Origin of the sequence: Streptomyces sp. BBFR102 (genome assembly GCF_051397025.1) — a bacterium.
GTDB lineage: Bacteria > Actinomycetota > Actinomycetes > Streptomycetales > Streptomycetaceae > Streptomyces.
Genome location: NZ_CP195757.1, coordinates 1,911,994 through 2,026,707, shown reverse-complemented (window position 1 = coordinate 2,026,707; position 114,714 = coordinate 1,911,994). Strand labels below are relative to the sequence as shown.

Genomic DNA, 114,714 nt, shown 5'->3' with positions numbered 1-114,714 from the left:
GAGGGCTCCCAGGCGCGGGGCCTCCGCCGGATCGAGGCAGCGCTCGGCGAGGCCCATGATGCCGCTGTAGCTCCACGGGTAACCGCCCGACCGGCGTGCCGTCGTGAGCGCGTCGACGACGGCTCCGCCGAGCGGTCCGGCCCATGGGGCGGAGCAGGTGGCGAGGAGCTGGAACGAGTCGGAGAGCCCGTGCGCCGCGATGAACCCCGCCACCCACTCGGCACGTTCCCCGGCGGGCAGCGCGCCGAGCAGCCGGGCACGCTCGGCGAGGGAGACCGCGCCCGGCCCGTCCGTCACGGGTGAGCCGGGGGCACCCAGCAGGGCGCGTGACCACGCGGCGTCCCGCTGGCGCACCGCCGCCCGGCACCAGGCGCCGTGCAGTTCGCTCTGCCACCCCTCGTCCACCGGCAGCGCCACCAACTCCTCGGGGGCGCGCCCGCCGAGCCGCCCCGGCCAGGTGGCGAGCGGGGCCGCCTCCACCAACTGCCCGAACCACCACGAGCGTTCACCCCGGTTGGTGGGCGGCTTGGCGCCCACGCCGTCGCGCTCCATCCCCGCGTCGCACTCGTGCGGCGCCTCCACCGTGATGCGGGGCTCTCCGGTCAGGGCGAGGCTGACGCAGGAGGCGGCCCGCTCCGCCATCCGCGCCGCCAGCGCCGACCCCGGCAGCGCGGACAGCAACTCGGCCGCCGTGGAGCGGACATTGCGGCTGCGGTCCGCCAACGCCTCGTCGAGGAACGACTCGTCCGCCTCGCTGAGCCCGGCGCGCAGGGAGTCGAGGAAGAGCAGACGGTCCTCGGCGCGCTCGGTACGCCAGGTCGTGGCCAGCAGCTCCCTGGCCCGGGCCGGGTCGCGCTCACGCAGGGTGCCCAGCAGCGCCGCCCGCTCGGCGAACAGGCCCTCCTCCCATAACCGCGCCACGCCCTCGGCATCCTCCGGCGCGGGGCTGCCTGCCGCCCCGCCCGGCACACCCCGCAGGGCGAACCGCCAGGCCGGGTTGAGCCGTGCCAGCCACAGGGCGCGCGGGCCCGCGAAGGCCAGTGCGGCGGGCCGCAGGTCGGTGCGGGCCCGTGCGGCGTCCAACAGCGCGGGGAGCAGATCGTGCGGAGGCGCGAACCCTTCCTGGAGCGCCGTCGCCAGCCACTGCGGCAGCAACTCGGTGAGATCCGGTGCCGCTCCCCTGCGGTCCGTCCCCCCGGCCGTCCGCACGGCCAGCAACTGCGCCAGCCGGTCGCGCGCGGCCCGGGGCAGCGGCGGCCGGTCGTCCGGCCTGGCCGTCGGCGGCAGGGCGACCGCCGGAGCGGCCGGCCGCAGTCCGGCGCGGTGTCGCACCGTCCGCACCGCTGCCGCCGCGAGCAGCGCCCCCGGCGCGCTCCCACCCGGCCCGGCCGCCACCGGTGCGGCCCGCCGGTCGGTCCCGAGCAGCGCGGTCTTCACCAACTCCTCCCAGGAGGGGGGCGGGGCCTCCTGGGAGGAGGCGCAGGTGCCCGCAGGGGCTGCCGCGGGTGTGCGGGGCCGCCGCTGCGGCTCGGTGGGAGTACGGGCCGGTGTGCCGCCTGGCTCGACGGGGTCGGCCAGGTCCCGCGGGTACGCCTCGTGCCGCCGGGCCGCGCCCGCTGTCTGGTCCCGCATGTTCGCCGTCCTCTGCACCGGTCTGCCTCCTCTTCCCTTCGTCCAGTGGTCCTGCTCGCCACTCGGCGTTCCCGCTGGTCCTGTCGCCCTGCTCCGCTCCCTGGCCCGGTTCGCGCCGGGCCCGTTGTCGTACCGCCCCCTGCCGCTGGGGCACCGCGCTCAGCCCAGTGGCACCACCGCCTCGTCCCCGCTCCCCTCCACCCAGGCCGACAGCGGGGTGAAGCCGCGGTGGCCGCACTCGCCGAAGACCGTGACCGGGGCGCCGCCGGAGAGTGCGACCAGGCGCCACAGGCCAGGGCCGGCGACGGCTGAGGAGGTCAGGGGGAGGGCGGCGGAGCCGTCCGGGGCGGCGAGTTGCCAGCCCCGCCGGTCGGGGAGCGGCGCCGGTACGACCGGGCCGACGGTGACCGGGCAGTGCGGGGCCCAGGGGTCCTCCCGCACGGCCTGTCCGTACCGGTCGAGCGCCTCCGTCACGTCCACCCCCGTGGGGCGTGACGAAGGCGCGGCCGGGGTACCGAACCGCTCTCCCAGCTCCGCCCGCCACCCGGTGCCGCGCGGGAACCAGGTCAGTTCCGCCTCGGTGGCCAGCCCGACCGGGAGAGCCGACTCCGGCGCCCTTCCGGCGGCCCCGTAGGAGAGGAGAAGGGCCGTACGTCCCGAGCCGGAGCCGTGGAGCCAGGTGCGGCGGGTGGTCAGACGGGCATCCGCCGTGTCGTACTGCGCGAGGACCAGCCAGGTGTCACGGAGTGGCGGACCCGCCGCGCGCACCGGCAGGCCCAGCCGCGCGCCGACCGCCGAGGAGAGCGCCTCGGGCAGCTCGGCCTGCCGGGCGCGGGCCCGCACCAGCAGGTACAACAGCGAACTCTCCTCCAGGAGCCGCACCGGCCAGCCCGGCCCCGAACCCGGTACGGCCCCCAACTCCCGCACGCGCGCGGCCAGTCCCGGAGCCTGTGCGTCGACCATGCGGGCCGCCGTCTCCTCCCAGAGGGAGTAGCCGGACTGCTCCGCCGAGGCGAGGCCGCCGCGCAGCAGGTCCTCCAGGCGCTGCTCCAACTCGGAGGCGCCCGCCGAGACCCGCTCGGCACGCAGCTCCGCCCGCCGGCGCGCCGCCTCGGAGTCGGCGGGAGCGGCCGGGGCGGCCTTCTTCCTCGTGGTGCGCTCCGCCCGGTCCGCCAGCCAGGTGCGGGCCCAGTCGGGCGCCCCCTCGCCGTCGCCGAGGGCCACCGGGCCCGCCGGGTCGCTCCACAGGAGGAGCAGCCCCAGCGCGTGCTTGCAGGGGAACTTCCGGCTCGGGCAGCTGCACCGGTACGCCGGGCCGGTCGTGTCGACCACCGTCCGGTAGGGCTTGCCACCGCTGCCCTTGCACAGTCCCCACACCGCCCCCTCATTCGAACATCCGGCTTCGGACCACGGGCCCGAAGCGCCGAGTCTGCTTCCCGCTGTGCGTGACGCCGCGTCGGGAGCAAGTGCCAGCACCTGCTCCGCCGCCCAGCGCACCCCCTGCTGAGTCATGTCCTCGAAGGTAGGACCTGCCACTGACAATCTGTCATCAGTACAGGTCAGAGCGATTGTCAGTGGCGGGGGGCACGGTGGACACCAGCAACCGGGCCGAAGGGGGATCGTGGGAATGAGCATGTCGGTGGAGAGTGCGGAGTCCGTGGGCGGCGTGATGCGTGAGGCGGCGGAGCAGGGTGGGCGGCGGGGGTCGGGCGACGTGAAGAATTCGAACAAACGGCAGGGGGAAGGGGGCGCGCAGGAGGCCCTGCGGCCGCACGCCGAGACCGCCTTCGCCGGAGAGCTGGCCGCTCTCGCCGCCCAGGACGACCGGCCCCGACCGGCCCGGTGGAACCTCTCGCCGTGGGCCGTCGCGACCTACCTCCTGGGCGGCACCCTGCCGGACGGCACGGTGATCACCCCGAAGTACGTGGGGCCGCGCCGCATCGTCGAGGTCGCCGTCACCACCCTCGCGACCGACCGCGCGCTCCTCCTCCTCGGCGTCCCGGGCACCGCCAAGACCTGGGTCTCCGAACACCTGGCGGCTGCCGTCAGCGGCGACTCCACGCTCCTGGTGCAGGGCACCGCCGGCACCCCGGAGGAAGCCATCCGGTACGGGTGGAACTACGCCCGGCTCCTCGCCCACGGCCCCAGCCGGGACGCCCTCGTGCCCAGCCCCGTGATGCGGGCGATGGCGGACGGCACGACCGCCCGCGTGGAGGAGCTGACCCGCATCCCGGCGGACGTGCAGGACACCCTCATCACCATCCTGTCGGAGAAGACCCTGCCCATCCCCGAGCTGGGAGCCGAGGTCCAGGCCGTTCCCGGTTTCAACCTCATCGCCACCGCCAACGACCGCGACCGCGGGGTCAACGAACTCTCCAGCGCCCTGCGCCGCCGCTTCAACACGGTGGTGCTGCCGCTGCCGGAGAGCGTCCAGGCGGAGGTCGACATCGTCTCCCGCCGGGTCGAGCAGCTCGGCCGCTCGCTCGACCTGCCGCGCCTGCCGGACGGCACCGAGGAGATCCTGCGCGTCGTCACCGTCTTCCGTGAGCTGCGAGGCGGGGTGACCGACGACGGGCGGACCAAGGTCAAGTCCCCCAGCGGCACCCTCTCCACCGCCGAGGCCATCTCGGTCCTCACCGGCGGCCTGGCGCTCGCCGCCCACTTCGGCGACGGCGTCCTACGGCCCGGCGACGTGGCCGCCGGCATCCTCGGCGCCGTGGTCCGCGACCCGGCCGCCGACCGGGTGGTCTGGCAGGAGTACCTGGAGACGGTCGTCCGCGAGCGCGACGGCTGGCAGGACTTCTACCGCGCCTGCCGCGAGGTCAGCGCGTGACCGGCGCCCCGGCCCGGGCATCCGGGCCGAGGGCCGGCGGCGGGACGGACGACGGCACCGGCAGCGAGGAGGGGGAGAGGGCGATGCGACAGCCAAAGGGCCGTCGGGTGGCGGCGCGGGGGCCCTGGCTGTTCGGGGTACGGCACCACGGGCCCGGTTCGGCGCGGGCGGTGCGCGCCGCGCTCGACGCGGTCCAGCCCAGCGCCGTCCTCATCGAAGGGCCTCCCGAGGCCGACGAACTGGCCCATCTCGCCGCCGACATGGAGATGCGGCCCCCGGTCGCCCTGCTGGCCCACGCCACCGACGACCCCGGCCGCTCCGCGTTCTGGCCGTTCGCGGAGTTCTCCCCGGAATGGGTCGCGCTGCGCTGGGCCCTGGACCGGGACGTCCCGGTCCACTTCATCGACCTGCCCGCCACCCACACCCTCGCCCTGCGCGCGGCGGACGACGCCGCCGGGAGCGAGGAAGGGGGAGAGGGGGAGGGGAGCGGGTCCGGGGAGGGCGGGGCCACGGACGGAGAGGCGGCCCGCCCGCATCCCGGGGCCCTGCGGGTGGACCCGCTGGCCGTCCTCGCCGACGCCGCCGGGTACGACGACCCGGAGCGCTGGTGGGAGGACGTGGTCGAGCACCGGGGCGGCACCGGTCCCCGCACGGACGACGCGGGGGAGGCCGCGCTCGCCTCGTTCCACGCCCTCGGCGAGGCGATGGGGGCACTGCGCGAGCAGTTCGGGGACGGCGGACACGCACGGGACCTCGTCCGCGAGGCCCACATGCGGATACGGCTCAAGGCCGCGCGCAAGGAGTACGGGGACCGCGTCGCCGTGGTCTGCGGCGCCTGGCACGTACCGGCGCTGGCCCTGCGGACCACGCTCACCGCCGACCGTGCGCTGCTCAAGGGCCTGCCCAAGGTCAGGACGGGGCTGACCTGGGTGCCCTGGACGCACCGCCGGCTGGCCCGGGCCGGGGGATACGGCGCCGGGATCGCCTCCCCCGGCTGGTACGGCCACCTCTTCTCGGCCCCCGACCGGCCGGTGGAGCGCTGGCTCACCAAGGTCGCGGGGCTGCTCCGGGAAGAAGGCCGGCAGGTCTCCTCCGCCCACGTCATCGAGGCCGTCCGGCTCGCGGGCGCCCTCGCCACGCTGCGAGGCCGACCGCTGGCCGGGCTGACCGAGACCACCGATGCCATCCGCTCCGTCCTCTGCGAGGGCTCCGACGTCCCCCTCGCGCTGATCGAGGACCGGCTGACCGTCGGCGACGTCCTCGGCGAGGTGCCCGCGGCCGCGCCGGCCGTGCCGCTCCAGCGCGACCTGGACCGCCTCCAGCGGAGCCTGCGGTTCAAGCCCGAGGCGGCGGACCGCGAGGTCGACCTGGACCTCCGCAAGGAGAACGACGCCGCCCGCAGCCGTCTGCTGCACCGTCTGAGGCTGCTGCGCGTCGGCTGGGGCACGCCGACCGCAGGGCGTTCCGGCACCGGCACCTTCCGGGAGAGCTGGCGCCTCTCCTGGCAGCCGGAGTCGGCGGTGCGTGTCGCCGAGGCCGGCGTCTGGGGCACGACCGTCGCGTCCGCCGCCACCGCCAAGGCGCGCTCCGACGCCGCGTCGGCCACGCACCTCGCCGACATCACCGCGCTCGCCGAACTCTGCCTGCGCGCCGAGTTGTCCGACGCGCTCCCCGACGTCATGCGCGCCCTCGCCGACCGCGCCGCGCTCGACACCGACGTGGGCCACCTCGCCCAGGCGCTGCCCGCACTGGTGCGGTCGGTGCGGTACGGCGACGTACGCGGCACGGACACCGCCTCCCTCGCGGGGGTCGCCGCCGGGCTGGCCGAGCGGGTCTTCGTCGGCCTCCCGCCCGCCTGCACCGGTCTGGACGCCGACGGCGCGCGGGAACTCCGGCGCCGCATCGAGGCGGTACACACCGCCGTGGGACTCCTCGCCGACACCGCGGCCGCCCGAGTCGACGGCCCCGGACTGCGGGAGCGGTGGCGGGCGGTGCTGCGGGCCGTCGCCGACCGGGAGAGCGCGCCCGGCCTGCTCCGCGGGCGTGCGGTCCGCCTCCTTCTCGACGAGGGCACCCTCGACGAGGAAGCCGTGGCCAGGCGGATGGGTCTCGCGCTCTCCCCGGGCACCCCGCCCCCGGACGCGGCCGCCTGGGTCGAGGGGTTCCTCGGTGGCGCGGCGGGCGGCGGCATGCTCCTCGTCCACGACGAGCGCCTCCGCCACCTGCTGGACGCCTGGCTCACCGCGGTCCCGGACACCGCCTTCACCGACGTCCTGCCGCTGCTGCGCCGTACCTTCTCCGCCTACGAGACGGGGATACGCCGCACCCTCGGCGAACTGGTCCGCCGCGGCCGGCCCGCCACGGGCGACTCCACTCCCGGGAGCGAGGCCCTCCCCGGCGCCCCGGCCGACGGCTTCGGCCCGGGCCTCGACCCCGAGCGCGCCGACGCGGTCACCGAGGTGCTGCGCCACCTCCTGGGCGACCTGGTGCCGGTGGGCGCGGGCGCCGGACGGCCCGGACGACGAGGGCCGGGGGCGTGAGGTGGCCGCGGGGCGGTCCGGTGCCTGTTGTCGGGGTGGGCGTCGTCCGGGTGGTCGAGGGGCGGGCTGGCACTTCGGCGGTTGGGTTCGACGGGGGGCCGGTGGGTGCGGGCGCCGGACGGCCCGGCCGACGGGTGCCGGTGGCGTGGGGCGTGGCGGCGGGGTGGGCGAGCGCCTGTCGGGCCGGCGCCGCCCGGGCAGCCCGTAGCGCAGGCCCGTACCCGGGCCGGCCCGGGTACGACGGGACCGGACCAGCGCGAGCGCCGACACCGGGCACCGGCCTCGCTCAGCAGGGGAACCGGACCGAGCCGAGCACCGGCCGGAGCACGCCCACGCCGGGAACCCGCAGGACTGCGGGGTTCCACGCGCAGGCGGGACTCGACGTGGCGGTGGTCGACACCGGCCGCTCCCGACACCGGCGACGGCCCGCCGAGACCACGCCCAGCACCAGACCGGGCCGACGGGGACCAACGCCGGGCGACGAAACCGGGCCGAAGCCGACCCGAACCCGGTCCGGCAGTGAGGCTCTCCGGGCAGGAGGCGCCGGAGTTCCCACTCGGGCCAGACCGCACGAGGTTCTTGCTCCCCGGTCCTGGTCCCCGGTCCTGCTCCCGGCCCCGGTCCGATCCCGGTCCCGGTCCGATCCCGGTCCCGGTCCCGGTCCCGGCCCAGACCGTGGTTCGGCCCAGACCGTAGACCGGCCCAGCCCATGGACCCCGCCCCTCCCGGCCTCGACCCAGCCCGGCCCAGGACCCACGCCCTCGGCACCTCTGTCCGACGACCACCCACCCAGATCCCCGACGACCACCCACCCAGATCCAAGGCCGCCCCAGGCCCGCCCCACGCAGCGGAAGGAACTTCGATGACCGAGGACAGGACAGCTCAGACGGCGGTGGCGGGCTCGACGGACGGGACGGGGGTGAGTGGGGTGGTGGAGGCAGCCGGGGTCCCCGCGCGGGCCGCCGGGGCGGTCGGGGACGGCCGTGCGGAGGAGGAGCGGTTGCGGCGGTGGCGGATGGTGCTCGGGGGCGGGCCCGCTGACGGTACGGGGTACCTCCCGGCGGGGAACGACGCGGCGATGGACAAGGCGCTGGCCGCGCTGTACGGGGGTGAAGGGAAGAAGGACGGGCGGCTGAAGTCGGGGTCGGAGCGGGCGGCGGGGCTCGGCGGGTCGGCGCCCTCGGTGGCGCGGTGGCTGGGAGACATCCGGACGTACTTCCCCAGTTCGGTGGTGCAGGTGATGCAGCGGGACGCCATCGACCGGCTCGGGCTGTCGGCGCTGCTGCTGGAGCCGGAGATGCTGGAGGCGGTCGAGGCCGACGTACACCTGGTCGGGACGCTGCTGTCGCTGAACAAGGCGATGCCCGAGGAGACCAGGGAGACGGCGCGGACCGTGGTCCGCAAGGTGGTCGAGGAACTGGAGGCGCGGCTGGCCTCCCGTACGCGGACCGCGCTGACGGGCGCGCTCGACCGCAGCGCCCGGATCAGCCGCCCGCGCCACCACGACATCGACTGGAACCGCACCATCGCCGCCAACCTGCGGCACTACCTCCCCGAGTACCGCACGATCGTGCCGGAGCGGCTGATCGGGTACGGCCGGGCGTCACAGGCGGTGAAGAAGGAAGTGGTGCTCTGCATCGACCAGTCGGGGTCGATGGCGGCCTCGGTGGTGTACGCCTCGGTGTTCGGCGCGGTGCTGGCCTCGATGCGGTCGATCGCGACCCGGCTCGTCGTCTTCGACACGGCCGTGGTCGACCTGACCGACAAGCTGGACGACCCGGTCGACGTCCTCTTCGGCACCCAGCTCGGCGGCGGTACCGACATCAACCGCGCCCTCGCCTACTGCCAGAGCAGGATCACCCGGCCCGCCGACACCGTCGTCGTCCTCATCAGCGACCTCTACGAGGGCGGGATCAGGGACGAGATGCTGAAGCGGGTCGCCGCGATGAAGGCGGCAGGGGTCCAGTTCGTCACCCTCCTCGCCCTCTCCGACGAGGGCGCGCCCTCCTACGACCGGGAACACGCGGCGGCTCTGGCGGCACTGGGTGCCCCCGCCTTCGCCTGTACCCCCGACCTCTTTCCGGACGTCATGGCGGCTGCCCTGGAGAAGGGGGTGATCCCGGTACCGGAGGGGGCTGCCGCTTAGGGCCTGTCCGGTGAGCGCCCGCCGGCGGCGCCCCGTTCGCGCCCCTCGGCTCTCGCGCCCGCCGCGCTCCGGGCGCCCTCTCCGGTGTCGCCGCCCCGCCCCGCGCCTCCCGTTCGCCGCTGGCGAAGTCGATCAGCCGACGGGGAGGAACAAGGCCCCGCTCCGGGCGCTCCGTACCCCGGGCCGGCCTGTCCGCGACGGCCCCTGCGAAGGACGGAGCCTCGGCTCCCGGTGCTGTCCCGTGGCTTCGCCGGGAGGCGTCCCGTACGGCGACGGCGCCCCCTGCCGCAGGGGATCGGCGGCGGGCGTTCCGGGCCGGTGCCCCGTGGCGAAGGAGCCCTGTCCGCAGAGGGGTTGCGAGGCGGGGCGGGCCGGGTGCGGTCCGGCGCCGGGCGGGTCGTCCGCGGGCGGTGCCGGCCGTTGGCGGCGGGTCTCGTGGGAGCCGGCCAGGAGGCCCGGCGGGGTGCGGTCGCGGGGGAGGTGCGGTGTCCCGGACGCGCAGCCGTGGGTGGACCGGGCCGAGGAAGGGCGGCGGCACTCTGTGACAGGTATCACCGCTCAGGTGTGATGTGCGATTTAGGGGCGGCGCGGCGGCGGCGTTAACCTGCCAGACGGACATGCCGCGTACCGGTGACCGAAGACGCCTCCCCTGTGACAGTGCGCAGTCACGTTGCCCGCCGCGGCACGCCCATGCAGACCATTGACCGCACAGCGGCGAGACCACTGATAAGGGACGGACGCGCGTGGACCTGTTCGAGTACCAGGCGAGGGACCTCTTCGCCAAGCACGGTGTACCGGTGCTGGCCGGTGAAGTCATCGACACGCCTGAGGCAGCCCGCGAGGCGACCGAGCGGCTGGGCGGCAAGTCCGTCGTCAAGGCCCAGGTGAAGGTCGGCGGCCGCGGCAAGGCCGGCGGCGTCAAGCTGGCCGCCACCCCCGACGAGGCGGTCGCCCGGGCGACCGACATCCTCGGCATGGACATCAAGGGCCACACGGTCCACAAGGTGATGATCGCCGAGACCGCGCCGGAGATCGTCGAGGAGTACTACGTCTCGTACCTCCTCGACCGGACCAACCGCACCTTCCTGGCCATGGCCTCGGTGCAGGGCGGCATGGACATCGAGGAGGTCGCGGAGAAGACCCCCGAGGCCCTCGCGAAGGTCCCGGTCGACTCCAACACCGGTGTGACCATCGAGAAGGCCCGCGAGATCGTCGCGCAGGCGTCCTTCCCGACCGAGGTGGCCGAGAAGGTCGCCGAGGTCATGGTGACGCTGTGGGACACCTTCGTCGCCGAGGACGCGCTCCTCGTCGAGGTCAACCCGCTCGCCAAGGTCGCCTCCGGTGAGGTCCTGGCCCTCGACGGCAAGGTCTCGCTCGACGAGAACGCCGACTTCCGCCAGCCCGACCACGAGGCCCTTGAGGACAAGGCCGCGGCCAACCCCCTTGAGGCCGCCGCCAAGGCCAAGAACCTCAACTACGTCAAGCTCGACGGCGAGGTCGGCATCATCGGCAACGGCGCGGGTCTCGTCATGAGCACCCTGGACGTCGTCGCGTACGCCGGTGAGAAGCACGGCAACGTGAAGCCCGCCAACTTCCTCGACATCGGTGGCGGCGCCTCCGCCGAGGTCATGGCGAACGGCCTGGAGATCATCCTCGGCGACCCGGACGTCAAGTCCGTCTTCGTCAACGTGTTCGGCGGCATCACCGCCTGCGACGAGGTCGCCAACGGCATCGTCCAGGCCCTGGAGCTGCTCAAGACCAAGGGCGAGGACGTCACCAAGCCGCTGGTCGTGCGCCTCGACGGCAACAACGCGGAGCTGGGTCGCAAGATCCTGTCGGACGCGAACCACCCGCTGGTGCAGCGCGTGGACACCATGGACGGTGCGGCCGACAAGGCCGCCGAGCTCGCGGCTGCGAAGTAAGGACGAGGGACTCCAACACCATGGCTATCTTCCTCACCAAGGACAGCAAGGTCATCGTCCAGGGCATGACCGGTGCCACGGGCATGAAGCACACCAAGCTCATGCTGGGTGACGGCACCAACATCGTCGGTGGCGTGAACCCGCGCAAGGCCGGCACCAGCGTCGACTTCGACGGCACGGACATCCCGGTCTTCGGCACGGTCGCCGAGGCGATGGAGAAGACCGGCGCCGACGTCAGCGTCATCTTCGTCCCGCCGAAGTTCGCCAAGGCCGCCGTCGTCGAGGCGATCGACGCCGAGATCGGCCTGGCCGTCGTGATCACCGAGGGCATCGCCGTGCACGACTCGGCCGCCTTCTGGGCGTACGCGTCGAGCAAGGGCAACAAGACCCGGATCATCGGCCCGAACTGCCCCGGCCTGATCACCCCCGGCCAGTCCAACGCCGGCATCATCCCGGGCGACATCACCAAGCCCGGCCGCATCGGTCTCGTGTCCAAGTCCGGCACGCTGACCTACCAGATGATGTACGAGCTGCGTGACATCGGCTTCTCCTCCGCCGTCGGCATCGGTGGCGACCCGGTCATCGGCACCACGCACATCGACGCCCTCGCGGCGTTCGAGGCGGACCCCGAGACCGACCTGATCGTCATGATCGGCGAGATCGGCGGCGACGCCGAGGAGCGTGCGGCCGACTACATCAAGGCCAACGTCACCAAGCCGGTCGTCGGCTACGTCGCGGGCTTCACCGCGCCCGAGGGCAAGACCATGGGCCACGCCGGTGCCATCGTCTCGGGCTCCTCCGGCACCGCACAGGCGAAGAAGGAGGCCCTTGAGGCCGCCGGTGTCAAGGTCGGCAAGACCCCGACCGAGACCGCCAAGCTGGCCCGCGAGATCCTCGCCGGCTGACTCGCGGACCGGTTCTGCGCCTGACGGCGCGACCAGCGACGCCTGAGGGCCCGCACCCCCCGCCGGGGGGTGCGGGCCCTCAGGCGTACCGGAGCCGGGGCGGCGGTCAGCCCGGCAGCGGCTGGACCCGTTCCGGGCCGGCCGCCGGGTGCTCGCGCAGCGCGTCCCGCAGCGAGCGGTCCTCCTCCGAGAGCGGGCCGGGGCCCAGGTGCGGCGGGACGCCGGTGATCGCCTCGCCCGCCGTCGGCGGCCGGACGTAGTGGTCGGGGGCGACATGGACGCAGAAGCCGGTCGCCCCGGCGACCAGCGCGGTGAGCGCCACGGCCGACCGGGTCCACCGGCGTACCCGGCGCTCACCCACCGTACGGATGAGCGCTCCCCGCTCCTCGGTGGCCGGTTCCAGGGGGGACAGGGCGTCGAGGAGCCGGTGCAGTGCGGCCGGGTCGGCGAGAGCGGGGACGCGCTCGGCGACGGCGGCCCGGGCGGAGAGCAGCCGGTTGGCCGCGGCGCGGGTGGTCGCCTCGGTCTCCGCCGCCGTCTCGGGCAGGTCCAGGCCCACGCCGTCGTAGAGCAGCAGCGTGCGGCGGTGGCGGGGGGCGAGCGCGAGCAGCGCGTCCAGCAGGTCGCGGTCTGCGTGGCCGCGCGGCGGGGGCACGGCGGCGCCGGGCGGGGCCGGGCGGCGGTGGGCCGCGCGCATCCGGTGCCAGGGGCTCAGGGCGTACTCGTGCGCGGCGGCCCGTACCCAGCCCGCCGGGTCCCGGTCCACCGCCACCTCCGGCCACCGCGCCCAGGCCAGCTGGAACGCCCGCTCCACCGACTCCACCGCCACGGTGTGCCGGCCCGTCAGCAGGTAGGTCTGCCGGACGAGAACCCCCGCGCAGGAGGCGTAGAGGGCGTCGAACGCCTCGCGGGGGGTCGCCCCGGCGGGCCTCACGGGGCGCGGGGCCGGACGCGGCGGTTCCGTCACGCGCTGCGCCCTCGGCCCCCGCGTCGGTCCCCGGGTCGGCCTGCGCTCCGGCTCCTGCTTCGGCCGTGGTGTCCTGACGGGCTCGCCGGCCGGGCGGACGGTGGGGAGCGGGCCGTCGGCGGTGGTGAGGAAGCGGGCGTACGCCTCCAGGGTGCGGCCCCGGGGGGTGGCGCGCCCGGTCTCCCAGGAGTGGATGGTCGTGCTGGTGACGCTCATCCGCGTGGCCAGTGCCGCCTGGCTGAGGGAGGCCGCCTCGCGGAGTCTCCGGCGTTCCGCGGGGGGCGGGAGCGTCGGGGCGGGACGGTTCGTCATGTCGCGTTCTCCACAACAGGGGCCGGGGCCGCCGGGACGCGAGCGGGGCGCGGGCACACCCCACCCGTCCGTACGGAAAAGTACATAACCGTATCTTCGGCGACACCTCCGCTCTTCGCCTGTTGCGCGCATCCTGTCCGTGGCATTGGGAGCATGACCGGTGTGACCCGAATGACCGATGACTCCCTTTCACCCGCCGCCCGCCTCACGGGCCTTGCCGAACGCCTCCGCGACCGGTCGCCGGCCCTGGCGGGGTGCCTGTTCGGCGGCGCGGTCGCCGCGGGGCTCGGCCTCGGCGCGTACGCGGTGGTGGTCATGGCGCTGTGGATCGGCTCGCCCTACCCGGACAGCGGCCCCGGGGGTGCCACCGGGACCGCGGTCAGCCTCTGGCTGCTGGGCCACGGCGTCGGCCTGACCCGCGCCGACACGCTCACCGGAGCCCCCGCGCCGCTCGGCCTCATCCCGCTGCTCCTGGCCGTCGTCCCCTTCTGGCTGGTCCGCCGCGCCGCCCGGGAGGCGGCCGAGCCCGAGACCTCCGAGGCCCCCGAGATCCCCGGGCGCACCGTCGTCTGCGGCATCACCGGCGGCTACACCGCCGTCGGTGCCCTCGCCGCCCTCTACGCCACCGGAGGCGAGCTGCGGCCCTCCCTGCGCGAGGCCGCCTGGCACCTGCCGCTGCTCGCGCTCGCCGCCGCCCTCGCCGGACTGCGCTCGGTACGCGGCCGGTCCGCCGGTACGCCGTCACCGGCCCGGCCCGAGGGGTGGGCCGGGCGGGTGCGGGCGGCGCTGGCCGGACGGCGCTGCGCCACCGCCTGCCGGGCCGGCCTCGCCGCCGCCCTCGCCCTCGCGGGCGGCGGGGCCGTCCTCGTCGGCGCCTCGCTCACCCTGCACTGGGAACCCGCCCGCGCCTCGTACCTGTTGCTCACCGACGTCTGGTCCGGGCGGTTCGCCGTCCTCCTGCTCGCCCTCGCCCTCCTCCCCAACGCCGTCATCTGGGGCGCCGCCTACGCGCTGGGCACCGGGTTCCAGGTCGGCACCGGCACCCTCGTCACGCCGCTCGCCGCCACCCTGGGTCCTGCCCTGCCGCCCTTCCCGCTGCTGGCCGCGGTCCCGCCGGAGGGGCCCGGCACACCGCTGACCTGGGTATCCGCCGCGATCCCGGTGGTGGCGGGGCTCACCGCGGGCTGGTTCACCGCACGCGCGGCCGTCCCGGACGCGGCGCCGGTCCGGGAGGCGGCCACCCCGCCCTGGTCGGCGGCGGCCACGGCCGGGGTGGCCGCACTGGCGGCCCTCGTCGCCGGCCTGGTCTGCGCGGTCGCGGCCCGCGCGGCGGGCGGTCCGCTCGGTACCGGCCGGCTGGCGGAGCTGGGCCCCGTCTGGTGGGCGGCCGGCGGGGCCGCGCTCGGCTGGACCCTGCTGCTCGGCGTGCCCACCGCTCTGGCCCTGCGCGCCTGGCGGCTGCGCGCCCGCGAGCCCCGCGGCGCCGCGGCCCGGGGCGGCCGGTGGGCCGGGGCCGGGCTCTTCGGCATCGCCATGACGGGGACGGGGCTGGCCGTACCGGGGGCGGGCGCGCCGGACGGGGGAGCGGCCCCGGACGGCGGTCGTGGCCGCGCGGACGAGCCGGAGGCCCGGGAGCCGGACGACGACCCGGAACGCGTGGACCCGCTGGACTGGTGGGAGCGGGTCTCCCGCCCCGACCCGGTGGCCGCGCTCGGCGGCTCCTCCGGGGCGCCATGCGACCTGTACGACCAGCTCCCCGCCCACGGCGCCGAGGAGTGGCGGGCGCTGCCCCTGGAGCCCCGGGACCCGCCGGGGGAGGAGCCGCCGGAGCGGCGGTGAGGCGAGGCGGGGGCCGAACGGCGAGCGCCTCCCACCGGCACCCGGGGGGCGGTGGGAGGCGCTCGCCGTTCGGCGGACCGGAAGCGGCCCGTCGGTCCGCTCTACTCGCTGGTCTCGGTGTTGACGCCCAGGAGCGGGCGCAGGTCCTTCGGGAGGTGCTTCTCGCAGGTGTCGCGGGTGGCGTTGGTCAGCGCGTCGTCCATGCAGGAGTAGTAGTCGCTGTAGACGATCCGGGCGCCGAACATCGCGGCCACCAGGGCGAGCCCCAGCCCCGCCGTGACCAGGCCGCTGACGGCGGCCGTGGTCTGCTGGCGGGTGCCGGACTCGGTGGGGGCCGGCGCCGGGGCGTTCCCGCCCGGCCCGCGCTCCTCGCGCGCCTCGCCTCCCGCGTCCTCGGCGGGCCTGCCCCGCATCTTCAGCGAGGTCACGCCCCAGTACACCGAGAGGGCGCCGAGCAGCAGGGCGACCGACGGCCAGTTGAAGAGGGCGAAGAAGAACGACCACATGCCCGACAGCAGGGCGTACCTGGCGCGGCGCTGGCCGGGGTCGCTCGGGTCCCAGCGAGGGCCGGGCGGGCGCCCCTCGCCGGTGCCGTCGCGGGAGCCGGAGCCGAAGGGGTTGGACGAGCGGCCGGGCTGGCGGTCGCTCCAGCGGCTGCTTCCGCCGCCCTGCGCGGAACCGTCATCGGAGCCGCCGGTGGGCGTCCGTGGCCGCCACGGCTGGTCCGGCCGGCCCTCGGGCGGCGGCGCGAACGGATTGTCGGACTTCGTGGCCCCGGAGTCCGAGCCGGAGACGGAACCGCCCTCCCGGCCCGAAACGGGCTCCCGCTCCTTCTCCGCGCCGCCCTGGTCGCCGCCCGACGGCGAGGAGCCGCCCTCCCTGACCGCCGACACGCCCCACGCGTCCGGGGCCACTGCGGCGGTGCCGGGCAGGGCGAGGCCCCCGAAGCCGGGGGCGGCGGTGGGCAGGGGGAGGCGGAGGCTCGCGGCGGAGCGTCGGTCCGGCATCAGGTGCGTGTCTTCCCTCGGTGGTCCGGCCGACGGCCCGGCCGGGCGACGGCCGGTGGCGCCGGCCGTGCGCGGATGTGCGGTGGGGCGGCCGTGGCCGCCGGTGGTCTTCCGGTGCGGCGGTGCTGATCGTGCTGCCGGGACGGGCCCGAGGGCCCGGGTGGGACCCCTCCCAGACGCTACCGCCCCCTCGGGCCCCCGTCCCGTGGGGGCCGGTGAGTGTGCCGGTATCGTTGCTGACGGTCGGGAGCTTCGTAGAGTTCCCCGTATCGCGGAGAGCGCGACCTTTGTACGACCGCACAAAGGCGTACGACCGGACAAGGCAGCGCCTCCCGCACCGCCCGTACGCGCCGTGCCCGCACGTCCAGCGTCACCGTAGAAAGGCCCCCGCCGTGGCCTCGCCGCTTCCCAGCGCCGCGTCTTCACGCCCGAAGCGCCTCGTCGTCCTCGTCTCCGGTTCCGGGACCAACCTCCAGGCCCTCCTCGACGCCATCGCCGGCCAGGGCGCCGAGCGGTACGGCGCCGAGGTGGTCGCCGTCGGCGCCGACCGCGGTGCGATCGCCGGTCTGGAGCGCGCCGAGCGCGCCGGAATCCCCTCGTTCGTGTGTCGCGTCAAGGACCACGGTGACCGGGCCGCGTGGGACCGGGCGCTGACCGAGGAGGTCGCCCGCTACGAGCCGGACCTGGTCGTCTCGGCCGGGTTCATGAAGATCCTGGGCAAGGAGTTCCTCGCCCGGTTCGGCGGCCGGGTGGTCAACACCCACCCCGCGCTGCTCCCCAGTTTTCCCGGGGCCCACGGCGTACGCGACGCGCTCGCGTACGGCGCCAAGGTCACCGGCTGCACCGTCCACTTCGTCGACGACGGTGTCGACACCGGCCCGATCATCGCCCAGGGCGTGGTCGAGGTCGTCGAGGACGACTCGGTGGAGGGCGAAGCGGCCCTCCACGAACGCATCAAGGACGTCGAGCGCTCGCTGCTCGTCGAGGTCGTGGGGCGCCTGGCCCGCAACGGCCACCGCATTGAGGGACGAAAGGTTCTGATTCCGTGACCGCCGAAGGTACGAAGCGGCCCATCCGCCGCGCGCTGGTCAGCGTCTACGACAAGACGGGTCTGGAGGAGCTGGCCCGCGGGCTGCACGAGGCGGGCGTCGAGCTGGTCTCCACCGGGTCCACCGCCGGGCGGATCGCCGCGGCCGGGGTCCCGGTGACCAAGGTCGAGGAGCTGACCGGCTTCCCCGAGTGCCTGGACGGCCGGGTCAAGACGCTCCACCCCCGCGTGCACGCCGGCGTCCTCGCCGACCTGCGCCTGGACAGCCACCGCGAGCAGCTGGCCGAGCTGGGCGTCGAACCGTTCCAGCTGGTGATCGTCAACCTCTACCCGTTCCGGGAGACCGTCGCCTCGGGCGCCACCCCCGACGAGTGCGTCGAGCAGATCGACATCGGCGGCCCCTCCATGGTCCGCGCCGCCGCCAAGAACCACCCGTCCGTGGCGGTCGTCACCGACCCCGGCCAGTACGGCGCCGTCCTGGCGGCGGCCCGTGACGGCGGCTTCGAGCTGGCCGCCCGCAAGCGGCTCGCGGCCAAGGCGTTCCAGCACACCGCGGCGTACGACGTGGCGGTCGCCGCCTGGTTCGCCGACGACTACGCCGCCGCCGACGACAGCGGCTTCCCCGACTTCCTCGGCTCCGCGCTGACCCGCTCCACCGTGCTGCGCTACGGCGAGAACCCGCACCAGCCGGCCGCGCTCTACAGCCTCGGCCAGGGCGGCCTCGCCGAGGCCGAGCAGCTGCACGGCAAGGAGATGTCGTACAACAACTACACCGACACCGACGCCGCGCGCCGCGCCGCCTACGACCACCAGGACCCGTGCGTCGCGATCATCAAGCACGCCAACCCGTGCGGCATCGCCGTCGCCGGTGACGTCGCCGAGGCGCACCGCAAGGCGCACGCCTGCGACCCGCTCTCCGCCTTCGGCGGCGTCATCGCCGTCAACCGGCCCGTCACCCGGGAGCTGGCCGAGCAGGTCGCGGAGATCTTCACCGAGGTCATCGTCGCCCCCGACTACGAGGACGGCGCCCTGGAGGCGCTGACCCGCAAGAAGAACATCCGGGTGCTGCGCTGCCCCGAGGCGCCCGCCGCCACCGTCGAGACCAAGCAGATCGACGGCGGTGCGCTCCTGCAGGAGGCCGACCGCCTCCAGGCCCCCGGCGACGACCCGGCCAACTGGACCCTCGCCACCGGCGACGCGCTCGGCGAGGGCGAACTGGCCGAGCTGGCCTTCGCCTGGAAGGCGTGCCGCGCCGTCAAGTCCAACGCCATCCTGCTCGCCAAGGGCGGCGCCTCGGTCGGCGTCGGCATGGGCCAGGTCAACCGGGTCGACTCGGCCAAGCTCGCCGTCGAGCGCGCCGGCGCCGAGCGCGCCCGTGGCGCCTTCGCCGCCTCCGACGCCTTCTTCCCCTTCCCCGACGGGCTGGAGATCCTGCTGGAGGCCGGCGTCCGCGCCGTCGTCCAGCCCGGTGGCTCGGTCCGCGACGAACTGGTCGTCGAGGCCGCGAAGAAGGCCGGGGTCACCATGTACGTCACCGGGACCCGCCACTTCTTCCACTGACCGGTACGCGAGACGGCCGAGGGCCGCGTCCCCGAGCGGGGGGCGCGGCCCTCGGCCGTGTCAGGTGCCTGCGCGGGTCAGTAGCGCGGGCGGTTGAACCAGGCGGAAGCCTGGCTGTTCACCATCGAGGCGAGGATGATGCCGTAGATCGCCAGCATGATGATGCCGCCGAAGGTGGCCGAACCGCCGCCGCCCTGTACGAGGTTGCTCAGCGAGCCGAGGATGCCGAGGGAGGCGTAGATGATGGCGGTGATGCGGATGCCCGGGCCGCCGGTGGAGAACTTGACGCCGAGCACGATGCTGAGGACCGCCAGGGCGAGCAGGATGAAGACGATGGCGTAACCGAGGCCGACGAGGCCGTTGGCGGATTCGGTCTCCAGGCCGTTGGCGACGTCCTTGGCCGCGCCGATGGCGACACCGGCGATGAGGCCGATCAGTATCTGGAAGCCGGAGACGATGAAGAGCAGCACGCGGGCCGTCTTCATCAGGCCGGGCATCTCCGGCTTCATGCCCGGCACGCCCGGGTACGCCGGCTGGCCGGGCTGCTGCGGGTAGCCGTAACCGGGCTGGCCCGGCTGGCCGCCGCTCTGCTGCGGGTAGGCGTAGCCCGGCTGCCCCTGGGGGGTGCCGTAGCCCGACGGCTGCCCCTGCGGCGAGCCGTAGCCCGACGGCTGGCCCTGCGGCGTGCCGTAGCCCTGCGGCGTGCCGTAGCCCCCGGGCTGGCCGCCCTGCGAGGGCTGGCCCTGCGGAGGCGGGCTGTAAGGACTGTTGGGGTCGCCGAAACTCATGGCGGGGTTCCTCCGTTGAAGCGCGGGGACGCGCGGTCCGCGCAGGAGGTTGCTGAAAGACGTAAGCGGCGCTTCCCCCCGGCACTGCCCGCGGCACTGTCTGCGCATCATCGTTCTCAATACCCTGGTGTCTTGTCCAGTCGCCGGCGCCGGACGTTGTGCAAGTGCAACCTCTGTGATCATTCGGTCAGAGCGGGTCGAAGTCGGCCGAAAAGGGCTGCTCGGCAGGGCTGTTCACGGAATCCGCCCGGTGCTGGCCCGCCCCGGATTGGCGGCCGGGGGCGGGCATCCGCGAGGATGGGGGTATGAGCGCCCAGATTCTCGATGGCAGGGCCACCGCGGCCGCGATCAAGTCCGAGCTGGCCCGGCGTGTGGCCGTGCTCCGGGACCAGGGCGTGCAGCCCGGTCTCGGAACCGTCCTGGTCGGTGAGGACCCGGGCAGCCAGAAGTACGTCGCGGGCAAGCACCGCGACTGCGCCCAGGTCGGCATCGCCTCCATCCAGCGCGAACTGCCCGCCACCGCCACCCAGGAGGAGATCGAGGCGGTCGTCCGGGAACTCAACGAGGACCCGGCCTGCACCGGTTACCTCGTGCAGCTGCCGCTGCCCAAGGGCATCGACGAGAACCGCATCCTCGAACTGATGGACCCGGCCAAGGACGCCGACGGCCTCCACCCGACCAACCTCGGCCGCCTCGTCCTGGGCGAGCCCGCGCCGCTGCCCTGCACGCCGTTCGGCATCGTCACGCTGCTGCGCCACTTCGGCGTCGAGATCAACGGCGCCGAGGTGGTCGTCGTCGGCCGCGGTGTCACCATCGGCCGCCCCATGCCGCTGCTGCTCACCCGCCGCTCCGAGAACGCCACGGTCACCCAGTGCCACACCGGCACCCGCGACCTCGCCGCCCACCTGCGCCGCGCCGACATCATCGTGGCCGCCGCCGGGGTGCCGCACCTGATCAAGCCCGAGGACGTGAAGCCCGGCGCGGCCGTCCTCGACGTCGGCGTCAGCCGCGACGAGAGCGGCAAGATCGTCGGCGACGTCCACCCCGGTGTCGCCGAGGTGGCCGGCTGGATCTCGCCCAACCCGGGCGGCGTCGGCCCGATGACCCGCGCCCAGCTCCTCGTCAACGTCGTCGAGGCGGCCGAGCGCCAGGCCGCCTCCGCCGCCTGATCCCCCGAAGAGGCCGCCACCGATGAGCACCGACGCCCCCGACGACCAGCCCGCCGCCGAGCCGGCTCCCGAGACCGAGGCGAAGACCGGGCCCGACGCCGGAAAGGGCGGGGCCAGCCGCGCCGGGGCCGGGGTGCGCACCGGGGTGGCGAAGCTGGGGTGGACCCGGCGGGAGCCCGGTTCGCGGAGGTTTCCGCGGATCACCCGGTCCATCGCCCGGCCCGAGGGCGGCGGCCGGGCCGCCGCCGGGCGTGCGCCCGCGCCCGCCCGGCAGTGGCCGATGCTGCTGGTGCTCTCCCTGGTGGGGCTGGGGCTGATCCTCACCGCCTTCGACGTGACGCGGGTCGGGACGCTGCTCATCGGGGTGGCGCTGCTCGTGGGAGCCGGGCTGCGGTGGGGGCTGCCGTCCGTGGGCATGCTCGCTGTCCGCTCGCGGTTCACGGACCTGGTGACGTACTCCGTGCTGGGGGCGGCGATCGTGGTACTCGCGCTGATGCAGCAGCCCAGCCCTTGGCTGGAGCTGCCGTTCCTGGACCGGACCTTGCACCTCACGGTCGATTAGCCAGACCGCAAGCGCCGCCCGGGCCCGGGCACCCGTCCTGCTCGCCACTACGTTCAGCCGGGGGAGACGAAGCCGGATTCGTACGCGGCGATGACCGCCTGGGTGCGTTCGCGGGCGTCGAGTCTGGACAGGACGGCGCTGACGTGGGACTTGACCGTTTCGGTGCTGATCACCAGGTGGCGGCGGGCGACCGGGGCGCCGGTCACCTCGGCGTCGACCCAGAGCCCCCTCCCGCCACTGATCGTGACCGGTGCGGCCAAGGGGTGGCAGAGCCGCACCCGGCCCGCGGCACTCGGGCCCGGCCCATGCGGCGCGCGCCCCGAACTGTGAGCTGTGCGTGCGCTGTTCGCGCTGTATGGGCCCTCGCGTGCGCTCGGTACGCTCCGGCGTGTCCCTGGGCGGAAGTCTCCGGATCGGGTGATTCCGGGGGGTATTGCGCATGGTCGCGCCGGTTTCTCCGTAATGCTTCGCCCTGGAGGCGACCGCCGCCGGTCAGGGTGGCGGCGGGCGGAGCGGGCGACAGGGGCGGCACACATGGCACGTTGGGCGGAACTGCCCGCCGGGCTCGACCGGCGTGAGCGGCAGCTCGTCGTACAGCTGCGGCGGCTGAAGGACCACAGCGGGCTCAGCCTGTCGGCGCTCGGCGCGCGCACCGGGTACAGCCGGTCGTCGTGGGAGCGGTACCTCGGTGGGCGCGCCCCCGTGCCCCGCGCCGCCGTCATCGGGCTCGCGGAGGTCTGCGGGGTCGACCCCACGCGGCTGCTCGCCCTGCACGAGGTGGCCACCGAGCACCGGGCCGCCGACGGGCACAGCACCGGGACCGCCCAGCCGGGCGCCGACTCCGGCCCCGCCGGACGCTCCTCGGCCGGGGAGCACCCGGAGCCGCCCGGGCCGCCGGGCGTACGGCGGCGTACGGCGGTGGCCGCCGCGCTGCTGGTGGGGGCGCTGGCGTTGGGGTTCGCGGTGGGGCTGGCCACCGGCCTCGTCGCCGGTTCCGGGACGCAGGCCGCCGCCGGGCCCGGCGGCGCCGACGGTCCCGAGCTGGTGCGGCCGGACGGGGAGCGCTGGCGGCGCGGCGCCGAGCACACCTGCCACGTCCGCCGCGCCGACGGGCTGCTGTACGCGGGTCACAGCCGCGAACGCGCCGCCCACCTCGACATCAACAGCTCCGGCTGGCACGTCGTCGAGGCCCAGTGCCTGCTGCGCCACCACCGGTTCGACCCCGGCGTCGTCGACGGGCTGTACGGGCCGCTGGCCCAGGAGGCGGTCCGGCGCTTCCAGACCGACCGGCGCATTCCGGTGGACGGCGTCGTGGGCCCCGACACCTGGGGGGAGCTGCGCCGATGACCGACGACGCGACGCCCCCGGAGTGCCGCCGCCTCCTCGGCGAACTGCGGTCCCTGCGCGAGCGGTCCGGGCGCAGCCTGGCCGGGCTCGCCGCCGCGACCCCGTACAGCAAGTCGTCCTGGGGCCGGTACCTCTCCGGCGCCCAGCCCGTGCCGAGGGCCGCCGTGGCGGCGCTCTGCGAGGTGGCGGGGGAGCCGTCCGGGCGGGTGCTGGCGCTGTGGGAGCTGGCCGACGCCGAGTGGAGCGGGCGCGGTTCGTGCGCGGTCCCGGGGCGGGCGGGGCCGCCTCCGTCGCCCGGGGCCCCCGCGTCGCCCCGGCCGACGGACACCGGGGCCGGGCCGGAGGGGGAGCACGGTCTCCGGCCGCCTTGGCCGCCTCGCCGGCGCCGGACGCGGTGGCTGCTCGCGGCGGGCGCGGTGCTGGCCGTCGCCGCCGGGACGGGAGCCGGGGTGAAGGCGCTCGCCGAACGCGCCCCGCGCGCCGCCGCGTCCGAGCCCGGCACCGGCCCGTGGCAGCAGCACGGCCCGCTCGTGCACGGCTGCACCGGCCCCGAGTGCGACGGGCTGGCCCCCAACACGATGGGGTGCGACCGGGCGGATGCCGTGGTGACCCTCGCCGAGTACCGCACCGAGGAGGGGCGGCGCGTCCAGGTGCGGTACGGGAGGCACTGCCGGGCCCTGTGGGCACGGGCCAGTGGACTGCGGTCCGGGGACCGGTTCGCCCTGCGGTTGCCCGGGGCGCCCGCGCGGACGGCGGGGCCGGTGGACGAGAAGGAGGCCGCCGGATACCTGGCGACGCTGATGACCGGGCTGTCCGAGCCGGGTGCCGTGTCCGGGGCGCGGGCCTGCCTGCTGCCGGTGCACGGCGGCGAGGAGTGCGCCCCCGTGCGCTGACGCGCGCGGACGGGCGGCCTCCGGCGGGCGGGAAGAGCGCCCGTCCCCTCCCCCGTCCGAGGGCGGGCGCCTCGGTACAGGCTGGGCCAGGCGGCTGGGCGCCTCAAGGCCGGGGGCGGCGCTGTGGCACGGAAGTGACCGTTCCGGCACGGTGTCCCCGTCCCGCGACGAGCGGTGTCCCGGGGGGACGCGTTCCGGTGGGAGACTGTGTGCGTCCCGTGCAGGCGGCGCTCCTCCACCGGGGCGTGCGATGTGCGCGGCGGATGCCTCTGTGCACCCGTGCGCCCCGTGACCGGGAACTGGCATCCTTGCCGCACGCATCCTTGGGGTAGGTCGGAACTCGGCCGCACGACCGGCGGCCAGGCTTCCGGAGGGACCCGTTCCGGGGTGGCCCCGGGGGAAATAGGGTGGAGCGGCGGCACCGGGGGCGGCCGCGCACCGCACGGGGAAGCAGCAGCAAGGCAGGTACGGGGGGAATGGGGGGCACGTCATGGCTCGATGGAAACCACTACCGGAGGAACTCGATCCGCAGGTCCGCGAGTTCGCGGGACAGCTGCGCCGGCTGGTCGACCGCAGCGGGCTGAGCATCGCCGCGGTCTCGGACCGCACCGGGTACAGCAAGACGTCCTGGGAGCGGTATCTCAACGGGCGGCTGCTCGCGCCCAAGCGGGCGATCATCGCCCTGGCCGAGGCGACCGGTACCGACCCGGTCCACCTCACCACCATGTGGGAGCTGGCGGAGCGCGCCTGGAGCCGCTCCGAGATGCGCCACGACATGACCATGGAGGCCATCCGCATCACCCAGGCCCGGGCCGCCCTCGGTGGCTACACACCGCCGCAGGGCATCGACCTCGGGCACCGGGCTCCCAAGGCCGGGGCGCACGCCAAGGTCAACGGCGCGGACGGCCGCGGCGCGCGCGGTGGCGCCCCGGCGGGCGTTCGCGAGGCCCCGCCGATACCCTCCGTGCCCCGCCAACCGGGCCCGCCCGGCGCGCCGGTTCCGCCGGTGCCCCTGCCCGGCCCCGACGCGTCCGGCGGCGCGGGCGGCAAGGGAAGCGCGGGCGGCAAGGGCGGCAAGGGCGGCAAGGGCAAGCGCCTGCCGCTGATCCTCACCGGTGTGGGGGCCGCCGTCGCCCTGATCGCGGCCGGCTTCGCCCTCCCCGACTCCGGCGACGAGCCCGCCCCGCAGCCCACCGCCAAGCCGACCGAGACGGCCCAGCAGCTCCCGGCGGGCGTCAAGTGCGCCGGCGCCGACTGCACGGGGCAGGACCCGGAGGAGATGGGGTGCGCGGGCCAACAGGCCGTCACCAGCGCCACCGCCACCGTCGGCACCACCGTGGTGGAGATCCGCTACAGCAAGACCTGCGAGGCGGCTTGGGCCCGCATCACCCAGGCCGCGGTCGGCGACGAGATCGCCATCGACGTCGGCACCGAGGCCCAGGAGGGCGCCAAGGTCACCACGGCCTTCGACGCCTACACCGCGATGCTCGCCGTCGAGAACCCGGCCGATGCGAAGGCGTGCGCCACCCTGGCCACCGGAACCACGGGGTGCACGACGCCCACACCGTGATCCTCCGGTAGGGCCGGGCGCGAGACAGGGGCGCCCGGCCGGGCGCGCCCGGGCCGCGTGCTCCGGGCGCGCCCCGGCGGCCCGCCACCGTTCTGCGAACCGGGCCCCGTCGAGGCCGGGAGGGCGCGCGCGGGACGTGCGCGGGGCGCGTACATCGCGAACGACGAGTGCGTGCCGCGCGTCCCGCACGTCCACATGTGCCGTACATCCGCGCACGACTGCTGTCCGCGCACGACTGCGCGTCCGCACGACTGCGCGTCCGCACGTCCCGCGTGTGCTGTACGTGCCGCATGTGTGCCGCGTGTGCTGTACGTGCCGCGTGTGTGCCGTGCGTCCCGCACACACACGCGCCTCTCCGGGTGGCCCGGGCAGCCCCGACGGAAGTCACCGGCCGTACGTCCGGGCCCCTGCGCCAGGGGCCCAGGGCGTGGCGGTGGCTCGGCGCGTCAGAGGGCGGCCGACGCGCACGAGCGCCCGCGGGCGGGGAGACTGGCGCGTGAGACCCGCCACAGCACCCGCACCTGGTGCCGCCCCGAGGGCGCGATAGCCTGACCACCGGAACTCTCTTGATACCGAGAGATCGATCATCCAGCGCCGCGCGACCCGGGTGCCGGATGACCGGCCCGGGCCCGGCCCGGTGGGTCCACCGCACCCGGGGTACGCCCCACCGCCCGCTGTCTAACGGAGATCGCCATGACCCGCACTCCCGTGAATGTCACCGTCACCGGCGCGGCCGGCCAGATCGGCTACGCGCTGCTGTTCCGCATCGCCTCCGGCCACCTGCTCGGCGCGGACGTGCCGGTCCGGCTGCGCCTCCTGGAGATCCCGCAGGGTCTCAAGGCCGCCGAGGGCACCGCCATGGAGCTCGACGACTGCGCCTTCCCGCTGCTCCAGGGCATCGAGATCACCGACGACCCGAACGTCGGCTTCGACGGCGCCAACGTCGCGCTGCTGGTCGGCGCCCGCCCCCGCACCAAGGGCATGGAGCGCGGTGACCTGCTGGAGGCCAACGGTGGCATCTTCAAGCCGCAGGGCAAGGCGATCAACGACCACGCCGCGGACGACATCAAGGTCCTGGTCGTCGGCAACCCCGCCAACACCAACGCCCTGATCGCCCAGGCCGCCGCCCCGGACGTACCGGCCGAGCGCTTCACCGCGATGACCCGCCTGGACCACAACCGCGCCCTGTCGCAGCTGGCGAAGAAGACCGGCGCGCAGGTCTCGGATATCAAGAAGCTGACGATCTGGGGCAACCACTCGGCGACCCAGTACCCGGACATCTTCCACGCGGAGATCGCGGGCAAGAACGCCGCCGAGGTCGTCAGCGACGAGCAGTGGCTGGCCGACGACTTCATCCCGACCGTCGCCAAGCGCGGCGCGGCCATCATCGAGGCGCGCGGCGCCTCCTCGGCCGCCTCCGCCGCCAACGCCGCCATCGACCACGTCCACACCTGGGTCAACGGCACCGCCGAGGGCAACTGGACCTCCATGGGCATCCCGTCGGACGGCTCGTACGGCGTCCCCGAGGGCCTCATCTCCTCGTTCCCGGTGACCACCAAGAACGGCACCTACGAGATCGTCCAGGGCCTGGAGATCAACGACTTCTCCCGCGCCCGCATCGACGCCTCGGTCCAGGAGCTGGCCGAGGAGCGCGACGCCGTCCGCGCCCTGGGCCTCCTCTGAGCCACCCCCGGCCTTCCGGCCGCAGACTCCCGTGACCGCGCGAGCGCACCGACCACGCGGTCACGGTGACCCAGAAGCAGCCCCCGACCACCCGCGACCCGGGCGGTCGGGGGCTGCTTCGCGTCCGTACGGACGTCCTCGCAGGGGCGCCTCACCGAGGTCAGGTCCTTCTTGAGCGCGCCCAAGCCGCCGGGGCGCCTCCGCGACCCCGTGCCTCCGCGACCCCGTGCCCGCGTTCGGCCCGTGGTCCCCTCGCGGTCACAGATGGCCTCAAACGCCGGCCGGGCTGGGTGTGGTGGCCCGAGCCGGCCGTCTGCGACCGCGAGGCCGACCGGGCCGAGGCCGCCCGTCAGCCCGGCATGCACGTGAGCTGCCCGTCAGCCCGGCATGCGCGTGAGGCCATCGGCGGCCGGCACGGTCGAGTGAACCGGGGCCAATCCGGCGCGGCCGGCGTTCGAGGCCACCGCCCCCCCCGGCTCGGCTGGCCGAAAAGTGCTGCCCGGCCACCCTCCGCCGGGCCGAGGTGACCGGCGGTAAGGGGCCTTTTGTCCAGGAAAGACGCTGTATGTCGCGCGGTAGTGGTGAGCCATCCCACGATGGCCCCGTCAGCGGCATGGAATCGACGCCGAGGGGCAGGCGCACCGGGCTGCCATGCGGGCAAATGGCAGCGCACCCTTGGATCGAAAGGCAAGACTCGACGTGTCGGCAGAACAGACCATTTACGTGGACGGAACGTGGCGTGCGGCCGCGTCGGGGGCCGTCCGGGAGATCATCGACCCGGCGGACGCCAAGCCGTTCGCGGTGGTCGCCGAGGGCGGGAGCGAGGACGCGGACGCCGCGATCGCCGCCGCCCGCCGCGCCTTCGACCAGGGCCCCTGGCCGCGCACCCCGGTCGCCGAGCGCGCCGCCCTGCTGCGTCGCGTCGCCGACCTGCTGATCCGCGACCGCGAGGAGATCGGCCTGCTGGAGAGCCGCGACGCGGGCAAGACCCTGGAGGAGGGCCGGGTCGACGTCGACTGTGTCGCCGACGCCTTCCGCTACTTCGCCGACCTGGTCGTCGGCGAGGGCGCGGGCCGCGTGGTCGACGCCGGGACCGACGAGGTGCACAGCGTCGTCGTGCACGAGCCGGTCGGTGTCTGCGGACTGATCGCCCCGTGGAACTACCCGCTGCTCCAGGCCAGTTGGAAGGTGGCCCCGGCGCTCGCCGCGGGCAACACCTTCGTCCTCAAGCCCAGCGAGATCACCCCGCTGAGCACCGTCGCCCTGGTCCGTCTGCTCGCCGAGGCGGGCCTGCCCGAGGGCGTCGCCAACCTGGTGACCGGCCCCGGCCACACCGTCGGCGCCCGCTTCGGCACCCACGACGACGTCGACCTGGTCTCCTTCACCGGCGGCCTGGTCAGCGGCACGAAGGTGGCCCAGGCCGCCGCCGCCTCGGTCAAGAAGGTCGCGCTGGAGCTGGGCGGCAAGAACCCGAACGTCGTCTTCGCCGACGCCTGCGCCACCGACGAGGACTTCGACACCGCCGTCGACCAGGCACTCAACGCCGCCTTCATCCACAGCGGCCAGGTCTGCTCCGCCGGTTCGCGCCTCATCATCGAGGAGTCGGTGCGGACACGCTTCGTCACCGAACTCACCCGCCGCGCCCAGCTCATCCGCCTGGGCCGGGGCACCGAGGAGGGCGTCGAGTGCGGCCCCCTCGTCTCCCGGGCCCAGCTGGAGAAGACCCAGGGGTACGTGGCCTCCGCGCTGGAGGAGGGCGCCGTGCTGCGCACCGGCGGCAAGCAGCCCGAGCCCAGCGAGGTCCGCCCGGCCACCGGCTACTTCTACGAGCCGACCGTCCTCGACGGCTGCCACCGCGAGATGCGCGTGGTCCGCGAGGAGGTCTTCGGCCCGGTCCTCACCGTGGAGACCTTCACCACCGAGGACGAGGCCGTCGCGCTCGCCAACGACACCGAGTACGGCCTCGCCGGAGCCGTCTGGACCACCGACGCGGGCCGCGCCCGCCGGGTCGCCGCCCGGCTGCGCCACGGCACCGTCTGGATCAACGACTTCCACCCCTACCTGCCGCAGGCCGAATGGGGCGGCTTCGGGAAGTCCGGCACCGGCCGCGAACTCGGCCCCGCCGGGCTCGCCGAGTACCGGGAGTCCAAGCACGTCTACCAGAACCTCGCGCCCAAGCCGGTGCGCTGGTTCGCGGGCTGACCCCCACCCGCGACCCCCGCCCGGCCGCCGGCACCCTGTCCGGCGGCCGGGCCCGGGCCCCACGGCCCCTTCGGCGCCCCGCCCCACCCGGGACGCCCGCCCCCCACGCAGAGCAACGACCGCAAGCCCCGCAGCACGCGGGCGACCGCACCGGGCGGCGCCCCACCACGCGCAGCACCTTGCAGGCCAAGGAGGAGCACATGCCCACGTACGACTACGTCGTCATCGGCGGCGGCACCGCAGGATCGGTGATCGCCTCCCGGCTGACCGAGAACCCGGACACCACCGTCGCGGTCATCGAGGGCGGCCCCTCCGACGTCGACCGGGCCGACGTGCTCACCCTGCGCCGCTGGATGGGCCTGCTCGGCGGCGACCTCGACTACGACTACCCCACCACCGAGCAGCCGCGCGGCAACAGCCACATCCGGCACAGCCGCGCCAAGGTCCTCGGCGGCTGCTCCTCCCACAACACCCTCATCGCGTTCAAGCCGCTCCCCTCCGACTGGGACGAGTGGGAGACCGCCGGCGCCGAGGGCTGGGGCGCCGTGCAGATGGAGGCGTACTACGCGCGGCTGAAGAACAACATCGTGCCGGTCGACGAGAAGGACCGGAACGCCATCGCGCGGGACTTCGTCGACGCCGCGCAGGGCGCGCTCGGCGTGCCCCACGTCGACGGGTTCAACAAGAAGCCGTTCAGCGAGGGCGTCGGCTTCTTCGACCTGGCGTACCACCCGGAGGACAACAAGCGCTCCTCCGCCTCCGTCGCGTACCTCCACCCCTACCTGGACCGGCCCAACCTCCACCTCATGCTGGAGACCTGGGCGTACCAGCTGGCCTTCGACGGCGACCGCGCCACCGGGGTGCGCGTGCGCACCAAGGACGGCGAGGAGGTCCTGGTCGAGGCCGGCCGCGAGGTGCTGCTCTGCGCCGGCGCCGTCGACTCGCCCCGGCTGCTGCTGCACTCGGGCATCGGCCCCCGCGCCGACCTGGAGAGGCTCGGCATCACGGTCCGCCACGACCTGCCCGGCGTCGGCGAGAACCTGCTCGACCACCCGGAGTCGGTCATCGTCTGGGAGACCGACGGACCCATACCCGAGAACTCGGCGATGGACAGCGACGCCGGTCTCTTCGTCCGCCGCGACCCCGACGGACGCGGCCCGGACCTGATGTTCCACTTCTACCAGATCCCCTTCACCGACAACCCCGAGCGCCTGGGCTACGAACGCCCCGAGCACGGCGTGTCGATGACGCCGAACATCCCCAAGCCGCACAGCCGTGGCCGCCTCTACCTGACCAGCGCCGACCCCGAGGCCAAGCCGGCCCTCGACTTCCGGTACTTCACCGACGAGGACGACTACGACAGCCGGACCCTGGTCGACGGCATCAAGATCGCCCGCCGCATCGCCCGCACCGAGCCGCTGGCGCGCTGGCTCAAGCGCGAGGTCGCCCCCGGCCCGGAGATCACCGACGACGAAGCGCTCAGCGCGTACGCCCGCAAGGTCGCGCACACCGTCTACCACCCCGCCGGAACCTGCCGGATGGGTGCCGAGGAAGACGAACTCGCCGTGGTCACGCCCGAGTTGAAGATCCGCGGGCTTGACAACATCCGCATCGCCGACGCCTCCGTCTTCCCGACGATGCCGGCGGTCAACCCGATGATCGGAGTCCTCATGGTCGGAGAGAAATGCGCCGAGATGCTGGGCGGTGACGCCCGATGAGCGCCACCGCCGCCAGTACCCCGCCGGGCCAGGACCACCCCGGCGGCCAGGACACCCCCGTCTTCTCCGTCCAGCACCTCTGGAAGGTCTTCGGGCCGAAGGCGGAGCGGGTCCCCGCCGACCCGGCGCTCGCCGCCCTCGACCCCGTGGAGCTGCGCGCCGCCACCGGCTGCACCGCCGCCGTCCACGACGTCGGCTTCGACGTCCGCCAGGGCGAGGTCTTCGTCGTCATGGGCCTCTCCGGCTCCGGCAAGTCCACCCTGGTCCGCTGCCTGACCCGGCTCATCGAACCCACCGCGGGCACGCTCTCCATGTACGGCGAGGACGTGCGCGCGATGGACAAGAACCGGCTGCGCGAACTGCGCCGGCGCCGCGCCGCCATGGTCTTCCAGCACTTCGGCCTGCTGCCGCACCGCACCGTCCTCGACAACGTCGCCTACGGCCTGGAGATCCAGGGCGTCCCGCGCGCCGAACGCCGCGCCAAGGCCGCCGAGACCGCCGCCCTGGTGGGCCTCGAAGGGCTGGAGGACCGCCGCCCCGGCCAGCTCTCCGGCGGCCAGCAGCAGCGCGTGGGCCTCGCCCGCGCCCTCGCCGTCGACCCGGAGGTCCTCCTCTTCGACGAGCCGTTCAGCGCGCTCGACCCGCTGATCCGGCGCGACATGCAGGAGGAGGTCAAGCGGCTCCACCAGGAGGAGGGCCGCACCATGGTCTTCATCACCCACGACCTCTCCGAGGCGCTGCGCCTGGGCGACCGGATCGCGCTGATGCGCGACGGCCGCGTCGTCCAGCTCGGCACCCCCGAGGAGATCGTCGGCTCGCCCGCCGACGACTACGTCCGGGACTTCGTCCGCGACGTGCCGCGCGAGCAGGTCCTCACCGTGCGCACCGCGATGCGGCCCGCCACCGGCGACGAGGCCGAGCACGGCCCCGCCCTCGCCCCCGGCGCCACCGTCTCCGAGGCCATCGAGGCCGTCGCCCGCACCGGCGAGAGCGCCCGCGTCGTCGAAGGCGGCCGCTGCCTCGGCATCGTCGACCACCACCGGCTCCTCGGCGTGGTCGCGGGCGCCGCCTCCGGCCCGGCCGGGCCGGAGGCGAAGGCGGGGGAGGCGGTTCTCTGATGGCCGCCACCACCGCTCCGGCCGCCTCCGCCGCCCCGGCCGGCAGTACCGGCGCCGGGCCGCGCGGCCTCGCCCGCCGCCACCCGGCCCTCACCAAGCTGCTGGCCCTCGCGGTCCTCGCCGCCGTCCTGGTGCCGCTCGCCCACGCCCGCTGGGCGTCCGGCAGCTGGCCCGAGGCGCTCACCGTCGACCTCTCCGGACCGCTCGGCTCCGCCAGCGACTGGATCATCGACAACCGCGACAGCCACCCGCTCTTCCTCTACTTCTTCGGCCACGTCTCCGGCGCCGTCGTCCTCTGCGTACGCGCCGTCTACCTGGTGCTGCTCGCGGGGGGCTGGGCCGGGGTCACCGTGGCCGCCGGGCTGATCGCCTGGCGCGTGGCCGGGGTACGACTCGCCGTCACGGCCGCCGCCGCCTTCCTGCTCTGCGGCGTACTGGGCATGTGGGTGCCGACCATGCAGACCCTCGCCCTGATGATCGTCGCGGTCCTCGCCTCGGTGATCCTGGGCGCCCTGCTCGGCATCCCCGCCGGCCTCTCCGACCGGGTCTTCCGCCTGCTGCGGCCGATCCTCGACACGATGCAGGTCCTGCCGGCCTTCGCCTACCTGCTCCCGGTCGTCCTGGTCTTCGGCATCGGCGTGCCCGCCGCCGTGCTGGCCACCGTCGTCTACGCCGCGCCGCCCATGGCCCGGCTCACCGCGCTCGGCCTGCGCGGCGCCGACGCGGGCGTCATGGAGGCCGTCACCTCGCTCGGCGCCACCGCCCGGCAGCGGCTGTTCACCGCCCGCCTGCCGCTGGCCCGCAAGGAGCTGCTGCTCGGCGTCAACCAGACGATCATGCTGGCCCTGTCGATGGCCGTGATCGCCTCCGTCATCGGTGCCGGCGGCCTCGGTGACCGCGTCTACCAGGCACTCGCCTCCGTCGACGTCGGCGCCGCGCTCGCCGCGGGCATCCCCATCGTGCTGCTCGCCGTCGTCCTGGACCGCACCACCGCCGCCGCGGGCCGCCGCCTCGGCGCCGGTCAGGCCCCCTCGGGCGGCCTGACCCCGGCCGTCGGCTGGGCCCTGGCCGCCGTCGCCACCCTCGCCGTGGCGCTCGGCACCCGGTTCGCCTCCGCCCTCGACTGGCCCGCCGGCTGGACCTACGGCATCGCCGGACCGGTCAACGAGGCCGTCGACTGGATGACCGGCCACCTCTACTCCGGGGTGCCCTTCGTCGGCGGCACCGCCGACTGGGCCGGCCACTTCACCACCTGGGTCCTCGACCCGGTCCGCGACGGCCTGACGTGGCTGCCCTGGTGGGGCCTGCTGCTGATCGTCGCCGCCCTCGCCTGGCTCATCGGCACCTGGCGCACCGCACTCACCGCCACCCTGGCGATGGCCGCGATCGGCGTCCTCGGCGTCTGGAGCCCGTCGCTCGACACCCTCTCCCAGGTGCTCGCCGCCGTCGCCGTCACCCTCGTGCTCGGCTTCGCCACCGGAATCGCCGCCGCCCGTTCCCACCGGGTGGAAGCGGCGCTGCGGCCCGTCCTGGACGTCTTCCAGACCATGCCGCAGTTCGTCTACCTGATCCCGGTCGTCGCCCTCTTCGGCGTCGGCCGCGCCCCGGCCGTGGCCGCCGCCGTGGTCTACGCGCTGCCCGCCGTCGTCCGCATCACCACGCAGGGGCTGCGCGGCGTCGACGCCGGAGCCCTGGAGTCGGCCCGCTCGCTCGGTGCCACCAGCGGCCAGCAGATCCGCCAGGTCCAGCTGCCGCTCGCCCGCTCCTCGCTGCTGCTCGCCGTCAACCAGGGCGTCGTCCTGGTCCTCGCCGTCGTCATCATCGGCGGCCTGGTCGGCGGGGGCGCACTCGGCTACGACGTGGTGTTCGGCCTCGCCCAGGGCGACCTCGCCGTCGGCCTCGTCGCCGGTGCCGCGATCGTCTGCCTCGGCCTGATGCTCGACCGCGTCACCCAGCCCACCGAACGCCGCACCACGACGAAGGGAGCCTGACATGAAGCCGGGCCCATCGCGCCGGGCCACCCGCACCGCCGCCGCCCTCACCGCGTCCGGCGCCCTGCTCGCCGTGGCCGGCTGCGGCGCCGCCGACATGACCCAGCAGGCGTCGCCGTACGCGGGCGCCGGGGACGGCAAGTCGGTCACCCTCTCCCTCCAGTCCTGGGTCGGCGCCCAGGCCAACGTCGCCATCGCCCAGTACCTCCTGGAGCACGAACTCGGCTACCGCGTCGACACCGTGCAGATCGACGAGGTCCCGGCCTGGGACGCGCTCAGCCAGGGGCGGGTGGACGCCATCCTGGAGGACTGGGGCCACCCGGAGGAGGAGAAGCGGTACGTCGAGGACAAGAAGACGATCACCGCGGCCGGGGACGTCGGCGTCACCGGCCACATCGGCTGGTTCGTCCCGACGTACTTCGCCGAGAAGCACCCGGACGTCACGGACTGGAAGAACCTCGACAAGTACGCCGACCAGCTCCGCACCCCCGAGAGCGGCGGCAAGGGCCAGCTGATGGACGGCTCGCCGTCCTACGTCACCAACGACAAGGCCCTGGTGAAGAACCTGGACCTGGACTACCAGGTCGTCTTCGCCGGCTCCGAGGCCGCGCAGATCACCCAGATCGAGCAGTTCGCCAAGGACGAGAAGCCCTTCCTGAGCTACTGGTACCAGCCCCAGTGGCTCTTCGAGAAGGTGCCGATGACGGAGGTGGAGCTGCCCGCGTACGAGGAGGGCTGCGACGCGGACCCCGACAAGGTCGCCTGCGCCTACCCCGAGACCCCGCTCCAGAAGTACCTGAACACGGACTTCGCGGAGAACGGCGGCGAGGCCGCGGAGTTCCTGAAGAACTTCGAGTGGACCACCGAGGACCAGAACGAGGTCTCCCTGTGGATCGCCGAAGAGAAGATGGACCCGCAGGAGGCCGCCGAGAAGTGGGTCGAGGCCAACGAGTCCACCTGGAAGAAGTGGCTGCCGTAGCGGCCCCGCCGCCTTCCCGTACCGGAGCGCCCCCGCGGACCCCCCCCGCCGGGGCGCTCCGGCGCGTACGCCCTCGACCGCCCCACGCGCGGCGGACAGGGCCGGGCCCCGGCACGGAGTGGGGCGCCCTCCCCGCGTACGACGGGAAGGGCGCCCCGGAAGCGTCCTGCGGCGGGCGGTCAGCGCAGGAAGCCGCCGAACCGCGCCTCGGTGACGGGCCCGTCCACGTGGCGCGGGCCGAAGGCGGACGCGCCCTCGACCGTCAGCCCCCGGCCGGTACCGCGCAGCGCCCAGACCGCGCCCGCCGCCTCGTTCTCCTCGGCCGAGGAGACGACCAGGTCGCGGTGGCCGTCGCCGTCGGTGTCGAGCAGGACGCAGGCGGCGCCGAACGCGTCGCCGCTCTCCGCGACCCCGGGCACCCCGGCGGTGTTCTGGTGGAGGACCTGGCTGCTCTCACCGGTCACCCCCGAAGCGGTGCCGTGCAGCAGGGCGACCGAACCGGCGTCGGTCAGCCCGCCGAAGTCCTCGCCGCTGATCCCGAGCGCGATCTCGGCGCGGCCGTCGCCGGTCACGTCGGCCACCGCGACGCAGGAGCCGAGGTGGTCGCCCTTCTCCTGGGCGCCGTGGAATCCGGGCAGGCTCTGGTCGAAGGAGTCCTCGCGCCCGGTGAGGCCCGAGGCCGAGCCGTAGGCGACGGTGGCCTTGGCGGTGTCCTCGCCGCTGCCCGTCACCACGTCGTCGTAGCCGTCGCCGTCCACGTCGCCGACGCCGACGGCCGCCCCGTCGCCGCCGCCGCTGATCGGGCCGGCCTCCTGGGCGTTCCGGAAGCCGGTGGCGCTGCCGGTGAACAGGTGGTGGGCCCAGACGCCGTCGCCCTCGTAGAGCCAGGTCACGAGGTCGTCCGAGCCGTCGCCGTTCACGTCGCCGACGGCCTTCGGCTCGACCGGGCCGCCGACCGAGGTCGGGCCGTCCACGCACGAGTCGTCGTCGGCGCAGGACGGGCCGTCGTCGCTCTCGTACCCCCACCACTGGGAGCGGTCGAGGAAGTCGAGCTGCTCGGCGGGGGCGCCCTCGCGGGTGAAGGGGCCCTTGAGGAGGCGGGCCTCCTGGGTGACCGGGTCGTCGCCCGCGAGTTCGGCGGCGCCGAAGAGCGCCAGGTCCGCCTGGCCGTCGCCGTCGAAGTCGCCGACCTGCGGGGCCTGACCGAAGCCGGCCACGGCGGTGGCACCGGTCAGCCCCTTCGGCGAGCCCCACAGGATCACCGCGCCGGGCTTCGCGGTGGCCGAGCCGACCACGAGGTCGCTGTAGCCGTCGCCGTCCAGGTCGCCCTTGGCGAAGGTCTCGCCGAACCGCTGCTTGGCGGTGGCCGCGCCCGGCACCCCGGCCGTCGAGCGGCTCACCACGGTGCCGGGAGCGGGCGCGAGCCCCTTGGCGGAGCCGTAGGTCACCGCGACGTACCCCGCCCCCGCCTTGCCGGAGACGGTGGCGCCGGGGGCGCCGGAGACGAGGTCCGCGTACCCGTCGCCGTTGAAGTCGTCCGCGATCGCGGCCGCGGGCCCGTCCGCCGCGAGCGCCGTGCCCTGGGTCAGGACGGCGGCGCTCAGCCCGCCGGAGACGAGCAGGACCGCCGCGACTCCCGCCGCGGCTCTGCCGGACCGTCCGCGCCGGGTCGTGGGGGTGTCGGGGCGTCGCATCCAGGCCATGCCGTCTTCTTTCGTTTGCTGGTCATGTACATCTACTGTGACGACCCGCCCTCGGGTGAAGTTGCACGCCCCCTGGGATCGTCGAGAGATCTTCACCACCGCCGAACTCGTCCTCCCGGACAAGGTGTTCGTGGATCTGGCGACAGGTGCGGCAGACTGGTCGGCACGTTCGGAGGAGACGGCCCAGGGGAACCACCAGGCGTTCGGTGCTTCCAGCGGCAGCCGACCCCCACCACCCGGTACGCCTCGGCGAAGTCGGCGGCGGTGAAGGTGACCGTACGAGCCCCCTCGGAGCGCTACGTGGACGGGAAGGTCCTGTGCCGGTTGAACTGGTCCCGGCTCGGCATCCAGTGCTGGCCGCAACGGGGGCAGCACCAACGCCAGTTGTCCGGGTCGCCGCGGAGGTACGTCGTGTCCTTCCAGAGGCGGCCGTGAATGCCGCTGTGGCACGTCCGTTCTGGGCAGAGCGGCGGCACAAGGGGGGTGGGTCGGGTCACGGTGAGCATCGGGGCCTCCGCACGGTTGAGGGTCGGCAGAGGGCAACGAGGCGCTGAGGTGACAGGGTGCGGGCGGTGGCCGGGATGCCCTCGAAGGGTGGAGCCCTGGGCGGGCTGCCCGCCGATCAGCGGTTGATCACCGCCCGGGGCTCGGGCAGCGCAGGTGACGGATCACGTCGGGCTGCCCGCCGGATGCCCCGTGCGAGGTGGCTACCGGCTGCTCACCTTCGAAGGTGACGCGGATACGGGCGGCGACCTGGGCTCCCGGCTCGACAGCGAGGGCGGTGGCGACACGGTCGGGCGCCGGGACCGTCTCCGCGCTGACGATCCCGGCGTACTCGCCGGCGGTGTGGACGTGGCCGGTGGGGAGTGAGGTGGCGTACCGCTCCCCGGCTGTACGGGCCAGCGGGACCCGCTCGTTCCCCGCAGAAGGGGGGGAGGGACCACGGGACCTTCCTCAGGGGCGGCCCCCGGCCATGGCCTCAGTGCCCCGACGACCCCGGCACGTAATGCCCCGGCACGTTCCGTGCGGCCACCGAGAGCCGGTTCCAGGCGTTGATGACCGTGATGGCGGCGATCAGGTGGGCCAGTTCCTTCTCGTCGAAGTGTGCGGCGGCCTTGGCGTAGACCCCGTCGGGGACGAAGCCGTCGGTGAGGAGGGTGACGGCCTCGGTCAGTTCGATCGCGGCGATCTCCTTGGCCGTGTAGTAGTGCTTCGACTCCTCCCAGGCGCTGAGCTGGACGATGCGTTCGACGGACTCGCCCATCGCGAGGGCGTCCTTGGTGTGCATGTCGAGGCAGAAGGCGCAGTGGTTGATCTGGGAGGCGCGGATCTTGACCAGTTCGCCGATGACCGGGTCCAGGCCCTTGCGGGCCGCCGCGTCGGCGCGGGCCATCGCGCGGTAGACCTCGGGCGCCAGCTCCGCGACGGAGAGGCGGGGAGCGTGCTCCGGCAGGTAGGCGGTGGGCCCCTCGTCGGAGGAGGCGTCGGTGTGCGCGTTCTCGGTGGTCATGGTGGTGTCTTCCCCGTTCTGCCGGGTCTGCGTCCCCCCGGCTCGGTCCGTCCCTGTTCCTCGTGCTCGTGGCTTCGAGCCTAGGAGCGGGCCAGCCCAGCGGTATGGTCCATTTCCGTGACGCAATCTTGGGCCAATCTGGGGATCGACCTTCATCTGGAGCCGGCCGGGCCGGGGCTGCGGAAGGGGCTCACCGACGCGCTGCGGGACGCCGTGCGGTCGGGGCGGCTCGCCCCCGGCACGCGGCTGCCGTCCTCCCGCACGCTCGCCGCCGATCTCGGGGTCGCGCGCAACACGGTGGCCGACGCCTACGCCGACCTCGTCGCCGAGGGCCATCTCGCCGCGCGCCAGGGCTCCGGGACGCGCGTCGCCGAGCAGGCGGAGCCTGCCTCGACGGTGGTGCGCCGCGAGCGTCCGCCCAGGGTGCCCGAGCGGGCGGGACCGGCGTACGACCTGACCCCGGGCACACCGGATCTGTCCGCCTTCCCCCGCGCGGCCTGGCTGAAGGCGGCGCGGCGTGCGCTGACCAACGCGCCCAACGACGCCTTCGGGTACGGCGATCCGCGCGGGCGGCCGGAGTTGCGGGCGGTGCTCGCCGAGTACCTCGCGCGGGTCCGGGGGGTCGTCGCCGACCCGGAGCGGATCGTGGTCTGCGCGGGGGCGGCGCACGGGCTCAAGCTGGTGGCGGAGGTGCTGGCGGCGCGGTCGGGGCGGCACGCGGGGCCCGCCGCTGTCGCCGTGGAGACGTACGGGCTGCGTTTCCACCGGGAGTGGCTGGAGGCGGAGGGGGCGCAGACGGTTCCGCTGGGCTTCGACGCGGACGGGACCGATCCGGCGGGGCTGGGCGCGGAGCGGGCCGTGCTGCTGACGCCGACGCACCAGTTCCCGATGGGCGGCACGCTCTCCCCGGGGCGGCGGGCGGCCGTGGTCGACTGGGCGCGGCGGACCGGCGGGCTGATCGTCGAGGACGACTACGACGGCGAGTTCCGCCACGACCGGCGGCCGGTCGGCGCCCTGCAAGGGCTCGCCCCGGACCGGGTCGCCTACCTCGGTACCGCCAGCAAGGCGCTCGCCCCCGGACTGCGCCTGGGCTGGCTGGTGCTGCCGCCGGGCCTGGTGGACGAGGTGGCGGCGGCCAAGGGGTACGCCGACACCTGCGGGGCGCCGGACCAGCTGACGCTCGCCGAGTTCCTCGCCTCGGGGGCGTACGACCGGCAGGTGCGGCTGATGCGGCTGCGCTACCGCCGCCGCCGAGACGAGCTGGTGGCCACCCTCGCCCGGCGTGCCCCGTCGGTGCGCGTCGGCGGCATCGCGGCCGGGCTGCACGCCGTGCTGCTGCTGCCGCCCGGCACCGAGAGCGAGGTGCTGCGGTCGGCTGCCTGGCACGGGCTGGGCGTGCAGGGGCTGTCCTGGTTCCGGCATCCGGACGCGGACGGCGCGGGCGGGCCGGTGCCGGAGGGCCTGGTCGTCGGGTACGGGCGTCCGCCGGACCACGCCTGGCGGAGCGCCCTCGAAACGCTCTGCCGGTGCCTGCCCTGAGGCGGGACGCAAGCCGTCCCACCCTCTGTTTCCGGCCGGGGCGGAACCGCGGGCCGTCCTGCGGGGTCCCTTCCAGGAGCGGCGGCGTAGGCTGCGGATAAAGGCGAGATCCGGTCAGGGAGCCCCCGTCAGGGCCCCGTTGGCCGGGTCGGCGCCGCCGGGACGGTGCCGCGTGCGGTGGACGCCAGGTCCGAGCGGCGGCCGGGAAGAAGGTCGGCCCCGGGGGAGGACGCGTGCCCTGGGAGGGGTCGTCGGGGAGACGAACGGGGAGCTGAGACAAGCATGGCCGAGAACATCACCGTGCCCGCCGCGAGGGCACTGGACGCGCCCGTGGCCCGCCCGGCCACGGGCCCGGGCAGCGGCCCGGCCCGGCAGGCACCGCCGGCCGCCGACGAGCGGCCCGCACCGGGCCGCCACCCCGGACCCGGGCCCGGGGAACCACCGGCCACGGGGGAGCGGCGCGAGAAGGCGGCCCGCCGCCGGGTGCGTTCCAGCACCGTCGCGCTGGGCTCGATGGGCGTGCTGGCCGCCGCCCTCGCCGCGTGCGGTTCGGAGCCCGACCGGCGGTGCGTGGACCGCGACAGCTACACGTACACCGGCGGGTACAAGGTGGTCGACTCCAGCCAGTGCCGGAACGGTTCCTCGGGGACGAGCGGCGGGACGGGCGGGGGCGGCACCTCCGGCGGCAGCCGGTACGGCGGCGACCGGGGGTCCAACGCCGACTGGTACTACGGCGGGGACAGCAGGAGCGGGTACGCCAGCGACGGCTCGTTCCACAAGAGCTCGGTCAGCTCCGGCGGCTTCGGCTGCTCGGGGAAGGGCAGCGGCGGCGGCTGACCGGACGCCCCCTCGTAGCAGCCGCCCGCCCGGGGCGCGCGCCGAACAGGCCGCGCCCCGGGCGCGTGCTCCCTGCCCGTGCGGGCCGCGCCGCCCGCGCCCACCGCGTACAGGACGGACCACCACCATGCACCGCCACACCATCGAGCCGCGCCCCGGCTGGCAGGAGACCGTCGAGGCCCAGGGCGTCATCTACCCGCTGACCCGCCACCCCGACGGCTCGCTGCGCCCGTACTGGGACGAGAGCGCCTACTACTCCTTCAGCCTGGCGGAGGTCGAGGCGCTGGAGGAGGTCGTCGAGGAACTGCACGCCATGTGCCTGGCCGCCGCCGCGCACATCGTCGAGCGGGACCGCTTCGCCGAACTCGGCATCACCGACCCGCGCCTCGCCTCCCTCGTCTCGGAGGCGTGGCACCGGAGGGCCGAACTGCCGTCGCTCTACGGCCGGTTCGACCTCTGGTACGACGGCTCGGGAGCGCCCGCCAAGATGCTGGAGTACAACGCCGACACCCCCACCTCGCTGGTGGAGGCGGCCAGTGCCCAGTGGTTCTGGATGGAGGAGCGGTTCCCCGGCGCGGACCAGTGGAACTCCCTGCACGAGCGGCTCGTCGACGCCTGGCGGGCGCAGGCCGCGCTGCTGCCGCCGGGCAGCCCCGTGCACTTCGCCCACACCGTCGACGACGAGTGCGGCGAGGACCTGATGACCGTCGCCTACCTCCGCGAGACCGCGATCCAGGCGGGCCTTCGGACCGAGGCCATAGCCGTCGAGGACATCGGCTGGGACAGCCTCTCGCGCCGCTTCGTGGACCAGCGGCTCCGCTTCATCCGCAGCTGCTTCAAGCTGTACCCGTGGGAGTGGCTGGCCACCGACGAGTTCGGCCCGCACGTGCTGGACACCCTGGACAACGGCGGCGGCACCGGCTCCACCCTCTGGATCGAGCCCGCCTGGAAGATGCTCCTCTCCAACAAGGCCCTCCTCGCCATCCTCTGGGAGCTGTACCCCGGCCACCCCAACCTCCTCGCCTCCTACCTCGACGGGCCGCGCGAACTCGCCACCACCGGTTACGTCACCAAGCCGCTCCTCGGCCGCGAAGGCGCCGGGGTCACCCTCCACCGGCCGGGCGCGCCGCCGGCCCCCGCGCCCGCCGGCGGACCGGGCTGCTACCAGCAACTCGCCCTGCTGCCCGACCTGTCGACCCCGTCCCCCGGCGCCCACAGCCCCACCAACCACGTCGTCCTCGGCGCCTGGGTCGTCGCCGACGAGGCGGCGGGGCTCGGCATCCGCGAGTCGGCCGGGCCGGTCACCGACGGCTACGCCCGCTTCCTCCCGCACGTCATCCTCTGAGACCCGCCGCCCCCAGGGAGCTCCGATGCCCGCACTCCAGCGCCTGCGCGCCGACCACGCCCCCGCGCTCCTCACCTTCGAACGCGAGAACCGCGCCTGGTTCGCCCGCACCATCAGCGACCGCGGCGACGCCTACTTCGCCGACTTCCCCGCCCGCCACGAAGCCCTCCTCGCGTACCAGGAGCAGGGCACCGACTTCTTCCACGTCCTGGTCGCCGAGGACGGCGCCACGATCCTGGGCCGCTTCAACCTGATGGACGTCACCGACGGCGAGGCCGAACTCGGCTTCCGCATGGCCGAGTCGGCCACCGGCCGGGGCCTGGCCACCGCCGCCGCCCAGGCCGTCTGCCACCTGGCCGCCACCGACTACGCCCTCACCTCGCTGCGCGCCCAGGCGGACCTGGACAACCTCGCCTCCCACACCGTCCTGACCCGGGCGGGCTTCACCGCGACGGGCGAGACGGCGCTGCGGAACGGGGCGGCGGGACGGCGGTACGCGAAGGGGCTGGCGGCCGGGGCGCCCACCAGCCCCTGAGGGGCGCGCTCCCCGCGTCGCTCCGAGGGGTGTGCGAGGGCCTACGCCATCCCCAGCACCGCCCGCAGCTGACCGATGCCCCAGTCCAGGTCCTCCGCCGAGATCACCAGCGGCGGCGCGATGCGCAGGGTGGAGCCGTGGGTGTCCTTCACCAGGACGCCGCGGGCCATGAGGCGTTCGGAGATCTCACGGCCGGTGCCGACGGCGGGGTCGACGTCGACGCCGGCCCACAGCCCGCGGCCCCGGACGGCGCGGACCGGGCCGTCGGCCTTGACCAGGTCGGCGAGGGCGTTGTGCAGGCGGGTGCCCAGTTCGGCGGCGCGGGCCTGGTACTCGCCGGTGCGCAGCATCGCGATCACCTCCAGGGCGACGGCGCAGGCCAGCGGGTTGCCGCCGAAGGTGGAGCCGTGCTCGCCGGGGCGGAAGACGCCGAGGACGCCGCTGTCGCCGACCACCGCCGAGACGGGGACGACGCCGCCGCCCAGCGCCTTGCCCAGCAGGTAGAGGTCGGGGACGACGCCCTCGTGCTCACAGGCGAAGGTCCTGCCCGTGCGGCCGAGGCCGGATTGGATCTCGTCGGCGATGAAGAGGATGTTCCGCTCGGCGGTCAGCTCGCGGACCCGGCGCAGGTAGCCGGCGGGCGGCACCAGCACCCCGGCCTCGCCCTGGATCGGCTCCAGCAGGACGGCCACCGTGTCGTCGGTGAGAGCGGTCTCCAGCGCGTCGGCGTCACCGTACGGGACGACGTCGAAGCCCGGGGTGTACGGCCCGTAGTCGGCCCGGGCCTCCTCGTCGGTGGAGAAGCTGACGATGGTGGTCGTGCGGCCGTGGAAGTTGCCGGAGGCGACGACGACGCGCGCGGCACCGTCAGGGACGCCCTTGACGCGGTACCCCCACTTGCGGGCGGTCTTCACCGCCGTCTCGACCGCCTCGGCGCCCGTGTTCATCGGCAGCACCATGTCCTTGCCGCAGAGCGCGGCCAGTTCCTCGCAGAAGGCGGCGAACCGGTCGTGGAAGAAGGCCCGCGAGGTGAGCGTGACCCGGTCCAGCTGGGCCTTGGCGGCGGAGATCAGGCGGGGGTTGCCGTGGCCGAAGTTGAGCGCGGAGTACCCGGCGAGCAGGTCCAGGTACCGCTTGCCCTCGACATCGGTCATCCAGGCGCCCTCGGCGCCCGCCACCACCACGGGCAGCGGATGGTAGTTGTGCGCGCTGTGCGCCTCGGCGGCGTCGATGGCCTCGCCGGTCGCGGTGCCGGGAGCGGGGGAGGAGTGCGTACCAGAAGGCGTACCAGACACGGGATCTCCGTTCGTCCTGCTGCGGGTGAGGCCGGGGTGCGGCCCCCTTTCTATCGTCGCTCGCGGAGCGTGCCCGGAAACCCGCCCGCGTACGGCGAGGCGACAGGGGGCGCGGACGCCGGGCGGCACGCAGGTGCTGTTATCCAACCGTGACCGCTCCGGCGTACCGACTCGTCCGCCCCTGACCGGATATCCGGCGAAATTCCTCGGTGGGTCGACCCGTTGCCGCCGCGTGCCCGGGGCGTTGGAGGGGTTGTGCGGTGGTTGCTGCTCACGCTGGGCGCGTGGCTGCCGGGACGGCGCGAAGAGGGAAGTCGACATGGCCGGTGAACGGCGAGGAGCGGCAGGAGAGATATGAGCGCGCTGGATTTCTGTGCCGAAGTGCTGATCGAGGGCCGGATCAGGGGAGCCGGTCTCGGCGACTCCATGGCGGTCTGGGACCGGTGCATGGGCTACGAGTACACCGACGGCCTCAGCCGGGGGCGGCTGCGCCGCGACTACGGCCTGGTCGAGATCATCTTCGAGCAGTACGACACCGGCTGGCACGCCACGGGCATCGAGATCCAGGCGTACCGCCTCGGCCGGTTCGGGGTCGGCATCGTGCCGCAGGTGCTCGCGCAGTACTTCGGCGCCGTGGAGAACCGGGTCAACGCCAAGGAACTGCTGGAGACGGTGGCCGCCAAGGGGTTCGGGATCGAGGCCGTCCACGAGGAGGGCGCCCGCACCCACGCCTACCGCGTCGAGGGCAGCGGCGGCGTGGTCTACGTCCTCATGGCGCAGACGCGCACCATGAAGGTGCCGACGGTGGGCGACGTGTGGACCGTGGTGCTGGAGCTGCCCCACGAGGAGTGAGCCGGGCGCGGACGCCGGTGCGGCAGGCGGTGAGGGAACGATTCCCCTGGCTGCCGTCGCACCGGCGTCCGCCGTGTCTCAGCGCCCGCCCTTCCAGTCCGGGTCGTCCTCGGCCGTGGGCAGCTCCCCGTGCCCCTCGTACCAGGGGTTGACCCAGCCGCAGACCGCGCAGGAGTACCGGCCGTTCACGCCGAAGGTTTCGGTTCCGCACTGCCGGCACTCGGTTCGGGTGATCTCGCTGGCGCCCATGGGCGGCCAGCCTAGGCGAGGACGGCGGGCCGGTGGCCGGAATCGGCCCCTTGCCGGAGGGAGGGCATGCGCCAACAATGCGCATGTCAATCCGTCAACTCGCAGCCCGTGCCGCGCCCCCCACCTGTCCGGCACGGGTCTCAGAGAGGGACCCCCCACATGAAGAAACCCCTCGCCGGAGCGTTGCTGACCGCCGCCCTGCTCGGCGCCTCCGCCACTCCCGCCCTCGCCGCACCCGGCCCGGCTGCTCCCGCCGCCGTCGACCTGGCCGGCACCGTCGCGCTCTCCAACTGCTCCGGCTCCGTCGTGCGCACCCCCACCGCGCAGGCGGACGACCCCGCGCTGGTCCTCTCCAACGGGCACTGCCTGGAGACCGGGTTCCCCGCGCCCGGCGAGGTCCTGGTCGACCGGCCCTCCTCGCGCTCCTTCACCCTGCTCGACGGCGCGGGCAACGGCGTCGGCACGCTGCGCGCCGCCAAGCTGGCGTACGGCACCATGACCGACACCGACGTCTCCCTCTACCAGCTCGCCGAGAGCTACGCCGAGATCGAGAGCGCCTACGGCATCGAGGCCCTGGAACTCGACGCCGCCCGGCCCGCCGAGGGCACCGCGATCACCGTCGCCTCCGGCTACTGGAAGCGGACGTACCACTGCTCCGTCGACGGCTTCGCCCACCAGCTCAAGGAGGGCGACTGGACCTGGAAGGACTCGGTCCGCTACACCGACGCCTGCGACACCATCGGCGGCACCTCCGGCTCCCCGGTGATCGACGACGCCACCGGCAAGGTCGTCGCCGTCAACAACACGGGGAACGAGAGCGGTGGCGAGTGCACCGACAACAACCCGTGCGAGGTCGACGAGAACGGTGAGGTCACCGTCCGCGAGGGCATCAACTACGCCCAGCAGACCTACACCCTCGTCCCCTGCGTCGGCCCCGGCAGCGAGATCGACCTCAGCCGCTCGGGCTGCGCCGTGCCCAAGCCCTGACCGTCCGCCCCGCGTGGACCCCGGCGCCCCCGCCCGGCAGCCCGGCCGGGGGCGCCCGCGCGCACGGTACGCCGGGACCAGGCGCCCGGCGCCGGACCCGGGCCGACGGCCGGGCCCGCCGCCCCGCAAGGCGATCCGGCCCGCGAGGAGCCCGACCAGCAGGTGGCCCGCCCCGCGCGCGGCGAAGCCCGCGCCCCGGCGGGGACCACTTCGCTGTCGGCCGCCGCTCTGGTGGATCGCCGCGATCGTCCTCGTCGTGTGGGTCCTGGGCTTCGTCTTCCGCTCCGCCGGGCCGGGTGGTGCGCGGGGCCGCTGGTACCGATGGTGACCGGCCCGCGACAAGCCCCGCCCCGCAGTCCGGGACGGTCACCGGGACCCCCGCCCGGCGGGGCGGCATGAGCCCCGCGCGGCAGCGCGCCGCGCGGGGCTCACCCGTGTCCGGTCGCGCGCCCCCGGCCATGGGGCGTGCGCTCCCCGTACACCCGGCACCCCCTGGGGCATGACGGGTCCGATTCCGGCGGACCCCGCGGACCTGAGACAATGGGGCCATGGCTTCTGATCGTCCCCGCGTGCTCTCCGGAATCCAGCCCACCGCAGGCTCGTTCCACCTCGGCAACTACCTCGGCGCGGTGCGCCAGTGGGTGGCGCTCCAGGAGACCCACGACGCCTTCTACACGGTGGTGGACCTGCACGCGATCACGGTCCCGCAGGACCCGGCCCAGCTGCGCGCCAACACCCGGCTCGCCGCCGCCCAGCTGCTCGCCGCCGGGCTCGACCCGGAGCGGTGCACCCTCTTCGTCCAGAGTCATGTGCCCGAGCACGCCCAGCTCGGCTGGGTGATGAACTGCCTCACCGGCTTCGGCGAGGCGTCCCGGATGACCCAGTTCAAGGACAAGTCCGCCAAGCAGGGCAACGACCGCACCACCGTCGGCCTCTTCACCTACCCGATGCTGATGGTCGGCGACATCCTGCTCTACCAGGCCGACCAGGTCCCCGTCGGCGAGGACCAGCGCCAGCACCTGGAGCTGACCCGCACGCTGGCCGAGCGGTTCAACGGGACGTACGGCGAGACGTTCACCGTCCCCGACCCGTACATCCTCAAGGAGACGGCGAAGATCTACGACCTGCAGGACCCGACGGCCAAGATGAGCAAGTCGGCCGCCAACCCCAAGGGCCTGATCAACCTCCTCGACGAGCCCAAGGCCACCGCGAAGAAGATCAAGAGCGCCGTCACCGACACCGGCACCGAGATCCGCTTCGACCGCGCCGAGAAGGCCGGGGTCAGCAACCTCCTCTCCATCCTCTCCACCCTCTCCGGCGCGACAATCGCCGAACTGGAGGAGAAGTACACGGGCAAGGGCTACGGTGCGCTGAAGACGGACCTCGCGGAGGCCATGGTCGACTTCGCCACACCGTTCCGGGAGCGCACCCAGGCGTACCTGGACGACCCGGAGACGCTGGACGCGATCCTCGCCAAGGGCGCCGAGAAGGCCCGCGCCGTCGCGGCCGAGACCCTGGCGCAGACCTACGACCGGCTCGGCCTGGTGCCCGCCAAGCACTGAGGGACCCGGACCCGGCGGGCGCGGCCGTGCCCGCACCTGAAGGCGGCGCCCTCCGGCAGAGGACGGCGCCGCCACCTTCGAAGGACAGGAGTACGACGTGGGGACCGTAACGCTCGGCGTTTCGCTCGCGGTCCCGGAGCCGCACGGCAGCCTCCTCCAGGAGCGGCGTGCCGGCTTCGGCGACACCGCGGCCTACGGCATCCCCACCCACGTCACGCTGGTCCCGCCCACCGAGGTGGACGCCGACGCGGTGCCCGCCATCGAGCGGCACCTCGCCCAGGTCGCCGCCACCGGCCGGCCCTTCCCGATGCGGCTCAGCGGTACCGGCACCTTCCGCCCGCTCTCCCCGGTGGTCTACGTCCGCGTCGCCGCCGGCGCCGACGCCTGCACCTGGCTCCAGAAGCAGGTCAGGGACGCCTCGGGGCCCATCGCCCGCGAGCTCCAGTTCCCGTACCACCCGCACGTCACCGTCGCACACGGCATCGCCGAGGAGGCGATGGACGAGGCGTACGAGGCGCTGGAGGATTTCGAGGCGAGCTGGACCTGCACCGGGTTCTCCCTCTACGAGCAGGGTCCGGACGGGGTCTGGCGCAAGCTCCGCGACTTCCCCTTCGGCAGCGAGGGCTGAGGGCGCCCGCACGGCGCCGGTCGGGGCCGGAGGTACGCTGCCCGCCAGTTGAGGGCGGACCACCCGGCCCGCCCGGGGAAGGGGACCCATGGCGCGGCGTACCGCGTACGCGGCAGCAGCACTCACCGCACTCACGCTGGCACTGGCCGGTTGCGGGGCGGAGCGGGCGGGCGGGAAGGACGACGCGCGCCCGGGGCGTTCCGCCGCCCCCGAAGGCGCCCCGACCGGGTGGCGCCTGGACCACGTCGGCGACCAGGACGGCCAGCTGACCGACCTGGCCGCGCTCGGCCCCGACGACCTGTGGGCCGCCGGGTACGACCAGGAGAACGGCGAGTCCACCAGGCGCTACCTGCTACGCGACACCGGCGACGGCTGGCGCCGCCTGCCGCTGCCCGACGCGCTCGCCGACCTCCCCTACCCACCGCGCCTGGACGCCGCGGGCCCGGACACCCTCTGGGCCACCGGCGCCACCGCAGAGCAGGGCGGCGCGCCCGTCATCGCCCGGTGGCGGGAAGGCCGGTGGGCCACCGTCACCCCGCCGCCCGACGGCGCCCTGCTCGACCTGGCCGCCTTCGGCCCTGACGACGTCACCGTCCTCCAGGACCCGCACCTGCCCGACCAGGACGACGGCGCCGGGAACATCACCAGCGACGACCGCAGCCAGGCCGCCCACTGGGACGGCACCCGCTGGACCACCACCCTGCTGCCCTCGGCCGCCTCCGCCCTGGACGGCACCTCCGGCGACGACCTGTGGGCCGTCGGCCACCGCTCCGAGGGGCCCGGCATCGGCGGCGAGGGCCAGGAGATGACCCAGACCGCCGCCCACCACTGGGACGGCACCCGCTGGAGCACCGCCGACACCCCGCTGCGGCGGTTCGCCGACCCGGTCCCGCCCGAGGCGGGCGCCACGCTCGGCACCGTCATCGCCGTCTCCCCGGACGAGGTCTACGCCTTCGGCGGACACTCCTTCAACCACGGCGAGATGGACGACGAGCCCGCCGACGAGCACCTGAGGCTGCGCTGGGACGGCAAGCGCTGGCGCGACCTGCCCGCCACCGGGGGCGAGTGCGACACCCGCACCCCGCTGCTGGTCGACGGCGCCACCGGCACCCTGCACGAGGGCCTCTGGTACCAGGCCGCCGACGGCCCCTGCTACAAGCTCGGGCACCCCCGGCTCCCCATCGGGGGCGAGGTCCGCGAGGGCGCCCGGCAGGGACTGGGACTGGCCGAGACCCTCACGGTCCCCGGCACCGACCGGATCGTCGCCGTCGGCCACCTCGCGGTCATGCAGAGCGGCGACCCGTTCAGCCGCCCCGTCGTCCTGCACGCCACCCGCTGACCTCGCCGCGGGCCCGCGGCCGGCCGCGGAGCGCCACGGGGTACGACGATCCCCGCACGGACCCCCAGCCCACAGGAGCCGCCATGTCCTTCGCCCCCCTCCCCACCGACGTGCTCGACCGGGCCCGCCTCGCCGTGGGCCCCGGCACCGCCGCCGCCGTCGCCGAGGACCTGGCCGATCTCACCGGCCGCCCGGTCCTCGCCTACGACGCCGAAGGGCGGCTGACCGGCGCGGACACTGCCGAGGACGCCCCGCTCGTCCTGGTCGGCGCCGCCCTGCCGCCCGCCCTGCGCGGCGACCCCCGGGTGCGGTGGTTCCACAGCGTCAACGCCGGTGTCGACGCGCTGCTCGACGGCGGCTGGCCCGCCGGGGTGCTGCTGACCCGCACCGTGGGCCGGATGGGCGAGCGCATCGGCCAGTACGCGCTGGCCTGGGTCCTCGCCGACTGCCAGGGCGTCCCCGGCCACCTGGCCCGTACCGCCGCCCGCGCCTGGCGCCGCGAACCGTCCGAACTGGCGTCAGGGCAGACCGCGTTGGTCTACGGCACCGGCCACATCGGCACCGCCGTGGCCCGGGCGCTGCGCGCGGCCGGGGTGCGGACCGTCGGCGTGGGGCGCGGCGAGCACGCGCCGGGCGGCCCCTTCGACGAGCGGGTCACCGCCGACGAGGACGGGGCGTGGCTGGGCCGTGCCCGGTTCGTGGTGGACGCGCTGCCGCTGACCGAGGCCACCCGGGACTTCTTCGCCGGCCCCCGGCTCTGCGCGCTGCGCGGCGCCACCTTCCTCAACGTCGGCCGGGGCGGCACCGTCAGCCTCCCCGCGCTCGGCCGCGCCCTGGCCGCCGGCCACGTCCGCGCCGCCGTCCTCGACGTGCTCACCGACGAGCCCCCGGCCCCGGACCACCCGGTCTGGGAGCTGCCGCGCACCACCCTGACCTCCCATTCGGCCGGGATCACCGCCGGCACCGACGTCACCGACGACTTCCGCGCCGGCTGGCAGGCGCTACGGGCGGGACGGGCGCCGGAGCTGGCGGTACGGGTCGGGCGCGGGTACTGAACCGGCGCTACCCGCCCAGCAGCGCCCCGTGCCGCCCCGGCTCGCCCTTGAGCCACTCCCGGTACGGGCCCGCCCGCAGAGCCGCCGCGCGGTAGGCGGCGGTCAGTTCCTCGTAGGCGGGGCCGGCGGCCGGGCAGCGCGGCGGGGTGACCAGGAGGAGGCGGACGGCGAGCGGGTCGTCGCGGAGCGGGCGGATGGCCATGTCGTCGCGCGGGCCCGAGGTGGGCTGGCAGGGGGCGACGGCCTCGCCGAGCGCCACCAGGGAGGCGGTGGTCAGGTAGTCGCCGTGCAGCACCGGCGGGTCGATCCCGGCGGCGGTCAGCACCCGGCGTACGCCGTCCCACTCGCCGTCGACCGAGGGATCGACCATCCACCGGTCGTGGGCGAGGTCGGCGAGGTCCACCACCGGGCGGGCGGCAGCCGGATGGTCCGGGGCCAGCGAGATGAACTGCGGCTCGCGCTCCAGCAGGGTGTGCTGCACCAGGCCGTCCGGGACGCGCAGCGGACTGCCCTCCACCTCGTGGACGAAGGCCAGGTCGAGACGGCCGGCCCGCAGCGAGCGGAGCAGCACGGTGGCGGACACGTCGACCCGGAGGGCGATGTCGGTCTCCGGCATCCGCGCCCGGAGCCTGCGCAGCCAGTCGCCGACGATCCGGCTCGCGGTCGACCCGACCCGCAGCCGGGGCCCGGGCCGGCCGAGCGCGTCCGCCTCCGCGCGGGCCTCCTCGACCAGGACCGCCATCGAGTCGACCACCGTACGGGCCCGGGAGAGCACCGTGCGGCCCAGCGGTGTCGGCCGGCAGCCGTCGTGGCCCCGGTGGAAGAGCTCCGCGCCGAGGCTCCGCTCGATGCGGCGCAGCTGCGTGGTCAGCGCGGGCTGGCTCACACCGAGTTCGCGTGCGGCGCGGCGCACGCTCCCGGTGTCGGCGATGGCGCAGAGCACGCGAAGGTGACGCACCTCAAGCTCCATGGACCGAGGCTAGAAGCGCCCCGCCCGCCCCGCCAGTGGCCCCAAGCGCGCCAAAGGCCCTCAACCATGCGGAACCGCGCGGTACTTGGCCAGGGATATAGAACGGGGTTATCGCAGGTTGGCATCATGTGCCCGGCGCCGGGTGCGCTCCAGACTCGTGCCAGGACCGAACTCCTCGGTCCGGTACGGGCGGCCCCCACTCCGCCCGTACCGCGGACAGTCAGGAGACCCCCACATGCGTATGACCCGGACCGCCTCCGCCTTCGCCGGGCTCGGCCTCGCCGTCGCCGCCGCCCTCGGCTCGGTCGCCCCCGCCGCCGCCGAGACCTCCACCCCGCGTTCCGTCGCCGCCTACGAGGCGTCCGGCGAGAACGCCGCCGCCACCCGCGCCTTCCAGGAAGCCGTCATGCGGGCGGTCGCCGAGAAGCGCGCCGCCGACCCGGGGGCCCTGGCCGTCACCGTCACCTACGACGCCTCCGCCGCCCCCACCTTCCGCTCGCAGATCGCCGGCTCCGCCTCGATCTGGAACAGCGCGGTCTCCGGCGTCCGCCTCCAGGAAGGCTCCAACGCCGACTTCACCTACCGCGAGGGCGACGACCCGCGCGGTTCGTACGCCAGCACCGACGGCCACGGCCGGGGCTACATCTTCCTCGACTACGCCCAGAACCAGGAGTACGACTCCACCCGTGTGACCACCCACGAGACCGGCCACGTGCTCGGCCTGCCCGACACCTACTCCGGCCCGTGCAGCCAGCTGATGTCCGGCGGCGGCCCCGGCCCGTCCTGCACCAACGCCCAGCCGGACGCCGCCGAGCGCTCGCGCGTCGAGCAGCTCTGGGCCGACGGCCTCGCCGAGGCCGCCGCCGAGGCCCGTTCCTGACCCTGGCCCCGCGCCTGTCCGGCGGATCTCGTGGGCCCGCGACGCCTGGCACGCACTCTCGCCGTACGCCCGGACCACCCGAGTACGTCCGTCCAGTACGAGGGAGTCCCGGCCGCACGCCGAGAGCCCGCACCGGACGCCGCAGGCTGTTCCACGAAGATCCGCCGGACAGGCCCCGGCGGCTCAGACCGCCACGTGCCGCCGCCACCCCGTGACGGCCCGGGCGGGCCCGCCCCCAGGAGAGCCGCCCGAAAAGGCCGCCCCTCGCGCATCCGGCGCGAGGGGCGGCCCCCCTTCCGCTCCGTACGCTCAGACCACCAGCCGCCGGAACAGCGGCCGGGGCAGGCCGCGTACCGCCGACATCACCAGCCGGAGCCCGCCGGGGACCCACACCGTCTCCGAGCCCCGGCGCAGGCCCAGTTCGATCGCGGCGGCCACCTGGCCGGGGGTGGTGGTCAGGCGGGCGTCGCCACGGGGCACGCCCGGGCCCAGCACCGTGCCGGGGCGCACCACCATCACCCGCGCCCCCGTGCCGTACAGCGCGTCGCCCAGCCCCTGCGCGAAGGCGTCCAGGCCCGCCTTGGACGAGCCGTAGATGAAGTCGGCGCGGCGGGCCCGCACCCCGGCGGCCGAGGAGAGGACCACCAGCGTGCCGTGGCCCTGCTCCTGGAGGGCGGCCCCGCAGAGCAGCCCGGCGCCGACCGCGCCCGTGTAGTTGGTCTGCGCGACCCGGACCGCGTCCAGCGGCCGGCTCTCGTCCCGGGCCTGGTCGCCGGCGATGCCGAAGGCGAGCAGCACCACGTCCACGTCGCCCGAGGCGAACACCGGCCCCAGCGACGCCTGGTGGGAGGCGGGGTCCAGCGCGTCGAAGTCCACCGTACGGACCCGCGCGCCGAGCGCGGCCAGTTCGCCGGCCGCCTTCTCCAGCGCGGGCGACGGCCGCCCCGCCAGGTGCACCAGCCGCGCCCCCCGGGCGATCAGCCGGCGGGCGGTGGCCAGACCGATGGCCGAGGTGCCGCCGAGGACCAGCAGGGACCGGGGCGGACCGGAGGCGTCCTTGGGCATGCCGCTCCTTCGCGGAAGTCCCGCCGGCCGGTTCACAGGCCCAGCCGCCGGGCGAGGTCGGAGGTGAGGACGGTGCCGCCGGCCGTGTCGATGGCGTGCACCCGGTCGAGTGCGGGCATGCCGAGGACGTCGCCGCCGGTGTCGCGGGCGGCGTCCCCGGGGGCCCGGCCCCGGGCGACGGCGCCGCGGTGCCCGCAGTCGCGGACGGCCTCGGCCGCCTCCTCGTAGCTGCGTGGCCGCAGCAGACGCGCGGCGGCGGGGGCGCCGCGGCCCGGGCCGGTGAGCGGAACGGTGGTGTCGACAGCCATGTCGGCGACCGTAGCGCCCGGATCACGACTGTTCATGCCGGAACATCCCGGCTTTCACTGAGATGGTCCATTCGTTGAATTGTCACCGCTCATGCCGTAATTGTGGGGGTGTGCGGCCGACGAAGGCCGCGTCTCTAGCGGGTAGGCGGACGACGTGGACTGGCTGACGAAGCTCCCGGTGGTCGGGCCGTGGATGACCCGGCTCATGCACACCCACCCGTGGCGCACCTACGAGACCCTGGAGCGCACCAGGTGGTCGCAGCTGGCCGCCGCGATGACGTACATCAGCTTCCTCGCGCTCTTCCCGCTGCTCACCCTGGTCGCCGCCGTCGCCGCCTCCGCCCTCTCCAAGGAGCGGCAGCGCGAACTCCAGGACCAGCTGGCCGAGCAGGTCCCCGGCATCTCCGACCAGCTGGACATCGCCTCCCTGGTCGACAACGCCGGCACGGTCTCCGTCATCGCCGGCGCCCTGCTCCTGTTCACCGGCGTCGGCTGGGTCGGCTCCATCCGCGACTGCCTGCGCGCCGTCTGGGAACTGCCCGACCTGGAGGGCAACCCGGTCGTCCGCAAGGCCAAGGACGTCGTCGTGCTGCTCGGCCTCGGAGCCGCCGGGATCGTCTCGCTGGTCGCCTCCGCCGCCGGTGGCAGCGCGCTCGGCTGGATCGCCCGGCAGATCGGCCTGGACGAGACCGGGATCGGCACCGTGCTGCTGCGCCTCGCCGCCTTCGCCCTCGCCGTCCTCGCCGGCTTCCTCGTCCTCCTCTACGTCCTCACCCTGCTCCCCGCCGTCCATCCCCGCCGCTCCGCCCTGCTGGGCGCGGCCCTGATCGGCGCGGTCGGCTTCGAACTCCTCAAGCTGCTGCTCGGCGGCTACATCAGCGGGGTCGCCGCCAAGAGCATGTACGGCGCCTTCGGTGTCCCCATCGCCCTGCTGCTCTGGATCAACTTCACCGCCAAGCTCGTCCTCGTCTGCGCGGCCTGGACGGCGACGCCGGTGCCGGCCGGAGAGGGCGACGGGAGTGAGGACGGCGGTACGGGACAGGAGTCCGGAGCCACCCGGGCCCGCCCGGCCGGGGAGGCCCCCCGGCGCGAGCCCTTCGAGCGGTAGTGGCCGTCAGCCGCGCTTGCGGTCCGCCCCCGGTCCGGGCAGCGGGCGGCGCCGGTTGACCACGTACGCCCCGGCGCCGAGCAGCACCAGCGAACCGCCCGCGACCGCCAGCGCCGTACCGACCCCGTCCGACCCGCCGGCCTCGGACGCCCGGGCCTCGCCCCCGGCGGCCGGATCGGGGGCTCCGCCCGCGGCACCCTCACCCTCGGGGGCGCCCGAGGCGGGCAGGGCGCTGACCGGCGGGACCAGGGTGCCGACCGGCTCGGCCTTGCCCGCGGCCTCGAAGCCCCAGTCGAAGAGGCGGGCCGTCTCCTGGTAGACGGCGTGGCTCTCGGCGCCGTCCGGGTTCATCACGGTGACCAGCAGTACCCGGCCGTCGCGCTCGGCCACGCCGGTGAAGGTGGCCCCGGCCTCGGTGGTGTTGCCGTTCTTCACTCCCGCGATGCCCTCGTACCGCTCCAGGCCGACCGCGCCGGTGAGCAGGCGGTTGGTGTTCTGGATGCCGAAGTGCTCGCGCTTCTTGCCCTTCTTCTTCTCCCCGGGGAACTCGGCGCTCACCGTCGAGGCGTACTCCCGGAAGTCCTTCTTCTGCATCCCCGACCGGGCGATCAGCGTCAGGTCGTAGGCGCTGGAGAGCTGGCCCTCGGCGTCGTAGCCGTCCGGGCTGACCACGTGGGTGTCGAGCGCCTGGAGCTCCTCGGCGTGCGCGTTCATGTCCGCGACCGTCTTGTCGACGCCGTCGTTCATCGCGGACAGCACGTGCACGGCGTCGTTGCCGGAGGAGAGGAAGACGCCGAGCCACAGGTCGTGGACGGTGTACGTCTGGTTCTCCTTGACGCCGACCAGGCTGGAGCCCGCGCCCACGTCGGCCAGCTCCTCGTTGGTGACCAGGTGCTCCTCGTCCTTGGGGAGCTTGGGCAGCACGGTGTCGGCGAAGAGCATCTTCATCGTGGAGGCGGGAGGCAGCCTCCAGTGCGCGTTGTGCGAGGCGAGGACGTCGCCGCTCTCGGCGTCCGCGACGATCCAGGACCGCCCGCTCAGCTTCTTCGGGAGCCTCGGCACCCCCGGCCCGGCGTTCACCTGGGTCCCGGCCCGGCCCAGCCGTGCTCCGCCGATCTCCGACATCTTCCCCGGCGGTTTCGCCTTGTCGTCATCCGGCTTCTCGGCGGCAACTGCCGGAAAAGCGGCGGAAAGAGTCAACAAGGTGGCGGAGGCGACCAGCATGGTGGTCTTTCGCAAGGCAGGCACGATCGAAAACGTACAGGTACGGGCGAACACTGTCTGCTCGCCAGTCGGCCGGAGGTGTACCGCCCCGAGTGGAACGCCCGCCACCGGCTCCCGACCCCGGCGCGGGGAAGCGGAGCCGGCCCGCGATACTGGGCGTATGAAGCTCAGCCGCCCGGTCTCCTGGTTCCTGCTCGCCTTCGGGGTGTGGAGCTGGTTCATCTGGGTCACTTTCGTCAAGAATCTCTGGAACGACGCGAGCGGGCTCGCCTTCGACGCCGCCGGGGACCCCACCGGTTACTTCTGGGTCCACCTGCTGCTCGCCGTGACGTCCTTCCTTCTGGGGACGGCCGTGGGCGTCATCGGGTTGCGCGGTCTGCGCGCCCTGCGCCGCGAGAGGAACGGCACCGCCGACCCGAGCCCCGCCCCGCCCGGCCAGACCCCCTGACCCGAGGACCGAACGAGCGCCATGAACCTCCTCTTCACCGTCGCCGCCTGCGCCGTACTGGCCTCGCTGGCGGCCCTGCACTGGTACGTCTGGCGCCGGACGGTCCGGGACACCACCCGCCCCGGCTCCACCGTGCGCCGCGTCGCCACGGCGCTCTTCGTCCTCGGCCCCGTCCTGTTCGTCGGCGCCTTCGCCACCGGCCGCTCCGGCCTGCCCTTCCTGGTCAAGCAGATCGTGGCCTGGCCCGGCTACCTCTGGGCCGCCGTCTTCCTCTACCTCGCGCTCGCCCTCCTCGTCGGCGAGCTGGTCCGGCCGGTACTGCTGCGGGTGCGGACGCCGGGCGAGCGGGAGGAGGCCGCCGCCCCGGCCGCCCCCGCCGAGTCCTCGGAGCCGGCGGAGTCCACCGGTGACGAGAGCGAGCCCGCCGCCACGGCGGGGACCGGTACGGGGACCGGGCCCGCCTCCGGCGCCGGCGGCTGCGCCGTCGCCGAGCCGGCCGCTCCGGCGCCCCCGGCCCCGCCCGCCGCTCCGGTGCCGCCCGGCGGTCCCGCCCCGAAGCCCCGCCCCACCCCCTCCCGCCGCCTCTTCGTCTCCCGGATCGTCGGCGGGACGGCCGCCGCCGTCGCGCTGGGCACGGTCGGCGCCGGGGCGTACGGCGTGCTGCGCGGACCCAGGCTCAAGCACGTGACGGTGCCGCTGGCCAAGCTGCCGCGCGCCGCCCACGGCTACCGCATCGCCGTCGTCAGCGACGTCCACCTCGGCCCGATCCTCGGCCGGGCCCACACCCAGCGCATCGTGGACACGGTCAACTCCGCCCAGCCCGACCTCGTCGCCGTCGTCGGCGACCTGGTCGACGGCAGCGTGGCGGAGCTGGGCCACGCCGCCGAACCCCTCGCCCAGCTGCGGGCCCGCGACGGCAGCTACTTCGTCACCGGCAACCACGAGTACTTCTCCGGCGCCGCCGAGTGGGTCGACCACGTCCGCGAGCTGGGGCTGCGCCCGCTGGAGAACGCCCGGGTGGAGAAGGCCGGGTTCGACCTGGCGGGCGTCAACGACGTGGCGGGGGAGAGCTACGGCCAGGGCCCCGACTTCGCCCGCGCCCTCGGTGACCGGGACCGCTTGCGGGCCAGCGTCCTCCTCGCCCACCAGCCGATCGTCATCGACGAGGCGGTCGAGCACGCCGTCGACCTCCAGCTCTCCGGCCACACCCACGGCGGCCAGCTCTGGCCCGGCAACCTCATCGCCGGCCTCGCCAACCCGACCGTCGAGGGCCTGGAGCGGTACGGCGACACCCAGCTCTACGTCTCCCGGGGCGCGGGCGCCTGGGGGCCGCCGGTCCGGGTCGGCGCCCCCTCCGACATCACGATCGTCCAGCTCGCCGCCAAGCGGAGCTGACCCTTCCGGCCCCTTCGGCGGGTCGTGGACGCGTTTTTCCGCCCGCCCCCCGTCGAACAGCGGGCCGCCGCCCGCCGGGCCGCTCCGGAGTGGTCCGCGGGCGGCCCGCGGCATTCCCGTCCCGCCCGTGACGTTGCGTCATGTGAGAGAAGTGTGTGCACTGTGGGAATGACGGAGTCGGCTGTGGTGAGACGCAAGGCGTTCCGGTTGCCCCGGCATCCCGCTTCGGTGGGTGAGGCCAGGCAGCGGACCGGGGACCATCTGGCGAGCTGGGGACACCCGCCGCGCAGCGCGATACGCGACGAGACCGTCCTGCTCGTCTCCGAACTGGCCGCCGACACCGTCCTCCACGGCCCCCGCGACGAACCCGACTTCGAGGTCGCCGTCACCGTCCTCGCCCACGGCTCCTGCCTCATCGAGGTCTCCGACGGCATCCCCGACGAGGCCGCCCTCCCCACCCCCGACCTCGACCCGGCCGACGGAGCGCCCTCCCCCGCGACACCTCCCGACGGCATCCTCCCCGGCCACGCCCACACCCTGGTCTCCGCCGTCTCGGAGGCGTGGGGGGTGCGCGACCGGGGGCGGTACGGGAAGACGGTGTGGGCGCTGGCGACGGTGGCGTCGTGACGCCACCGATACGGGAGTGGCCCGCCACTCAGCCGCACGCCTCCTCCTGGCGACCTTCGCCACTGCCCTGACCCTGGCCCCACCTCCTGGCCAGGGGGGAATGCCTGGGCCCGCCCTCGCTCCCTGGCAGCAGATCACCGGCACCCTCCTCCTGGCCGCCTACGCCACCCTCTGCACCGCCACCTCCCGAGCCCGCCTCATCCTGCCCCCCACACCCTCACTGTGCGGAAGTTCCGCGAGAGCGCGATACCCCTGGAAGAGATCGACCGCGTCGAATTCCGCCACGGGTTCATGGCCATCCACACCACGACCGGCAACTTCTACCGCTCCCTGGCCGTGGATGGGGTGGGCTTTCCGCGCCTCCGAGGCGGGATGTCGCGGGGGGCGGTGGGCGAAGAGGGCCATCTCCGTCACCTACTCCGAGGCCGACTGCAAGCCCGGCAGCCTGCCCACGCCGTCCACCAACACCAAGCGCTGCCACCCGGTCATCTGGTCCCCGCCCGAGTCCCCGGGCGTCGACTACGAGCCGTACCGGGACTGGTTCCACTCCTACGTCGTGACCCAGATGCTGGAGTCGGACAACACCGGCGGCGCGCCCGTCAAGCGCACCGACTACCGCTACCTCGGCGGACTGGCCTGGGCCAAGAGCGACGACGAGTTCACCAAGGCCAAGCACCGCACCTACGGCGACCGCCGCGGCTACGAGCGCGTCCAGGTCCGCGGCGGCGACCCCGCCCAGACCGAGCAGTCCCTCACCGAGACCCGGTACTTCCGCGGCATCGCCGGCGCCAAGGTGGCCGACGGCGAAGGCAACGAGATCACCGACCACGACGGTGACACGACCACCGTCATCCCGCCGAAGGGCGGCACCGCCACCACCACCCTGGTCGACGCACTCGGCCGTGTCGTGGAGAAGCGCGCCTACACCGACGAGGCCCGCACCGCCCACCAGTCCACCACCTACACCTACGACCACCGGGGCAACCTCGCGGGCATGACCGGCCCCGACGGCACCGAGTGGGGCTGGGAGTACGACGCCCGGGGCCGCGAGACCACCGCGGACGACCCCGACAAGGGCATCAGCAAGACCACCTACGACGAGGCCGACCGTCCCGTCACCACCACCGACGCCCGAGGCACCACTCTGACCACCAGCTACGACGCCCTCGGGCGCCCGACCGCGCTGAAGCAGGGCTCCACCACCCGGGCCGCCTGGACGTACGACACCGTCGCCAAGGGCCAGCCGGCCAGCGACACCCGCTACCGCGACGGCGAGCCCTGGACCAACTCGGTCACCGCCTACAACGACCGCTACCAGCCCACCGCCACCACCACCGTCATCCCCTCCACCGCCAAGAGCGTCGCGGGCACTTACTCCTGGACCCACGGCTACAACCAGTACATCGGCCTCCCGGAGTGGACCCTCAACCCGGCGATCGGCAACGTCCCCCGCGAGCGCGTCACCACCGTCTACACGGCAGGCAACCTCCCCAACGTCCTCACCGCCGGCTCGGTGACCCTCGTCAACAAGACCTCGTACGACTTCTTCGCCCGCCCCGTCCGCGTCGAGCTGGGCAACCTCGGCCAGCGCGTCTACGACACCCGCACCTACGACGAGCACACCGGCGAACTCACCCGCCGCACCGTCGACGGCGACATCGCCCTGCGCATCCAGGACACCCGCTACGGCTACGACGACGCCGGCAACACCAAGCGCATCTCCTCCACCGAGGGCCAGGACGCCGCCGCCGTCACCGACACCCAGTGCTTCGCCACCGACGCCCTGGGCCGGCTGACCGACGCCTACACCGCCAAGAACGCCGACGACACCTGCGCCAAGGCTCCGACCTCGGCCACCGTGGGCGGCCCCGACTCGTACTGGCACTCCTACAGCTACGACGCCACCGGCAACCGCACCCAGGAGGTCCAGCACCCCACCGGCGGCGCCTCCGGCCAGGTCACCCGCGCCTTCGCCACCGACGCCGACGCGGCCGAGCAGCCGCACGCGATCCGCTCGGTGACCACCACGGGCGGGACAGCCGCGGGCACCGAGTCGTTCACCTACGACAAGGCCGGCAACACCACCTCCCGCACCGGCGGCCCCCGCCCCCAGACGTACACCTGGGACGCCGAAGGCCACCTGGCCACCGTCACCGAGAACGGCAAGAAGACCGAGTACGCCTACGACTCCGCAGGCCAGCGCATCCTCGCCGCCAACGCCGACGGCTCCACCACGGCCTACCTGCCCGGCGGCAACGAGCTGAAGGTCTCCGCCTCCGGCACCGCCACCGCCCAGCGCTACTACACCCACAACGGCGAGACCATCGCCACCCGCGACGGCAAGGGCTTCACCTACCTCTTCCCCGACCACCAGGGCACGGCCATGCTCGCCGTCACCTGGGGCGCCGGCCAGCTCATCACCCGCCGCAAGCAACTCCCCTTCGGCGCCCCCCGCGCCACCACCGGCACCGACTGGCCCGGCGACCGCGGCTTCGTCGGCGGCACCACCGACCCCACCGGCTACACCCACCTCGGCGCCCGCGAATACGACCCCACCCTGGGCCGCTTCCTCTCGGTCGACCCCCTCCTCCTCACCGACGACCCCACCCAGCACAACCCGTACACATACGCCAACAACAACCCGGTGACGTACGCGGACCCGACGGGTGAGGCGTACCCGGAGTGCGCCAGCGGGCAGTACAACTGCTCGATGGGGAAGAGCACGGGGGACGTCAAGAAGATGACCTTCGGCAAGAACTACAAGAAGGTGACCAAGGCACAGGGGGGAACCATTTCTCCCAACTACTGGACTCAGCAGGCGACCGGTGTCCAGTTCACTTACGCCAAGGGAAGGGGAACCACTCGGTACACGGCCGCCCAGAAAATCGCGGGTGAACAGGTGCGAAAGGCAGCCGAACGGGCCGAACGGGATCGTAAGAATGCCGAGATCCAGAAGAAGGCCAATCAAAAGGAAGAGGGGTTCTGGGGCAAGCTGCGCCAGGGAGATTTCAGGGGTGCGGCCAGCAGTGCCTGGGACAACACCAAGGACTGGGCGTCGGACTGGCGAAATTGGGCTGACCTTGGAGTGATCGTCGCCTGTGCCACGCCTGCATACTTGGTATGTGCCGGTGCTACGGTGGTAGTTCTCGGCGTTAAATTTACGGAGGATGTCGTTGACGGTGGTTGGGGTCATGCCGGCAGAAATCTGGCGATCAACGGTGCTAATACGGTGATTGGGGTTGGGGTTGGAGCGGCCGTTGGTAAAGTCGGACAAGCTGGGCTCCAGCGCTTGGGTATCCGTCCCAACCTACCCAGGGGGCAACATGCGCAGCGTTCGCAGACGGGTAAGCATCGCGCAGGTCCGAGACATGCGGCGGTGAAGGATCCGGTCTACCGCGGGGCGATGTTCGGGGCGGGAGTCGGTGCGGGATACGGCGGCTGCGGTTCGAGTTGGAACTCCGGAATCTGTGTGTCCTAGAATGAGATGAGTAAAAAGCGAATCCCGGGGATTCCGGATGCGGCAGTCGGCCTTTGTGAGTCGACTGCCGCTTTCACCCCCGGCGTCGCCTCTGTGGCTACAGAATTGAATGAAATGGAAGAGTGGTCAGGATTTCAGAAGCGGGCGATCGTGAGTCGCGGGTGACCATATGGCGTCGCCATATTCTGGCGCGTCTATTCTTTGCAGTCGGTGCTGTAGGGATGTTGGCGGGCTTTACTTTTTCGATTTTTCTTCTTATTGAGGATATGCAAAGTGAGTCCATCGATCTGAGGCGAATCGTTGGCGTATGTTCTCTGCTCGTCTTCGCCTTGGCCTGTCTGGCGTGTGTGCGTACGCGACTTGTGTTGGGACCGAAGTTTCTTAAGGTGCGAAACATCCGTGAGGCGGTGATACCGCTGGAAGATATTACGCGGATTGAGTTTCTGCACTGGGGGATGGCGATTCACTTGAAGAATGGGAATCGCTATCGGTCTCTTGCGGTCGATCGGATCGACTTTCCCTGTGTGTGGCGTGGCCAGTCGCGGGGACGCAGGGCGAAAAGGGCCATCCTCCGTGCAGCTGCCCTGCGTAGAGCGGAAGTTGAAGTGGAGGGAGCCGAGTAAGTCTGTGTCCTATTGATCAGAAACTCATTGGGTTCTCGTCCAGGACGTAGCGGACGTGCGGGCCGCCGAAGTAGCCGCGGACGATGTGCGGCTGGCGCTGGCGCTGGCGTCGGCGGAAGAAGCGGCGGGTCTCCGCGGCGAGTTCGGCCTGGTCGCGGGCTCGGTGCTGCTTGGGCAGGCTGTGTTTGAGGTCGGCGTTGACCAGCTCGTCGGGGTTCAGCTCGGGCGAGTACGGGGGCAGGAAGTGCAGCTCGACAGCCTCGGGGTGGGCGGCGAGCCAGTCCCGGACCATCTTCGAGCGGTGCGCGGAGTGCCCGTCGACCACGAGATGGACCTTGTGGTCGAAGTGGCCGGCCAGCCGGTCCAGGAAGCGGCACATCACCTTGGCGGTGAAGGACTCGGTGAAGACCATGAAGTGCATCCGGCCCTTGGTGCTGATCGCCGACATCGCATTCACGGAGAACCGGTTCCCGCTCCGCCGCACGACGGGCGTTTTCCCTTTCTCGCCCCAGGTGCGGCCGGTGACCTGGTCGGATCGGATGCCGACCTGGTCGGCGAAGAGGATCTCACCGCCCTCCGCCTTCGCCTTCGCGTGGATCTTCGGCCAGGTCTCCTGGTGCCAGCGGCGCACGGCCTCGGGGTTCTGTTCGACGGCCCGTTTGTCCGGGCGCTGGAAGGACAGCCCCCACCGCTTCAAGTACTTGCCCACCCCCGGTTCGGTCAGCCGCACCCGGTACAGCTTCGCGATCAGGTCACCGATCAGCCGCCGCGTCCACAGCTGACCGCTCAGGCCCACGTCACAGGGCCGGTGATCGAGGACCGCCTGCCAGACAGCGCCCTGCTCGGCCTCACCAAGCACCTGATGCACCCCGACCGGCTTGCCCCTCGGCCGCATGACCAGCGCCTCACGGCCACCGGCCAGCCACTTCGCCCACCAGCCGTCCACCGCCTTCAGTGACACCCCGAAGAGCTCCGCCACATCCTCACGGTCCCGCCCCGCCACCAACGCGGCCACCGCCCGCAGCCGAAGGGCCTCCTGCGCCGACGGCGACAGATGCCGCGCGTCCCCCACCAGATCGCTCACACTCCACCAACGACCCGGAACCCAAACCGTTTCGGAACAATATGCGTTGCCTCTCTCTTCTTGTGATGGCGAGTGGACAGGCGGCGCCGTCTGGCGTTGGCTCTAGCCCGTGGTGGGGTTTCTTCCTGGGCGCGCAGGTGTGCGGCCAACGGTCTGGTGGGGGTGGACGGTGGCAGGTATTCGGCAGGAAGTGGCCAGGAGTGCCGTGCCGTTGGTGGCGCTCACGGTGGTCACGGCCCTGGTGGCCAAGGCGATCGGGGGGTGGGTGGCCGGCATCGGCCCGACGGTGATCGTCCTGGGCGCGGGGATGCTCTGGGGGAATGTGGTGAGGGCGAGGCGGCAGCGAGATGAGGAGGAGGGGGATGTGGAGTGCTGAAGCGCGCGTTTGTCCGGTAAGGGGGCCGGTGGAGCGGGGCGGCCTTCGTCGAGAGGTGGCAGTCGACGTAGTGACGTGACGTGAAGTGCCGGCCGCGCTGGAGGCGTTCAGTCGGCGGCAGGTCGTTCGCGTGCGGCCGGCTCCTCGGGAGCCGTGGCCCTTGTCTCCCCGCCCCCCTTACGCCGTCCCTTCGCGCTGATCGTCTCGCTCGCCCCCGGCAGGAAGTCCATCAGCAGCTCATGCACCTCCCGCACCAGCGGCCTCAGTACCCGGAACCGCGACAAGCTCACCCCCCGGGCCGTCAGCCGTGCCCCCCGCACCGCCAGCCTGCGGGTGCGTTCCGTGTCCGGGGAGGAGTCGAAGACCCAGTAGAGGACGAGGCCCATCTGGGCCAGCCACATTAGTTCGGGGAGGAGGGTGGCCAGTTCGGCGGGGGGTTTGGCGCGGGAGCCGGTGAGGACCTCGCGTTGGATGGCGATGGCGGCGTCGCGGGCGGGGGAGGAGTCGGTGGAGAACGGGCTGAGGGGGCTGGCGGGGTCGGCGGCGTTCTTGAAGAACTGGGCGGCGAACTCGTGGTACGGGGCCGCGATGTCGAGCCAGGCGGTGAGGACCCCGGCGAAGCGCTCCTCCAGGCCCGTCTCGCTCGCCAGGACGGGGGCCACGGCCGCCCGGTGTTCCTCGGCGATGCGGTCGTAGAAGCCCTGGACCAGGTGTTCCTTGGAGGCGAAGTAGTAGTACGTGTTGCCGGTGGAGACGCCGGCCTCGCGGGCGATGGCGCGCATCGTGGTCTTGTCGAAGCCGCGCTCCTGGAAGAGGCGCAGGGCCGTCTCCAGGATCAGGGTGCGGGTCTGCTCGCTCTTGGCGGTCCGGCCGTCCGGCTCCCTGGCCGCCGGGGCCGCCGGGGCCGCCGTACCCGCCCGTGCCGACGGGGCGGCCGCCCCCCGCGCGCTCGCCCCGTCGTGGTCCTCGCTGGTCTTCTTCCGTGCTGCCACGCGGCCGAGCCTAGCCGTCCGCCGGGCAGGTCGTGTCACACCCCGGGGGCTCGAAGACCCAGCCCGTACGGGGGTCGTACCGCCAGCCGTCCGTGGCCGGGTAACTGGCCCCGCCCCACTGCCGGGTGGTCTCCCGCAGGCGGGCGGCGGCCAGGGCCGCGCCCCGGGCCAGGGCGGCGCCGGAGGTGGTGGTGGCGAGGCGGTGGGCGAGGGAGCGGTAGCCGTCCAGGGCCCACAGGACGGTGATCCAGGCCGCCGTCCCCCGGAAGACCTGGCCGCCGTCGCCCACCACGGTGATCTCGTCCAGGGTGGCCGCGTGGTCCAGGCCCGGCAGCAGTTCCCTGGCCCGCTCGGACCCGGCCGGGACCAGGTCGAGCGGGACGAGCTGGCGGCGGCGTTCCAGCCAGCCGCGCAGCTGCGTGCAGAGCGGGCACCCGGCGTCGTACAGCACGGTCAGCCGCCGTACGGGCCGGTGGGTGGCGGGCACCGGGGTCAGCCCTTCGCCGGGGCGGCGAACGGGCCGGCGGTGAGGTGGGCGTCGGGGGTGACCGGGGGGTGGGTCTCCTGGTCGCGGATGCCGCGGCGGCGGATCTTGGAGAGGACCCAGACGTTGCCGAGGTGGAGGACGCCGAGGACCAGGAGGACCACGCCGAGCTTGGCGGAGAGTTCCTCGAAGAGGGCGGCGGTGGAGGCGATGTCGTCGCCGCCGCGCAGGTAGAGGGCGACGAAGCCGAGGTTGACGAGGTAGAAGCCGACGACCAGGAGGTGGTTGACGGCGTCGGCCAGCCGCTCGTCGCCGTGCAGGACGTCGGCGATGAAGAGGCGGCCGTTACGGCTCAGCGTCCGGGCCACCCAGCTCGTCAGGGCGATGCTGACGACCAGGTAGACGGCGTACGAGACCACTGTGAGGTCCATGTCCCCACCCTTCTTGAACGTGTTCAAAAAGCTGTCACGCGCGACAGTAGACCTCTTTTTGAACATGTTCAAGAAAGCTGTCCCGGGCATGCCGAAGGCCCCGCCCCCGGATGTACCGGGAACGGGGCCTTCAGGTCTGCGTGGGCCCTGAGGGGGACTCAGTAGCGGCGCGTGATGAGCGCCTTCTTGACCTCGGCGATCGCCTTGGTGACCTCGATACCGCGCGGGCAGGCGTCCGTGCAGTTGAACGTGGTGCGGCAGCGCCACACGCCGTCCTTGTCGTTGAGGATCTCCAGCCGCTGCTCCCCGGCCTCGTCACGCGAGTCGAAGATGAAGCGGTGGGCGTTGACGATGGCGGCCGGACCGAAGTACTGGCCGTCGTTCCAGAAGACCGGGCACGACGAGGTGCACGCGGCGCACAGGATGCACTTGGTGGTGTCGTCGAACCGCTCGCGGTCCTCGGCGGATTGCAGCCGCTCCCGGGTCGGCTCGTTCCCCTTGGTGACCAGGAACGGCATGACGTCCCGGTACGCCTGGAAGAACGGCTCCATGTCCACCACGAGGTCCTTGAGGACCGCGAGACCCTTGATGGGCTCGACCGTGATGGGCTTCTCCGGGTTGATGTCCTTGATCAGCGTCTTGCACGCGAGGCGGTTGCGGCCGTTGATGCGCATGGCGTCGGAGCCGCAGATGCCGTGGGCGCAGGAGCGGCGGAACGTCAGGGTCCCGTCCATCTCCCACTTGACCTTGTGGAGCGCGTCGAGGACCCGCTCCTTGGGGTCGATCTCCAGCGCGAAGTCCTCCCAGGTGACCTCGTCGGAGACCTCCGGGTTGAACCGGCGCACACGCAGCGTGATGGTGATCAGGTGGGACGCGGTGGCGTCCTGGACCGGCTTGTCGAGTACGGGGGTAGCCATCAGTACTTACGCTCCATCGGCTGGTAGCGGGTCTGGACGACCGGCTTGTAGTCGAGGCGGATCGACTCCTGGCCGTCGTCGCCGACCTCGCGGTACGCCATGGTGTGGCGCATGAAGTTGACGTCGTCGCGGTTGGGGAAGTCCTCGCGGTAGTGACCGCCGCGCGACTCCTTGCGGGCGAGCGCCGACTGCGCCATGACCTCGGCCAGGTCGAGCAGGTTGCCCAGCTCGATGGCCTCCAGCAGGTCCGTGTTGAAGCGGCGGCCCTTGTCCTGGACGGAGACGTTCTTGTACCGGGCGCGCAGCTCGGCGATCTTGTCGACGGCCGTCTTGATGGTCTGCTCGGTGCGGAAGACCATGACGTTGGCGTCCATCGTCTCCTGCAGCTCGGTGCGCAGGTCGGTGACGCGCTCCGTGCCCTTGGAGTCGCGCAGCGCCTCCACCTGCTCGATCACCTGGGCGGCCGGGTCCTCCGGCAGCTCCACGAAGTCGTTGCCGTGGGAGTACTCGGCGGCGGCGATGCCGGCCCGGCGGCCGAAGACGTTGATGTCGAGCAGCGAGTTGGTGCCGAGGCGGTTGGCGCCGTGCACCGAGACGCAGGCGACCTCACCGGCGGCGTACAGGCCCGGGACGACCGTGGTGTTGTCCGCGAGGACCTCACCCTGGACGTTGGTGGGGATGCCGCCCATGGCGTAGTGCGCGGTCGGCTGGATCGGGATCGGGTCCGTGTAGGGCTCGATGCCGAGGTACGTGCGCGCGAACTCGGTGATGTCCGGGAGCTTCGCGTCCAGCTGCTCCGGCGGCAGGTGGGTGAGGTCCAGGAAGACGTGGTCGCCCTCGGGACCGCAGCCGCGGCCCTCGCGGATCTCCGTGTAGATGGAGCGGGAGACGACGTCGCGCGAGGCGAGGTCCTTCATGACGGGCGCGTACTTCTCCATGAAGCGCTCGCCGTCCTTGTTGCGGAGGATGCCGCCCTCACCGCGGGCGCCCTCGGTCAGGAGGATGCCCATGCGCCAGATGCCGGTCGGGTGGAACTGGAAGAACTCCATGTCCTCCAGCGGCAGGCCCCGGCGGAAGCAGGCGGCCTGGCCGTCACCGGTCAGGGTGTGCGCGTTCGACGTCACCTTGAAGAACTTGCCGGTGCCGCCGGAGGCGTAGACGACCGACTTGGCCTGGAAGACGTGGATCTCACCGGTGGCCAGCTCGTAGGCGACGACGCCGGCGGACTTCTTGACCCCGTCGACCTCGGTGATGAGCTGGTCCAGGACGTAGAACTCGTTGAAGAACTCCACGCCCTCCTTGACGCAGTTCTGGTACAGCGTCTGGAGGATCATGTGGCCGGTGCGGTCGGCCGCGTAGCACGCGCGGCGGACCGGGGCCTCGCCGTGGCTGCGGGTGTGACCGCCGAAGCGGCGCTGGTCGATGCGGCCCTCGGGCGTCCGGTTGAACGGCAGGCCCATCTTCTCGAGGTCCAGGACCGCGTCGATGGCCTCCTTCGCCAGGATCTCGGCGGCGTCCTGGTCGACCAGGTAGTCACCGCCCTTGACCGTGTCGAAGGTGTGCCACTCCCAGTTGTCGTCCTCGACGTTGGCGAGGGCGGCGGCCATGCCGCCCTGGGCCGCGCCGGTGTGGGAACGGGTCGGGTACAGCTTGGTCAGCACGGCGGTGCGGCTGCGCTTCGTCGCCTCGATGGCGGCGCGCATGCCGGCGCCGCCGGCGCCGACGATGACGGTGTCGTACTTGTGGATCTTCATGTCGGTTGCCTCAGCCCCGTGCCTAGCGGATGTTCGGGTCGAAGGTGAAGATCACCAGCGTGCCCAGCAGGATGGTGAACACCGTGGCCGTGTAGAGCAGGCCCTTCAGCCACAGTCGGGTGTTGGCGCGCTCGGCGTAGTCGTTGATGACGGTGCGCAGGCCGTTGGAGCCGTGCAGCATCGCCAGCCAGAGCATCGCCAGGTCCCAGAGCTGCCACCACGGGGACGCCCAGCGGCCGGCCACGAAGGCGAAGCCGATCTTGGAGACGCCGCCGTCCAGCACGAGCTGGATCAGCAGGTGGCCGATGACCAGGACGACGAGGACGACGCCGGACAGGCGCATGAAGAGCCACGCGGCCAGCTCGAAGTTGCCGCGGGTCGACTTGGGCGTCCTGCGGGTGCGCTGACGGGGCGGCTCGATGACGGGCGCGGGATTGTCGGCGTCGTAGAGGGACGCACCCTCGACGGGGCCGACGGCGGCGTTGGTCTCAGTGGACATCAGCGTCAGCTCCCGAACACTTCGCGTACGGCGTGGCCGAGGACGGGGTACAGGGCCCCGACCATCAGAACGAGCCACACTCCCACCACGGACCACAGCATCTGCTTCTGGTAGCGGGCGCCCTTCGACCAGAAGTCGACGGCGATCACCCGCAGGCCGTTGAGCGCGTGGAAGAGCACGGCGGCGACGAGGCCGTACTCCAGCAGGGCGACGATGGGCGTCTTGTAGGTGGCAACGACCTCGTCGTACGCCTCAGGAGAGACGCGGACGAGGGCGGTGTCCAGCACGTGTACGAACAGGAAGAAGAAAATGAGGACGCCGGTGACTCGGTGAGCCACCCAGGACCACATTCCTTCCCGGCCGCGGTACAGCGTTCCAGCCGGCACGGAAGAACCCTCCGGGGAAAGGATTTGGGGCCTGCCGGCTTCCTAGGTCGGTCTTGGCCCGGCCGGGTACGGTCCACCGGCCCTGGACATCGTAGCGACGTGTTGTCGGTTCCCTCACGCCGGGGCCCACGGTGTGATCAAACTGGCACGTACGGACTATCAGGACGCCCCGAATCCCGTGATTCCGGGCATACGGCGTCTTCTGGGGACCCGTACGGGCCCTGTGGGCCGGGCCTGCCGGGAGCGGGGAGCGCCCCGGACGGGCGCATCGCGCCGGTCGCCAGGCGGGCCAGCCGCCCCCGGACCAGCCGCCGCAGCTCCTCGGTGGCCAGCGCCAGCTCGCGTTCCTCGTCGTGGTCGAGCCGGGCGTGGATCGAGGTCAGCCGCTGGTTCAGGGCGTGCGCGGGGCTCGCCCCGTCCAGGCAGACGACGAAGGGGAAGCGGAACTTCGCCGCGTACGCCGTCTGGGCGTGGGCCAGTGCGGTGTCCGCCGCCGAGTAGCCGCTCGGTGGGGCGGCGCTGCGGCCGGCCTCGCCGGTCAGCGCCTCGCGCCGGGCGCCGGGCGGCAGATCGTAGAGCGCCTCGTCGCTCGCGGCGAGCAGGGCGGACGCGTCCGGGTACGGGCGGTGGGCCGCCAGCCGCTCGGCCCAGGCGGGGCTCGCGCAGCAGGTCAGGAGCGCGACGACGGCCCGGTCGGCCGGGTCCGAGTTGAGCCGGGCGAGTCCGGGCGGCACCGTGGGGTAGCCGGGTACGGCCGGGGCGTGCGTGCTCCGGCCCGGTTCTGCGGGCAGCGTGCGCTCCTCGTGCAGGGGCGGGGACAGCGCCGCCACGCTAGCGAGGGACGACGGAAAGAGTCCGACGCATGCGCGAATTTCATCCGAACGGGAGAGTTTCGAGACGTTTCGTGGACGCCCTTACGCTGCACTGACTCCCCCGACCGAGCGATTTCCCGCCCCCGAGGGCGCCCGGGCGTGTCTCCCACGCTTCCCGCGCTCCCGGCCGCCCCACCGAACGGGCGATCCCGGCCGCCACCACGCCGTTCACCCGGACGGCCCAGCCGCCGCCCCACCCCACGACGTACGGAGCCCCCATGGACCCCGACCGCCCGCGCGAACCGCAGGACCCCGACGGCCCGCGCGAACCGCAGGACCCCGACGGCCCCCACGCGCCCGGCGGCGGGTCGAGCCCGGCCCGGCCGCGCAGCCACCGCAAACCGTCCGGCGGGCGGAGCCGCCACCTGCTGGGCATCGCCGTGGTCGTCGTCGCGGGCGCCGCCGCCCTGACCGTCGCGTTCTGGCCGTACGAGGACCGGGCCCCCGACGGCTCCACCCCGGACGCCGGCTCCACCGAGGCGCCGGCCCGCGACCCCTCCACGTACCCGGTGTCGAAGGCGCCCGCCACCGTCCCCTCGGTGCGCGAGCACGAGGCCGCGCGCGGGCCCGGCTGGAAGCCCGGCGAGGGCAGCCGGGTCGTCGTCGCCGACGGGGCGCTGGCCGACGAGGGGCGGCTGCTCGCCCGCGAGCTGGGCGTCGACTACGGCGGCGAGGCCGAGGCGAAGCGCGGTGACGTCCGCCTCGACGTGGAGGGCGACACCCCCGGCGGCCCCCAGTCGTACGAACTGCGGGTCGCCGACGAGCAGGTCCGGATCACCGCGCCCGACCAGGCCGGCGTCTTCTACGGCACCCGAACCCTCAAGCAGGCGCTGCGCACCGGGGGCAGCGCGCCCGAGGGCGTCGTCAAGGACGCGCCCGCCAAACCGCAGCGCGGCTTCATGCTGGACATCGCCCGCAAGCCCTACCCCGTCGAGTGGATCGAGGACCGGATACGCGAGCTGGGCGACCTCAAGTACAACCAGCTCTCGCTGCACTTCTCCGACGACCAGGCGTTCCGCGTCGAGTCCGAGAGCCACCCCGAGATCGTCTCCGAGGACCACCTCACCAAGGACCAGGTCCGCCGCCTGCTCAAGGCCGCCGCCGAACGGCACATCACCGTCATCCCGGAGATCGACTCCCCGGGCCACCTCGGCGCCGTCATCAAGGCCCACCCCGACCTCCAGCTGCGCGCCGCCAACGGCGACACCCCGCGCGGCGCCATCGACATCGCGAACCCGGACGCCGCCCGCATCGTCGACGACCTGCTGAAGGAGTACGCCGGGCTCTTCAAGGGCGGCTACTGGCACCTCGGCGCCGACGAGTACCCGGCCCTGATGGCGCAGAACCCCGAGCAGTCCTACCCGCAGCTGGCCCGCGCCGCCCGCGAGCGGCACGGGCAGAACGCCGGTGTCGAGGACCTGGCCACCGGTTGGGTCGCCGACCGGGCCGCCACGATGCGCCGCCACGACCGCACCCTCAAGGTGTGGAACGACGGCCTCTTCGCCGACACCCGGGCCGAGCCGCCCAAGGGACTGGAGGTCGAGTACTGGACCGGCAAGGAGATCGGCGCGCGCCCGCCCACGCAGTACCTGGAGGAGGGGTACAAGCTGATCAACATGAACGACGAGTACCTCTACTACGTGCTCGGCGAGCCCCAGACCTTCACCTATCCCACCGGTGAGCGCATCTACCGCGAGTGGACCCCGCTCGTGCTGCGCGGCTCCGAACCGGTCGCCGAACGCTGGAACGCCGACATCCTCGGCGCCCGCTTCGCCGTCTGGGGCGACATCTCCGGCGCCCAGACCACCGACCAGATCGCCGAGGGCATCCGGATGCCGCTCGCCGCCCTCGCCGAGAAGGTCTGGCACAGCGGGAAGCCGGGACTGAGCTGGACCGAGTTCCGCCAGCTCGCCCGGAAGGCGACCGCCGAGGAGTGACGCGCGGCGTAGGCGCGTACCGGAGAGGAGGCTTCCGCGCGCTCCCGCCGGGACGCCCGCGTCCACCACCCGTGGCCGCCCCCGGGCGCTCCGGCGCCCGGACGGGTCCGGCCCCGGCGCACGCCGCGCGGCCCGCATCCCCCCGCCCGACGGGATGCGGGCTCCGGGTGGCGCTCGCCGCCCCGGATGTGCTGAAGTCGCCGCAGGCCCCGGGCCGGGAACGTTCGGGCACCGAGCGGCGTCCCTGCCGGTGGAGTCACGCACACGAGCGCGGGGGAGCACGGTTATGGGGTACTGGGGCTATTACGTCGTGGCCAGGAGCGCCGCACCGCTCGACACACTGGCGGCCCTGCGGCCGGTCGGCCCGGCGCTGACCCTGCTGGAGCACCGGCCCGACGACTGGCAGATCTGGGAGTGCCCCACCCAGGGCGGCCCCACCGACATCGGCAGCATGAACACCCTCGCCGAGGAGACCGGCCACCCCGCTCTCTTCGGCTACGTCATGGACAGCGCCTGCGTCGTCATCGAGGCGGCCGGGCCCGAGAGCGGCGGGTGGACGGCCTGCCTCGCCCGGGACGCGATGGCCGAGCGGCTGGCCGCCGACGGCCTCGCCGTCGAGGACTACTTCCTGGAACCGCCCGACGCCGCCGACCGCGCCGTCGCCTGGGCCGCCGAGGCCGGGCACGAGGCGGTGTACCGGCCGCTCCTGGACACCTTCACGACCTCGGCGGACCCGTTCGCCGAGCCGCTGTTCTTCCGGTTCCTGGACCGGGTGGGGGTGCTGCCGATCTGAGGCGGGTCGCCGGGGCGCGCACGGCCGGCGGGGACCCGTACGGCGGGAGTGACGGCGGCCTGCGTGTCGGTGGCTGTTCGACCGCGATGTTTGAATGGAGCGTCGTTCCGGCTGAGCAAGGAGAAGCGCGTGCCCCTGGTGTCTGTCGTCATGCCCGTGTACAACTCGGCGGCAACGCTCGGCGCGGCGGTCCGGTCGGTGCTCACGCAGACCCACACCGACCTGGAACTGCTGATCACCGACGACCAGTCGTCGGACGGCTCCATGGAGCTGTTGAGGGAGTTCGCCCGCCAGGACGAGCGCGTGCTGCCGGCGCCGGCGCCTGAACGGGGTGGTGCGGGCCGTGCCCGCAACCTCGCCATGGAGCGGGCCCGGGGGGACTACGTGGCCTTTCTCGACAGCGACGACATGTGGCTGCCGGAGAAGACCGAGCGGCAGCTCGCCTTCGCCCGGGAGGGCGCCGCGCCGCTGACGTTCACCTCCTACTTCAAGATGGACGCCGACCACGCCGGCGAGAGCACCGACTTCACCCCGAACGGGCGGGTGATCCACGCCCGGGAGCACGTCGACTACCGGGCGATGCTGGTCCGGGACCACATCGGTGCCCTGACCGCCATGTACGACCGCACCGTCCTGGGCACGAGGCTCATGCCGGAGATGCGCAAGCGCCAGGACTACGCCCTGTGGCTGTCGATCATGCGCGACGGCGCCGACGCCCGGGGCCTGGCCGAACCGCTCGCCGTGTACCGGGCCCACCAGGCGGGATCGCTCTCCTCCAACAAACTCTCCCTCGTCCAGTACAACTGGCAGCTGTACCGCGAGCACGAGGGCCTCTCGGTCCCCCGGTCGGCGCGTGCGCTGGCCGGTGCCGTGTGGCAGTCGCTCCGCAACTCGCGGATCTAGGTCCGGCGAGGGCGCGGCGGGTCCCGGAGCAGAACGACGGCCGGGGCCGCCACCCCCCACAGGAGTGGCCCCGGCCGTCGTCGACGCGAGTCGCGGGCGACCCGTCTTACTGCTCTGCGCCGCCGGTGCGTTTTCTGTCACACCCCGCTGTGTGACGCCCCGACAGCGGGGTGTGCGGGGCGTGGACGGCGGGGGCGTGCAGGTCGTAGCGTGCTGGTCCGCGCGGGCGCTTCGGCGGCAGGGGTGCAGACCATCCCCGAGGGCCCGGCCGGCCGGAGCGACGGCGTGGCCGACTACTGGGGCAGGATGAGGGAGTGCTGGGGGACGACGCGGAGCTGACCGCCGCGGTTCACGCGGCGCAGGACGGGGACGAGAGCGCCTTCCGGACTGTGTACCGCGCCGTACAGCCGCGGCTGCTGGGATACGTACGGACACTCGTCGGGGAGACGGATGCCGAGGACGTGGCGTCGGAGGCGTGGTTGCAGATCGCGCGCGACCTCGACCGGTTCGGCGGAGACGCCGACCGGTTCCGGGGCTGGGCCGCGCGGATCGCCCGCAACCGCGCCCTCGACCACATACGCATGCGGGGCCGCCGCCCCGCGATAGGCGGCGACGAGAGCGAACTGACCGGCCGGGCCGCCGAGACGGACACCGCCGGTGAGGCCATGGAGGCCCTGTCGACGGGGGACACCCTCGCGCTGATAGCCCAACTCCCGCAGGACCAGGCCGAGGCGGTCGTACTCCGCGTCGTCGTCGGTCTGGACGCCAAGAGCGCCGCCCACACCCTGGGCAAACGCCCCGGGGCCGTACGCACCGCCGCCCACCGGGGCCTGAAGCGGCTCGGCGAACTCCTCGCCGACCGCACCGGCCGGACCGAGAACGGCCCCCCCGCCGTACCGCCCCAGAGGTCGCCGCACCGATCCCCGGCGACAACCGTCAGTGTGACGCGAACACCTCCGCGGACGCAGGAAGAAATGTGATGGCCGACGAGCACCACGGGTGGCCGACCGAGGGCGCCACCGAACGTTTGCTGCGCGGCGAGCACTCCGGCCCCGCCGCCGCACTCCCCGACCCGCCGGAGGCCGCCGCCCTGCGGACCGCGTTCGCGGCGCTCACCGTGCCGGGCCCTGCCGAAGAGGCCGCCGCCCGCGAGGAGGAGGCCGTCGCCGCCTTCCGCGCCGCCCGCCGGGAGACCGCGCCCGGCGCGGTGCGGCTCGGCCGGCCCGCGCAGGCGCCCTCGCGGTGGGGGCGGCCGGTGCGGTTGGGGCTGGCGGTCGCGCTGGGCGGGTTCATGATCGGCGGGGTGGCGATGGCCGCCGGCGCCGGTGTGCTGCCCTCGCCGTTCCGGGGTACCGAGACCCCGGTCCCGGCCGCCTCCGTCTCCGCGGACAGCGCCTCGCCCGACGTCCTGGTCTCGCCCGGGCCGGACGCCTCCGAACCCGCCTCTCCCTCCGCGCCGGGTTCCCCGTCGCCGCCGAGCCCCTCGGCGGGGGAGCCCGCCGGCGACGAGGAGCGCGAGCCGCCCCGGACCGGGCCGCCGACGCCGCCGCGATCGCCCCACCCCGGGCGGACGCCGTCCCGGGACGGCGACTGGGACTGGGAGGAGCGCACCGAGATCGCCTGCCGCGCCTACCAGGACGGCACGATGGACGCCGGCCACCGGCGCCGCCTGGAGCGCCTGGCCAAGGGCGGCCCCGGCGCGATCGAACGGTTCTGCCGGGGCGTCCTCGACCTGCCGCCCCAGCAACCCCCGCTGACACCCCCGGCGGTGCCGGCACCCGGCGACGACACCAACGGCGGCACCCCGGATTTCGAGCCGGCCCCGGACCCGGCCCCGGACACCGGTGACGGTGACGGTGGGGACGCGGACGACGGGGCGGTGCCGGAGGACGGGGGCGAGAGCGGCCCGGACGGCGAGCCCGACGGGGCGGCGCCGTCACCCGCACCGCCCGCCGAACAGGTGCCCTAGTACTGCGGGCGCCGGTGCGAAGGCCGAGGCAAGTGCCGTACGGGGCAGGGGGCTTCCGTGCCCTGCACGTACGGGGGAGCGGCGGGAGGCGCGTCCGGGACGGCTTGTCAGGGGCGCGGGACGTCGACCCGGTGGGCGGGGCCTCCCGGCCACTGGCGACGGCCGGGCCGGGCCCGTGGCACCCAGGTGTGACACTTCCCGGACGTGCGGCGCAGTAGGAAGTGAGCCGACTGGTCATCGGCGTGGCACGAGCCGGGGTTCCCCCCGTACCCCTGGGCTCGGTGCCGTCGGCGCGGGCGGGACACGTTCCCCCGGTCCCGCCCGCGCCTCTTCACCCTCCCGGTCGCCGGTACTCAGTAGACGATGACGCGGTCGCCCTCGCGCACCTGGTCGAAGAGGGCGGCGACCTTCTTCTTGTCCCGGACGTTGACGCAGCCGTGCGAGGCACCCGCGTACCCGTGGGTGGCGAAGTCCTTCGAGTAGTGGACCGCCTGGCCGCCGCTGAAGAAGAGGGCGTACGGCATCGGGGTGTCGTAGAGCGTCGAGTGGTGGTCGCGGGACTTCCAGTAGACCTTGAACGCGCCGTCGCGGGTGGGGGTGTACTCGGAGCCGAACCGCACGTCCATCGCCGCGCGCACCTTCCCGTCGACCATCCACGCCAGCGAACGGCTCTGCTTGCTGATGCAGAGCACCCGGCCGCTCAGGCACCGCTTGTCGGGCTTGGCCAGCGGCAGGGTCGTCGGCGGGTACAGCTCGTCCCGGCCGGGGCGGGAGGTGCCCGCGCGCAGCCGGTCCCACGTGAGGGCGTCGGTGGTGCCGGTGACCGGCAGCGCGCCCCGGCGCTGGAAGGCGGAGACCGCCTCGCTGGTGACGTCGCCGTAGAAGCCGGTCGGCGAACGCCCGAAGAGGCCGAGCGAGGCCAGCCGCGCCTGGAGTTCGCGGATCTGCTCACTGCTCTGGCCGGGCCGCATGAGGACGGCCGGGGCGGCGGGCTTCGTCACGGTCGGCGCGGGTGGCGGTGGCTTCGGCGTGCTGGTGGTGGGCGCCTGGGGCGGCGTCGGCGGCGGGGAGGGCGCCGGCGGGCGGGCGTCCTCGGTGGTGGTGGCCGGAGCCGGTGGCGGCGCCGGCGTCAGTCCCGGTCCGGCCGCCGCGTCGATGCGGCAGCCCGCGACGGCCAGCAGCGCCAGCCCCCCGAGCGCCGCCGCGGCCACCGGTCTCCCTCGTCGTATGTGCCCAGTGGGCATGACCCGCACCCTCCCCTTGGCGGTCAGCGGGGCGGCCGGCGCCTGGGCGCGCGGACGTGCCCGCTCCTGGCCCCTGAATGCCCACCCCGGGAGCCGGTGGAACCTCCGGCGCGCGGGCTGGCCCGAACCCGCCCCGGAGGTGCCTGTTCCCCCTCCGTCGCGGAGCCCTCTTCCTCGGGTTCGCGGTCAAGCCCTCGCTCAGCGGCGTCTGACCGGCCTCCCTCACCCCAGCGCCTTCGCCAGCCGGGGCGACAGCCGCCGCGCCCGCCGGGCCAGTGCGCGTACGGCCCGGTTGCGTGGTACGAAGGCCAGCCGCTCGGGGACGCCGCCGGGCAGCGCCAGCGCGGTGAGGCGGCGGCGCCTGAAGTAGCGGGTGAGGGCCGGGGTGTGGCGCAGCCGCGCCAGGTGGCGTTCGGCGAGGGGGCGCAGGCCCGGGTTGAGGGCCGGCTGCATCGTGAACCCGACGGTGGCGACCAGGTCGGCCAGTTCCTCGGGCAGGCCGGTCCCGTCCGCCGCCGGCGGAGTCCAGGCGGCGACGGCGGCCGGGTCCTCCAGCGCCGGCAGCAGCGCGTCGGCCAGGGTGACGGGCACCCGGTTGCTGTTCTGGTACGGGGTGAGGCGTTCCAGGACGAGGTCGGTGCCGGTGCGGGCGACGGGCAGGCCGTAGCAGACGGCGGCGGTCAGCAGGGCGGTGGAGAAGCAGCCGGCGACCAGCGCCGGGCGCAGCCGCTGGAAGACGGCCTCGGCGAGGACCGGCTCGTCCAGCACCCCGAACCGGACGCCGAGCCGGTCCGCCTCCTCCCGCAGGGCCCGGGTCCACCCGGCGGGCGCGGAGGGGTGCGGCTTGAAGACGATGTCCCGGTGGCCGAGGGCGGCGGCGCCGCGCAGCAGCCGCAGGTGGAGCCGCTCCTCCTCGTCGGGGGTGAGCACCTCGATCGCCGAGAGGTACTGGCCGAGCAGGAGCGCGGGGGTCGGACCCCCCGCCTCCCCGGCCGCCTCGGCGGCGCGTACGGCGGCCGGGTCCTCGGCCAGTTCGCCGAGGACCTTCACGAACTCCTCGGTGGGCACCACCTCCGGCTCCACGCCGAACTCGCGGAGCAGCAGCGGGCGCAGGCCCGGGACCAGGTCGAGGTGGAGCAGGCGGGCCACCCGGGTGCCGATCAGCGGGTCGAGCTTCGAGCGGGTCGGGCCGTAGCTCATCAGGCCGTCGGCGTAGAGGTGGAGGGGGGCGTCGCAGAAGATCCGGGCCACCGCCTGGGAGGGGTTGGCCTGGAGCGATTCGCAGGCCACCTCCAGCGGGCCGTCGCCGAGCCGCCACGCCTGGCGGACCGCGCGCTCCCACAGCGGGCAGTCCTGCTCGCGCGGGGACCAGCCGGCCGGGTGGAAGGGGCGGACGAAGTCGTTCCAGGAGTGCACGGCGTCGAACTCGGCGGCGAGCACCGCGAATCCGGGCATCGCGTCGAGCGGCGTGCCCACCTCGGGCACGGCCGAGGTGTCGCTGACGACCAGGACGCGCCGGTGCTCGGCGCGCGGCCCGAACGTCCCGGCGCGGAGCGCGGCCACCACGGTCGCCGCCGCGTACTGGGTGGCGGCGAGGAAGAGCTGGGTGGAGCCCGGGCGTACGCCGGGGTGCGCGGTGGGGCTCATCGGGCCGCCTCCTCGGGCGCGCGGGTGGCGGGGCCGGTGGCCACCGGGGTGGCCGGACGCAGGGCCTGGCCGCGCCGGACACGGCGGAGCCGGGCGGCGCGGTCCGGGCCGAGGGCGGACAGGGTGGAGCGCAGGAGGTCCTGGGGGAGCCGGCGCAGGGCGGCGGCGCTCTCGGCGCGCAGAGTCCGGGCCACGGCGGGTTCGAACCTTTCGATGGATTCGAGATGGTGCGCCATCACGGCGCAATAGGTGCGAAGAGCTTTCGGGAGGAGTTCCGCCGCCCGTTCGTGCGCGGCCGTCTCCTCGACCACCTGGTCGAAAGCGCGCAGGAAATCGAGTTGCCGGATATCGCCGATCTGGGTGAGGGAGGAAGCGACACCGCGCCGGTAGAAGACACCGTAAAGGCCGGTCACGGCGAAGGATTCCGCCTCCCGGTGCAGCCGCCAGATCCACGGGCGGTCCTCGGCGGTCCGCAGCCCGTCGGAAAAACGCAGGACCCCGGAGTCGAGCAGCCGCCGGTGGTAGATCCCCGCCCAGGCGTACGGGTAGTCGACCGAGGTGGAGCGGTCGGCGGGGAGGATCGCGTCGAGGGGGCGCAGCGGCACGTCCCGGCGCCCGTGCGGCAGCCGGTGGATCTGGCGGGCCCTGCCCGTCACCTGGACGTGGTCGACCCGGACGAAGTCCGTCCCCAGCCTCTGGGCGGCGTCCAGGAGCCGGGCGCAGTGGCCCGGGGCGTACCAGTCGTCGCCGTCCAGGAACGTCAGGTAGGTGCCGCGGGCCGCGTCCAGACCGGTGTTGCGGGCCGTCGCGAGGCCGCCGTTGACCCCGTGGGCGAGCAGCACGGCGCCGGGCACCTCCTCCACGGCCCGTTCCAGCAGGTCCCGGGTGCCGTCCGACGAACAGTCGTCGACCAGGAGGAATTCGACATCGTCCCGCGCGTTCGCCTTCAGGCTGCGCAGAGTGTCGGGCGCGAATCGCCGCACGTTGTAGAACGGCACGATGACGGAGAGCTTGACCACGTGAGCGACGTTAAGGGTGCCCCGGGCCCGCTCCGCGAAGTTCTCGCGTACACCGGATGAACTCCGTGCGGACGTCTTCCCCGCCCCCTCCCGGAATGCGAGCCCGCGCCTGGCAATTCCTTTCGTAGGCGCGCTGTTAACCCCTCGTTGCCATTTTGTTGGGCCCTTTGGCGTCGGCCCTTCCTAACGTCGGCGACGTGCCAGCAAGCAATCACCGAACCCCGCGCACCGCCGTTCTCGCGGATTCCGACACCCGCTGGAAATGGGGTGCCCTCACCGCCGGACGGCTCGCCCCCGAGGGCACCGCCACCGACGGCTACCTGCTGCGCGGCCGGGCCACGCCCACCGAGCGGCAGCTCGCCGAGGTCGGCCTGCGCCCCGACGCCCTCGCCGAGGTCTCCCTCGCGGGCTTCCTCGCCGAACTGCGGCGCCGCCACGACGACGCCCCCTACGACCTGGTCGTCCTCGCCCTGGTCGGCGGCGCCGTCCAGGCCGCCCTGCACGGCCTCGCCCGCCTCGGCCAGGACCACGGAGTGCGCCCGGTCGTCGTCACCGGCTACGTCGGCGTCGTCTACGAGAAGCTCGCCGACGGCCTGCTGCTGCGCCACGGAGCCGACCTGGTCCTCGCCAACTCGGCCGTCGACGCGGAACGGTTCCGCGCCGTCTACGAGGGCGTCGGCGCCGACGCCCGCTCCGTCACCGAGGCCGCGCTGCCCTTTCTCGGCGGCGCCCCGCACCGCCCGGCCGACCCGGCCGAACGCCCGTACACGGTGGTCTTCGCCGCCCAGCCCTCCGTGCCCGCCGGCCGCGCCGACCGGGCCCACCTGCTGGACCGGCTCATCGGCCACGCCCGCGCCCACCCCGAGCGCGAGGTGCTGCTCAAACTGCGCTCCCGGCCCGGCGAGCACACCACGCACCTGGAGGAGCTGCCCTACCAGCGGCTCGCCCGCGACCGGGAACCGCTGCCGGAGAACCTCCGCCTCGTCCACGGCAACATGGGCGAGGTCCTGGACCGGACCGACCTGCTGGTCACCGTCAGCTCCACGGCCGCCCTGGAGTCCCTGCACCGGTCGATCCCCACCGCCGTCCTCACCGACCTCGGCGTACGCGAGGCACTCGGCAACCACCACTTCATCGGCTCCGGCTGCCTCACCTCCTTCGACCGGCTCGACGAAGGCCACACCCCCGCCGCCGACCCCACCTGGCAGGACCGCAACGGCGTCGCCCCCGGCACCGCCCACGCGAGCGCCTTCGACACCGCCCGCGCCCGCACCGCCGCCCTGCTGGAGCGGGCCGGGGCGAAGGGACTGCCGCCGATCGCTCCGTACTACACACCCCGCACCGCCCCCGGCTACCTGCCCGGGCTGCTCGCCCGCCACCACCTCGCGCCCGACGGCACCCCGCTGCCCGGCGCCCTCGGCCCCGCCCCCGCCGAGGGGCTGCGGGGCAAGGCCCGTACCGCCGTCGACGGCGCCGTACGCGGCGCCGCCCGCGCCGCCTACCGGCACGGCGTGCAGCACGTCGCCCCCCTCGTCCGCCGCCTGGGCCGGCTGTGACCGGCACCGGCGGTCCCGACCCGTACGCCCCGACTCCCCAAGGAGGCGCCATGCGCGACCCCGTACCCCGCGTCCTCGCCGTCATCCCCGCCCGAGGCGGCTCCGAGGGCGTGCCCGGCAAGAACCTCGCCGAGGTCGGCGGTGTGCCGCTGGTCGCCCGAGCCGTGCGCGCCTGCCGCGAAGCCCGCCTCGTCAGCGAGGTGCTGGTCTCCACCGACGACCCGGCCATCGCCGAGGCAGCCCGCGCCGCCGGCGCCGCCACCGTGGAGCGGCCCGCGGCGCTCTCCGGCTCCACCGCCACCAGCGAGACCGCGGTGCTGCACGCGCTGGACACCGACGAGGCGCGCCACGGCCGCCTCGCCGACGTGGTCCTCCTCGTGCAGTGCACCAGCCCCTTCCTCACCGCCGAGGACGTCGACGGCGTCGCCTCGGCGGTGCTGGAGGGCGCCGACACCGCCGTCACCGCCGCGCCCTTCCACGGCTTCCTCTGGCGGGAGGTGGCCGCCGGCCCCACCCCGAGCAGCGGCCACGGCGTCAACCACGACGCCGCCCACCGTCCCCGGCGCCAGGACCGGCCCGAGGACCTGCTGGAGACCGGCGCCGCCTACGCGATGCGCGGCGAGGGCCTGCGCGCCGTACGCCACCGCTTCTTCGGCCGCACCGCGCTGGTCCGCACCGACCCCGCCCGCGTCCTGGAGATCGACGATCCGCACGACCTGGCCCGGGCCCGCGCGCTGGCGCCGCTCCTCGACGGCGAGACCCCCGTGGGCGGTCGCCGCCCCGGCCCGGGCGACGTCGACGCGGTCGTCCTCGACTTCGACGGCACCCAGACCGACGACACCGTGCAGATCGACGCCGAGGGCCGCGAACGCGTCAGCGTCCACCGCGGCGACGGGCTCGGCATCGCCGCCCTGCGCGACGCCGGAGTCCCGCTGCTCATCCTCTCGACCGAGCAGAACCCGGTGGTCACCGCCCGCGCCCGCAAGCTGCGCATCCCCGTCCTGCACGGCGTCGACCGCAAGGACGAGGCGCTCAAGCAGTGGTGCGACGAGCAGGGCGTCGACCCCGCCCGCGTCCTCTACGCCGGCAACGACGCCAACGACCTGCCCTGCTTCGCCCTGGCCGGCTGGCCCGTCGCCGTCGCCGGAGCCCACGAACCGGTCCGCCGCGCCGCCCGCGCGGTCACCACCGCCCCCGGCGGCCGGGGCGCCGTCCGGGAGATCGCCTCCTGGCTGCTCGGCCCCGACCTCGACAGCCCCCGCCCGACGGCCCCCGGCACCGCCGAGGCCCGGCCCTGACCCGGCTCACACCCCGACCACCACCCCGTACGACCGAACCCATCACGTGAGGAACCACCGATGAGCACCCAGAGCACCGACCCCCGCCTGCGCACCCTCGGCAGGCGCACCGCCGGCCCCGGCCGACCCGTCTACGTCACCGGCGAGATCGGCATCAACCACAACGGCGACCTCGAGAACGCCCTCGCCCTCATCGACGCCGCCGCCGACGCCGGCTGCGACGCGGTGAAGTTCCAGAAGCGCACCCCGGAGATCTGCACCCCGCGCGACCAGTGGGACATCGAGCGCGACACCCCCTGGGGCCGGATGACGTACATCGACTACCGCCACCGCGTGGAGTTCGGCGAGGAGGAGTACCGCGCCATCGACGCGTACTGCGCGAAGCGCGGCATCGACTGGTTCGCCTCCCCGTGGGACACCGAGGCCGTCGCCTTCCTGGAGAAGTTCGACGTGCCCGCCCACAAGGTGGCCTCCGCCTCGCTCACCGACGACGAACTGCTGCGCGCCCTGCGCGCCACCGGCCGTACGGTCGTCCTCTCCACCGGCATGTCCACCCCGCGCCAGATCCGGCACGCGGTCGAGGTCCTCGGCAGCGACAACATCCTGCTCTGCCACGCCACCTCCACCTACCCGGCCAGGGCCGAGGAGCTGAACCTCCGGGTCATCCACACCCTCCAGGCCGAGTACCCCAACGTCCCGATCGGCTACTCCGGCCACGAGACGGGCCTGCAGACCACCCTGGCCGCCGTCGCCCTCGGCGCCGCCTTCGTCGAACGCCACATCACCCTCGACCGCGCCATGTGGGGCTCCGACCAGGCCGCCTCCGTCGAGCCCCAGGGCCTGGCCCGCCTGGTCCGCGACATCCGCACCATCGAGGAGTCCCTCGGCGACGGCGTCAAGCAGGTCTACGAGTCGGAGCTCGGCCCGATGAAGAAGCTCCGCCGCGTCCCCGGCCTCGTCGCCGAGGCCCAGGCCGAGGCCGGCCGTGAGCCCGCCGCCGTCTGACGCCCGCCCCGGGCAGCCCGCGCCGGGACCCGCGTGCGGCGGGCCCGCCCGGCGGGCCCGGGGCGAGGGCGAGACGCTGGCCTTCGTGGAGAGCCCCGTCCAGCTCCTCAACGTGCTGGAGTGGGCCCACGCCCCGGGCCGGCCCACGGGCCGCCTCACCCTGGTCGTCCTCTCCCCTCTCGACCCGATGTCCCGGGGCCAGCTCCGCCGCATGGCCGAGCTGGCCCGGGGCGAGGGCGTCGAGGTCCGCTGGGAGGAGGCCAGGGGAGGGGCCGCCGCACCGCTGGCCACCGTCCGGGGCCTCGCGCCCCGGCTGCGGGCGGCGGACCGGATCGTCATCGGCGACCCGTTCTCCCGCTACGTTCAGCTGCTGCTCGCCCTCAGCCGCGCCCGCGACCTGGTCGTGGTGGACGACGGAACGGCCACCGTGGAGTTCCTCGCCCAGCTGGCCCGGGGCGAGCGCCTGGTCCGCTGGCACCGGAGCGGCGGTCGCCGGGGCCCGCGCGAACTGCTGCTCGCCCCGGTCTCCGCCGCCGCCCGGCGCCGCCTCACCCCCGGCGCGGGGCACCCGCGGATCGAGGTGTTCTCGGCGATGCCGGTGGACGCGGCGCCCGAGGGGCTCACCCTCACCCGCAACACGCTGGCCTGGACCCGGGCCCGCTTCGGCCCGCCGCGCCTGACCGGCGGGGCGGACCTGGTCGGGACCTCGCTGGTGGAGACCGGCGTCGTCGACGAGGCCCACTACCGCGAGGCCGTGCACGCCCTGGTCCGCGCCCACGGTGTCACCCGCTACTTCGCGCACCGCCGGGAGAGCGCCGCCAAGCTGCGCCACCTCACCGACGGCACCGGCCTGGAGGTGGTCCGCCCCGACCTGCCCCTGGAGCTGACGGCACGGCGCGGCCCGACCGGCCGCACCCTGCTCAGCTTCCCCTCCACCGTGGTGCACACCCTGCCCCTGGTGCTGGCCGGGACCGGGGTGCGGATCGCCGTCCTGGACATCGACCCGGCCTGGCTGACCGGGCACGCCTCGCCGCGCGCCCGGGGCTTCCTCTCCGGGGTCACCAGCAGCGCCCGGGCGGCGCACCGGCTCGCCTCCGTACCGTTGAACCCGTGAGCCTCTCCAGCACGGTCCGGGAGGCCGGGCCGTTCCGCCGCACGGCTGCCCACCAGATGAGACGGCGGCCCCCCAGATCCGGCCCGATCCGCCGGCGCTCCCCATGGCTTGAACAGAGCGCCATCTCCGCAGGTGAACGCCGGACAAAACACAGTTTCATACCCTCCGCATCCGTACGGTAAGCATCCCGAGGCGGTTTTTCTTACGTCTTTCCGGTTGAAGTTTTGTTGAACGATGGCGAGTTGGCACCTGAGGCGGCCTAACCTTGCCAAGGTGAACCAACTGATGTCCCGCGAACCCGGTACCCCTGCCTCTGCCCGCGACCAGGCCGCCGACGCCGTACCGGCCGCCGGCGAGATCGCCGGTACGCTCCCCGACCGGCTCTGTGCGGAGCTCATCGCCTTCCGGCGCGACCTGCACATGCACCCGGAGCTCGGCAACCAGGAATTCCGGACGACGCTGGCCGTCAAGACGCGGCTGGAACAGGCCGGCCTCGCCCCCCGCGTCCTCGACTCCGGCACCGGCCTCATCTGCGACATCGGCACCCGCGCCGAGGGCGACGAGCGCGGCATGCTGGCGCTGCGCGCCGACATCGACGCCCTGCCCATCCCGGACACCAAGGCGGACGCCCCGTACCGCTCCACCGTCCCGGACCGCGCCCACGCCTGCGGCCACGACGTGCACACCACCACCGTCCTCGGCGCCGGACTGGTCCTGGCCGCCCTGGACCGCGAGGGCGAGCTGCCCCACCCGGTGCGGCTGCTCTTCCAGCCGGCCGAGGAGGTGCTGCCCGGCGGCGCCGCCGACGCGATCGAGGACGGCGTCCTCGACGGCGTCGGCCGCATCCTCGCCGTCCACTGCGACCCCAAGGTCGACGCGGGCCGCATCGGCCTGCGGGTCGGCCCCATCACCTCCGCCTGCGACCGGCTGGAGATCGCCCTCGACGGTCCCGGCGGCCACACCGCCCGCCCGCACCTCACCACCGACCTGGTCACCGCCGCCGCCAAGGTGGCCACCGACGTGCCCGCCCTGGTCGCCCGCCGCGTCGACGCCCGCTCCGGGCTCGCCGTCACCTGGGGCCGCATCGACTCCGGCCACGCCTGCAACGTCATCCCGCAGCACGCCGAACTCTCCGGCACCGTCCGCTGCCTCGACCTCGACGCCTGGCGGCTGGCGCCCGACCTGATCCACACCGCCATCGACGAGATCGCCGCCCTGTACGGCGCCAAGCCCGAGATCACCTACATCCGCGGCGTCCCGCCCGTCGTCAACGACCCCGCCGCCGCCGACCTCCTCCACACCGCCATGGCCGCCCGCCGCGGCGCCCAGTCGGTCGAGGACACCGAGCAGAGCCTCGGCGGCGAGGACTTCTCCTGGTACCTCGAACACGTCCCCGGCGCCATGGCCCGCCTCGGCGTCCGCCGCCCCGGCGACCCCGTCTCCCGCGACCTCCACCGCGGCGACTTCGACGTCGACGAGGAAGCGATCCGGGTGGGCGTGGAGATGTTCACCGCGGCGGCCCTGCTGGACGCGGGCGAGCGGGCGTGACGCGGGGGAGGCCGGGTCCGGCCCCGGCCTCCCCACCGCCCCGGCAGGCCCTTCCGGGGCGAGGTGGTGGAAGTCGTCCCAGTGGCTGGGCACTTCCAGGTCCACGGCCCTGACCAGGCCGTCGGGGACCAGGTGCGGCGGCCCGGACGACTCGGCGAAGTCCGGGACGCCGTAGCGGTACGCGCAGCCGCCGAACCGGAAACGACTCCTCGTCCGCGAAGGCGCGGTCCAGGACGGCGCTGAGCGGGCTCAGGGCGACCTGCCGGGGGACTGGGGCCGGGCGCCGGACGAAGAGCGCGGGCCGGCAGCGAGTAGGGGCCCGCCTGTCGCCCCAGGCCCAGGGCCTCCCCGCCGCCCGGCCGTCCGATGCCGCGCCGGCGCCTTCCGCCACGCCATCGACCTGGCCCGCCGCCACGGCGCCCCCGCGCGCGACCGGTGTCGGCCTCCGCCCGGCTGCTGACGCGGACACGCCCTGAACTCCCGCCCCGGGCGCCCCCGCCCCGCCTAACCTGCCGTCATGCTGCACTTGCGGATCATCACCCCGGGCGAGCGCACCGAGGAGGCCGTCACCACGCTGCGCGGTGTTCCGGGCACGTACAACCTCATCGTGCTGCCCGGGGCCGCCCGCGAGCCGCAGGGCGATGTGATCCTCTGCGACGTGGCCCGAGAGTCGGGGGACGACGCGGTGCACGCCCTGCGCCGGCTGGGGGTCGACGCCTACGGGTCGATCGCCGTCGAGAACATCGACCTGACGGTGTCGCAGGGTGCCGACCGGGCCGAGAAGGAGGCGCCGGGGGACGGTGCGGACGCCGTGCTGTGGGACCAGCTCGCCGAGATCACCCACGAGGAGTCGACGCTCTCCGTCACCTACCTGTCCTTCATGACCCTCGCCACCATGCTCGCCGCCTGCGGGGTGGTCCTCGACAACGCCGTGCTGATCGTCGGCGCCATGGCCATCGGCCCTGACTTCGGCCCCCTCGCGGGCGTTTCGGTGGCCGTGGTGGAGCGGCGGCACCGGCTCGTGGCGCGCTGTCTGATCTGCCTGCTCGCCGGCTTCGCCGCGGCCATCGCGGCGACCGTGCTGTTCAGCCTCGCCATGGACGCGGCCGGGCTCTTCCACGCCGAACAGCTGACCAGGCCGCGTCCCCTCACCGACTTCATCGTCTCGCCCGACGTGTTCTCCCTGATCGTCGGCGTCCTCGCCGGCGTCGCCGGCACCCTCTCCCTCACCTCCGCCAAGTCCGGCGCCCTGGTCGGCGTCGCCATCTCGGTCACCACCATCCCGGCCGCCGCCAACGCCGCCGTCGCCCTCTCCTACGGCAACTTCGCCCAGACCCGCCTCTCCAGCGAACAGCTCCTCCTCAACCTCGTGGCCATCTCCGTCGCCGGGACGCTGACGCTGCTGGCGCAGAAGTGGCTGTGGCGGGCGAGAAGGGGACGCCACACCTGACGGTTCAGGGCTGGTACTCGACCAGCGGTGTGCCCCTGCCAGGGTCGGCGAGCCCGACCGGTAGCGCCGGCGCGCTCGCCTCCCGGGCGCGAGTGGCGTCGGCGACATGACCGCCGCCACCGACTGCAACGGGTACCTGCGGCGTCACCCGGAGGGGCAAGAGTGACTGCCCGTCCGTCCATCGGCCGGCCCTCGTCGCGCCGGCGGGGGCCGGCCGTTACGCCGTCGTGCCCTGCCTCACGCGGGATCGCTATGGCGAAACCAACACCGGCGCCGGTAGCGTCAGTTCTTCAGAACATTTGTTTCACGGGGAGTCCATGGTGAACCGCCGCACTTTGCCCGCCGCCACACTCGCAGCGGCCGCCGTGCTGTCGCTGGCCGCCTGCGGTGGTGGGGGCGGGAAGCCCGGCGCGGACGACAAGATCGCGGGGGCCGGGGGCGGCGGCGCGTCGAGCGCGGCCCCGGACCCGAGCGCGTCGCCCGGGGCCGAGCGGCCCGCCGTCGAGCTGCCGAAGGACATGAAGAACGTCTTCGAGGGCGGCGGCAACGGCGACCCGGTGGTGGAGGCCGTCCTGCGCGACAGCGAGGGGCGGATCAACTCCCTGGACGAGGCGATCCACACGCGCTCCCTGGAGCGGCCCGCCTTCGGCTTCTACCAGACGGGCGAGGCCGCCCGGGGTGCGGCCGTCTGGGTGCAGGGCTTCTACGACGACGACATCACCTGGACCGGCACGGTCCGCTACTACGACCGCAAGGTCACCGTCGAGGGCAAGAAGAAGGACGAGGCGACCTTGTCCTACTGCTCCGACGAGTCCAAGGCGTACAACAAGGACCTCAAGTCCGGGAAGACCTCGGACGCTGTCGACGACACAGGCGACTCACTCGTCTTCTACTCCACGCGACTGGCGAAGAACGACAAGGGCGTCTGGCAGACCACCGACGTGTATTCGAAGAGGGGGACTTCGCAATGCCAGTGATATCCGTGAGGTCGAGGACCAGCAGGGCCCTGTCCGTGCTGACCGCAGCCGCCGCCCTGGCGGTGCTGCCGCAGACGGCGTGGGCCGGACGCGGCGGTTCCGGCGGCGCGACGGAGGGCACGGCCACGCCCAGCGGGGGCGCCGGCGGCGACAGCATCTACGCGAGCGTCGTCACGTACGACGAGTCGCAGAACGGCTCCGGAGGCAGCTCCGGCCCCGTCGCTCCGGCGGGCGACTGGAAGCCGCCGGCCTGCTGGTACGAGCCGAAGTGGACGCCCGAGCAGTTCGAGAAGGAGTTCCGGAAGAGCTGGGACATTCCGCACTTCAGCGGCGCCGGTGAGGCGTACCGGATGTCCCAGGACCACTACATCAACGGCGAGCCCTACGACGACTTCAACAAGGAGAAGTCCGGCGAGGGCATGTGGTGGGAGGCAGTCCGTGACGAGGGGCGGGCCGAGTCGGGCGATTCGGCCGCGTTCGCCTGCGACCAGGCGACCTTCTGGGTCGACAACGGCGAGACGCCCGAGGTGGAGAACGCCATCACCCCGGACATCCTCGCCCAACTCGCCTACAACCGGCTGAAGGTGCCCGGTACCGAGGTCGCCCTCGCTCCCGAGGTGGCCACCAAGGTCAACCTGCCCACCTGGGCCTGGCTCGACAAGGCCACCTTCAAGGAGGTCGCGGTCACCGCCTCCCTCGACGCCGGTGGCGTGAACATCCAGGCGACCACCACGGCCAAGCCCGTCTCCCTCAAGCTGGAGCCGGGGACGAAGGACGCCCAGACCTACCCCGCCTCCGGGGAGTGCGCGTTCAACGACGACGGCTCGATCGGCGCGCCGTACGCCAAGGGCAAGGCAGACCGGACGCCCGACTGCGGCCTGAAGTACCTGCGTTCCTCCGGCGGCGGCACCTTCCCGCTCCAGGCCACCGTGACCTGGGAGATCACCTGGACCGGCAGCGGCGGTACCGGCGGCGACCTGCCCGAGGGCACCTTCGGCGCCGAACAGGCGGTCACGGTCGAGGAGATCCAGTCGATCAACCGGTAGGCAGCACGCCGTACGGGGCCGCGTCCGGGGGAGGGACCTCCCCCGGACGCGGCCCCGTCGCGGTTCGTATGCGATCCCGGGGGCCGGACCAGGTTTCGCGCGGCCCGGCAGGGCCCCGCACCCTTCCCGCGTAACCCGCCGGAAACCTCGCGCCACCCCCGATCCGACGCCCTGCGTCAACGTGCCGTCCGCCCGCGCGACGTGGCTGGTTCGCGTCGAATCGATAACGGCTGCGGAAGGGGGCTTTCCCCGACATCTACGCGCGTTACGATGCGGCGAAACCAGCGCCGGAAGCCGGCGCTCTCGGGTCAGTGGAAGGAACCCCTCGTGCGCCGGGTAACCAGGATTCTCACCGCGGGCATAGCAACCGCGTCTCTCGCGTTCACCGCCACCGCGTGTGGCGAGTCCTCCACCGAGGCGTCCTCGGGCGAGAACAAGGGCATCGGCCTCGCCTACGACGAAGGCGGCCGTGGCGACCACTCGTTCAACGACTCCGCCGCCAAGGGCTACGACAAGGCCAAGAAGGAGCTGAAGCTCGGCGGCAAGGAGATCACCGCGAAGACCGGTGAGACCGAGGCCGACCGCTACCAGCACCTCGCGGACCTCGCCGACGCCGGCTACAACCCCGTCATCGCGGTCGGCTTCGCCTACGCGCCCTCGGTGACCAAGGCGGCCAAGAAGTACAAGGACGTCGACTTCGCCATCGTCGACTCCGTGGTCGACCTGCCCAACGTCACCAGCCTGGTCTTCAACGAGCACGAGGCGTCCTACCTGGCCGGCGTGGCCGCCGCCCTCAAGTCGAAGACCGACCACGTCGGCTTCATCGGCGGCACCGACTCCGTCCTCATCAAGAAGTTCGCGGGCGGCTTCCAGCAGGGCGTCAAGGACACCAACCCCAAGGCCAAGCTGGACGTCCAGTGGGTCAAGGAGGGCAACGACACCGCCGGGTTCGGCCAGCCCGACCGCGGCAAGGAGATCGCCGAGGGCATGCTCGCCCGCGACATCGACGTGATCTACTCCGCCGCCGGCGCCTCCGGTTCGGGCGCCATCGAGGCCACCGCCAAGAAGAAGGGCACCTGGTCGATCGGCGTCGACGGCGACCAGTACAACTCCGCGCCCCTGGCCCCGTACAAGGACTCGATCCTGACCTCCGCGGTCAAGAACGTCGACATCGCGGTCTACGACTTCGTGAAGTCCGTCAAGGACGGCAAGAAGCTCACCGGTGTCCAGTCCTTCACCCTGGAGCAGGGCGGCGTGAGCCTGGCCTACTCCGGCGGCTTCATCGACGACATCAAGCCGAAGATCGAAGAGGCCCAGAAGAAGATCTCGGACGGCACCATCAAGGTCACCGACACCTACAAGGGCTGAGCCCGCGAGGGCCCGCCCCGGCGGACCGATCGCCGCCCGCGGGGCCACACACCCCGCGGCGGCCGTCGCGCCGCCCGCCCCACCGGCCCCGCCGGCTGGGCGGCGCGACGTCCACCCCCTCCCGCCGACCCCCGTACAGCCCCCATCCCAGAGACCGGGCGCGGCAGCCGGACCAGCCCCGGGCCCTTCACCGGACCCGGGCACGGTCACACCCTCGGCAGCCGGACCCAGGGGTCGGCCCCCAACCGGCCCGCAGCGGCCCGGACCCGGGGCGCGCCCCACGGCAGCCCCGGGTCCGTTCCGTGTGAGGCCGCGTACTGCACGCCCTCGTACGCCCCGGGGACCACACCACTCCCGCACGCCTCTTGCGCACCACCGCCCGGTGCGCGGAGTCTTCGTACGGCCCGTCAGCCGTACCCAGCCACCACCCTCCAGTCAGCCAGGAGCGCGTCATCAAAGCCGCCAGCGCCCCCCAGGGCGAGCCTCCCACCGGCGACCCCGGCTCCGGCTCCGCCGGTGCCGACATCGCCGTCGAGCTCCGCGGAATCACCAAGCGGTTCCCCGGAGTCGTCGCCAACCACGACATCGACATCACCGTCCGCCGCGGCACGGTGCACGCCCTCGTCGGCGAGAACGGCGCGGGCAAGTCGACCCTGATGAAGATCCTCTACGGGATGCAGCGTCCCGACGAGGGCACCATCACGCTCGACGGCACCCGGGCCGACCTGCACTCGCCGGGCGACGCCATCGCCCGCGGCGTCGGCATGGTCCACCAGCACTTCATGCTGGCCGACAACTTCACCGTGCTGGAGAACATCGTCCTCGGCGCCGAGAAGCTGTACGGCATCGGCGCCAAGGCGCGGCGGAAGATCCAGGAGATCTCCGACGCGTACGGGCTGGGGGTGCGGCCCGACGTCCTGGTGGAGGACCTCGGTGTCGCCGACCGGCAGCGGGTGGAGATCCTCAAGGTCCTCTACCGGGGCGCGCGCACGCTGATCCTCGACGAGCCCACCGCCGTCCTGGTGCCGCAGGAGGTGGACGCCCTCTTCGACAACCTGCGCGAGCTGAAGGCCGAGGGCCTCACCGTCCTGTTCATCTCGCACAAGCTGGGCGAGGTGCTGTCGGTGGCCGACGCCATCACCGTCATCCGGCGCGGCACCACCGTCGCCTCGGTCGACCCGGCCGAGACCACCGCCCGGCACCTCGCCGAGCTGATGGTCGGCTCGGCGCTGCCCACCCCGGAGACCCGCGAGTCGACCGTCACCGATCGGCCGATGCTGGCGGTGGAAGGGCTCACCGTCCACGACCCGGACACCGGCCGGCCCGTCTGCGACGACGTCACCTTCACCATCCACGCCGGTGAGGTCATGGGCATCGCCGGCGTCGAGGGCAACGGCCAGGCCGAACTGGTCGAGGCCATCATGGGCATGCGCGAGGCGGCCGAGGGCTCCCTGAGCCTGGACGGCGCGGACATCTCCCGCACCCCGACCCGCCGGCGCCGCGAGGGCGGCATCGGCTACATCCCCGAGGACCGCCACCGGCACGGCCTGCTCCTGGACGCCCCGCTCTGGGAGAACCGCATCCTCGGCCACGTCACCGAGGCCCCCAACTCCAAGGGCGCCTTCCTCGACCCGGGCGCGGCCCGCCGCGACACCGCGCGGATCGTCGCCGAGTACGACGTGCGCACCCCCGGCATCGACGTGCCCGCCTCCTCGCTCTCCGGCGGCAACCAGCAGAAGCTGATCGTCGGCCGCGAGATGAGCCACCACCCCAAGCTGCTCATCGCCGCCCACCCGACGCGAGGCGTCGACGTCGGCGCGCAGGCGCAGATCTGGGACCAGATCCGCGAGGCCCGCCGCGAGGGCCTGGCGGTGCTGCTGATCTCCGCCGACCTCGACGAGCTGATCGGCCTCTCCGACTCGCTGCGGGTCATGTACCGGGGCCGCCTGGTCGCCGACGCCGACCCGGCCGCGATCACCCCCGAGGAGCTGGGCTCCGCCATGACCGGCGCCGCCTCCGGCCACCTGGAACACCCCGACGGGCCGCCGGCCGTCCCCGGCGCCCGTACGCCCGAGGACGCGGAGCCCGAGCCCGCGGCCGGTGCCAAGAACGACGACCACCCCCGCGAGGACGGTGACACCCGATGAAGCGCTTCTCCGTGGAGCGTGTGCTGCTCACGCTGCTCGCGCCCGTCCTCGCGCTGGCCGCCGCCTTCGTCATCACCTCGGTGGTGCTGATCGCGACCGGCAAGGACCCGTTCACCGCCTTCTGGGTGATGTTCGACTACGGCACCAAGTCCGACAGCCAGGTCTTCATCCTCAACAAGGCCACCACGTACTACCTCGCCGGACTCGCCGTCGCCATCGGCTTCCGGATGAACCTCTTCAACATCGGCGTGGACGGCCAGTACCGCCTGGCCGCGTTCTTCGCCGCCGCCGTCGGCGGCGCGCTGGAACTGCCCGTCCTGGTGCACATCCCGCTGATCATCCTGGTGGCGATGCTGGTCGGCGCCATGTGGGCCTCGATCGCCGCGCTGCTCAAGGTCTACCGGGGTGTCAGCGAGGTGATCTCCACGATCATGCTCAACTCGCTGGCCACCAGCTTCATCGGCTACCTGCTGGTCGAGGACCGGCTCGCCGTGCTGCACAAGGACACCAACAGCGTCTCCACCCAGCCGCTGCCCGAGTCCGGGCAGTTCTTCTCCTTCGACATGGGCGCCGACGGCGAGATCTGGGGCTTCATCCTCGTCTCGGTCCTCGCCGGAATCGGCTTCTGGTTCCTGCTGGGCCGCACCCGGTTCGGCTTCGACCTGCGTGCCGTCGGCCGCTCCGAGGAGGCCGCCAAGGCCAGCGGTGTCGGTGTCAAGCGCATGGTGATCACCAGCATGGCGCTCTCCGGCGCCGTCGCCGGCCTCACCGGCCTGCCGCTGCTGCTCAACGACAGCCACCAGTTCACCAGCAACTTCCCCACCGGCATCGGCTTCACCGGCATCGCCATCGCGCTGCTCGGCCGGAACAACCCGGTCGGCATCGCCTTCGCCGCCCTGCTCTGGGGCTTCCTCGAACGCGGCGGCAACCGCCTGGAGTTCCACGACTACGACAAGGAGATCGTCGGCGTCATGCAGGGCGTCATCGTCCTGTGCGTCGTCATCGCCTACGAACTGGTCCGCCGCTACTCCCTCAAGTCCCAGCAGCGCATGGTCGGCGCGGAACTCGCCGCCGCCGGTCCCGACGCCGGCCCCGGCGGCGAGGGGCCCGGTGACGGCGGCGAAGGCCCGGACGACGGCGACGGCCCCACCGGCGCCGGACCGAACACCCCGGACAGCCCTGAGAAGAAGGAGGTGCCGGCATGAGCGCCACGGTCACCGCTGAGAAGGCCACCCCGCCCGCGCCCACCCGCTCGCGGCGGATGAGCCTGCCGCGCGTCCTGCTGCTCCTCTCCGGGGCGCTGCTCGCCCTGTGCGCCGTACGCGTCATCACCGGCGCCGACAACATCACCGGCTCCAGCCAGGTCGCCGCCGCCCTCTCCCTCGCCGTGCCGATCGGCCTCGCCGGTCTCGGCGGCCTGTGGGCCGAGCGCGCGGGCGTCGTCAACATCGGCCTTGAGGGCATGATGATCCTCGGCACCTTCTTCGGTGCCTGGGCCGGCTACCAGTGGGGCCCGTGGACCGGCGTCGTCGTCGGTGTCCTCGCCGGCGCCATCGGCGGCCTGGTGCACGCCGTGGCCACCGTCTCCTTCGGCGTCGACCACATCATCTCCGGTGTCGCCATCAACATCCTGGCCCTCGGCGCCACCTCGTACCTCGCCAAGCGCTGGTTCGAGCCGCTGGCCCACCTCGGCGCCAGCCCCAAGCAGTCCCCGGCCGTGGCCGACCTGCCGTCGTTCACCGTGCCCGGCCTGTCCGACGGCCTGAAGTCGCTGGAGAACCACCACTGGTTCCTCGTCTCCGACCTCGCCGGCATCCTCGGCGGTCTGGTCACCAACGTCTCGGCGCTGACCGCGCTGACCGTGCTGCTGGTGGCCGGCTCGTACTTCGTGCTGTGGCGCACGCCGTTCGGCCTGCGCCTGCGCTCCTGCGGCGAGAACCCGCTGGCCGCCGAGTCCCTCGGCGTCAACGTCTACCTGTACAAGTACGCGGCCGTCGCCACCTCCGGCGCGCTCGCCGGACTCGGCGGTGTCTTCCTCGCCATGGTCCGCTCGCACATCTACAACGAGGGCCAGACCGGCGGACGCGGCTACATCGGCCTCGCCGCGATGATCTTCGGCAACTGGCGTCCCGGCGGCCTCGCCGCGGGCGCGGGCCTCTTCGGCTACTCCGACGCGCTCCAGCTGCGCAACGGCGGCACCACCGTGCACGCCCTGCTGCTGCTGATCGCGGTGGTGCTGGCCCTGCTGGCGGTATGGAAGATCTACCGCAAGAGCTACCTGACGGGCGCGGTGTCGGCCGGCTTCGCCGTCCTCGTGCTGGTCTGGTACTTCATGACGGACACCGTGCCCAACGAGATGGTCGGCGCCACCCCGTACGTCGTCACCCTGCTGGTGATGGCGCTGGCGGCGCAGAAACTACGCATGCCGAAGCACAACAACAAGCCGTACCGGAAGGGCCAGGCCGGATGACGGCCCCCGCCACCACCGAGCCGCCCGGCGGCTGGGCCCCCCTGCTGGAGGCCGCCCGGGACGCCATGTCCCGGGCGTACGCCCCCTACTCGGGGTACCCGGTCGGTGCCGCCGCCCGCACCGAAGACGGCCGGATCGTCACCGGGTGCAACGTCGAGAACGCCAGCTACGGCATCGGCCTGTGCGCCGAGTGCGGCCTGGTCTCGCAACTGCACGCCACCGGCGGCGGCCGCCTCACCCACTTCGCCTGCGTGGACGGCGCCGGCGCCGCCCTCGTCCCCTGCGGCCGCTGCCGCCAGCTCCTCTTCGAGGCAGGCGGCCCCGAGCTGCTGCTGCGCACCCCCGAGGGCGTCCGGACCCTCGACGCGATGCTGCCGCAGGCGTTCGGCGCCGGGCACCTCACGGCGCAGGAAGCGGCCGGCGAGGCGTAGCACGACCCCCCGGGGCGGGGCGCCGGACGGGCGCCCCGCCCCTCCCGTTTTTCCGCTCCGAGGCGGGGGGCCGCACCCGCCCGCCTCCCCGAAGAAAGGCCGGACCGATGGACGTCATCTCGGTCATCCGCGCCAAGCGCGACCGCATCCCTCTCACCGACGCCCAGATCGACTGGACCGTCGATGCCTACACCCGCGGCGCCGTCGCCGACGAGCAGATGTCCGCGCTGGCCATGGCGATCCTCCTGAATGGTATGGACCGCCGCGAGATCGCCCGCTGGACCGCCGCCATGATCGCCTCCGGCGAGCGCCTCGACTTCTCCTCACTGGCCCGCCCCACCGCCGACAAGCACTCCACCGGCGGCGTCGGCGACAAGATCACCCTGCCGCTCGCCCCGCTCGTCGCGGCCTGCGGCGCCGCCGTCCCGCAGCTCAGCGGGCGCGGCCTCGGCCACACCGGCGGCACCCTCGACAAGCTGGAGTCCATCCCCGGCTGGCGCGCCTCGCTGAGCAACGCCGAACTCCTCGACGTACTCGCCTCCACCGGCGCCGTCATCTGCGCCGCCGGCGACGGCCTCGCCCCCGCCGACAAGAAGCTGTACGCGCTGCGCGACGTCACCGGCACCGTCGAGGCCATCCCGCTGATCGCCTCCTCGATCATGTCGAAGAAGATCGCCGAGGGCACCGGCTCCCTCGTACTGGACGTCAAGTGCGGCTCCGGCGCCTTCATGAAGACCGTCGAGGACGCCCGCGAGCTGGCCGAGACCATGGTCTCCCTCGGCACCGACCACGGCGTGAAGACGGTCGCGCTGCTCACCGGCATGTCGACACCGCTCGGCCTGACCGCGGGCAACGCCCTGGAGGTCCGCGAATCCGTCGAGGTGCTGGCCGGCGGCGGCCCCGCCGACGTGGTCGAACTGACCCTGGCCCTCGCCCGGGACATGCTTCAGGCGGCCGGCATCCACGACGCCGACCCGGCGAAGAAGCTGGCCGACGGCTCCGCCATGGACGTCTGGCGCCGCATGATCTCCGCCCAGGGCGGCGACCCGGACGCCCCGCTCCCCACCGCCCGCCACACCCACACCGTCACCGCCCCGGCCACCGGCGTCCTCTCCCGACTCGACGCCTACGACGTCGGCGTGGCCGCCTGGCGGCTCGGCGCGGGCCGCGCCCGCAAGGAGGACCCGGTGCAGGCCGCCGCCGGCGTCGAGCTGCACGCCAAGCCGGGTGACACCGTCACCGAGGGCGCGCCGCTGCTGACCCTGCACACCGACACCGACGAGCGGTTCGCCGGCGCCCTCGAAGCGCTCGGCTCCGCCTGGGACATCGCCGCGCCGGGCACCACCGTCGACACCCCGCCGATCGTCCTGGACCGCATCGCCTGACCCCTTCACACCCCCCACGGCCGGGCCGCACCGATGACTTTCGGGCGGCCCGGCCGTCTGCCCGGGTGTGGATGGAGACGTCACCGAACCCGCCGTGCTGAGGCTGGCCAGCCCTGTCGCCCCCTCCGACGGGGCCCGCCTGTGCGCCGAACTGACCCACCTCGCGGCCACCGGAGCCACCGAGGTCGTCTGCGACGTCTCCGGCGTCCACCCGCCGCGACTCGCCGCCGTCGACGCCCTGGCCCGCCTGTGCCTCACCGCCCAGCGCACCGGCTGTCACCTGCGCCTGCGCGATCCGACCCCGCAACTGCGCGCCCTGCTGAGGCTGACGGGGCTGGCGGAGCCGCTGGGGCTGGAGGACGTGCCCTGAGGGGCGTCCGCGCGGGCAGGCCATGTCCACGGGCCTACCCGGACTGTCCGGGTGCCGCCACGCCGCGCCGGGCCCCGACAACCCGGTCGCCCCCGCCGTGCCCGGCCTCCTCCTGGAGCCGACCTGAGCGCTCGCGCGAGCGCAGCGAGAGCCGCGCCTCTGCCGCCACTCGGGCACGCTCCGCAACGCCGTCCCGCTCTGCCCGAGGCCGGCTGGACCGCCACCCCGAGGCCGGAGCGCGGGGGCGACCGTCCGGAGCGCACCGCCCACGCCCCCACCGAGGAGGGACACGCGGAGCCGGTACGGCGGCCCGGCGTGCAGATCCGGGCCCCGCACGGGAGTTCACCCGCTCTTTCGGGGGCGCCCACCTCGCGGCACCCCGTCCCGGCGGCGCCGCGGGCGCCCTCAGCGGGCGTCGGGGTCACCGCCGCCGACGGGCGGGGCCTCACCGAGGTCCTGGCGGCGGGCGTGCTCCGGCCGCACGCCGTCGAGACCGAGTACGCCCCGCACCGGCGCCCTCCCGTGGCCGCGAGGTGTCCGCCCGGCCCCCCGGCGCCCGCGCCCGGCGCGCGGCGGAGGGCCCCCGCGACCCGCCCCGAGCCAGCCTTCGACCTTCTGCGGGCCCTTGTCGCCCGTCACGGCAGCTGACTGACCGTCGGCCGTTTCCAGCCACCCGCTCAGCCTGATTCGCGCCTTTCCGGGCGATAAGTTCTGGCCGGGGTGATGAGATCGATAGGTTTTCGGCCATTTCCTGGCTGGATACTTGCTTACCGTTGTGGAGCGCCCTTCGCACCCTGCCCAACGAAGGAACTTCAGATCATGCAAGGAACGGTTGACGGGTTCAGCTACGGCCTGGTCACCCCGGTCGCGGCCTTCCTGATGGCGGCCCTCGGCGGCGCCCTCGGGCTGCGCTGCACGGTTCGCTCGCTGCACGGCGGCAACACCTTCAAGGCCGGATGGCTCGCGCTGGGGGCCGCCGCCATCGGCTGCGGCATCTGGACCATGCACTTCGTCGGCATGATGGGCTTCTCCGTCGCCGAGGCCGCGATCAGCTACGACGTGCCGCTCACCCTGGTCAGCCTCGGCGTGGCCGTCCTCGTCGTCGGCGTCGGCGTCTTCCTCGTGGGCTACCGGGGCACCGACCCGGCCACGCTCGCCACCGCCGGCCTCGTCACCGGGCTGGGCGTAGCGGCGATGCACTACATCGGCATGTACAGCATGAGCCTGCGCGGCGAGTTCGCCTACGACCCGGCCCTCGTCGTGGTCTCCGTCCTCATCGCCGTGACCGCCGCGACCGCCGCGCTCTGGGCCGCCATGACGATCCGCGGTTTCCTGCCGAGCCTGGGCGCCAGCGCCATCATGGGCGTCGCCGTCACCGGCATGCACTACACCGGCATGTCCGCGATGACCGTCCACCTCGACGACCACGGCACCCGCCTGCTGCAGGGCGGTTCCATGACCACCGTCCTGCTCCCGATGCTCTTCGGGCCGCTGGTGCTCCTGCTGGTCGTGGGCGTCATCGTGATGTTCGACCCGCTGCTGATCTCCGGCGAGGACACCTGGAACGGCGCCCGCGAGCCCCGCGCCGGCCACCGCCCGCAGGGCCGCCACGTGGCACCCGCGCCGACGGCGGCCCCGCGGGCAGCTGCCGAGGAGGACTTCTGGCCGCAGCCCCCCGCCCCGGCCGCCGAGCCCGCGAGCCGCTACCCGGACGCGTACGGGCCCCGCTGACCCGGGGCGCGGGCCCGGCTCTCAGGCCCCGGCGGCCCGCTCCGCCTCGATGATCTTCCGGGCCCGCTCGACCGGCGAGGGCAGGTCGGGAGCCTGGTCCCCGCCGACCGGCCGCCCCTCGGCGTCCAGCGCCGGGGCGAGGCCGAAGAGCGGGAACCACTTCGGGGTGTCGAGGAAGCAGTGCATCCCCGTGATCCGGTCCCCGGAGAGGTCCAGCACCTGCACCGCCCAGGGGACGAAGCCGGGCTCGCCGTCCTCCCGGGGCTTGTAGTGGGCGAAGGCGGGGGCGCCGTTGGCCACCGTCGGGATCAGGCGGGAGCCGGCGCAGGCGGCGCCGATGGTGCTCATGAAGCCGGTGATGTCCTCCGGGCCGGCCAGCCACAGGTCGAACGGCGGCATCGTCATCACCGCGTCCTCGTGGAGGAGGGCGGTGAGCGCCGCCATGTCGTACCCCTCGAACGCCGCCACGTACCGGTCGAGGAGTTTTCGCTGCTCGGCGTCGAGCGGGTCGACGGTGTCCGTCCCCTCCTCGGCGCCCGCGTGCTCGGCCAGGGTGGCGCGGGCGCGCTGGAGGGCGCTGTTGACCGAGGCGGTGGTGGTCTCCAGCAACTCGGCGACCTCGGCGGCCTTCCACGCCAGGACCTCACGGAGGATCAGCACGGCGCGCTGCTTGGGCGGCAGGTGCTGGAGGGCGGCGACGAAGGCGAGTCGTACCGACTCGCGCGCCACCGCCGCCTGGGCCGGGTCGGCGTGCGAGGGCAGCACGCGGGCGTCGGGCACCGGCTCCAGCCAGGCGTTGTCGGGGCGGGGGTTGAGCGCCGCCTGGGCCAGCGGAGTCGCCGGGGTCAGGTCGACCGGGAGGGCGCGGCGGCTGCCCGCGTTGAGCGAGTCCATGCAGACGTTGGTGGCGATCCGGTAGAGCCAGGAGCGGAGCGAGGAGCGGCCCTCGAACCGGTCGTACGCCCGCCAGGCACGGACGAAGGTGTCCTGCACCGCGTCCTCCGCCTCGAAGGCGGAACCGAGCACGCGGTAGCAGTACCCGGTCAGCTCCGTGCGGTGGCTCTCCAGCAGGGCGTCCAGCTCGCCCGCCTCCCCGGCCCCCGCCGCCTGCGTCGTCACCGGCACCTGTGCCATCAGTCCCACTCACCCGTCGTCGCCCGGAGAATCTCCCGTACCCGGAAGCTACCGCAGGGCGCCGTCGATCGCGGCCGGAGTGTGAAACTGCCCCAACCAGCCCTGTTCACAGGCGAGTCGGGGCAGTAGGCGAAGCGCCGCGTGCGCCGGTTCAGCAGCCGGCCGGTGCCTTTCGGTGCCGCTCGGCGCGGGCCGCGTACGTGCCCATCAGCGTCAGCCCCGCCACCGCCAGCACGGCCAGGGCCCCGATCAGCGCGGTGCCGCCCCAGCCGGCCGCGTGGAAGGCCACGGCACCGAGGACACCGCCCAGACTGGAACCGATGTAGTACGCCGACTGGTACAGCGCGGACGCCTGCGCACGGCCCTTGGTGGCGGTGGCGGAGACCGAGGAGGAGGCGACCGCGTGCCCGGCGAAGAACCCGGCCGTGATCAGCACCAGCCCGGCCACGATCAGCGCCAGCGAGTCGGCCAGCGACACCGCGAGCCCGGCCGCGGTGGTCCCCGCCGACAGGTAGAGCGTGCCGCGCCGCCCGAGCCGCGCCACCAGCCGCCCGGCCCGCGCCGAGGCGACCGTACCGACCAGGTAGACGACGAAGATGGAGCCGACGACGCCCTGCGGCAGCGAGAAGGGCCCGGCGCTCAGGCGGTAGCCGATCACCGTGTAGACGGCGCCGAAGACCGTCATGAACATCCCGCCGATCGCGTAGAGCCGCAGCAGCAGCGGGTTGCGCAGGTGCCCGGCGACGGTGGCCGCGACCGAACGGGGGTGCAGCGTCGCCGGGGTGAAGTGGCGCGGCGCCGGCAGCAGCGCGCGGAAGAGGAGGCCGCAGGCGACCGAGACCAGCCCGATCACGGCGAGCGCCGGACGCCACCCCCACTCCTGCGCGACCCAGCCGGTGACGATCCGGCCGCTCATCCCGCCGATGCTGTTGCCCGCCACGAACATGCCGATCGCACCCACCAGCGCGCGGGGCCGCACCTCTTCGCCCAGGTACGCCATCGCCGAGGCGGGCACACCCGCCAGCGCCGCGCCCTGCACGGCGCGCAGCGCCACCAGGGCACCGAGGCTGGGGGCGAACGGCACCAGCACCGCCACCACCAGGGCGACCGCGAGCGAGACGGTCATCAGCCGGGCCCGCCCGAACCGCTCGGAGAGGGCGCTCAGCGGCAGCACGCACAGGGCGAGCCCGCCGGTGGCCGCCGACACCGTCCAACTGGCCGCGCTCGCCGTCGCGCCGAGGTCGGCGGAGATCAGCGGCAGCAGGGCCTGGGTGGAGTAGAGGAGGGCGAAGGTGGCGAGGCCCGCGGCGAAGAGGGCGAGGCTCATCCGGCGGTAGCCGGGGCCGCCGGGCACCATCCGGGTGTCGGCGGGGGCCGCCGGGGCGGCCACACGGGTCGGGGGCTTCTGGGGGATCGGGGACACAGACGGCACACGGGCGTCCACGAGAGTCGCGGACGCCCCGGTACTGGCGGGAGGCATGACTCGAAGTTAGAACCCGTGGATTCATCCGTCCAATGCATGGATCGGCGACAATCGATCCCATGACGCATCAGCACAGTTCACGGCGGCGGCTGTCGCAGAACAGTAACGTGCAAGATATTCCGGTGACCGTCACCACAGGCGCCCGAGGCACCCGGGCCGCCCCCGCCTCCGCCGTCGAACCGGGCTCCTGGCCGGCCCTGCTCGCGCCGCGCCTCGCCCACTTCGCCGCCGTCGCCCGCACCGAACACGTCACTCGCGCCGCCGAGGAACTCGGCATGCCCCAGTCGACCCTCTCCCGCTCCCTCGCCCGCCTGGAGGCGGAACTCGGCGTCGACCTCTTCGCCCGGCACGGCCGCACCCTCACCCTCACCCCGGCGGGCCGCGCCTTCTCGGCCTCCGTCGAACGCGCCCTCGGCGAGGTCGAGAAGGCCGCCGAGACGGTACGCGCCGACGCCGACGTCACCTCCGGCAAGGTCGCCTTCGGCTTCCTGCACACCATGGGCTCGGAGACCGTGCCCGCGCTGATCCGCGCCTTCCGCGCCGACCACCCGCACGTCCGCTTCACCCTGGTGCAGAACTACGGCGAGTGGATGATCGAGGCCCTGCGCACCGGACGCCTCGACCTCTGCCTCACCTCACCCGTCCCGGACGCCCCCGACCTGGTCGCCCGCCGCCTCGACGAGCAGCGGCTGCGCCTGGTCGTCCCCGACGACCACCGCCTGGCCACCCGCCGCCGCATCCGCCTCGCCGAGGCCGCCGACGAAGCCTTCGTCACCCTCGAACCGGGCTACGGGCTGCGCCGCATCACCGACGCCCTCTGCGCCGAGGCGGGCTTCCGCCCCCGGATCGCCTTCGAGGGCGAGGAGGCCGAGACCCTGCGCGGCCTGGTCGCGGCCGGCCTCGGCGTCGCCCTCCTGCCGCCCCCGGCCGTGCCACGCCCCGGTGTGGTCGAACTGACCGTCACCGCACCCCGCGCGGTCCGCGAGATCGGGGTGGCCTGGATGTCCGGCCACCCCGACACCCCACCGGTGGCCGCCTTCAAACGCTTCCTGCTCTCCCGGCGAGGGCATCTGCTGCCTGGCTAGGTGTACTGACCCGGCCGAACCCGAGGACCGGGACGGCCGGACCAGGCCCCCACGGACACCCGGCACCTGCGGTACGGCAGCCACGGGCGCGGGCCGGCCTCCACCCGGCCCAGCCCCCGGAGCCACCGGCCACCCCGTCGGACGCGTCGCCGCCACCCCGCCGGACGCATCGTCACCCAGGCGGGCTCCGCCTCCCCACCACCTTCCGCGACCGCTTTCGCCGCACCACGGGCATCGGCCCGCAGCCATGCCGGCGTAGCTTCAGCTGAAGGCAGCCGCCCCGCTCTCCCCCGGGAGACCCCACCCGACGCCGTACGCCCCCGAGCCCCGGCCCCGCCTCACCCGGAGGCCCGGGCCGCCAGGTACGGATCGTCACGCAGGGCGGTACGCCCCCCGGCCCACGCCCCCGCACCCAGCCCCACCACCGGCAGTACCAGCGCCGCCAGCGCCCATCCCACTCCGGGCAGGGCGTCGGCGAGGCCGATCGGCAGGCCAAGCACCCCGCTCAGCGGGCCCGCCAGCGCCACCGACAGCCCCGACCCGAGGACGAGCCCGGCCCCTCCCGCGACCAGGCCGGACAGCGCCGCCTCGCTGAGCAGCAGCCGCCGCAGGCCGCCCCGTCCGGTACCCAGTACCCGCAGGACGGCGAAGCTCTCCAGCCGGGCCCGCGCGCTGTCCCGGGCCCGTACCCAGCCGAGGACGAAGGCGGTCAGGCCGAGCGCCCCGACCCCGGCCCGCATCCCGAGATCGGCCACGCCGAACAGCCCCGGCAACCGCCGCACCCGGTCGGCCACCGGCGAGGCGGCGAACCCCGCCTCCTGCAAGGCCCGGGCCACCCCGGCCACCTGCCGCTGATGCCCGACCGCGACCACCGCGCCGGACGCCCCGTCCTGCGCCCGGAAGGCACCGGCCGGCTTCCCCGCCCGGGCGGCGGCCAGCTCGGCCGCCGTCCCCTCGGCGAGGTAGGCGCCCCCGACCCCGTCGACCTGCCACGCCGGGTCGTACAGCGCCACCACCTCCAGCCGCATCACCTCGGAGGTCCCGGTCCCGGCCCCCGTCGCCCGGGTGTACCCGAACGGCACCGTCCGCCCCAGCACCGCCCGGAAGTCGGTCCCCTGCGCCTCGGCGGGCAGCACGACCTGCCGCGCCCCCAGCACCCCGGGCAGCCTCCCGGCCACGACCGGCAGCTCACCCCCGGCGGGCAAGGTATGACTGACCAGGTCGTACGTCCCCTCCCGCTCGGCGTACAACGACGCCGGATAGTCCGCCACCACGTCCTCCACCCCGGGCACGGCAGCGGCCTCACGCAGGGCGGCGGTGGTGAGGGGGCGGACGGAGTCCTCGCCCTCGAAGGAGGACAGCTCGATTCGGGTCAGTCCACCAGCGCCCAGCACCTGGGTGTCGATGGCGTGCGCGGCTCCTGCCGCCACTCCCGAGGCGAGCACGAGCAGGGTCACGGGCACGGTCAGAGCCACCAGGGCACCGCGCAGGGACCGTCCGTCCCGTCGCCAGCTCAGCAGGGCCCAACTCTTCACCGCTGCGCCTCCCCGGACATCATGCGCGCCGAGCGGGGAGCGGGTGCAAGGTCCAGCCCCTCGGTCGCCTGGCGGGTCAAGGCCCCCCGCTCGACCACGTACTGCTCCGTACAGCACTCCGCGACGCCCGGGTCGTGTGTGACGAGCAGGACTGCGGTTCCCTGCGCAGCCTGTGCCCGCAAGGCGTCAAGTACGAGGAGGGCGGAGGCAGGGTCGAGACCTGCGGTCGGTTCGTCGGCCAGGATCACCGCTGGTTGTTTCACGGCGGACCGGGCCACCGCGATCCGCCGTCGCTCGCCCCCTGACAACGTGGTGACCGGAGCGTCGGCGAGTTCTCCCATGCCGAGGGAGTCCACCATGGCCCGGGCCTCCTTCCGGTGGGCTCCCAGGCGGGGTCCGAACGCGGCGGCCACGTTCTCCCAGGCATTGAGGTACGGCAGCAACCCCAAGTCCTGGAGGACTACGCCGATGCTGCGCAGGCGAAGGCCGTCCCGCTCCCGCTGAGTGAGTCGCCCTGTGTCCGTACCGGCGATGGTGAGGGTGCCGGAAGCTGGTGTGAGGATCAGCCCCAACAGCGCCAGTAGCGTGCTCTTGCCCGAGCCTGATGGCCCCCGGACCGCGGCGGTGACCGGTGCCGTCAGTGTGAGCGAGGCGGAGCGGATGCCTCCTCGTCCGCCCGGATAGGTGAAGCAGAGGTTGTCGGCTACGAGGACGGGCGAGGTGTGTACGCGCATGGTGTTCCTTCAGCAGGAGGTGCCGGCCGACCTGGCCGGACTCAGGCCAAGAGGTAGTAGGCGGCCCGGGTCGCCCTGGCCGAGGCGGGCCCGCCCGGCTGTTCCGAGAAGAGAGCAGGGTGTGCCTCGCTCCGGTACCGGGCCAGCAGCGAGGGGAGTTCGTGATGAAGGGCCTGCGGAATCGGCTTGTTGGTGGCCAGAGCGGTCTGAAGCGCGTCGGCGGCGGTCAGAAGGTCCCCCTCTTCCAACTTGGCGCGTACCAGTTCGACAAGGTTCACTCCGGGGACCAGCTGAGTCGCAGCCTGTCGGCAGCCGGCTTCCCCCAGCACGGCCGCGAGCTGGATGGACTCCGGCATCGCGGCAGTTGGCTCCGGACCGCTCGTGGTCGTCTCGTCAGCGTGGTCGGGGCAGCCCAACTCGAACTCCGCGCGGGCGGTCAGAAGCCGGTGCCATGCCCGGTGTGCGGCGGGAGCCGGCCGGGCGGGAACACTCATGCGGCTCACCTGCTCTGCTCCCTTGTCCGCCTGAGGTCCGCAGTCCAGCTGTAGCCGGTGACAGCTGAGAGCGAGAAGCACCTGATCCGCCTTGTCGAGTTCTTCCCCGCTGCCCTGCGCGCGAAGGCCGTTCTTCAACCACTCGGGTGTCGCCCGCCATTGCCCACTCGCCGTCAGCGCCCGGGCGATGTCGTAGGTGGCGGTGAGGGTGCCGAGCTGTCTGGGGGCCTTGGCTCCCAGGCCGTCCGGGCGCAGGGCGGCCATGGGGGACGGAAGCACCGCGTCAGGGTTGGCCTCCAGCAGTGCGCGGCGTGAGAGCCACCGCGTCTGGGGGTCCTCGTCACGCAGGGCCCGCCGCAAGCAGGCGCGGCTCTCCGCAGGCATGTGCGCCGACAAGACGGAGAGCGCCGCGCGTGCGACGGGCTCCAGGCGGGCGCAATCCTCGTCCTTCAGTTCATCCGCGCGGTTCAGTGCACGTAGAGGGGGAGAAGACCGGCCGGCCGCGGTGAGGGCATCGCGGGCTTGGAGCACCGGAGCCGGCTCGCGCGCCTTAGCGGCATCCGCAGAGAGCCGATCCCAGACGGCTGCGGGGATGGTGTCCTGCCGGCCCAAGCACGTGAGGGTCTGGACGAAGGCCGCACGGGTGGCGAGGGAGGTCAGGTCGTCGTCCTGCGCCGACGGCCCCCGGAGGTAGGCGCTCGCCTCCTTCTCCGCAGGGCCCTTGACCCCGGCACGTGTCAGGACGCCAACCGCCCGCCGGGAAGGCCCCGGTACTGCGGTGGGGTCCTCGGACAAGGCCAGGCAGACGTAGTACGCCCGCCAGGCCGGAGTGTCGAGGACATCGTGTTTCGCCAGGCTCGCCAATTCCTTCGGAGCGGCCGGGGGAACGCGTTCGGGGCGATCGTCCCCGCCAGCGACCAGCCCGGCTTCCAGCCTCTGATACGCCGTTGGGTACAGGGCAGGGTCGTCTCCCACCACGCGTGTGGTACTCCGTGCCAGGCCGTTGGCCCCCCGCAGGGCCGCCAACTGTCCTGTCAGATCGGAGCCCGGTCGGCCGGGGCGTTCCACGGGCCCTTTCCCCAGTTCGAGGAAGGCCCCCGCTGAGATCACGCCCGCGGCGAGCAGCCCGCAGGAGGAGAGGAGGAGGCGCCTTCGGGCGCCTTCAGGGTTCTTCATGATGTCTTCGCGAACCGAACCGGAGGTGAACTCCTGACGAGGGGCGCGCCGCTCAGCCGTTGGCGCACGCTGAGGCGAAGACCTTCGTGCCCGACTTGAAAGCTCCCCCGTCGGAGCACGTGGTGATGCTGGTGTTGATGGAGCCACCAGGGTCCGCGACGCCGCTGATGTCGGAGATCCAGGTGTTCGTGTTGGTCCAGCTGATGCTGCGCGTGTTCTCGCTGACCCTGGTTCCGCTGGGGGAGAGGGACAGCGTCGCCTGCCAGCCGTTCGCCTTGATGGTGGCGACGTTCGACACCTTGCTCACCTTGAACGGGTTCTTGCCCTTCCGTACCTTCGTCGAGGTCTTGAAGGAGCACTTGTCCGCGTAGACATTGCAGTGCCAGGCATTGGCTGTGACTACGGCGCTGGTGCCTGGCAGTTTCGCTGTCGCGTTGTCGGAAACAGCCGACGTGGGCGCCGCGCCGAGCAGGGTAAGCGCTCCTGAGGCGGCGATGGCTGCGCCGGAAGTAGGCCATCCCATGAGATGTCCGATCTTTACGGAGTTGGGTGATCTTGATGCCCGTGATCTTAGGGAGCGCCGGAGAGCGAGACCTCGGCGAACACGTAAAGGGCACCCGAAGGGGTGATCGCCGCGTCAACGCCGCAACGACCGCCCGAACCCCGAGGCCAGCGGCATCCTCAGCCCCAGGGGCGGTGGGGCCGCGAAAGCGTCGGTGACGGGGCGTGCGAAGTCGGTGCCGAGGAGGGTGCCGAGGACGAAGTCGGCCGAGAGGGCGAGGACTTCGGCGCGGTGCTGGGCCAGGGCGTGGCCGTCCGAGTGGACCTCGAAGCGGCAGATGCCCCGGTTGGACTTCTTGGCGCGTTCGGCGAGGCGGAAGGAGAGTGCCGGGTCGCAGCGCTCGTCGTCGGTGCCGTGCACGATCATCACCTGGCGCCCGGCGAGCTGGCGTACCGGCTCCGGCTCGGCGCCGGTGGACTCCTCGGGCAGCCAGGGGGCCACGGCGAGTACCGAGGTGACCGCGTGGTGACCGGCGGCGCGCAGGGCCGCGCGGGCGCCCATGCCGAGTCCGGCGAGGCAGACGGGGACGTCGCCGTAGCGGCGGACGGCCTCGTCGGCGGCCCAGGCGGCGTCCTGGGCGAGGTCGGCGCGGGTGCCGTTCCACCCCCGGCGGCGGTAGCGCACCACGTGGGCGGCGATGCCGTGCCGACCCCCCTCGGCGGCGAGGCGGCGGGCGAGGGCCCGGGTGCGGCGGTCGGGGAGGGGCGAGGGTCTGCGGTCGGAGTCGGGCGGGCCCGAAGGGAGCAGCAGCACCACCCCGGCGACGGCGGCCGGGGCGGCGGCGATGATGCGTCCGAGCCGGGGGTCCCGTACCGGCCTCGTGTGCTGGGTCACGACAGAACAGTCTCAGAAGCGGCGGCGTACGCCACCTGTACGGCGGGTCACCGTTGCGTATCGGCGCGCCGCGGCCCGGTGCCCGGCCCCGCACGGCCCTGACTGTCTACGCGCGTAGGAGGTACAGTGCCGCAATGACGAGCCAGATCGCGGGCCAGAAGGCCCCCTCCCCGGACGCCGACCAGATCCGCCGCGCCCCGAAGGTGCTCCTCCACGACCACCTGGACGGCGGCCTGCGCCCCGGGACGATCACTGAACTCGCCGCCGAACAGGGGTACTCGGCGCTCCCCGAGGGTGATCCGGTCAAGCTCGGCCGCTGGTTCCGGGAGGCCGCGGACTCCGGGTCGCTGGAGCGGTACCTGGAGACGTTCTCGCACACCGTCGGTGTCATGCAGACCCGCGAGGCGCTCTTCCGGGTCGCCGCCGAGGCCGCCGAGGACCTCGCGGCCGACGGCGTCGTCTACGCCGAGATCCGGTACGCCCCCGAGCAGCACCTCGACGGCGGCCTCACCCTGGAAGAGGTCGTCGAGGCGGTCGACGAAGGGTTCCGGGAGGGTGAGCGCCGTGCGCTGGCGGCCGGCCACCGCATCCGGGTCGGCGCCCTGCTGACCGCCATGCGGCACGCCGCCCGCTCGCTGGAGATCGCCGAACTGGCCAACCGCTACCGGGACTCGGGCGTGGCCGGCTTCGACATCGCGGGCGCCGAGGCCGGCTTCCCGCCCACCCGCCACCTCGACGCCTTCGAGTACCTGAAGCGGGAGAACAACCACTTCACCATCCACGCCGGCGAGGCGTTCGGCCTGCCCTCGATCTGGCAGGCGCTCCAGTGGTGCGGCGCCGACCGGCTCGGCCACGGGGTGCGGATCATCGACGACATCGAGGTGGCCGCCGACGGCTCGGTGAAGCTCGGCCGGCTCGCCTCCTACGTCCGCGACAAGCGCGTCCCCCTGGAACTCTGCCCGACCTCCAACCTCCAGACCGGCGCCGCCGCCTCCTACGCCGACCACCCCATCGGCCTTCTCCGCAGCCTCGGTTTCCGCGCCACCGTCAACACCGACAACCGCCTCATGAGCGGCACCTCGATGAGCGCGGAGTTCGCGCACCTGGTCGAGGCGTTCGGCTACACGCTCGACGACATGCAGTGGTTCACCGTCAATGCGATGAAGTCCGCGTTCATTCCTTTCGATGAACGCCTCGCGATGATCAACGAGGTGATCAAGCCCGGATACGCCGCACTCCGCTCCGCCTGGCTCTTCCGGGAGACGGCCCCGACCAGCGGTTCCCTGGAGAACGGCCGGTGAGAACGGTTTCCCCGGGCAACGGCTGAGCCGTCAATTCCGGGTACGGACACGGCCTCGGGGGTGTTTGTGGGCCGCCCGGCGGCGTGGCTACGGTCGCCACGGCCGCCGGAGCGGTGGTAGCCACTCGCCTTCCCCCACAAGGACGTGTCCCATGAAGAAGCACGCCAAGCACGCCAAGCCCTCGAAGTCCGCGCGGTTCGCGGCCAGGTCCCTCGGAGCCGTAGCCCTCGGCGCCGCCTTCGCGGCGGCGGGCGGCGGTGTCGCGGCGGCCGACACCGGACTGCCCGCCCCCTCCGACACCCTCGCGGCCGTCGACCAGACCCTGCCGCTCGGCGAGGTCGCCCAGTCGACCCTGCCCGCCGGCGTCCCGGAGGCCGTCGGCAGCGGGGTGCGGGCCGCGGGCACGGGAGCCGACGCCCTCGTGGACAAGGCCACCGGCGACCCGGTCTCCCTCCTCGCCGAGCTGCCCAACGTCGACGACCTCGGCGTCCAGGGCCTGCCCACCGACGCCCTGCTGCGCGGCTGAGCCCCGCCCCGCCTCACGCCACACGCCGACGGCCGGGTCTCCCTCTTGCGGGAGGCCCGGCCGTCGGCGCCGCTCCGGGGTGAGTCGTCACCACGACTGCCGGGCGGTGCTCTTCTCCTCCGGCAGCAGGAACCACAGGGCCAGGTAGAGCAGGAACTGCGGGCCGGGCAGCAGGCAGGAGACGACGAAGATCACGCGCATGGTCTTGGTGGAGGTACCGAAGCGCTGCGCGAGCGCCGCGCACACTCCGCCGATCATCCGTCCGTGAGTGGGTCGGACCAGGCTGGAGGCCATGGGAACTCCTTCGTGCGCATCGGAACGAGACCCGGTCGGGCCCCGCGCGGGTTCCGGCCTCCCGGGGCCGGACGTCCCGTTCTGCGTCCCACGGTAGGCGGGACGCATGTGGTGGAGCGTCGCTCTACGGAGCGACGCCCACCCTGGAAATCGTCGGGGGCGCCCCCTGAGTGCGGCCCTCCTCCCAGCAGCGGAGCACCTCGGGGGAGCCCCGCCCTGGCTGCCGGGAACCACCCGGACGCGTCCCCCCGCCCCGCGCGCCGGGTGCCGGACGGCGCGGCCCGCCGGGCTGCCTGCGCAGCCGGGCCCGTGCGGCGGGGACGACGGCGAGGTGCAGCACGGCCACGCCGGCTGTGTTGAGCAGGACCGAGTCGACGTCCACCACCCGGCCGGGCACGCCCGTCTGGAGCAGTTCGATCGCCAGCGAGATGAGCGCGGCCGCCGAAACCGTACGCAGCAGCGAACCGAGCGGGGAGACGTGGAGCCGCCCGTCGGCCAGCGGCAGCAGGATACCGAGGGGTGCGAGGAGGGCCAGACCGGAACCGATCCGGCCGGCCGCCTCGGCGGGGCCGCGGGCGAGGTCGGCGCGGATGCCGGCCAGCGGATGCAGATTGGTCGCGCTCACCCAGGGGACGTCCAGGGGACGCAGCGTGACCCATCCGACCAGAAGGAGATGGGCGACGAGGAGGAGACCCCCAGTCGCACGGAAGCCGATCGGGGGGCTCTCGCCGCCCCAGCCTTGACGCTGCACGCATCCAAGGACGCGGGGCGCGGCTCCGGCGGTTCCCGCCGATCGCGGGGAAGTGGCCGGGCCTCGTAGCGCACCGTGTCCGTACCGGCCGGACGGTCCGCCGGTGTCCGCAGGCCCGGCGCCGGCGGATCAGGGGGAGACGGTCTGCGCGGGTGTCGGCGCGGTGCCGGGCCGGGCGCGGACCTTGTCGGTGCAGGAGTAACGGCGCAACGGTGCGGCGTCGGGTCCGCCGAGGACGACGGAGCCGTCGGAGGCGGCGGCCGGACTGCCCGACAAGGTGCACACGACCTGTGCGAGTGCGAATACCGAAAGGTTCTCCGGGAGGGTTCCCAGGCGCAGCGCCTCCTGCGGATCGCCGTCGCCGGGTCCCGAGACGGCCAGTCCCTTGCGGACGTCGGTGGTGAAACCGGCCCTCTCCTCGCCGTCGGACGGGTTCCGGCCCAGCTCCTCCAGCAGCGCCCGCGCCGTCCGCGCCGGGTCGCCGGCCTTCCGCTCGCGCAACGGCAGTACCCGGTCCACGTCGACCAGCCGTCCGCCGCACATCAGTGAGACGGCCGCGGTGAACTCCCCGGCGTCGGGCTCGGCCCTCTCGCCGCCCGCCACCTGGCAGACGGCCCGCGAGGGGGCCGGGCCGAAGTCGGTCGGCACCTCCGTCGCCCGGATGCCGCAGCCGCTCAGCACGGCCGCGGCCGCCATCGCCAGCAGCGGCCCGGCCGCCCGTACCGCATTCCTGCCCGTCACCGCCGGTCGCCGCCTTCCCCGTCCGGTGCGGCGGGGTGCGCCCCGCCGTCGTCGCCGGTGTCCTCGTCACCCTCGGCCTCCACCGCGCCGCTGTCCATCGGCAGCCGCAGCGTGAAGACCGCCCCGCCCTCGGGCGAGTTGGCGGCGCTGATGTCACCGCCGTGGATGTGCGCGTTCTCCATCGCGATGGACAGGCCGAGCCCGCTGCCGTCCGAACGCGGCCGGGAGGCGCTCGCCTTGTAGAACCGGTCGAAGACGTGCGGCAGGACCTCCTCCGGGATGCCGGGGCCGTGGTCCCGCACCCGGATGACGAGCTGGTCCCCGGAGCCCGCCGGGCCGTCCGCGCTCTGCGTGCCCTCCGCGCCCTCCGGGTTCCCGGAGGGCGGCTCGACGCGGACCGAGACGCGGACCGGGGAGCCGCCGTGCTTGAGCGCATTGCCGATGAGGTTGGCGAGGATCACGTCGAGGCGGCGCGGGTCGACGTGGGCCATGATGCCCCGCTCGGCGTCCAGCTCGACCGCGTCCAGCCAGGCGCGCACGTCCACGCAGGCGGTGATCTGGTCGGCGATGTCCACGGTGTCCAGGACCAGCCGGGCGGTGCCCGCGTCGAAGCGGGTCACCTCCATCAGGTTCTCCACCAGGATGTTGAGCCGCCGGGTCTCGCCGATGACCAGCCGGACCGCCGGTTCGATCATCGGGTCGACACTGCCGGTCTCCGCGTCCAGTTCCTCCTCCAGCACCTCGGTGACGGCGGTGATCGCGGTGAGCGGGGTCCGCAGCTCGTGCGACATGTCGGCGACGAACCTGCGGCTCGCCTGCTCCCGGTCGCTCATCGCGTCGACCTGCTTCTCCAAGGCTGCCGCCGTCCGGTTGAAGGTGCGCGACAGCTCGGCCAGTTCGTCGGTACCCGAAACCCGCAGCCTGGTGTGGAGCTTGCCCTCGCCGAGCCGCCTGGCCGCGATGCCGAGGCGGTGCACCGGCTTCAGCACGGTCGTCGCCGCCGCGTGCGCCAGCAGCGCGGCCCCGATCAGCGCCAGCGTCGTCGCGATCCCGAGCGACCAGGCCAGCGAGTTGAGGTCGTCCGCCTCAGCCTGGAGCGACTTCTTCAGATAGCCGGTCGGCCCGCCCCCGGCCACCCGCGCCCCGCCGATCAGGTACGGCGTCCCGTCCTCCACCGTCCGCTGCCAGAACAGGTGGTACGCCGCCGGATCGCCCGAGGCCCCCTCCTGCTCCTCGCCGACCGCGTCGCGCAGCGAGCGCGGCACGTCGGCCACGGTGAAGGTGTCGAGGTCGGAGTTGCCCGCGATCCGGTGCCCGTCCTCGTTCTCGGCGAGCAGGACCACGCTGTAGTGCTGGCTGGAGTCGGCCATCTCGGTCGCCGCGTCCCGCAGTTCGGCCTGCGAGGGGTACGGCGGCAGGGCCGCCGCGTGACCCCGCAGCTCCTGGCGGAAGTCGCTGAGCGCGGCCTCCTGCGTCCGGGTCAGCACCGCCTCACGGTTCAGCCAGTACGCGATCCCTGAGGCCGAGACGGCGGCGGTCAGCGCGACCAGCCCGAAGACCAGTACGAGGCGCAGGCGCAGACTGGTGAACCGCAGCCCGGCCAGCAGCCGCCCGCGCGCACCCCGCTCCTCGCCCGTCTCGTCGATCAGGCTCTCGTCGCCCGTGCCGCCCGGCTCCTCGGGCGCACGGCTCTCGCCGCCCCGGGGGGCGGCCGTGTGCGCGGGTCTCACTGAGGCGCGTCCAGCCGGTAGCCCACGCCGCGCACGGTACGGATCAGCGTCGGCGAGGACGGCACGTCCTCCACCTTGGCGCGCAGCCGCTGCACACACGCGTCGACCAGTCGCGAGTCGCCGAGGTAGTCGTGTTCCCAGACCAGCCGCAGCAACTGCTGCCGGGAGAGCGCCTGCCCCGGCCTGCGGGACAGCTCCAGGAGCAAGCGCAGCTCGGTCGGGGTCAGTTGCAGGTCCTCGCCGTTCTTGGTGACCGTCATCGCGGCCCGGTCGATCACCAGCGACCCGAAGACGGCCGCGTCGTTCGACTCCCGCTCGCCCCGCCGCAGCACGGCGCGGATACGCGCGTCCAGCACCCGGCCCTGCACCGGCTTGACGACGTAGTCGTCGGCGCCGGACTCCAGCCCCACCACCACGTCGATGTCGTCGCTGCGGGCGGTCAGCAGGATGATCGGCAACTGGTCCGCGCGGCGGATGCGCCGGCACACCTCGAAGCCGTCGATGCCCGGCAGCATCACGTCCAGCACGATCAGGTCCGGCCGCTGCTCGCGCAGGAGCGTCAGACCCTCCTCGCCGGTGGCAGCGGTCGCCACCCGATGCCCCTGGCGTGTCAGCGACAGCTCCAGGGCGGTGCGGATGGCGTCGTCGTCCTCGATCAGCAACAGGGAAGGCACGGTCGCCATTCTGTCCCATGCCGCGCCTGAGTTCGACAGGTGGAGCGGTCCCTTACCCGATTCACACGCCGACATGCCCTGTGACACGGCTGTGACAGTCGGCGGACACCGCCATGAACTCGCTTCGGCAGGCTTCTGGGCAGACGGGAAAACCCAGGCTCCAC

The 114,714-nt window shown here is 73.7% G+C and carries 97 protein-coding genes and 3 pseudogenes (1 of these 100 only partly in view); 62 read left to right on the top strand and 38 right to left on the bottom strand.

The genetic code is table 11. From position 1 onward, the window contains the following. Both ACSLIC_RS09035 and ACSLIC_RS09030 read right to left on the bottom strand, forming a co-directional pair. Positions 1–1,632 carry the 5' portion of a DUF5691 domain-containing protein gene (locus ACSLIC_RS09035; RefSeq protein WP_436737176.1) on the bottom strand. Its footprint begins 138 nt before the window's first position, so the window shows 1,632 of its 1,770 coding nt (coding positions 1–1,632); it begins with the start codon at positions 1,630–1,632; its stop codon lies off the left edge, out of view. Positions 1,633–1,791: 159 nt separating this feature from the next. Beyond that, on the bottom strand, positions 1,792–3,009 hold the full coding sequence (locus ACSLIC_RS09030; RefSeq protein WP_436737175.1) for an SWIM zinc finger family protein: 1,218 nt from the start codon (positions 3,007–3,009) through the stop codon (positions 1,792–1,794). 250 nt (positions 3,010–3,259) lie between these two features. On the opposite strand from ACSLIC_RS09030, the gene ACSLIC_RS09025 reads away from it, so the two are divergent. The 5 genes from ACSLIC_RS09025 to sucD all read left to right on the top strand — a co-directional run bounded on the left by ACSLIC_RS09025 (position 3,260) and on the right by sucD (position 11,978). Then, a complete protein-coding gene (locus ACSLIC_RS09025) occupies positions 3,260–4,465 on the top strand; it encodes an ATP-binding protein (protein ID WP_436737174.1) in 1,206 nt (401 codons plus the stop codon). An 83-nt stretch (positions 4,466–4,548) separates the two neighbouring features. Beyond that, entirely contained in the window at positions 4,549–7,005 is a 2,457-nt protein-coding gene (locus tag ACSLIC_RS09020; RefSeq protein ID WP_436737173.1) for a DUF5682 family protein, read from the top strand. A 1,015-nt stretch (positions 7,006–8,020) separates the two neighbouring features. Further along, entirely contained in the window at positions 8,021–9,151 is a 1,131-nt protein-coding gene (locus ACSLIC_RS09015) for a VWA domain-containing protein (protein ID WP_436740321.1), read from the top strand. A gap of 743 nt (positions 9,152–9,894) precedes the next feature. Next, the gene (gene sucC, locus ACSLIC_RS09010; protein ID WP_436737172.1) at positions 9,895–11,073 is read left to right on the top strand and encodes an ADP-forming succinate--CoA ligase subunit beta; all 1,179 of its coding nucleotides are present in this window, start codon (positions 9,895–9,897) and stop codon (positions 11,071–11,073) included. Positions 11,074–11,093: 20 nt separating this feature from the next. Then, entirely contained in the window at positions 11,094–11,978 is an 885-nt protein-coding gene (sucD, locus tag ACSLIC_RS09005; RefSeq protein ID WP_436737171.1) for a succinate--CoA ligase subunit alpha, read from the top strand. A gap of 106 nt (positions 11,979–12,084) precedes the next feature. On the opposite strand, the gene ACSLIC_RS09000 is transcribed toward sucD, so the two are convergent. Then, the gene (locus tag ACSLIC_RS09000; protein WP_436737170.1) at positions 12,085–13,257 is read right to left on the bottom strand and encodes a helix-turn-helix domain-containing protein; all 1,173 of its coding nucleotides are present in this window, start codon (positions 13,255–13,257) and stop codon (positions 12,085–12,087) included. A gap of 171 nt (positions 13,258–13,428) precedes the next feature. Between ACSLIC_RS09000 and ACSLIC_RS08995 the strand changes: the two genes are divergently transcribed. After that, positions 13,429–15,096: a cell division protein PerM gene (locus ACSLIC_RS08995; protein WP_436740320.1), complete on the top strand. Its 1,668-nt coding sequence runs from the start codon at positions 13,429–13,431 to the stop codon at positions 15,094–15,096. Between the two features lie 101 nt (positions 15,097–15,197). On the opposite strand, the gene ACSLIC_RS08990 is transcribed toward ACSLIC_RS08995, so the two are convergent. Beyond that, positions 15,198–16,103: a hypothetical protein gene (locus tag ACSLIC_RS08990; protein WP_436737169.1), complete on the bottom strand. Its 906-nt coding sequence runs from the start codon at positions 16,101–16,103 to the stop codon at positions 15,198–15,200. A gap of 392 nt (positions 16,104–16,495) precedes the next feature. Between ACSLIC_RS08990 and purN the strand changes: the two genes are divergently transcribed. Next, complete coding sequence (gene purN / locus ACSLIC_RS08985; RefSeq protein WP_436737168.1) at positions 16,496–17,152, top strand: phosphoribosylglycinamide formyltransferase; 657 nt, start codon at positions 16,496–16,498, stop codon at positions 17,150–17,152. Further along, positions 17,149–18,711 (top strand): bifunctional phosphoribosylaminoimidazolecarboxamide formyltransferase/IMP cyclohydrolase, encoded by a 1,563-nt coding sequence (gene purH / locus ACSLIC_RS08980; RefSeq protein WP_436737167.1) that lies wholly within the window; start codon positions 17,149–17,151, stop codon positions 18,709–18,711. The genes purN and purH overlap by 4 nt, the downstream gene beginning before the upstream one ends. A 77-nt stretch (positions 18,712–18,788) precedes the next feature. On the opposite strand, the gene ACSLIC_RS08975 is transcribed toward purH, so the two are convergent. Continuing rightward, positions 18,789–19,499: a hypothetical protein gene (locus ACSLIC_RS08975; protein WP_436737166.1), complete on the bottom strand. Its 711-nt coding sequence runs from the start codon at positions 19,497–19,499 to the stop codon at positions 18,789–18,791. 305 nt (positions 19,500–19,804) lie between these two features. Between ACSLIC_RS08975 and ACSLIC_RS08970 the strand changes: the two genes are divergently transcribed. Both ACSLIC_RS08970 and ACSLIC_RS08965 read left to right on the top strand, forming a co-directional pair. Further along, positions 19,805–20,668 (top strand): bifunctional methylenetetrahydrofolate dehydrogenase/methenyltetrahydrofolate cyclohydrolase, encoded by an 864-nt coding sequence (locus tag ACSLIC_RS08970; RefSeq protein WP_436737165.1) that lies wholly within the window; start codon positions 19,805–19,807, stop codon positions 20,666–20,668. A 22-nt stretch (positions 20,669–20,690) separates the two neighbouring features. Next, entirely contained in the window at positions 20,691–21,230 is a 540-nt protein-coding gene (locus ACSLIC_RS08965) for a DUF3017 domain-containing protein (RefSeq protein ID WP_436737164.1), read from the top strand. Between the two features lie 53 nt (positions 21,231–21,283). Here the strand turns inward: ACSLIC_RS08965 and ACSLIC_RS08960 are convergent. Next, positions 21,284–21,421 (bottom strand): annotated as a pseudogene (locus tag ACSLIC_RS08960) (LuxR C-terminal-related transcriptional regulator); the annotation flags it as partial. Between the two features lie 343 nt (positions 21,422–21,764). Here ACSLIC_RS08960 and ACSLIC_RS08955 point away from each other — a divergent pair. The 9 genes from ACSLIC_RS08955 (at position 21,765) to ACSLIC_RS08915 (ending at position 34,731) form a co-directional block, all read left to right on the top strand. Continuing rightward, entirely contained in the window at positions 21,765–22,577 is an 813-nt protein-coding gene (locus ACSLIC_RS08955) for a helix-turn-helix domain-containing protein (RefSeq protein WP_436737163.1), read from the top strand. Beyond that, complete coding sequence (locus ACSLIC_RS08950; RefSeq protein ID WP_436737162.1) at positions 22,574–23,470, top strand: helix-turn-helix domain-containing protein; 897 nt, start codon at positions 22,574–22,576, stop codon at positions 23,468–23,470. The genes ACSLIC_RS08955 and ACSLIC_RS08950 overlap by 4 nt, the downstream gene beginning before the upstream one ends. A gap of 490 nt (positions 23,471–23,960) precedes the next feature. Next, positions 23,961–25,040 carry a helix-turn-helix domain-containing protein gene (locus ACSLIC_RS08945; RefSeq protein ID WP_436737161.1) on the top strand — a complete coding sequence of 360 codons (1,080 nt, stop codon included), beginning with the start codon at positions 23,961–23,963 and terminating at the stop codon, positions 25,038–25,040. A 693-nt stretch (positions 25,041–25,733) separates the two neighbouring features. Then, the gene (locus ACSLIC_RS08940) at positions 25,734–26,723 is read left to right on the top strand and encodes a malate dehydrogenase (RefSeq protein ID WP_436737160.1); all 990 of its coding nucleotides are present in this window, start codon (positions 25,734–25,736) and stop codon (positions 26,721–26,723) included. 651 nt (positions 26,724–27,374) lie between these two features. Further along, the gene (locus tag ACSLIC_RS08935; protein WP_436737159.1) at positions 27,375–28,925 is read left to right on the top strand and encodes an aldehyde dehydrogenase family protein; all 1,551 of its coding nucleotides are present in this window, start codon (positions 27,375–27,377) and stop codon (positions 28,923–28,925) included. Positions 28,926–29,125: 200 nt separating this feature from the next. Beyond that, positions 29,126–30,643, top strand: a complete 1,518-nt coding sequence (locus ACSLIC_RS08930; RefSeq protein ID WP_436737158.1) for a GMC family oxidoreductase — start codon at positions 29,126–29,128, stop codon at positions 30,641–30,643. Then, a complete protein-coding gene (locus ACSLIC_RS08925; RefSeq protein WP_436737157.1) occupies positions 30,640–31,761 on the top strand; it encodes a quaternary amine ABC transporter ATP-binding protein in 1,122 nt (373 codons plus the stop codon). Before ACSLIC_RS08930 ends, ACSLIC_RS08925 begins: the two co-directional genes overlap by 4 nt. After that, positions 31,761–33,752, top strand: a complete 1,992-nt coding sequence (locus ACSLIC_RS08920) for an ABC transporter permease (RefSeq protein ID WP_436737156.1) — start codon at positions 31,761–31,763, stop codon at positions 33,750–33,752. Before ACSLIC_RS08925 ends, ACSLIC_RS08920 begins: the two co-directional genes overlap by 1 nt. Before the next feature lies 1 nt (position 33,753). Continuing rightward, positions 33,754–34,731, top strand: coding sequence for an ABC transporter substrate-binding protein (locus tag ACSLIC_RS08915; RefSeq protein WP_436737155.1), 978 nt, complete (start codon positions 33,754–33,756; stop codon positions 34,729–34,731). A gap of 179 nt (positions 34,732–34,910) precedes the next feature. Here ACSLIC_RS08915 and ACSLIC_RS08910 read toward each other — a convergent pair whose 3' ends face one another. Further along, positions 34,911–36,434 (bottom strand): FG-GAP repeat domain-containing protein, encoded by a 1,524-nt coding sequence (locus tag ACSLIC_RS08910; protein ID WP_436737154.1) that lies wholly within the window; start codon positions 36,432–36,434, stop codon positions 34,911–34,913. A 660-nt stretch (positions 36,435–37,094) separates the two neighbouring features. Here ACSLIC_RS08910 and ACSLIC_RS08905 point away from each other — a divergent pair. Further along, on the top strand, positions 37,095–37,304 hold the full coding sequence (locus ACSLIC_RS08905) for a hypothetical protein (RefSeq protein WP_436737153.1): 210 nt from the start codon (positions 37,095–37,097) through the stop codon (positions 37,302–37,304). Between the two features lie 109 nt (positions 37,305–37,413). Here the strand turns inward: ACSLIC_RS08905 and ACSLIC_RS08900 are convergent, their stop codons facing one another. After that, entirely contained in the window at positions 37,414–37,944 is a 531-nt protein-coding gene (locus tag ACSLIC_RS08900) for a carboxymuconolactone decarboxylase family protein (RefSeq protein ID WP_436737152.1), read from the bottom strand. A 117-nt stretch (positions 37,945–38,061) separates the two neighbouring features. Between ACSLIC_RS08900 and ACSLIC_RS08895 the strand changes: the two genes are divergently transcribed. The 4 genes from ACSLIC_RS08895 (at position 38,062) to ACSLIC_RS08880 (ending at position 42,200) form a co-directional block, all read left to right on the top strand. After that, on the top strand, positions 38,062–39,483 hold the full coding sequence (locus ACSLIC_RS08895) for a PLP-dependent aminotransferase family protein (protein WP_436737151.1): 1,422 nt from the start codon (positions 38,062–38,064) through the stop codon (positions 39,481–39,483). A gap of 282 nt (positions 39,484–39,765) precedes the next feature. Then, positions 39,766–40,320, top strand: a complete 555-nt coding sequence (locus ACSLIC_RS08890) for a hypothetical protein (RefSeq protein ID WP_436737150.1) — start codon at positions 39,766–39,768, stop codon at positions 40,318–40,320. A gap of 127 nt (positions 40,321–40,447) precedes the next feature. After that, positions 40,448–41,665, top strand: a complete 1,218-nt coding sequence (locus tag ACSLIC_RS08885; RefSeq protein ID WP_436737149.1) for a glutathionylspermidine synthase family protein — start codon at positions 40,448–40,450, stop codon at positions 41,663–41,665. A 25-nt stretch (positions 41,666–41,690) separates the two neighbouring features. After that, positions 41,691–42,200, top strand: a complete 510-nt coding sequence (locus ACSLIC_RS08880; protein WP_436737148.1) for a GNAT family N-acetyltransferase — start codon at positions 41,691–41,693, stop codon at positions 42,198–42,200. A 41-nt stretch (positions 42,201–42,241) separates the two neighbouring features. Here ACSLIC_RS08880 and rocD read toward each other — a convergent pair whose 3' ends face one another. Continuing rightward, positions 42,242–43,495, bottom strand: a complete 1,254-nt coding sequence (gene rocD / locus ACSLIC_RS08875) for an ornithine--oxo-acid transaminase (RefSeq protein WP_436737147.1) — start codon at positions 43,493–43,495, stop codon at positions 42,242–42,244. 354 nt (positions 43,496–43,849) lie between these two features. On the opposite strand from rocD, the gene ACSLIC_RS08870 reads away from it, so the two are divergent. Further along, positions 43,850–44,347: a hypothetical protein gene (locus ACSLIC_RS08870; RefSeq protein ID WP_436737146.1), complete on the top strand. Its 498-nt coding sequence runs from the start codon at positions 43,850–43,852 to the stop codon at positions 44,345–44,347. A 78-nt stretch (positions 44,348–44,425) separates the two neighbouring features. Here ACSLIC_RS08870 and ACSLIC_RS08865 read toward each other — a convergent pair whose 3' ends face one another. Continuing rightward, a complete protein-coding gene (locus ACSLIC_RS08865; protein ID WP_436737145.1) occupies positions 44,426–44,596 on the bottom strand; it encodes a hypothetical protein in 171 nt (56 codons plus the stop codon). Positions 44,597–44,755: 159 nt separating this feature from the next. Here ACSLIC_RS08865 and ACSLIC_RS08860 point away from each other — a divergent pair, with 159 nt between their 5' ends. The 6 genes and pseudogenes from ACSLIC_RS08860 to ACSLIC_RS08835 all read left to right on the top strand — a co-directional run bounded on the left by ACSLIC_RS08860 (position 44,756) and on the right by ACSLIC_RS08835 (position 50,167). Further along, complete coding sequence (locus ACSLIC_RS08860) at positions 44,756–45,583, top strand: trypsin-like serine peptidase (RefSeq protein ID WP_436737144.1); 828 nt, start codon at positions 44,756–44,758, stop codon at positions 45,581–45,583. A 226-nt stretch (positions 45,584–45,809) separates the two neighbouring features. Next, positions 45,810–45,911 (top strand): annotated as a pseudogene (locus ACSLIC_RS08855) (DUF5670 family protein); the annotation flags it as partial. A gap of 220 nt (positions 45,912–46,131) precedes the next feature. Further along, positions 46,132–47,145 (top strand): tryptophan--tRNA ligase, encoded by a 1,014-nt coding sequence (trpS, locus tag ACSLIC_RS08850; RefSeq protein WP_436737143.1) that lies wholly within the window; start codon positions 46,132–46,134, stop codon positions 47,143–47,145. A 97-nt stretch (positions 47,146–47,242) separates the two neighbouring features. Then, positions 47,243–47,773: a 2'-5' RNA ligase family protein gene (locus ACSLIC_RS08845; RefSeq protein WP_436737142.1), complete on the top strand. Its 531-nt coding sequence runs from the start codon at positions 47,243–47,245 to the stop codon at positions 47,771–47,773. An 88-nt stretch (positions 47,774–47,861) separates the two neighbouring features. After that, positions 47,862–49,112 (top strand): hypothetical protein, encoded by a 1,251-nt coding sequence (locus ACSLIC_RS08840; RefSeq protein WP_436737141.1) that lies wholly within the window; start codon positions 47,862–47,864, stop codon positions 49,110–49,112. An 83-nt stretch (positions 49,113–49,195) separates the two neighbouring features. Further along, positions 49,196–50,167: an NAD(P)-dependent oxidoreductase gene (locus ACSLIC_RS08835; RefSeq protein ID WP_436737140.1), complete on the top strand. Its 972-nt coding sequence runs from the start codon at positions 49,196–49,198 to the stop codon at positions 50,165–50,167. Positions 50,168–50,174: 7 nt separating this feature from the next. Here the strand turns inward: ACSLIC_RS08835 and ACSLIC_RS08830 are convergent, their stop codons facing one another. Continuing rightward, positions 50,175–51,125 (bottom strand): LysR family transcriptional regulator, encoded by a 951-nt coding sequence (locus tag ACSLIC_RS08830; RefSeq protein WP_436740319.1) that lies wholly within the window; start codon positions 51,123–51,125, stop codon positions 50,175–50,177. Positions 51,126–51,372: 247 nt separating this feature from the next. On the opposite strand from ACSLIC_RS08830, the gene snpA reads away from it, so the two are divergent. Next, a complete protein-coding gene (gene snpA / locus ACSLIC_RS08825; protein WP_436737139.1) occupies positions 51,373–52,017 on the top strand; it encodes a snapalysin in 645 nt (214 codons plus the stop codon). Between the two features lie 309 nt (positions 52,018–52,326). Here the strand turns inward: snpA and ACSLIC_RS08820 are convergent, their stop codons facing one another. Beyond that, positions 52,327–53,082 (bottom strand): SDR family NAD(P)-dependent oxidoreductase, encoded by a 756-nt coding sequence (locus ACSLIC_RS08820; protein WP_436737138.1) that lies wholly within the window; start codon positions 53,080–53,082, stop codon positions 52,327–52,329. A gap of 65 nt (positions 53,083–53,147) precedes the next feature. Continuing rightward, positions 53,148–53,390, bottom strand: a pseudogene (locus tag ACSLIC_RS08815) (decaprenylphosphoryl-beta-D-ribose oxidase); the annotation flags it as partial. A 154-nt stretch (positions 53,391–53,544) separates the two neighbouring features. On the opposite strand from ACSLIC_RS08815, the gene ACSLIC_RS08810 reads away from it, so the two are divergent. Further along, the gene (locus ACSLIC_RS08810) at positions 53,545–54,498 is read left to right on the top strand and encodes a YihY/virulence factor BrkB family protein (protein WP_436737137.1); all 954 of its coding nucleotides are present in this window, start codon (positions 53,545–53,547) and stop codon (positions 54,496–54,498) included. A gap of 6 nt (positions 54,499–54,504) precedes the next feature. On the opposite strand, the gene ACSLIC_RS08805 is transcribed toward ACSLIC_RS08810, so the two are convergent. Beyond that, a complete protein-coding gene (locus tag ACSLIC_RS08805) occupies positions 54,505–55,746 on the bottom strand; it encodes a D-alanyl-D-alanine carboxypeptidase family protein (protein ID WP_436737136.1) in 1,242 nt (413 codons plus the stop codon). Between the two features lie 136 nt (positions 55,747–55,882). On the opposite strand from ACSLIC_RS08805, the gene ACSLIC_RS08800 reads away from it, so the two are divergent. The 4 genes from ACSLIC_RS08800 to ACSLIC_RS08785 all read left to right on the top strand — a co-directional run bounded on the left by ACSLIC_RS08800 (position 55,883) and on the right by ACSLIC_RS08785 (position 61,670). Then, positions 55,883–56,170 carry an SCO4848 family membrane protein gene (locus ACSLIC_RS08800; RefSeq protein ID WP_436737135.1) on the top strand — a complete coding sequence of 96 codons (288 nt, stop codon included), beginning with the start codon at positions 55,883–55,885 and terminating at the stop codon, positions 56,168–56,170. Between the two features lie 21 nt (positions 56,171–56,191). Then, complete coding sequence (locus ACSLIC_RS08795) at positions 56,192–57,565, top strand: metallophosphoesterase (protein WP_436737134.1); 1,374 nt, start codon at positions 56,192–56,194, stop codon at positions 57,563–57,565. A gap of 183 nt (positions 57,566–57,748) precedes the next feature. Continuing rightward, a complete protein-coding gene (locus ACSLIC_RS08790; protein WP_436740318.1) occupies positions 57,749–58,192 on the top strand; it encodes an ATP-binding protein in 444 nt (147 codons plus the stop codon). 340 nt (positions 58,193–58,532) lie between these two features. Continuing rightward, on the top strand, positions 58,533–61,670 hold the full coding sequence (locus tag ACSLIC_RS08785) for an RHS repeat domain-containing protein (protein ID WP_436737133.1): 3,138 nt from the start codon (positions 58,533–58,535) through the stop codon (positions 61,668–61,670). Between the two features lie 639 nt (positions 61,671–62,309). Here ACSLIC_RS08785 and ACSLIC_RS08780 read toward each other — a convergent pair. After that, the gene (locus tag ACSLIC_RS08780) at positions 62,310–63,377 is read right to left on the bottom strand and encodes an IS630 family transposase (protein WP_436737132.1); all 1,068 of its coding nucleotides are present in this window, start codon (positions 63,375–63,377) and stop codon (positions 62,310–62,312) included. 190 nt (positions 63,378–63,567) lie between these two features. Between ACSLIC_RS08780 and ACSLIC_RS08775 the strand changes: the two genes are divergently transcribed. Then, on the top strand, positions 63,568–63,753 hold the full coding sequence (locus tag ACSLIC_RS08775) for a hypothetical protein (RefSeq protein ID WP_436737131.1): 186 nt from the start codon (positions 63,568–63,570) through the stop codon (positions 63,751–63,753). Between the two features lie 107 nt (positions 63,754–63,860). Here the strand turns inward: ACSLIC_RS08775 and ACSLIC_RS08770 are convergent, their stop codons facing one another. The 8 genes from ACSLIC_RS08770 to ACSLIC_RS08735 all read right to left on the bottom strand — a co-directional run bounded on the left by ACSLIC_RS08770 (position 63,861) and on the right by ACSLIC_RS08735 (position 70,046). Beyond that, entirely contained in the window at positions 63,861–64,745 is an 885-nt protein-coding gene (locus ACSLIC_RS08770) for a TetR family transcriptional regulator (protein ID WP_436737130.1), read from the bottom strand. 10 nt (positions 64,746–64,755) lie between these two features. Continuing rightward, positions 64,756–65,232 carry a thiol-disulfide oxidoreductase DCC family protein gene (locus ACSLIC_RS08765; RefSeq protein WP_436737129.1) on the bottom strand — a complete coding sequence of 159 codons (477 nt, stop codon included), beginning with the start codon at positions 65,230–65,232 and terminating at the stop codon, positions 64,756–64,758. Positions 65,233–65,237: 5 nt separating this feature from the next. Further along, positions 65,238–65,660, bottom strand: coding sequence for a hypothetical protein (locus ACSLIC_RS08760; RefSeq protein WP_436737128.1), 423 nt, complete (start codon positions 65,658–65,660; stop codon positions 65,238–65,240). A 158-nt stretch (positions 65,661–65,818) separates the two neighbouring features. After that, positions 65,819–66,577 carry a succinate dehydrogenase iron-sulfur subunit gene (locus tag ACSLIC_RS08755; protein WP_436737127.1) on the bottom strand — a complete coding sequence of 253 codons (759 nt, stop codon included), beginning with the start codon at positions 66,575–66,577 and terminating at the stop codon, positions 65,819–65,821. Next, on the bottom strand, positions 66,577–68,331 hold the full coding sequence (gene sdhA / locus ACSLIC_RS08750) for a succinate dehydrogenase flavoprotein subunit (protein ID WP_436737126.1): 1,755 nt from the start codon (positions 68,329–68,331) through the stop codon (positions 66,577–66,579). The genes ACSLIC_RS08755 and sdhA overlap by 1 nt, the downstream gene beginning before the upstream one ends. A gap of 22 nt (positions 68,332–68,353) precedes the next feature. Then, on the bottom strand, positions 68,354–68,830 hold the full coding sequence (locus ACSLIC_RS08745) for a succinate dehydrogenase hydrophobic membrane anchor subunit (RefSeq protein ID WP_436737125.1): 477 nt from the start codon (positions 68,828–68,830) through the stop codon (positions 68,354–68,356). Positions 68,831–68,835: 5 nt separating this feature from the next. Beyond that, positions 68,836–69,216 carry a succinate dehydrogenase, cytochrome b556 subunit gene (sdhC, locus tag ACSLIC_RS08740; protein WP_003948436.1) on the bottom strand — a complete coding sequence of 127 codons (381 nt, stop codon included), beginning with the start codon at positions 69,214–69,216 and terminating at the stop codon, positions 68,836–68,838. 137 nt (positions 69,217–69,353) lie between these two features. Beyond that, positions 69,354–70,046: a 2-oxo-4-hydroxy-4-carboxy-5-ureidoimidazoline decarboxylase gene (locus ACSLIC_RS08735; RefSeq protein WP_436737124.1), complete on the bottom strand. Its 693-nt coding sequence runs from the start codon at positions 70,044–70,046 to the stop codon at positions 69,354–69,356. Between the two features lie 260 nt (positions 70,047–70,306). On the opposite strand from ACSLIC_RS08735, the gene ACSLIC_RS08730 reads away from it, so the two are divergent. The 5 genes from ACSLIC_RS08730 (at position 70,307) to ACSLIC_RS08710 (ending at position 75,690) form a co-directional block, all read left to right on the top strand. Continuing rightward, on the top strand, positions 70,307–72,025 hold the full coding sequence (locus ACSLIC_RS08730) for a family 20 glycosylhydrolase (RefSeq protein WP_436737123.1): 1,719 nt from the start codon (positions 70,307–70,309) through the stop codon (positions 72,023–72,025). A gap of 286 nt (positions 72,026–72,311) precedes the next feature. Then, complete coding sequence (locus tag ACSLIC_RS08725; RefSeq protein WP_436737122.1) at positions 72,312–72,818, top strand: hypothetical protein; 507 nt, start codon at positions 72,312–72,314, stop codon at positions 72,816–72,818. Positions 72,819–72,947: 129 nt separating this feature from the next. Further along, positions 72,948–73,721, top strand: a complete 774-nt coding sequence (locus tag ACSLIC_RS08720; protein WP_436737121.1) for a glycosyltransferase family 2 protein — start codon at positions 72,948–72,950, stop codon at positions 73,719–73,721. 314 nt (positions 73,722–74,035) lie between these two features. Beyond that, positions 74,036–74,701: an RNA polymerase sigma factor gene (locus ACSLIC_RS08715; protein WP_436737120.1), complete on the top strand. Its 666-nt coding sequence runs from the start codon at positions 74,036–74,038 to the stop codon at positions 74,699–74,701. After that, entirely contained in the window at positions 74,701–75,690 is a 990-nt protein-coding gene (locus ACSLIC_RS08710; RefSeq protein WP_436737119.1) for a hypothetical protein, read from the top strand. Before ACSLIC_RS08715 ends, ACSLIC_RS08710 begins: the two co-directional genes overlap by 1 nt. A 353-nt stretch (positions 75,691–76,043) precedes the next feature. On the opposite strand, the gene ACSLIC_RS08705 is transcribed toward ACSLIC_RS08710, so the two are convergent. The 3 genes from ACSLIC_RS08705 to ACSLIC_RS08695 form a co-directional block, all read right to left on the bottom strand. After that, positions 76,044–76,901, bottom strand: coding sequence for a L,D-transpeptidase family protein (locus ACSLIC_RS08705; protein WP_436737118.1), 858 nt, complete (start codon positions 76,899–76,901; stop codon positions 76,044–76,046). A gap of 255 nt (positions 76,902–77,156) precedes the next feature. Next, entirely contained in the window at positions 77,157–78,581 is a 1,425-nt protein-coding gene (locus ACSLIC_RS08700; protein WP_436737117.1) for a polysialyltransferase family glycosyltransferase, read from the bottom strand. Further along, positions 78,578–79,600, bottom strand: a complete 1,023-nt coding sequence (locus ACSLIC_RS08695; RefSeq protein WP_436737116.1) for a glycosyltransferase family 2 protein — start codon at positions 79,598–79,600, stop codon at positions 78,578–78,580. The genes ACSLIC_RS08700 and ACSLIC_RS08695 overlap by 4 nt, the downstream gene beginning before the upstream one ends. 197 nt (positions 79,601–79,797) lie before the next feature. Here ACSLIC_RS08695 and ACSLIC_RS08690 point away from each other — a divergent pair, with 197 nt between their 5' ends. The 16 genes from ACSLIC_RS08690 (at position 79,798) to ACSLIC_RS08615 (ending at position 99,496) form a co-directional block, all read left to right on the top strand. Then, entirely contained in the window at positions 79,798–81,156 is a 1,359-nt protein-coding gene (locus tag ACSLIC_RS08690; protein WP_436737115.1) for a DUF6716 putative glycosyltransferase, read from the top strand. 50 nt (positions 81,157–81,206) lie between these two features. Then, the gene (locus tag ACSLIC_RS08685; protein WP_436737114.1) at positions 81,207–82,454 is read left to right on the top strand and encodes a cytidylyltransferase domain-containing protein; all 1,248 of its coding nucleotides are present in this window, start codon (positions 81,207–81,209) and stop codon (positions 82,452–82,454) included. 60 nt (positions 82,455–82,514) lie between these two features. Then, positions 82,515–83,459, top strand: coding sequence for an N-acetylneuraminate synthase family protein (locus tag ACSLIC_RS08680; protein WP_436737113.1), 945 nt, complete (start codon positions 82,515–82,517; stop codon positions 83,457–83,459). Beyond that, complete coding sequence (locus ACSLIC_RS08675) at positions 83,440–84,573, top strand: hypothetical protein (RefSeq protein ID WP_436737112.1); 1,134 nt, start codon at positions 83,440–83,442, stop codon at positions 84,571–84,573. Before ACSLIC_RS08680 ends, ACSLIC_RS08675 begins: the two co-directional genes overlap by 20 nt. 285 nt (positions 84,574–84,858) lie before the next feature. Continuing rightward, complete coding sequence (locus ACSLIC_RS08670) at positions 84,859–86,121, top strand: amidohydrolase (protein WP_436740317.1); 1,263 nt, start codon at positions 84,859–84,861, stop codon at positions 86,119–86,121. Between the two features lie 517 nt (positions 86,122–86,638). Next, positions 86,639–87,571, top strand: coding sequence for a DUF389 domain-containing protein (locus tag ACSLIC_RS08665; protein ID WP_436737111.1), 933 nt, complete (start codon positions 86,639–86,641; stop codon positions 87,569–87,571). A gap of 317 nt (positions 87,572–87,888) precedes the next feature. Next, positions 87,889–88,548, top strand: coding sequence for a hypothetical protein (locus tag ACSLIC_RS08660; RefSeq protein ID WP_436737110.1), 660 nt, complete (start codon positions 87,889–87,891; stop codon positions 88,546–88,548). After that, positions 88,539–89,594: a hypothetical protein gene (locus tag ACSLIC_RS08655; protein WP_436737109.1), complete on the top strand. Its 1,056-nt coding sequence runs from the start codon at positions 88,539–88,541 to the stop codon at positions 89,592–89,594. The genes ACSLIC_RS08660 and ACSLIC_RS08655 overlap by 10 nt, the downstream gene beginning before the upstream one ends. A gap of 327 nt (positions 89,595–89,921) precedes the next feature. Then, entirely contained in the window at positions 89,922–90,962 is a 1,041-nt protein-coding gene (locus ACSLIC_RS08650; RefSeq protein ID WP_436737108.1) for a BMP family lipoprotein, read from the top strand. 365 nt (positions 90,963–91,327) lie between these two features. After that, a complete protein-coding gene (locus ACSLIC_RS08645; RefSeq protein ID WP_436737107.1) occupies positions 91,328–93,109 on the top strand; it encodes an ABC transporter ATP-binding protein in 1,782 nt (593 codons plus the stop codon). Beyond that, positions 93,106–94,314: an ABC transporter permease gene (locus tag ACSLIC_RS08640; protein WP_436737106.1), complete on the top strand. Its 1,209-nt coding sequence runs from the start codon at positions 93,106–93,108 to the stop codon at positions 94,312–94,314. The genes ACSLIC_RS08645 and ACSLIC_RS08640 overlap by 4 nt, the downstream gene beginning before the upstream one ends. Further along, positions 94,311–95,579, top strand: a complete 1,269-nt coding sequence (locus ACSLIC_RS08635; RefSeq protein WP_436737105.1) for an ABC transporter permease — start codon at positions 94,311–94,313, stop codon at positions 95,577–95,579. The genes ACSLIC_RS08640 and ACSLIC_RS08635 overlap by 4 nt, the downstream gene beginning before the upstream one ends. After that, positions 95,576–96,010: a cytidine deaminase gene (locus ACSLIC_RS08630; RefSeq protein WP_436737104.1), complete on the top strand. Its 435-nt coding sequence runs from the start codon at positions 95,576–95,578 to the stop codon at positions 96,008–96,010. The genes ACSLIC_RS08635 and ACSLIC_RS08630 overlap by 4 nt, the downstream gene beginning before the upstream one ends. A 107-nt stretch (positions 96,011–96,117) precedes the next feature. After that, positions 96,118–97,395, top strand: coding sequence for a thymidine phosphorylase (locus ACSLIC_RS08625; protein WP_436737103.1), 1,278 nt, complete (start codon positions 96,118–96,120; stop codon positions 97,393–97,395). A gap of 94 nt (positions 97,396–97,489) precedes the next feature. Then, complete coding sequence (locus tag ACSLIC_RS08620; RefSeq protein ID WP_436737102.1) at positions 97,490–97,765, top strand: STAS domain-containing protein; 276 nt, start codon at positions 97,490–97,492, stop codon at positions 97,763–97,765. Between the two features lie 819 nt (positions 97,766–98,584). Beyond that, complete coding sequence (locus tag ACSLIC_RS08615; protein WP_436737101.1) at positions 98,585–99,496, top strand: MHYT domain-containing protein; 912 nt, start codon at positions 98,585–98,587, stop codon at positions 99,494–99,496. 21 nt (positions 99,497–99,517) lie between these two features. Here ACSLIC_RS08615 and ACSLIC_RS08610 read toward each other — a convergent pair whose 3' ends face one another. Next, a complete protein-coding gene (locus tag ACSLIC_RS08610) occupies positions 99,518–100,630 on the bottom strand; it encodes a sigma-70 family RNA polymerase sigma factor (protein WP_436737100.1) in 1,113 nt (370 codons plus the stop codon). A gap of 151 nt (positions 100,631–100,781) precedes the next feature. Beyond that, positions 100,782–102,110, bottom strand: coding sequence for an MFS transporter (locus ACSLIC_RS08605; RefSeq protein ID WP_436737099.1), 1,329 nt, complete (start codon positions 102,108–102,110; stop codon positions 100,782–100,784). A 62-nt stretch (positions 102,111–102,172) separates the two neighbouring features. Here ACSLIC_RS08605 and ACSLIC_RS08600 point away from each other — a divergent pair, with 62 nt between their 5' ends. Continuing rightward, entirely contained in the window at positions 102,173–103,198 is a 1,026-nt protein-coding gene (locus ACSLIC_RS08600; RefSeq protein WP_436737098.1) for a LysR family transcriptional regulator, read from the top strand. Positions 103,199–103,536: 338 nt separating this feature from the next. On the opposite strand, the gene ACSLIC_RS08595 is transcribed toward ACSLIC_RS08600, so the two are convergent. The 5 genes from ACSLIC_RS08595 to ACSLIC_RS08575 form a co-directional block, all read right to left on the bottom strand. Next, positions 103,537–104,733 (bottom strand): FtsX-like permease family protein, encoded by a 1,197-nt coding sequence (locus tag ACSLIC_RS08595; protein ID WP_436737097.1) that lies wholly within the window; start codon positions 104,731–104,733, stop codon positions 103,537–103,539. Beyond that, on the bottom strand, positions 104,730–105,467 hold the full coding sequence (locus ACSLIC_RS08590; RefSeq protein WP_436737096.1) for an ABC transporter ATP-binding protein: 738 nt from the start codon (positions 105,465–105,467) through the stop codon (positions 104,730–104,732). Before ACSLIC_RS08590 ends, ACSLIC_RS08595 begins: the two co-directional genes overlap by 4 nt. A 41-nt stretch (positions 105,468–105,508) precedes the next feature. Further along, a complete protein-coding gene (locus ACSLIC_RS08585; RefSeq protein WP_436737095.1) occupies positions 105,509–107,137 on the bottom strand; it encodes a hypothetical protein in 1,629 nt (542 codons plus the stop codon). A gap of 52 nt (positions 107,138–107,189) precedes the next feature. After that, on the bottom strand, positions 107,190–107,444 hold the full coding sequence (locus ACSLIC_RS08580; RefSeq protein WP_436737094.1) for a hypothetical protein: 255 nt from the start codon (positions 107,442–107,444) through the stop codon (positions 107,190–107,192). A gap of 330 nt (positions 107,445–107,774) precedes the next feature. Continuing rightward, the gene (locus ACSLIC_RS08575) at positions 107,775–108,533 is read right to left on the bottom strand and encodes an alpha/beta hydrolase (RefSeq protein WP_436737093.1); all 759 of its coding nucleotides are present in this window, start codon (positions 108,531–108,533) and stop codon (positions 107,775–107,777) included. A gap of 134 nt (positions 108,534–108,667) precedes the next feature. Here ACSLIC_RS08575 and ACSLIC_RS08570 point away from each other — a divergent pair, with 134 nt between their 5' ends. Next, the gene (locus ACSLIC_RS08570) at positions 108,668–109,834 is read left to right on the top strand and encodes an adenosine deaminase (protein WP_436737092.1); all 1,167 of its coding nucleotides are present in this window, start codon (positions 108,668–108,670) and stop codon (positions 109,832–109,834) included. Between the two features lie 151 nt (positions 109,835–109,985). Further along, positions 109,986–110,360, top strand: a complete 375-nt coding sequence (locus ACSLIC_RS08565; RefSeq protein ID WP_436737091.1) for a hypothetical protein — start codon at positions 109,986–109,988, stop codon at positions 110,358–110,360. 87 nt (positions 110,361–110,447) lie between these two features. Here ACSLIC_RS08565 and ACSLIC_RS08560 read toward each other — a convergent pair whose 3' ends face one another. From ACSLIC_RS08560 to afsQ1, 5 genes are all read right to left on the bottom strand, one after another. Further along, positions 110,448–110,654: a PspC domain-containing protein gene (locus ACSLIC_RS08560; RefSeq protein ID WP_436737090.1), complete on the bottom strand. Its 207-nt coding sequence runs from the start codon at positions 110,652–110,654 to the stop codon at positions 110,448–110,450. 124 nt (positions 110,655–110,778) lie between these two features. Further along, a complete protein-coding gene (locus ACSLIC_RS08555) occupies positions 110,779–111,405 on the bottom strand; it encodes a VanZ family protein (protein WP_436737089.1) in 627 nt (208 codons plus the stop codon). Between the two features lie 129 nt (positions 111,406–111,534). After that, positions 111,535–112,146: a hypothetical protein gene (locus ACSLIC_RS08550; RefSeq protein ID WP_436737088.1), complete on the bottom strand. Its 612-nt coding sequence runs from the start codon at positions 112,144–112,146 to the stop codon at positions 111,535–111,537. Next, positions 112,143–113,876 carry an ATP-binding protein gene (locus ACSLIC_RS08545; RefSeq protein WP_436737087.1) on the bottom strand — a complete coding sequence of 578 codons (1,734 nt, stop codon included), beginning with the start codon at positions 113,874–113,876 and terminating at the stop codon, positions 112,143–112,145. Before ACSLIC_RS08545 ends, ACSLIC_RS08550 begins: the two co-directional genes overlap by 4 nt. Continuing rightward, positions 113,873–114,550, bottom strand: coding sequence for a two-component system response regulator AfsQ1 (gene afsQ1 / locus ACSLIC_RS08540; RefSeq protein WP_436737086.1), 678 nt, complete (start codon positions 114,548–114,550; stop codon positions 113,873–113,875). Before afsQ1 ends, ACSLIC_RS08545 begins: the two co-directional genes overlap by 4 nt. Positions 114,551–114,714: the final 164 nt, after the last annotated feature.

Bases quoted from the DNA above. Each gene is read 5' to 3' on its own strand.
- ACSLIC_RS09025 (WP_436737174.1), top strand. From the start codon at position 3,260: ATGAGCATGTCGGTGGAGAGTGCGGAGTCCGTGGGCGGCGTGATGCGT.
- ACSLIC_RS09020 (WP_436737173.1), top strand. From the start codon at position 4,549: ATGCGACAGCCAAAGGGCCGTCGGGTGGCGGCGCGGGGGCCCTGGCTG.
- ACSLIC_RS09015 (WP_436740321.1), top strand. From the start codon at position 8,021: ATGGTGCTCGGGGGCGGGCCCGCTGACGGTACGGGGTACCTCCCGGCG.
- sucD (WP_436737171.1), top strand. From the start codon at position 11,094: ATGGCTATCTTCCTCACCAAGGACAGCAAGGTCATCGTCCAGGGCATG.
- ACSLIC_RS09000 (WP_436737170.1), bottom strand. From the start codon at position 13,257: ATGACGAACCGTCCCGCCCCGACGCTCCCGCCCCCCGCGGAACGCCGG.
- ACSLIC_RS08995 (WP_436740320.1), top strand. From the start codon at position 13,429: ATGACCGATGACTCCCTTTCACCCGCCGCCCGCCTCACGGGCCTTGCC.
- ACSLIC_RS08990 (WP_436737169.1), bottom strand. From the start codon at position 16,103: ATGCCGGACCGACGCTCCGCCGCGAGCCTCCGCCTCCCCCTGCCCACC.
- ACSLIC_RS08975 (WP_436737166.1), bottom strand. From the start codon at position 19,499: ATGAGTTTCGGCGACCCCAACAGTCCTTACAGCCCGCCTCCGCAGGGC.
- ACSLIC_RS08970 (WP_436737165.1), top strand. From the start codon at position 19,805: ATGAGCGCCCAGATTCTCGATGGCAGGGCCACCGCGGCCGCGATCAAG.
- ACSLIC_RS08965 (WP_436737164.1), top strand. From the start codon at position 20,691: ATGAGCACCGACGCCCCCGACGACCAGCCCGCCGCCGAGCCGGCTCCC.
- ACSLIC_RS08955 (WP_436737163.1), top strand. From the start codon at position 21,765: ATGGCACGTTGGGCGGAACTGCCCGCCGGGCTCGACCGGCGTGAGCGG.
- ACSLIC_RS08950 (WP_436737162.1), top strand. From the start codon at position 22,574: ATGACCGACGACGCGACGCCCCCGGAGTGCCGCCGCCTCCTCGGCGAA.
- ACSLIC_RS08945 (WP_436737161.1), top strand. From the start codon at position 23,961: ATGGCTCGATGGAAACCACTACCGGAGGAACTCGATCCGCAGGTCCGC.
- ACSLIC_RS08940 (WP_436737160.1), top strand. From the start codon at position 25,734: ATGACCCGCACTCCCGTGAATGTCACCGTCACCGGCGCGGCCGGCCAG.
- ACSLIC_RS08935 (WP_436737159.1), top strand. From the start codon at position 27,375: ATGCGGGCAAATGGCAGCGCACCCTTGGATCGAAAGGCAAGACTCGAC.
- ACSLIC_RS08930 (WP_436737158.1), top strand. From the start codon at position 29,126: ATGCCCACGTACGACTACGTCGTCATCGGCGGCGGCACCGCAGGATCG.
- ACSLIC_RS08925 (WP_436737157.1), top strand. From the start codon at position 30,640: ATGAGCGCCACCGCCGCCAGTACCCCGCCGGGCCAGGACCACCCCGGC.
- ACSLIC_RS08920 (WP_436737156.1), top strand. From the start codon at position 31,761: ATGGCCGCCACCACCGCTCCGGCCGCCTCCGCCGCCCCGGCCGGCAGT.
- ACSLIC_RS08915 (WP_436737155.1), top strand. From the start codon at position 33,754: ATGAAGCCGGGCCCATCGCGCCGGGCCACCCGCACCGCCGCCGCCCTC.
- ACSLIC_RS08910 (WP_436737154.1), bottom strand. From the start codon at position 36,434: ATGGCCTGGATGCGACGCCCCGACACCCCCACGACCCGGCGCGGACGG.
- ACSLIC_RS08900 (WP_436737152.1), bottom strand. From the start codon at position 37,944: ATGACCACCGAGAACGCGCACACCGACGCCTCCTCCGACGAGGGGCCC.
- ACSLIC_RS08890 (WP_436737150.1), top strand. From the start codon at position 39,766: ATGGCCGAGAACATCACCGTGCCCGCCGCGAGGGCACTGGACGCGCCC.
- ACSLIC_RS08885 (WP_436737149.1), top strand. From the start codon at position 40,448: ATGCACCGCCACACCATCGAGCCGCGCCCCGGCTGGCAGGAGACCGTC.
- ACSLIC_RS08880 (WP_436737148.1), top strand. From the start codon at position 41,691: ATGCCCGCACTCCAGCGCCTGCGCGCCGACCACGCCCCCGCGCTCCTC.
- ACSLIC_RS08870 (WP_436737146.1), top strand. From the start codon at position 43,850: ATGAGCGCGCTGGATTTCTGTGCCGAAGTGCTGATCGAGGGCCGGATC.
- ACSLIC_RS08865 (WP_436737145.1), bottom strand. From the start codon at position 44,596: ATGGGCGCCAGCGAGATCACCCGAACCGAGTGCCGGCAGTGCGGAACC.
- ACSLIC_RS08860 (WP_436737144.1), top strand. From the start codon at position 44,756: ATGAAGAAACCCCTCGCCGGAGCGTTGCTGACCGCCGCCCTGCTCGGC.
- trpS (WP_436737143.1), top strand. From the start codon at position 46,132: ATGGCTTCTGATCGTCCCCGCGTGCTCTCCGGAATCCAGCCCACCGCA.
- ACSLIC_RS08840 (WP_436737141.1), top strand. From the start codon at position 47,862: ATGGCGCGGCGTACCGCGTACGCGGCAGCAGCACTCACCGCACTCACG.
- ACSLIC_RS08835 (WP_436737140.1), top strand. From the start codon at position 49,196: ATGTCCTTCGCCCCCCTCCCCACCGACGTGCTCGACCGGGCCCGCCTC.
- snpA (WP_436737139.1), top strand. From the start codon at position 51,373: ATGCGTATGACCCGGACCGCCTCCGCCTTCGCCGGGCTCGGCCTCGCC.
- ACSLIC_RS08820 (WP_436737138.1), bottom strand. From the start codon at position 53,082: ATGCCCAAGGACGCCTCCGGTCCGCCCCGGTCCCTGCTGGTCCTCGGC.
- ACSLIC_RS08800 (WP_436737135.1), top strand. From the start codon at position 55,883: ATGAAGCTCAGCCGCCCGGTCTCCTGGTTCCTGCTCGCCTTCGGGGTG.
- ACSLIC_RS08795 (WP_436737134.1), top strand. From the start codon at position 56,192: ATGAACCTCCTCTTCACCGTCGCCGCCTGCGCCGTACTGGCCTCGCTG.
- ACSLIC_RS08785 (WP_436737133.1), top strand. From the start codon at position 58,533: ATGGGGTGGGCTTTCCGCGCCTCCGAGGCGGGATGTCGCGGGGGGCGG.
- ACSLIC_RS08760 (WP_436737128.1), bottom strand. From the start codon at position 65,660: ATGGACCTCACAGTGGTCTCGTACGCCGTCTACCTGGTCGTCAGCATC.
- ACSLIC_RS08755 (WP_436737127.1), bottom strand. From the start codon at position 66,577: ATGGCTACCCCCGTACTCGACAAGCCGGTCCAGGACGCCACCGCGTCC.
- sdhA (WP_436737126.1), bottom strand. From the start codon at position 68,331: ATGAAGATCCACAAGTACGACACCGTCATCGTCGGCGCCGGCGGCGCC.
- ACSLIC_RS08745 (WP_436737125.1), bottom strand. From the start codon at position 68,830: ATGTCCACTGAGACCAACGCCGCCGTCGGCCCCGTCGAGGGTGCGTCC.
- ACSLIC_RS08730 (WP_436737123.1), top strand. From the start codon at position 70,307: ATGGACCCCGACCGCCCGCGCGAACCGCAGGACCCCGACGGCCCGCGC.
- ACSLIC_RS08725 (WP_436737122.1), top strand. From the start codon at position 72,312: ATGGGGTACTGGGGCTATTACGTCGTGGCCAGGAGCGCCGCACCGCTC.
- ACSLIC_RS08710 (WP_436737119.1), top strand. From the start codon at position 74,701: ATGGCCGACGAGCACCACGGGTGGCCGACCGAGGGCGCCACCGAACGT.
- ACSLIC_RS08700 (WP_436737117.1), bottom strand. From the start codon at position 78,581: ATGAGCCCCACCGCGCACCCCGGCGTACGCCCGGGCTCCACCCAGCTC.
- ACSLIC_RS08685 (WP_436737114.1), top strand. From the start codon at position 81,207: ATGCGCGACCCCGTACCCCGCGTCCTCGCCGTCATCCCCGCCCGAGGC.
- ACSLIC_RS08680 (WP_436737113.1), top strand. From the start codon at position 82,515: ATGAGCACCCAGAGCACCGACCCCCGCCTGCGCACCCTCGGCAGGCGC.
- ACSLIC_RS08670 (WP_436740317.1), top strand. From the start codon at position 84,859: ATGTCCCGCGAACCCGGTACCCCTGCCTCTGCCCGCGACCAGGCCGCC.
- ACSLIC_RS08665 (WP_436737111.1), top strand. From the start codon at position 86,639: ATGCTGCACTTGCGGATCATCACCCCGGGCGAGCGCACCGAGGAGGCC.
- ACSLIC_RS08660 (WP_436737110.1), top strand. From the start codon at position 87,889: ATGGTGAACCGCCGCACTTTGCCCGCCGCCACACTCGCAGCGGCCGCC.
- ACSLIC_RS08655 (WP_436737109.1), top strand. From the start codon at position 88,539: ATGCCAGTGATATCCGTGAGGTCGAGGACCAGCAGGGCCCTGTCCGTG.
- ACSLIC_RS08640 (WP_436737106.1), top strand. From the start codon at position 93,106: ATGAAGCGCTTCTCCGTGGAGCGTGTGCTGCTCACGCTGCTCGCGCCC.
- ACSLIC_RS08635 (WP_436737105.1), top strand. From the start codon at position 94,311: ATGAGCGCCACGGTCACCGCTGAGAAGGCCACCCCGCCCGCGCCCACC.
- ACSLIC_RS08630 (WP_436737104.1), top strand. From the start codon at position 95,576: ATGACGGCCCCCGCCACCACCGAGCCGCCCGGCGGCTGGGCCCCCCTG.
- ACSLIC_RS08625 (WP_436737103.1), top strand. From the start codon at position 96,118: ATGGACGTCATCTCGGTCATCCGCGCCAAGCGCGACCGCATCCCTCTC.
- ACSLIC_RS08615 (WP_436737101.1), top strand. From the start codon at position 98,585: ATGCAAGGAACGGTTGACGGGTTCAGCTACGGCCTGGTCACCCCGGTC.
- ACSLIC_RS08610 (WP_436737100.1), bottom strand. From the start codon at position 100,630: ATGGCACAGGTGCCGGTGACGACGCAGGCGGCGGGGGCCGGGGAGGCG.
- ACSLIC_RS08605 (WP_436737099.1), bottom strand. From the start codon at position 102,110: ATGCCTCCCGCCAGTACCGGGGCGTCCGCGACTCTCGTGGACGCCCGT.
- ACSLIC_RS08600 (WP_436737098.1), top strand. From the start codon at position 102,173: ATGACGCATCAGCACAGTTCACGGCGGCGGCTGTCGCAGAACAGTAAC.
- ACSLIC_RS08590 (WP_436737096.1), bottom strand. From the start codon at position 105,467: ATGCGCGTACACACCTCGCCCGTCCTCGTAGCCGACAACCTCTGCTTC.
- ACSLIC_RS08585 (WP_436737095.1), bottom strand. From the start codon at position 107,137: ATGAAGAACCCTGAAGGCGCCCGAAGGCGCCTCCTCCTCTCCTCCTGC.
- ACSLIC_RS08570 (WP_436737092.1), top strand. From the start codon at position 108,668: ATGACGAGCCAGATCGCGGGCCAGAAGGCCCCCTCCCCGGACGCCGAC.
- ACSLIC_RS08565 (WP_436737091.1), top strand. From the start codon at position 109,986: ATGAAGAAGCACGCCAAGCACGCCAAGCCCTCGAAGTCCGCGCGGTTC.
- ACSLIC_RS08560 (WP_436737090.1), bottom strand. From the start codon at position 110,654: ATGGCCTCCAGCCTGGTCCGACCCACTCACGGACGGATGATCGGCGGA.